This window comes from Pseudomonas sp. LRP2-20 (assembly GCF_024349685.1).
In the GTDB taxonomy this organism is placed as follows: Bacteria; Pseudomonadota; Gammaproteobacteria; order Pseudomonadales; family Pseudomonadaceae; genus Aquipseudomonas.
Genome location: NZ_AP025944.1, coordinates 5,340,343 through 5,450,711, shown reverse-complemented (window position 1 = coordinate 5,450,711; position 110,369 = coordinate 5,340,343). Strand labels below are relative to the sequence as shown.

Genomic DNA, 110,369 nt, shown 5'->3' with positions numbered 1-110,369 from the left:
TGGAAAAAGCCCTGACCCCGACTACCCGCCTGGGCGGTCACCTGGTCAGCGGCCACGTCGACGGTGTCGGCGAAATCATCTCGCGCAGCGATAACGCCCGCGCCATCCAGTTCCGCGTGCGTGCGCCCAAGGAGCTGGCCAAGTACATCGCCCACAAGGGTTCGATCACCGTCGACGGCACCAGCCTGACGGTCAATGAGGTCAATGGCGCCGAATTCGAGCTGACCATTGTCCCGCACACCCTGTCCGAAACCATCATGGCCGACTACCGTGCAGGGCGTCGGGTAAACCTTGAGGTCGACTTGCTGGCCCGTTACCTGGAGCGTCTGCTGCTGGGCGACAAGGCTGCCGAACCGAGCAAGGGCAGTGGCATTACCGAAAGCTTCCTGGCCGCCAACGGCTTCTTGAAATCCTGATTGAGAAGGGGGTGCCGAGTGGCGCTCAACAGCATCGAAGAACTGGTCGAAGACATCCGCCAGGGCAAAATGGTCATCCTCATGGATGACGAAGACCGCGAGAACGAAGGCGACATCATCATGGCGGCCGAATGCTGCCTGCCTGAGCACATCAACTTCATGGCCAAGCACGCCCGCGGCCTGATCTGCATGCCGATGACCCGCGAGCGCTGCGAGACCCTGAAGCTGCCGCTGATGGCACCGCGCAACGGCTCGGGCTTCGGCACCAAGTTCACCGTGTCGATCGAAGCCGCCGAAGGCGTTACCACCGGCATTTCCGCCGCTGACCGCGCACGCACCGTGCAGGCTGCCGCTGCCAAGGACGCCAAGGCTGAAGACATCGTCAGCCCAGGCCACATCTTCCCGCTGATGGCCCAGCCCGGCGGCACCCTGGCCCGCGCCGGCCACACCGAAGCGGCCTGCGACCTGGCGCGCATGGCCGGCTTCGAGCCGAGCGGCGTGATCTGCGAAGTGATGAACGACGACGGCACCATGTCGCGCCGCGCCGAGCTGGAAGTGTTCGCCGCCGAACACGGCCTGAAGATCGGCACCATCGCCGACCTGATCCACTACCGCATGATCCACGAGCGCACCGTGCAGCGCGTCTCCGAGCAGCCGGTGGAGAGCGAGCTGGGCGAATTCAACCTGGTCACCTACCGTGACGCGGTGGAAGGCGACGTGCACATGGCCCTGACCCTGGGCAAGATCTGCGCCGAAGAGCCGACCCTGGTGCGCGTGCACAACATGGACCCGCTGCGCGACCTGCTGCTGGTCAAGCAGCCGGGCCGCTGGAGCCTGCGCGCGGCCATGGCCGCCGTGGCCGAGGCTGGCAGTGGCGTGGTGCTGCTGCTGGGCCACCCGCTGGACGGCGACGTGCTGCTGGCGCACATCCGCGAAAGCGCGGGCGATGCACCGACCAAGGCACCGACCACCTACAGCACCGTCGGTGCCGGCTCGCAGATCCTGCGCGACCTCGGTGTGCGCAAGATGCGCCTGATGAGTTCGCCGATGAAGTTCAATGCGATATCCGGATTCGATCTGGAAGTTGTAGAATACGTGCCCTCCGAGTGACTTGAGGCGGCATTGACGCCCTGAGCTCGAGTCCAGACCCCTGTCGAGGCCGCTTGTATGCGGCCTCGCTCTTGAAGATGAGAATATCGGAATGACCCTGAAGACCATCGAAGGTACCTTCATCGCCCCCAAAGGTCGCTATGCTTTGGTGGTTGGCCGCTTCAACAGCTTCGTCGTCGAAAGCCTGGTAAGCGGCGCCGTTGATACCCTGGTACGCCACGGTGTCAGCGAAAGCGACATCACCATCATCCGTGCCCCGGGCGCGTTCGAAATCCCGCTGGTGGCACAGAAAGTCGCCCAGCAAGGCGAATACGACGCGATCATCGCCCTGGGCGCAGTGATCCGTGGCGGTACCCCGCACTTCGAATACGTGGCGGGCGAATGCACCAAGGGCCTGGCCCAGGTGTCCATGGAGTTCGGCGTACCGGTGGCCTTCGGCGTTCTGACCGTCGACTCCATCGAACAAGCCATCGAGCGCTCCGGCACCAAGGCTGGCAACAAAGGCGGTGAAGCTGCCCTGTCCGCTCTGGAAATGGTCAGCCTGCTGGCGCAGTTGGAGGCCAAGTGATTAGCGACGAAAGCGATCGTTTCAACCCGCGCGATCCAAAACCTGCGGATGCCGGCAAGCCATCGAAAAGCGCCAAGCGCCGCGAAGCCCGCAAGCTCGCGACCCAGGCCCTGTATCAGTGGCACATGGCCCAGCATTCGCTGAACGAGATCGAAGCGCAGTTCCGGGTGGATAACGATTTCACCGATGTCGACGGTGCCTATTTCCGCGAGATCCTCCACGGGGTCCCGGCAATCAAGGGCGAAATCGACAAGGCGCTGGTGCCTTGCATGACCATCGCACTGGAAGAGCTCGACCCGGTCGAGCTGGCCGTGCTGCGCCTGTCCACCTGGGAGCTGATCAAGCGCGTCGACGTACCGTACCGCGTGGTGATCAACGAAGGCGTGGAACTGGCCAAGGTCTTCGGTGCCACCGACGGCCACAAGTTCGTCAACGGCGTGCTGGACAAGCTTGCCCCGGCGCTGCGTGAAGCAGAAGTCAAGGCGAACAAGCGCTGATTCTGGCGCTGTCGGCCCATGGGTGAGTTCGAGCTGATCAACCATTACTTCGCCGCCGCGCCTTGTGCGCAGGGCGGCGAGGGCGTGGCGCTTGGCATCGGCGACGATTGCGCCCTGCTGGACCTTCCCCCCGGTGAGCAACTGGCGGTGTCGACCGACACCCTGGTCGCCGGGGGGCATTTCCCCACCGTCTGCGATCCGTTGCTGCTTGGCCAGCGCTCGTTGGCCGTGGCGGCCAGTGACCTGGCGGCCATGGGCGCAACGGCGATCGGCTTCACCCTTGCCCTGACCTTGCCGGATGTCGGCCCAGACTGGCTGGCAGCCTATGCCGACGGTCTCAGCCGCATGGCCCACCGTTGCCGCATGAGCCTGATCGGTGGCGACACCACCCGCGGCCCGCTGAGCATCACCGTCACCGTGTTCGGCCGCGTGCCGGTCGGCCAGGCGTTGCGCCGCAGCGGCGCGCGGCCGGGCGACCTGCTGTGCGTCGGCGGTTCGCTGGGCAAGGCGGCCGGGGCGTTGCCGCTGGTACTGGGTGAGCGCGAGGCGCCGGCCGAACTGGCCAAGCCGCTGCTTGATCACTACTGGTCGCCGATGCCTCAGCTGCACCTTGGCCAGCTGTTGCGCGGCCGGGCCACGGCGGCGTTGGACATTTCCGATGGCCTGCTCGCCGACTGTGGGCATATCGCCAAGGCATCCGGGGTCGCGCTCGAGGTGAACCTGGCGCGGGTGCCAGTGTCTCCTGCTCTGGAGGCCTTCCTTGGCCACGATGCAGCCCGGCTGGCAGCACTGACCGGCGGCGACGACTACGTACTGGCCTTTACCCTGCCGCCAGCGGCGCTCACCCCGCTGACCGACCTCGGTTTCGTCGAGGTGCACGTCATCGGCCGCGTGCTCGAAGGCCAAGGCGTGACCCTGCGCGACTCGCAGGGCCAGGACATCACCCCGGTTCAACGGGGCTATCAACACTTTAGGGAGACACCGTGACCGACCACCCCAACCAGGTGCCAGCGGAGTTCGTTCCGCCATCGGTCTGGCGCAACCCGTGGCACTTCATCGCCTTCGGCTTCGGTTCGGGCACCCTGCCCAAGGCCCCCGGTACCTGGGGCTCAATGGTAGCGATCCCGTTCATCCCGCTGTGGCAGATGCTGCCCGACTGGGGCTACTGGCTGCTGCTGGGCGTGACGATGCTGTTCGGCTTCTGGCTGTGCGGCAAGGTCGCCAACGACTTGCGCGTGCACGACCATGAAGGCATTGTCTGGGACGAGATGGTCGGCATGTGGATCACCCTCTGGCTGGTGCCTGAAGGGTGGCAGTGGATCCTCGCCGGGTTCCTGATGTTCCGCTTCTTCGACATCCTCAAGCCATGGCCGATCCGCTGGATCGACCGCCATGTGCACGGCGGTGTCGGGATCATGCTCGACGATATCCTGGCCGGTGTGTTCGCCTGGCTGGGCATGCAGATTCTGGTATGGGCGGTAGGCTGAAGCAGGGAGCGTTTCGATGGCCATGAGGACTGTGCTGCTGGCAATGATGCTGAGCCTTGCCCCTTGGGTGATGGCAGCTGATGCGTTACCCAAGCAGATTCACCTGGTCAGCGAAGAGTGGAGCGACTACACCAATGCCGATGGCAGTGGGGTGGCCTGGGATGTGCTGCGCAAGGTGTTCGAACCTGCCGGCGTGAAGGTGGTGACCCAGAGTGCGCCGTACAGCCGCGCGGTTGGCCTGGTCAAGCGGGGCGAGGCCGATGCCTGGGTCGGGTCGTACAAGGAGGAAAACGACGACAACCTGTATCCGCGCTGGCACTTCGATATGGACCATATCTATGCCCTGGGCCTGGCCAGCACGCCGGTGCCGACCTTGGCTACCGTCGGCCAGTACCGCCTGGCCTGGGTGCGCGGCTATGACTACAGCAGTTACCTGCCCAACGTGCACAACTTCCGCGAAATCCAGCGCCGTGAAGGCATCCTGCCGATGCTCGAACATGAGCGCGTGGATTTCTACATCGATGCGCAGACCGAAGTCGACTATGTGCTCGGGCAGACCTCGCAGCCGGAGCGTTTTCGCAGTACCCATGTGGCCGAACTGCCGTTGTACCTGGCGTTCTCCAAGAGCGAACAGGCCAAGGTCCTGCGAGACCTGTTCGACAAACGCATGGCCGAGTTGGTACGCAGCGGCGAGCTGAAGCCGATCTTCGAGCATTGGAAGCAGCCCTATCCCTTCACCCCGGACAGCAAGCCGCAATAAAGCTGGCGCGATCCCTGTAGGAGCCGCGCTTGCCGGCGATGGGCCGCGAAGCGGCCCCGGCAGTTTATGCAACAACCTTGAAATCGTGGGGCCGCTTCGCGGCCCATCGCCGGCAAGCGCGGCTCCCACAAGGCCCAATATAGAATGCCAGTCCCTGCTAAGCATCGAACTTTTCGATCTTAAGCCACGGTATTCAACGAGCGCACACGCGGCGACCTGCTGATACAATCGGCTCACGAGAAATTTCCTACTTATCCAGGAGCACAACGTGCCCGTCGTCTTTGTTGCCGCCTCGAAACTCCCGACTCCCTTTGCGATCTTCACCATGCATGGCTTCCTCGACGAAGCCACTGGCCGTGAGCACGTGGTGCTCAGCCTGGGTGATATCGCCGACGGTGAGCCGGTGCTGGGGCGCCTGCATTCCGAGTGCCTGACCGGCGATGCCCTGTTCAGCCAGCGCTGCGACTGCGGTTCGCAGCTGGAAGCCGCGCTGCAGGCGATCGCCCGCGAAGGCCGTGGCGTGCTGCTGTACCTGCGTCAGGAAGGCCGTGGCATCGGCCTGTTGAACAAGATCCGCGCCTATGAGCTGCAGGATGGTGGTGCCGATACTGTCGAGGCCAACGAGCGCCTGGGCTTTGCCGCCGACCAGCGCGACTACGCCATGTGCCTGCCGATGCTGGAGCACCTGGGCGTGAAATCGCTGCGCCTGATGACCAATAACCCGCGCAAGGTCAAGGCGCTGACCGACATGAACATCAAGGTCGCCGAGCGCGTGCCGCTGCACACCGGCCACAACCCGCACAACCGTTACTACCTGGCGACGAAGGCCGGCAAGCTCGGCCACATGCTGGGTAACGAGCACCAGGGCGAGGTGCCCCAGGCGTGACCCGCGGCGAGGTCAAGCGGCGCCTGGCGCTGGCCTGGTGGCAGTACCTGGCGGTCGGCCTGGTACCGCTACCGATCATGGCCTGGGCCTTTGGCGGCGGCGATGCGCTGATCCCGGTGCTGGCCATGCCGCTGTTCATCGCCGGTGCCGCGACCATGTTCCTCAGCCTGCCGCGTTTCGGCGCCTACAAGCGGGCGCTGATCGCCACCTCGAAGGTGTTGGGCACGGCCGAGGAACCCGCCGCCTGGATCAACCTGGCGCGGGTGCGGCGCATGGCCATGCTGTTTGCCTGCTTCCCGGCCTGGGTCGCCGCGCTGTCGGTGCTGGTCGGGCTGGAGGCGGTACCGCAGATTCTCCTGGCGCTGTCCACCGTGGTGCTGCTTTACCTCTACCGTATTCCGCGTCAGCTGGGCTGATGCGCGTTCTGCTCTGCCTGCTGGCGCTGCTGGCCGTTACTGCAAAGGCCGGCGAGCCTTTGCGCGTGGTCAGCCTGGCGCCGTCGATGAGCGAAATCATGCTCGAACTGCACGCCGATGACCTGCTGGTGGGTGTGCTCGATGGCGGCGAGCGACCGCAAGCGCTGCAAAGGCTGCCCTCGGTCGGGCGCCAGGGCCAGCTGGACATGGAAACCCTGCTCAGCCTCAAGCCCGACCTGCTGCTGCTCTGGCCCGGCAGCGTGGCACCGGCACAGCGCGACCAGCTCAGGCGCCTGGGCATTGCCACTTACAGCGCCGAGCCCCACGACCTGAAGCAATTGCTCGACCAGATCGAGGCCATCGCCGTGCGTGTCGGCCGGGGCGAGCAAGGCCGGCCCTATGTGCAGGCCCTGCGCGAGCGGCTGCAGCAGCTGCGCCAGCAATACAGGCGCGAGCATCCGGTGCGGGTGTTCTATCAGGTGTGGGACCGGCCGCTGTACACCTTGGGCGGGCAGCAGGTGGTCAGCGATGCCCTGGCAGTGTGCGGGGCGCGCAATGTCTTTGCCGATCTGAGTCAGCCAGCGCCGCAGGTGAATGTCGAGTCGGTGCTGATGCGCGACCCGCAGGTGATCCTGGCGGCCGATGAGGCGCAGCTGACGAGCTGGAAGGCCTGGCCACGGCTGAGCGCGGTGGCCGGGGACGGCTTGCTGGTGGTGCCGGACAAGGGGCTGGAGCGGCCCAGCGGGCAGATGATCGAAGCCACCGCCCGCCTGTGCGTGCTGCTGGCGGCTAGAGTGCCGGCGTCCAGGTGATGCTGAACAGCGCGGTGCGGCCTTCTTCGCGGTAGCCGTAGCTGGCCCCGTCGAAGCTGTAAAGTGCCCGGTTGTAGTCCTTGTCCAGCAGATTATCCAACTTCATTTCAAGCTTCACCTCGTCAGTGGCCGCCCAGCCCGCACGCAGGCCAAACAGGCCGTAACCGCCCAGGCGATTTTGGTTGGCTTCATCGTCGTAGCTGGCGCTGACGGCTTGCCAGCTGGCGCCTGCATTGAACTGTCCGAACTGGCGGTCCAGGTCCAGGCTCAGGGTGCGCCGAGCGCGGCGGGCGAGGGTGTGGCCACTGTCGCGGTCGCGTGGGTCGATCAGGGCCAGGCCAAGTTGGCTGCGCCATTCGCCCCATTGCTGGTCGAGTGCCATTTCCAGGCCGTTTATGCGCGCCGAAGCCACGTTCTGCGGGATCGAGTCCTGGCCGAAGATGATCGCATCGCGCAGGTCGGTGCGGTACAGCGAGGTTTCCAGGCGGCTGTCGTGGGTCAGCTGGCTACGCCACTGCACTTCATAGCTCTTCGAGCGCTCGGGCTTGAGGCCCGGGTTGCTGAACTGCGGGTAGTACAGGTCATTGAACGTTGGGGCGCGGAAGCCTTCGCTGTAGGACAGCAGTACATCGTTCTGGGCATTCAACGGCACGGTGAGGCTACCGCTCCAGGTAGTCTGGCCGCCGAATTGCTGGTTCTGGTCGCGCCGTGCGCCAAACTCGGTGGAAAAGGCTTCGCCGCTGTAGCGGTGCTGGATGAAGGCCGCACGGTTCCAGCGGCTGTCCTCGGTGAAGTCGGTGCTGCCGTGCACGCGATCTTGGTACCAGTCACCACCCAGCAGCAGGTTGTGCCGCTCGGCCAGGGCCAGGTCGTTCTGCCAGGTGACCTGGTCGCGGTAGGTGTTGAACACGAAACGCTCGTCGCTGAGCTTGTCGCGTTTGTCGTCGCGGTTTTCGCTGTGGCCAAGCTCCAGGCGCGAATGCCAGAGGTCGTTGAGCTGAGCATCGAAATAGCTGCCCAGGCTGCTGACGTTGAAGTCGGTGTAGGGCTTTTGCCCAAAGCTCTGGAAGGTGACCGGGTCGAAGCGACCGAATGGGTTGTCGTATTCGCTGCGGCCGCGGCTGTCGAGCAGGTTCAGGCCGGCTTCGAAGCGCTCGCCGAAGGTGTGGCTCAGGCTCAGGTTGAGCGATTTGTTGCGGTAGGCGTCATGGTCGCCATCGCTGGCAAACGACGGCCCGGTCGAGTCGATGCCAGCGGTTTCATCGAGGCTGGCGCCGAGGTTGAAACGGGTGGCGTCGTCACCGCCAGACAGCCCCAGGCTGCGCTGGAACGTCTGGTTGCTGCCCGCCGCCAGGCGCAGGCGCGGTTGCAGGCCGGGGCCGCTGCTGCGGCGGGTGAAGATCTGGATCACCCCGCCGATGGCATCACTGCCATACAGCGCCGAGCGCGAGCCGCGCAGCACTTCGACCCGCTCGATCTGGTCGACATCGAGAAACTGCAGGCCACTGTCGCCGGAGGTGGCGTTGGCGATGCGTACGCCATCGACCAGCACCAGGCTCTGGGCGGCCTTGGTGCCACGGATGAAGATGCCTGGCAGGCTGCCACGGCCACCGGTGGGGGCAACTTGCACGCCGGGCACCCGGCTGAGCAGATCGGTGACGCTACCGGGTTGCAGGCGGTCGATGTCGGCGCGGGTGAAGACGGTGTTGGCGGCACTGGTGGCGGTGCGCGACTCGACCTGGCGGTTGGCGCTGATCAGGGTGTCGGGGAGCTTGAGGGCATCGTCGCGCTCAGCGGCCAGCAACGGCAAGGGGAGGCAGAGCAGCGGGGCAAAGCTCAGGATTTTCATGGTCATTACCAAAGCATTCGCGGGCAAACCCGCTCCCACAGGGTATCTCAGCACCTGTGGGAGTGGGCTTGCCCGCGAAAGGGCCCTAGAGCCCGAGCTTGGCCATGCGAGCTTTGACAGAGGCCTCGATGCCAGCAGCATCCAGCCCGCACTCGGCCAGCATCTGCGCAGGCTTGGCGTGCTCGACGTAGATATCCGGCAGCCCCAGGTGCAGCAGCGGCTTGACCACAGCTTCGTTGGCCAGGAACTCGCCCACGGCAGCCCCGGCGCCACCCATGATGCTGTTCTCTTCGATGGTCACCAGCAGCTCGTGGCTGGCAGCCAGTTCCAGCACCAGGGCCTCATCCAGCGGTTTGACGAAGCGCATGTCAACCACGGTGGCGTTGATCTGCTCGGCAACCTGCAGGGCCTCGGCCAACTGCACGCCGAACACCAGCAGGGCAACTTTCTCGCCCTGGCGGCGAACCACGCCCTTGCCGATTTCCAGCGGCTCGAGGTCGCCGCTGATCGGCGCGTTCGGGCCGGTGCCGCGCGGGTAGCGCACCGCAGCCGGGCCGTCGAACAGGTGGCCGGTGCTGAGCATCTTGCGCAGCTCGTTCTCGTCGCTTGGGGTCATCACCAGCATGCCCGGGATGCAGCGCAGGTAAGACAGGTCGTAGCTGCCGGCGTGCGTCGGGCCGTCTTCGCCCACCAGGCCGGCGCGGTCGATGGCAAACAACACGTCGAGGTTCTGCACCGCCACGTCGTGGATCAGCTGGTCGTAGGCACGCTGCAGGAAGGTGGAGTAGATCGCCACCACCGGCTTGCTGCCTTCGCAGGCCATGCCGGCGGCGAGGGTGACCGCGTGCTGCTCGGCGATCGCCACGTCGAAATAACGCTGTGGGTAGCGTTCGCTGAAGGCGACCAGGTCCGAGCCTTCCTTCATCGCCGGGGTGATGCCCACCAGGCGGTTGTCGGCGGCGGCCATGTCGCACAGCCACTGGCCGAACACGGCGGAATACTTCGGCCCGCTGACTTTCTTCGGCGCAGCCGGCTTGTCGGCAGGCTCGAGCTTGGTGATGGCGTGGTAGCCGATCGGGTCGATCTCGGCCGGGGCGAAGCCCTTGCCCTTCTTGGTTACCACGTGCAGGAACTGCGGGCCCTTGAGGTCACGCATGTTGCGCAGGGTGGCGATCATGGTCGGCAGGTCATGGCCGTCGATCGGGCCGATGTAGTTCCAGCCCAGCTCCTCGAACAGCGTGCCCGGCACCAGCATGCCCTTGGCATATTCCTCGGTGCGACGGGCGATTTCCCAGGCACCGGGCAGGCGCGACAGCACTTTCTTGCTGCCCTCGCGCATGCTCGCGTAGGTGCGGCTGGAGAGGATCTTGGCCAGGTAGTTGGACAAGCCGCCGACGTTGCGCGAAATCGACATGTCGTTGTCGTTGAGGATCACCAGCATGTCGGCGTTGACTTCCTGGGCGTGGTTCAACGCTTCGAAGGCCATGCCGGCAGTGAGGGCACCGTCGCCGATCACGGCGATCGACTTGCGCGCGCTGTTCTGCAGGCGGGCGGCAATGGCCATGCCCAGGGCAGCGCTGATCGAGGTGCTGGAGTGGCCGACGCCGAAGGTGTCGTACTCGCTCTCGCTGCGGCGCGGGAAGGCGGCGATGCCGTCCTTCTGGCGCAGGCTGAGCATGCGCTTGCGGCGCCCGGTGAGGATCTTGTGCGGGTAGGCCTGGTGGCCGACGTCCCACACCAACCGGTCATCCGGGGTGTCGAAGACGTAGTGCAGGGCGATCGTCAGCTCGATGACGCCCAGGCCGGCGCCGAAATGCCCACCGGTCTGACCAACGGTGTAGAGCAACTCCTGGCGCAATTCGTCGGCCAGGGTCTCCAGGTCGGCTTCGGCCAACCGGCGCAGGCCGGCAGGCGTGTCAGCGCGGTCGAGCAACGGCGTGACCGGGCGTTCGCGGGGGATCTCTTGAAACGTCGTGGGCATCAGGCGAGTCGTTATAGGTGTGAAGACGCGGCAGTTTACCCCATTGTGGGAAAAGTGCCCATTCGACCACGGGTTACGCGGACCCTGTGGCAGCGGGTAAACCCGCATCCACAAGGGATTGCAGTCAAGCCTTAATGACGGCGCTCGACGATGTAGCGCGCCAACGCCCGCAGTGGCTCGGCAGTTTCACCAAACCCTTGCAATGCGACCAGCGCCTGGTCGCGCAGTTCGATCGCGTAGGCCTTGGCGGCTTCCAGCCCCAGCAGCGCCGGGTAGGTCGGTTTGTCACGGGCGATGTCGGCACCCTGGCGCTTGCCCAGGGTGGCCGTGTCGCTTTCCACGTCGAGGATATCGTCCTGCACCTGGAATGCCAGGCCGATGGCCTGTGCATAAGTCTGCAGGGCATCCAGCTGCGCCTGTTCGGCGCGGGCACTGGCCAGGGCGCCCAGGCGCACGCTGGCTTCGATCAGCGCACCGGTCTTGTGCCGGTGCATGAATTCCAGGGCTTGCTGGTTCAGCTTCAGGCCGACCGAGCCAAGGTCGATGGCCTGGCCGCCGACCATGCCCGCGGGGCCAGCAGCCTTGGCCAGGGCCTGGACCATGGCCAGGCGGATGCTGTCGGCCTGCGGGCTCAGGCGTGGGTCGAGCAGGGCGCTGAAGGCCAGGCTCTGCAGGCCGTCACCGGCGAGAATCGCGCAGGCTTCGTCGAAGGCTTTGTGGGTGGTTGGCTGACCACGGCGCAAGTCGTCGTCGTCCATGGCCGGCAGGTCGTCATGGACCAGCGAATAGGCATGGATCAGCTCCACAGCACAGGCTGCACCGTTGGCTTGCTCGGCTGGCGCGCCCAGGGCTTCGCAGGCGGCATAGGCAAGTAGCGGACGCACGCGTTTGCCGCCGTTCATCACGCTGTAGCGCATGGCCGCATAAAGGCGCTCCAGTTCTTTGGTCGGAGCGATGAACAGCGGTTCGAGGGCGGCGTCGACACGGGCCTGGCAACTGGCCTGGTAAGCGCTGATCATGCTTCTGGCTCCGCATCGAACGGCTGTGCGGCGAGTTCGCCATCACGTTCCAGCAGGATCTGCACTTTCTGTTCGGCCTGGGCCAGGGCCCCCTGGCAATCGCGCGTCAGGGCGATGCCTTGCTCGAACGCGGCCAGCGAGTCCTCCAGCGACAGTTCGCCGTTCTCCAGGCGCTCGACCAGGGCTTGCAGGTCGGCGAGGGATTGTTCGAAATCAATGGAGGCTTTTTTGCGGGCCATGGCGACAGTCTCGGTGGCGGGTCAGAACCGCGCGACGTTAGCAGAGCGGGGCGGGGGGAGCAAACTTCAGGCTACCTGAGGCTGGATTTGCCGGCCTCTTCGCGGGCAAGCCCGCTCCCACAGTCATCTCACCGCCCTCAAGCTGTGTGAGATCCCTGTGGGAGCGGGCTTGCCCGCGAATGGGCCGCAAAGCGGCCCCGTGCGACAGATCAGGCAGGCTCGGCTTCCAGCTCGACCATGGCCTCACGGCACCGCGCCAGCTCTTCGATGGTCAGCACCGGCAGGTTGTATTGCCGTGCATACACCGACACCTGCTCACCCCGCGCCATGCTGCCATCGGGGTTCATCAACTCGCACAGCACTGCCGCCGGCCGTAGTCCGGCCAGGCGTGCCAGGTCCACCGAGCCTTCGGTATGCCCACGACGGGTCAGCACGCCACCATCCCGCGCGCGCAGCGGGAACACATGGCCAGGGCTGACGATATGGCGTTGCTCGGCGGTCGAGCGCAGCGCCGCTTCGATGGTGGTGATGCGGTCTTGCGCGGAGACGCCAGTGCTCACGCCTTCGGCTGCCTCGATGGTGACGGTGAAGCCCGTGCCATGCCGGGCCTGGTTGTTTTGCACCATCGGCGCCAGCTGCAGGGCATCGACAGTGGCTTCGTCCAGGCACAGGCAGACGATGCCGCTGCAGTCGCGGATCATCATGGCCATGGTCTGCAGCGACAGGTTCTCGGCGGCGGCAACGATATCGGCTTCGTCCTCGCGGTCGTCATCGTCGAGCAGCAATACAGGGCGCCCGGCCTGGAAGGCGGCGATGGCGGCGGACACATTGGGGAATTGTTTTTGCAGCAAAGGGGACATGAAACGCTCCTCGTGATTGATCGATGAACGTCTCGGGGCGAACAAAATGCGCGCGCAGGGGCGCCCGAATGGCCCCTGCCTGACGCCTTCTTTCATCCGGACTATGACCGTCGGCTCTGGAGTTGCACCAGATCTGCTGACCCCCGGCATGGCCGGGGCGCTCGCGGGCTCATCTTTCGATTTACCGCCGGTGGGGACTTTCACCCCGCCCTGAAGACCGGCCAAGCATACAGCACTGTGCAACCGTTCTGGCAACCCGCAGTTCTACGACCTTCGGCGGTATCATGCAGGCATGGCTCAACAGGAACAGCTCCATGGACATTCTCCAGGTCGCCGGCGGCAAGCCGGTCAAACTGTGGACCGACGGCGTGCCGGTCGAAGACGACGCTCGCCGGCAACTGCTCAATACGGCGAAGATGCCGTTCATCTTCAAGCACCTGGCGGTGATGCCGGATGTGCACCTGGGCAAGGGCTCGACCATTGGCAGCGTGATTCCCACGCTCGGTGCGATCATCCCCGCCGCGGTGGGGGTGGACATTGGCTGCGGCATGATCGCCGCGCGTACCTCGCTGCAGGCGCGCGACCTGCCAGACAACCTGCATGGGCTGCGTAGCGCCATCGAACAGGCGGTGCCCCATGGCAAGACCTTTGGCAAACGCGACCAGGGTGCCTGGGACAAGGTGCCGGGTTCGGCGGACAAGGCCTGGGGCCAGCTCGCCGGGCGCTTCAAGGCCATTACCGACAAGTACCCGCGCCTGGAAAAGACCAACAACCGGCACCACCTTGGCACCCTGGGCGGTGGCAACCATTTCATCGAGGTGTGCCTGGACGAGGCTGACCGGGTCTGGTTCATGCTGCACAGCGGCTCGCGCGGCGTGGGCAATGCCATTGGCAACCTGTTCATCGAACTGGCCCAGGCCGACATGCGCCAGCACCTGGCCAACCTGCCGGACAAGGACCTGGCCTACTTCGAGGAGGGCAGCCGCCATTTTGCCGACTATGTCGAGGCGGTGGAGTGGGCGCAGGAATTTGCCCGGCGCAACCGCGAGCTGATGATGCAGGCGGTGGTCGCAGCCACCCGCAAGGCACTGGGCAAACCCTTCGAGGCAAGCCTGGAGGCGGTCAACTGTCACCACAACTATGTGCAGCGCGAGCAGCATTTCGGGCGCGAGGTACTGGTGACGCGCAAGGGCGCGGTGTCGGCGCAGAAAGGGCAACTGGGGATTATCCCCGGCTCCATGGGCGCCCGGAGCTTCATCGTGCGGGGGTTGGGTAACGAGGAGTCATTCTGCTCCTGCAGCCATGGTGCGGGCAGGGTGATGAGCCGGACCAAGGCCAAGAGCCGCTTCACCGTGGACGACCAGCGGCGGGCCACGGCGCATGTCGAGTGCCGCAAGGACAAGGACGTGATCGACGAGATTCCGATGGCGTACAAGGACATCGATGCGGTGATGCGGGCGCAGAGCGAGTTGGTGGAGGTGGTGCACACCCTGCGGCAGGTGGTTTGCGTAAAAGGGTGACTTGTACTGGCCTCTTCGCTGGCCCGCTCCCACAGGGATCGCATCTGTTTGGAAGTGGCTGCAGGACCCGTGGGAGCAGACTTGCCCGCGAAAGGGCCCGACGTTTCGCATCGAATCCCGCATCCCCTCACACCCAGCGTGCAGCAAAAAAGTGAGCTAACCGGAAGCTGACGCAAATGTAATGTTGGTATCAGCCAGCTGTCAGGGCCTGCCATCTACGGTCATTGAAGACGGGTATTGCTGTCACGCCTGCCGTTATCGGTAGCAATGGTTTCAAATCCCCTGATGGGTTCGTGAACACAAGTCGATGATGGCGGACAAGGCGTGTCATCCGTAGCCCAGGCCACTACGGCCTGCGTTTTCTAGCAAAGACTTGTGGGATCCCGAAGAAAGCCGGGGCTGTGATCGAGCGGCCCGGATATCAGCGAATTATCTGACTGACTGGACACTACGGCATGCAAAGCAAAACCACGAGACGATCTTTCGTCAAAGGCCTGGCCGCTACTGGATTACTGGGTGGACTGGGCATGTGGCGCGCGCCGGTCTGGGCTGTTACCAGTCCGGGCCAGCCGAATGTTCTGACAGGCACCGATTTTGATCTCTACATCGGTGAGTTGCCGGTCAACATCACCGGAGCAACTCGCACAGCCATGGCAATCAATGGTTCGCTTCCGGGGCCGATCCTTCGTTGGCGGGAGGGAGACACTGTCACGCTGCGGGTACGTAACCGCTTGAAACAGGACACTTCTATCCATTGGCACGGCATCATCCTACCGGCGAACATGGACGGTGTGCCTGGTCTGAGCTTTCATGGCATCGCACCCGATGGCATGTATGAGTACAAGTTCAAGGTCCATCAAAATGGGACCTACTGGTACCACAGCCACTCTGGGTTCCAGGAGCAGGTCGGGGTCTACGGCGCCCTGGTCATTGATGCCAAGGAGCCAGAGCCATTCACCTATGATCGCGATTATGTGGTCATGCTTAGCGATTGGACTGACGAGGATCCTGCCAGGGTCCTGTCCAAGCTCAAGAAGCAGTCGGACTATTACAACTACCACAAACGCACCGTGGGCGACTTCGTCAACGACGTAGGCGAGATGGGATGGTCGGCTGCGGTGGCGGATCGAAAAATGTGGGCTGAAATGAAAATGAGCCCTACCGACCTCGCTGACGTAAGTGGCTACACCTACACCTACCTCATGAACGGGCAGGCCCCCGATACGAACTGGACGGGCCTCTTCAAGCCTGGTGAGAGAATCCGGCTGCGTTTCATCAACGCTTCGGCCATGACGTACTTTGATTTGCGTATCCCTGGCTTGAAAATGACGGTCGTGGCTGCTGATGGGCAGCACGTCAAACCGGTCACGGTTGATGAATTCCGTATCGCAGTGGCTGAAACGTTCGATGTCATTGTTGAACCGGAGGACGAGCAGGCTTACACCATTTTTGCTCAATCCATGGATCGCACAGGCTACTCCAGAGGCACCTTAGCCGTTCGCGAAGGTATGCAAGCTGCAGTTCCGGCAGTTGATCCTCGCCCTCTCATTTCAATGAGCGATATGGGTATGGATCACGGCAGCATGGCTGGCATGGACCACGGCAAGATGGCGGGGATGGACCATGGCAGCATGGCCGGCATGGACCACAGCAAGATGGCTGGGATGGACCATGGCAGCATGGGAGGCATGGGCGGCGCCATGCAGTCTCACCCAGCCTCAGAAACAAACAACCCCTTGGTCGACATGCAGACTATGAGTCCAACGCCTAAGTTGGACGATCCAGGAATTGGCCTGCGCAACAATGGAAGGCATGTCCTGACCTATGCGGATCTGCGAAGCACGTTCATTGATCCGGATGGACGTGAACCAGGGCGCACCATCGAGCTGCATCTCACAGGCCATATGGAAAAGTTCGCCTGGTCCTTCGACGGCGTGAAATTCTCCGATGCTGAACCCCTACGCCTCAAATATGGCGAGCGTCTGCGTATCACTTTGGTCAACGACACCATGATGACTCACCCCATCCACCTCCACGGAATGTGGAGCGATCTGGAAGATGAGGACGGTAACTTCATGGTTCGAAAACACACCATCGATATGCCACCAGGCTCAAAACGAAGCTACCGAGTAACTGCGGATGCTTTGGGCCGATGGGCCTACCACTGCCACCTACTGTTCCATATGGAAATGGGCATGTTCCGAGAAGTTCGCGTGGACGAATGAACTGGAGATCCAAAATGAACAAACCAATGAAGCGAAACGCCTTTTTCCTCTCTGCCGCGATGGCTGGTCTGTTTGCTGTTTACGCTCCTTCGTCGTGGTCCGGCGACAACCATGAACAGCACAGTCAGCAGTCTGCCGATGCCGCGAAATCGAAGGGTTCTCAGGGCATGGATCATGGCTCCATGAAGGGTATGGGCCACGACACCATGAAAGGTATGGACCATGGCTCGATGGAAGGTATGGATCACAGCAAAATGATGGAATCGCATGGCAGCGATAAAGCTAAGGCAGGGAAAGATGACCAATAGCCTGGCACGACCATCGCTGTTGGCATTGACCGTTTCATTCAGCATGCTGGGTGCTGCGCCCAGCTTTGCTGCTGAGGAGATGGACCATTCGGCAATGGGGCATGGGTCCATGGAAATGGATTCCGCTCCGTCGGCGGACCCGATGCCAGGTATGGACCACGCGCACATGGACCACAGCAAGATGGACCATGGCAGCATGCAGGGGATGGACCATGGTGCCATGGATCACTCGATGATGAACCATGGCTCTGATGCCCCAACGACGACTAGCCGTACTCCGATACCTGTGCTGACGGATGCTGATCGCCAAGCTGCCTTTCCTCCGTTGGGCGGGCATCAGATGCATGACAGCGCGATCAACAGCTTCTTCTTGCTAGACAAGCTTGAGTACCAGGATGCAGACGAAGGCAGCGCGCTGGCTTGGGAAGCCTCTGGATGGGTTGGCGGCGATATCAACCGGCTGTGGATCCGCTCCGAAGGTGAGCGGACCAATGGCGTCACCGAGGACGCTGAGTTGCAGCTTCTGTATGGGCGCTCCGTTAGCCCATGGTGGGATGTGGTCGCTGGGGTGCGCCAGGATTTCCAACCAGGATCACCACAGACATGGGGCGCTTTTGGTATCCAGGGCATGGCGCTCTATGACTTCGAAGCCGAAGCCACAGCGTTCATCGGTGAGAATGGCCAGGCAGCTGCTCGGCTGGAGGGCGAATACGACATTCTTCTAACCAATCGCCTGATCTTGCAGCCAACCGCTGAAGCTAATTTCTATGGCAAGAACGATCCCGAGCGCGGAGTGGGTTCTGGCCTGGCAAACACCGAAGTCGGTCTGCGCTTACGGTATGAGATCGTGCGCCAGTTCGCGCCCTACATCGGCGTAACCTGGAACCGCTCCTACGGCAAAACGGCAGACCTGATTCGTGATGAGGGCGGGGATGTCGATGAGGCGCGTTTCGTAGCCGGCATTCGGCTGTGGTTTTGAGAGCTCGACATGAAGAGAACAATTACAACGCTGTTAGCAGCGATCCCTCGCCATGGCGAGGAAAGCATGCACGGCCGGGAAGTGAGGATCATCAGCACCGGGGAAAGGTACACACCCATGAAGGCTAGCAGCCGCTTTCTCAGGTCGGCCGCCTTCGCGGCGGTTCGAGGCTGATATGGCAAAGCTTCAGGTGGCTTCAAGAGATGAGGATTATTTTCAGTGGGGCATTAAAAAGCCGGCTTGTGGCCGGCTTCTCGGGGACGGTTCCGACTAATTTATGGTAAGTCGCAGCCGCCTTAACTGTGTGGCCATCAAGGGCCTGAAAGAGATGGCAGACGGTCGTGTGGAGCGTCGCCGAGCCCTCTGGAACGCGGCTTGCGCCGGCCGGGGCTGAATGTGCAGCGTAGCATACAAGGGCTGGCGCGGTATGCCCAGCAAAAAATGGCACAGAGTGTGTCAGTCGGGGCGTCTCTGGCGGTAATGCGACCAATGGAACACCCAGCCGAGTATCTCCAGCTTCTGCGCATCGCACTGTAAGGGTGTGTAGCGCTCCACGATCTCGCGCAGGTTATGGCTGTGCAGGCACAGGGTGCCCCGGTGACCGAGGCTCAGGCTGTTCACCCTGAGCCTGCCGTTGTGCAGCAGGGCATAGATCTCGCCATCAACCACGCGGGTGAAGCTGAGGTCGATCGCCAAGATGGCATCGCGCGGGATCCACGGCGCCATGTTGGCGGCAGGCATGGTCATGCAGATGGCTTTGTCCTCAGGCACGGCCAATGCCTCCAGCGCAGATGCCGGCATTGCCAGGCAGTGATGGTCGATCGCCACGAGTTGGCCATTGCGCAGTTCGTTGAAGGGCACTTGCACCAGGGGAGGATGCGATATCGAAGGTAAACCGGGTGTTTCTACAGGCGTTGACTGGGGCGCGTACATGCGTAGAAACGAATGCGGGTGTTTGGGGCCTTCGCCAGTTTGCAGCCAGCGGCGCTGCACACAGAACAACTCGGCCATTTCGTCGAGGCGGGCAATGGGGATGCCGCGAGTGAACCAGTTGTTGATGTGCTGCGACGTAACGCGGCGCTGGGCAGCGAAGTCTGAGGGAGTCAGGCCACATTCCCGAAGGAGTGCCTTGAGGCGTTCACCGGATCTGTTCATGAGACCGAGTGTAGCGGCCGGTTGCCAGTAACGAAATGAACGGGATGTTGACATGAACGGCGTGAAAAATGCCTTCATGTAGGGCGAAGGTGTAGGACTACGTAGGACTTTTTACCTGTCTTAAGTATGACCCATAAAAAAGCCCCGCCGAGGCGGGGCTTTTTCTGCAAAGCGGTATCAGCCCTTGTAGGCAGCAACCGATTTGGTGATCGCAGCGCGGGCGGCGTCGGCGCCTTCCCAGCCTTCGATCTTGACCCACTTGCCCTTCTCGAGATCCTTGTAGTTCGCGAAGAAGTGCTCGATCTGCTGGATCAGCAGGGCTGGCAGGTCGGTGTATTCCTTCACGTCGACATACAGCTGGCTCAGCTTGTCGTGAGGAACGGCGATGACCTTGGCGTCGCCGCCGCCGTCGTCGGTCATGTTCAGCACGCCGACCGGACGGGCACGGATGACCGAGCCTGGGGCTACCGGGTACGGGGTCACGACCAGCACGTCCAGGGGATCACCGTCGTCCGCCAGGGTGTTCGGGATGAAACCGTAGTTGGCCGGGTAGAACATCGGGGTGGCCATGAAACGGTCAACGAACAGGGTGTCGCTGTCCTTGTCGATTTCGTATTTGATCGGCGCGTGGTTGGCCGGGATCTCGATAGCGACGTAGATGTCGTTCGGCAGGTCTTTGCCAGCCGGGATCTTGCTGTAGCTCATTGGGCAGTGCCCCCGTGTTTGATCAAAAAAGTGGCGGCGATTATAGGCACATTCCGCCAGGCCATGCCACGCCTGGCCTGATGTGCGGGCAGATGTGCGGCCGCATCAGGCGTGGCTTTGCCGGTACTCCGGGTGCTCGGCTTGCAGCCGCATGAGGCGCGCCAGCGGATCCTGGCGGTAGAACAGCGACAGCTGCTGGTACACCTGTGGATAAGCCTGCTGTAGCAGGTCGGGTGCGCTGAAGAAGTATTCGCTGGTGACGGCGAAGAATTCCGCCGGGTTTTCCGCAGCGTAGGGGTCGATGGCGGTTTCTGCGTCGGGGTCAGCGTCGAGCTGGTGATTGAGGTCGTCATAGGCCTGCTGCATGGCGGCGGCCCAGTCTTCCACGCGCATGCCCGGGTGCAGCGGCGGCAGGCCGTTGGCATCGCCATTGAGCATGTCGAGCTTGTGCGCCAGTTCGTGGATCACCAGGTTGTAGGCTTCCCAGCCGCCACTGGCCAGCACGCCGGCCCAGGCCAGGATGATCGGCCCCTGCTGCCAGGCTTCGCCGCTGTGCTCGGCATCCCACACGTGCTCAACCCCGCTGGCATCGCGGTGGCGCTGCGGGCTCTTGAAGTCGTCGGGGTAGAGGATGATCTCGTGGAAGCCCTGGTACCAGTTCAACTCGCCCAGGTGCAGCAGCGGCAGCTGCGCCTGGGCGGCGAGAAACAGGCGCTGCTCGTCGTCCAGTTCGACCCCGGGGAGGGTGGTCAGGTGCTTGTCGAGCAGGAACAGGATGCACGCTTCGCGCAGCCATCGGTCTTCATCGGCGCTGATGCCGTCGAGCATCGGCAGGCGATCGCGGATCACCTGCCATTGCCGTGCATCGATCGGGTAGCGCGCGAGGGTGCGCTTGCGCCGCCAGGCGCTGTAGGACCACATGTCTGCTGTCAGTGGGCCTTGGCGGTGCGACCCAGGCGGCTACGCAGCAGGCCGAGGATCATCGGAACCAGCGAGAGCACGATGATGCCGACCACCATCAACGACAGGTGCTGCTTGATGAACGGCACGTTGCCGAAGAAGTAGCCCAGGGTCACCAGGCCGCCGACCCACAGCAACGAACCGGCCACGCTGAAGCCAAGGAAGCGCGGGTAGTGCATGTGCGCGATACCGGCCACGAACGGCGCGAAGGTGCGCAGGATCGGCAGGAAGCGCGCCATGGTCACGGTCTTGCCACCATGGCGTTCATAGAATTCGTGGGTGCGTTGCAGGTAGTCGCGGCGGAAAATTTTCGAGTTGGGGTTGCTGAACAGTTTTTCGCCGGTGGTGCGGCCGATGATGTAGTTGGTACTGTCGCCCAGGATGGCCGCCGCCATCAGCAGGCCCGCCAGCAGGACCGGGTCCATGCCGCCACCGGCGGCCACGGCGCCGGCGATGAACAGCAGCGAATCGCCCGGCAGGAACGGCATCACCACCAGGCCGGTTTCGCAGAAGATGACAGCGAACAGGATCGCGTAGATCCAGGGACCGTAGTTGGTAACCAGCAGATCGAGGTAGGTGTCGAGATGCAGGATTAAGTCCAGCGGGTTGAATTCCATGTACAGCACCTGTGTTCTAGACCCGTTTTACGGGCACGCGATGACGGACAATGCCCTGGGTGTCGGCATGATGACCTGTGGATGGGTAAAATTTCACACATGGCAGGTCGATGCATTATACGGCGAAGTAGGAAACCTGCCCGGCGAGTTTGTAGCGGGGGGTTACGACTTGAACATGTACTGGCCTTTTCGCGGGTAAACCCGCTCCCACAGGTATTGCACCGCTTTTGAGCTTTGCGTAGTGCCTGTGGGAGCGGGTTTACCCGCGAAAGGGCCGGAGCGGTCAGTCCTGATGGATCGGTAATATGTAGCTCTCGAACTCGGTGTCCTTGCGAAAGCCGATCGATTCATAGGTCTTGCGCGCCACCTCGTTGTTGGCGCTGGTCGATACCCGCATGCGCACTGCCTGGCTTTCCTTGGCCATTTTCTTGGCCTCGCGCATCAGGTGGTCGGCCACCAGCATGCGCCGCGAGTCTTCGGCGACGAAGATATCGTTGAGGATCCACACGCGTTTCAGCGATAGCGACGAAAAGCTCGGATACAGCTGGCAGAACCCCAGGAGCTTGTCTTCATCCTCATCCGGCAGGGCCAGGTAGATCACCGACTCCTTGTACTTCAGGCGTTTCTCCAGAAAGGCACGAGAGCTGTCCGGATAAGGGAGCTGCCCATAGAACTCGCGGTATCTGACGAACATTGGAGTGAGCAGGTCGAGGTGTTCCAGGGTTGCCTTGATGATGCGCATGTGCGGCCCTCAGAGTCCATTAGGGGAAACAGCGGAATGCCTGCGGCTTTCCTGGGCATGCTGCCCCAATGCTGGCCATCAGCGCAATCCGCCTTCCGTTACATGTTTTTTAACGTTCGCCGAGCAGGAAGTTGCCTCGCTGGGTGGGGGCATTTTCGCTGTCGATACCAGGGACCTCGGCTTCATCCTTCAGGTTCACACCGGAAAGCTGCCGCCGGCAGGCTTCGCGCATCAGGTATAGCAGGCGATGGGCCGCCATGCCGTAGCTCAGGCCTTCCAGGCGGATGTTGGAGATGCAGTTGCGATAGGCATCGGTCAGGCCGACCTTGGGCGCGTAGGTGAAATACAGGCCGAGGCTGTCCGGCGAGCTCAGCCCCGGACGTTCACCGATCAGCATCACGGTCATGCGTGCACCGAGCAACTGGCCGACTTCGTCCGCCACTGCCACCCGGCCTTGTTCCACCAGCACCACCGGGGCGCTGGTCCAGCCATCGGCGGCGGCCTGCTCCTCGAAGCGGGCCAGGAACGGCAAGGTATGGCGGTGCACGGCCAGGGCCGAGAGGCCGTCGGCGACCACGATGGCCAGGTCGACGCCGTCGGGGTTGGCCTGGGCATGCTGGCGCAAGCGTTCGGCCGAGTCCTCGTTCAGCCGCCGGCCGAGATCCGGGCGTTGCAGGTATTGGTGGCGGTCGCTGGCAGCGCTGTGCAGCACCAGGCTGTCGCGGCCTCTGTCCTTGAGCTGTTCGCTAAGGGCCGCGTGGTCGAAGGCCAAATGCACGGCGTCGCGGGCCTGGGCGTGGGCGAACTGGAAGTCCAGTTGTGCGCTGGTAGGCAGGCTGGTGCCGCAACGGCCCAGGGCGATACGCGCCGGGGTGAGGTTGCGCAGGGCCAGCCAGGGGCTTTCCTGGCTAGAGAGCGGGGTAGAAGGCTGGGGTGGGGTACGGTCTGCCATGGTCACCTCTTATGCCAGCTGCGCCAAGGCCTGGCGGAATGCCGGCGGCAGGTTGTCGCCGAAGCGTACGCGGCCATCGGCCTGGGTGAAGATGCCGGTGCGTTGCAGCCAGGCTTCGAATTCCGGCCCGGGCTTCAAGCCGAGGGTCTGGCGCGCATACAGCGCGTCGTGGAACGACGTGGTCTGGTAGTTGAGCATGATGTCGTCGGAGCCGGGGATGCCCATGATGAAGTTGATCCCGGCCACGCCCAGCAGGGTCAGCAGGGTGTCCATGTCGTCCTGGTCGGCTTCGGCGTGGTTGGTGTAGCAGATGTCGCAACCCATCGGCACGCCGAGCAGCTTGCCGCAGAAGTGGTCTTCGAGGCCGGCGCGGATGATCTGCTTGCCGTTGTACAGGTACTCGGGGCCGATGAAACCGACCACGGTGTTGACCAGGAACGGCTTGAAGTGGCGGGCCACGGCGTAGGCGCGGGTCTCGCAGGTCTGCTGGTCGACACCGTGGTGGGCGTTGGCCGACAGCGCGCTGCCCTGGCCGGTTTCGAAGTACATCAGGTTCTGCCCGAGAGTGCCGCGCTTGAGCGACAGGCCGGCCTCGTAACCTTCCTGCAGCACGTTGAGGTTGATGCCGAAGCCGGCGTTGGCCGCCTCGGTGCCGGCAATCGACTGGAACACCAGGTCCAGCGGCACGCCGCGGTTGATCGCTTCGATCGAGGTGGTGACGTGGGTCAGCACGCAGGCCTGGGTGGGGATGTCGTAGCGCTGGATGATGGCGTCGAGCATTTCCAGCAGGGTGCAGATCGAGGCGATGCTGTCGGTGGCCGGGTTGATGCCGATCATGGCGTCACCGTTGCCGTAGAGCAGGCCGTCGAGGATGCTGGCGGCGATGCCGGCCGGTTCGTCGGTCGGGTGGTTGGGCTGCAGGCGGGTCGACAGGCGCCCGCGCAGGCCCATGGTGCCACGGAACTGGGTGACCACGCGGATCTTCTGCGCCACCAGCACCAGGTCTTGCACGCGCATGATCTTCGACACTGCTGCCGCCATTTCCGGGGTCAGCCCCGGGGCGAGCGCGCGCAGGCTGTGTTCGTTGGCCTCTTCGCTGAGCAGCCAGTCGCGCAGGCCGCCAACGGTCAGGTGGCTGACCGGGGCAAAGGCCTGGGCGTCGTGGCTGTCGACGATCAGCCGGGTGATTTCATCCTGTTCGTAGGGGATCAGGGCTTCATTCAGAAAATGCGTCAGCGGGATGTTGGCCAGGGCCATCTGCGCGGCCACCCGCTCGCCGTCGTTGGCGGCGGCGACGCCGGCCAGAAAGTCCCCGGAACGGGCCGGGCTGGCCTTGGCCATCACGTCCTTGAGGCTGTCGAAGCGGTAGACCAGGTGGCCTACCGTGTGTACGAAACTTGCCATACAGAATCTCCAGGGCCGCGGGCTGGCCCGCGGCAGGTGGCGGCGATCAGTGCAGGGCCTCTTCGGCCTTCTGGATCGCGGCGAATTCCTCTTCCGGTGTGCCCGCGACCAGGTGGTGGCGGCTGTAGAACGCAAAGTAGGCGATCAATACCGCATAGATCACCGCAGCGCCAATCACCACCCGTGGGTCGACCAGGAAGCCCGCGACCACGGCGATACAGGCCAGCACCAGAGCCAGGCCCGAAGTGAAGATGCCGCCCGGGGTGCGGTAAGGGCGTTCCATTTTCGGCCGGCGGATGCGCAGGGTGATGTGCGCGGCCATCATCAGCACATACGACAGTGTGGCACCGAATACCGCCACCAGGATCAGCAGGTCGCCCTGGCCGGTCAGCGACAGGGCGAAACCGATGATCCCGGGGATCACCAGCGCCATCACCGGGGCCTTGCTCTTGTTGGTTTCCGACAATTTGCGCGGCAGGTAGCCGGCGCGGGAAAGGGCAAAAATCTGCCGCGAATAGGCGTAGATGATCGAGAAAAAGCTGGCGATCAGGCCGGCCAGGCCCACCAGGTTGACGAAGCTGCCCATCCAGGTGGCGCCGCCGTAGGCCTTGGCCAGCGCTTCGACCAGCGGGTTGCCGGAGGCCTTCAGCGCTTCGGAGCCTGCACCGCCAGGGCCGACCACCAGGATCAGCAGGGCGAAGGCCAGCAACACCAGCATTGCGCCGATCAGGCCGCGTGGCAGGTCACGCTTGGGGTTCTTGGTTTCTTCGGCGGCCAGTGGCACGCCTTCCACGGCGAGGAAGAACCAGATGGCATAGGGGATCGCCGCCCACACACCGACATAGCCGAACGGCAGGAAGCTGCTGGCCCCCACGGCGTCCGTTTTGGCGATGTCGAACAGGTTGGCTGCATCAAAATGGGGCACCATGGCCACCAGGAACACCGCCAGGGCGATGGCGGCGATGGCGGTGATGATGAACATCAGCTTCAGCGCTTCACCCACGCCGAAGATGTGAATGCCGATGAAGACCACATAGAACGCCAGGTAGATCATCCAGCCGCCGATGCCGAACAGTGACTGGCAGTAGGCGCCGATGAACGTGGCGATGGCGGCGGGGGCGATGGCGTATTCGATGAGGATCGCCGTGCCGGTGAGGAAGCCGCCCCACGGGCCGAAGGCGCTGCGGGCAAAGCCGTAGCCGCCGCCAGCGGTAGGGATCATCGAGGAAAGTTCGGCCAGCGAGAAGCACATGCACAGGTACATGGTGGCCATCAGCAGGGTGGCGAGGAACATGCCGCCCCAGCCACCCTGGGCCAGGCCGAAGTTCCAGCCGGCATAGTCGCCGGAAATCACATAGGCAACACCCAGGCCGACCAGCAGTACCCAGCCGGCGGCGCCTTTTTTCAGTTCACGTTGCTGGAAATAGTCCGATCCGACTTTTTCGAAGTCGACGGAAGACCCTGCCGGCACACCGGCGGAATGATCGCTTGGCATAGTTTCACCTGTTTTTTTTCTTGGTGGCCGGAAGGCGTCCGGGCCGATGGTGATGGGTACTGCAGGAAGCGAGCCAGAGCGGTTGGTACACGGTTGCCGCTCTGGATTTTGTGTTTGCAGGCCAGGCCTCTTCGCGGGTGAACCCGCTCCCACAGGAGTGTTGCGATTCCCTGTGGGAGCGGGTTCACCCGCGAAGCAGGCGACGCGGTTTAGAAGAAGCCCAGCGGGTTGATGTCGTAGCTCACCAGCAGGTTCTTGGTCTGCTGGTAGTGGTCGAGCATCATCTTGTGGGTTTCACGACCCACGCCAGACTTCTTGTAGCCACCGAACGCGGCATGTGCCGGGTACAGGTGATAGCAGTTGGTCCACACGCGGCCAGCTTTGATGCCGCGGCCCATGCGGTAGGCGCGGTTGATGTCGCGGGTCCACACGCCGGCACCGAGGCCGAACTCGGTGTCGTTGGCAATCGCCAGGGCTTCGGCTTCGTCCTTGAAGGTGGTGACGCTGACCACCGGGCCGAAGATTTCTTCCTGGAACACGCGCATGCGGTTGTTGCCCTTGAGCAGGGTCGGCTGGATGTAGTAACCGGTGGCCAGCGCGCCTTCGAGTTTTTCCACCTTGCCGCCGGTCAGCAACTCGGCGCCTTCTTCCTGGGCAATCTGCAGGTACGAGAGGATCTTCTCGAACTGCTGCTGCGAGGCCTGGGCGCCGACCATGGTGTCGGTGTCGAGTGGGTCGCCGCGCTTGATCTGCAGGACCTTCTTCATCACCACTTCCATGAACTGCGGGTAGATCGACTCCTGCACCAGGGCACGCGATGGGCAGGTGCACACCTCGCCCTGGTTGAAGAACGCCAGCACCATGCCTTCGGCGGCCTTGTCGATGAAGCTTGGCTCGGCCTCCATGATGTCTTCGAAGTACACGTTCGGCGACTTGCCACCCAGCTCGACGGTGGACGGAATGATGTTCTCGGCAGCGCATTTCATGATGTGCGAGCCAACCGGGGTAGAGCCGGTGAAGGCGATCTTGGCGATGCGCTTGCTGGTGGCCAGGGCTTCACCGGCCTCGCGGCCATAACCCTGGACGACGTTGAGCACGCCTTTGGGCAGCAGGTCGCCAATCAGCTCGACCAGCACGGTGATGCCCAGCGGGGTCTGCTCGGCCGGCTTGAGCACCACGCAGTTGCCGGCGGCCAGGGCTGGCGCGAGCTTCCAGGCGGCCATCAGGATCGGGAAGTTCCACGGGATGATCTGCCCGACCACGCCCAGCGGTTCGTGGATGTGGTAGGCCACGGTGTTTTCGTTGATTTCGGCGGCGCCGCCTTCCTGGGCGCGGATGCAGCCGGCGAAGTAGCGGAAGTGGTCGACGGCCAGCGGGATGTCGGCGTTGAGGGTTTCGCGGACCGGCTTGCCGTTGTCCCAGGTTTCGGTGATGGCCAGGATTTCCAGGTTCTGTTCGATACGGTCGGCGATCTTCAGCAGGACGTTGGAGCGGTCCTGTACCGAGGTGCGGCCCCAGGCGTCAGCGGCGGCATGGGCGGCATCCAGGGCTTTATCGATGTCTTCGGCAGTGGAACGGGGGAATTCGGCAATCAGCTTGCCGTTCACCGGGGAGGTGTTTTCGAAATATTGCCCTTTGACCGGAGCTACGAACTCACCACCGATGTAGTTGCCGTAGCGGCTCTTGAAGGAAACCTTGGAGCCCTCGGTACCGGGATGTGCGTAACGCATGGTGTGTCTCCTGGCTATTGTGTTTGTTAGGGAGTTGAAAAGCGTAGAGCAAAGGTTGGGCCAGCGTGGCGGGCCCTAGCCAAATCAATGACTTGGGTCACGCGGATGGCCCTTTCGCTGCGTTTGTGTGCCAGTGCTGGCACGGCCTGGGTGACACTTTGTGCCGTTTGCGGTACGTGCTTGACCGGGCGGTCGCCGCAGAGGATGCTGGCTGAAATCTCTATCTGCGGAGAACAACAACAAATGCAGAGCAACGCATTCAGCCGCCATGCCCAGCAAGTGCATACCGTTGCCCGTGGCGAAGCTGGCAGCGACCTTTCCATTGCCCGTTCCTGGCTGCGCTGCCTGGACGACTACCACCTCGACCCGTCAGTGATCGAGGCACCGGTGGTGCTCGAGCACGGGCGCCTGCTGGAGAGCCGCGAGCGCCTGCGCCAGGTGCTGAAGATCGCCGACCACGAGATGAACAGCCTGCACCAGCAGCTGTCCGGCGCTGGCCATGCGGTGCTGCTCACCGACGCCCGCGGCGTGATCCTCAACTGTGTCACCGCGCCCAGCGAGCGGCGTAGTTTTGAGCGTGCCGGGCTATGGTTGGGGGCGGACTGGAGCGAAGCCCGCGAAGGCACCAATGGCATCGGTACCTGCCTGGTCGAGCGCCAGGCCCTGACCATTCACCAGGATGAGCATTTTCGTGGCCGCCATACCGGGCTGACCTGCTCGGCGAGCCCGGTGTTCGACCCGCACGGCGAGCTGCTGGCGGTGCTCGATGTGTCCTCGGCGCGGCCGGACGTGTCGCGCCAGAGCCAGTTCCACACCATGGCCTTGGTCAACCTCTCGGCAAAGATGATCGAGAGCTGTTATTTCCTGCGTCATTTCGAGCAGCAATGGTTGCTGCGCTTCCATGTGCAAGCCGAGTCGGTCGGCCAGTTCAGCGAAGGGTTGCTGGCGTTCGATGGCGATGGCCGCATCTGCGCTGCCAACCAGAGTGCCCTGAACCTGTTGAGCACCATTCGCGGCGGTGTACTGGGCAAGCCGCTGGAGATGTTCTTCGCCTGCAGCCATGACGAACTGTTCAGCCGTGCCACGCCAAGCGGCAGTACGGTCTGGCCGTTGCACACCCGCGATGGTCGCCAGGTATTTGCCAGCCTGCGCGGGCAGGCGAGGGCGCCGCAATGGACGGTGCCGGCCAGCCTGCCCCAGGGCACCCCCGTAGCGCAGCCGGGCATCTGCTTGCTGGACCCGGCCTTGCAGCAGGATTTCCAGCGTGCCGTGCGCGTGTTCGAACGCGATGTGCCGCTGCTGCTGCGCGGCGAGACCGGTTGCGGTAAAGAGGCCTTCGCCCTGGCCGTGCACCAGGCCAGTCAGCGCCGTGGCAAGCCATTCGTGGCGGTGAACTGTGCGTCGATCCCCGAGAGCCTGATCGAGAGCGAGCTGTTCGGCTATCGCGGTGGCAGCTTCACCGGGGCGCGCAAGGAAGGCATGCGCGGCAAGCTGCTGCAGGCCGATGGCGGTACCTTGCTGCTGGACGAAATCGGTGACATGCCGCTGGCTTTGCAGACCCGCCTTCTGAGGGTGCTGGAAGAGCGCCAGGTGGTGCCGATTGGCGGTGAGCCGCAGGCGGTGGATGTGCGTATTGTCAGTGCCACCCACCGGGATTTGCTGGAACGGGTCGAGCAGGGCAGTTTCCGCGAAGACTTGTACTATCGGCTCAATGGCCTGGAGGTGGCGCTGCCGGCCGTGCGTGAGCGCACGGACAAGGACGCCTTGCTGGAATTTCTGTTGCGTCAGGAGGCGCAGGGGCAGCATGTGCAATTGGCACCCGAGGCGCGCCAGGCGCTGCTGGACTTTGCCTGGCCGGGGAACGTGCGGCAGATGCGCAATGTGCTGCGAACGCTGGTCGCCTTGTGCGAGGGCTCCCTTGTCCGGTTCCCGGACCTTCCCACCATTGTCAGGACTCACGCGACCTCTGTGGGGGCGGGCTTGCCCGCCAATGAGGGCAACGCCCGTGCCTTGCATTGCCAGGTCGGGCCTATTCGCGGGCAAGCCCGCTCCCACAGGCCCAGTGCTGGGCCTGAAGCCTTGGTGGGAGTCGATGTATTGCCGGGCGCAGAGCGCCAGGCGCTGATGGACGTTCTGGAGGCAAAACACTGGCACTTGACCCGGGTCGCCGAGCACCTGGGCATAAGCCGCAATACCTTGTATCGAAAACTGCGCAAACACGGCATCGCCAGGGGCGTCTGAGCAAAACACCGGGTGCGATTTCCTGCGCCCTGGGCTACCCTGCCTCGAAGTTTTGCGAGGTCGACCATGCATATTCATATTCTCGGTATTTGCGGCACTTTCATGGGTTCTCTGGCCGTGCTGGCCAAAGAGCTCGGCCACCGCGTCACCGGTTCCGACGCCAACGTCTATCCGCCCATGAGCACCCAGCTCGAAGCCCAGGGCATCGAGCTGACCCAAGGCTACGACCCGGCTCAGCTGGACCCAGCGCCGGATCTGGTGGTCATCGGCAACGCCATGTCGCGGGGCAACCCGGCGGTGGAGTATGTGCTGAACAAGGGCCTGCCTTATGTGTCGGGCCCGCAGTGGCTTGCCGACCATGTGCTGCAGGGTCGTTGGGTGCTGGCAGTCGCGGGTACCCACGGCAAGACCACCACCAGCAGCATGCTCGCCTGGGTGCTTGAGCACGCCGGCATGAGCCCCGGTTTCCTGATCGGCGGCGTGCCGCAGAATTTCTCGGTATCGGCGCGCCTGGGCGGCACGCCGTTCTTCGTGGTCGAAGCCGACGAATACGACAGCGCCTTCTTCGACAAGCGTTCGAAATTCGTCCATTACCACCCACGCACGGCGATCCTCAACAACCTCGAGTTCGATCACGCGGATATCTTCCCTGATCTGGCATCCATCGAGCGGCAGTTCCACCATCTGGTTCGGACCATTCCGAGCGAAGGCCTGGTCATTCACCCGACCACCGAGCAGGCGCTGGAACGCGTGATCGGCATGGGCTGCTGGACCCCGGTGCAGACCACTGGCGAAGGTGGCCAGTGGCAGGCGCGCCTGCTAAGCGCCGACGGCTCGCGTTTCGAAGTGCTGTTCGAGGGTGAAGCGCAGGGTGTGGTGGACTGGGCCCTGACCGGCCAGCACAACGTCGCCAACGCCCTCGCCACACTGGCCGCTGCCCGCCATGTGGGCGTGGTGCCGGCCATGGGCATCGAAGGCCTGAGCGCGTTCAAGAGCGTCAAGCGGCGCATGGAGAAGGTCGCTGAGGTTCAGGGCGTGACCATCTACGACGATTTCGCCCACCACCCGACCGCCATCGCCACCACCCTCGACGGCCTGCGCAAGCGTGTTGGCGAAGCACCGGTCATCGCCATCATCGAGCCACGCTCCAACTCCATGAAGCTCGGCGCCCACCGTGACGGCTTGCCGGAAAGCGTCAACGACGCCGATCAGGTGATCTGGTACGCGCCCGCCAACCTGGGTTGGGACCTGGCTGCCACGGCGGCGCAGTGCAAGGTGGCCAGCGTGGTCGCTGACAGCCTCGACGCAATCATCGAGCGGGTCAAAGGCCAGGCGCGCCCAGGTACCCATGTGGTGATCATGAGCAACGGCGGCTTCGGCGGCCTCCACGGCAAGCTGGCCGAGGCCTTGAAGTGAGCGGGCCGGAGCGTATCACCCTGGCCATGACCGGCGCCTCCGGGGCGCAGTATGGCTTGCGCCTGCTCGATTGCCTGGTGCGCGAAGACCGTGAGGTGCATTTCCTTATCTCCAAGGCTGCGCAACTGGTGATGGCTACCGAAACCGATGTGCTCCTGCCGGCCAAGCCGCAGGCCATGCAGGCGTTTCTCACCGAATATACCGGTGCTGCCGATGGGCAGATCCGCGTATACGGCAAGGAAGACTGGATGTCGCCGGTGGCTTCGGGTTCCGGTGCGCCAGCGGCGATGGTGGTGGTGCCGTGTTCTACCGGTACCTTGTCGGCGATCGCCACCGGTGCCTGCAACAACCTGATCGAGCGTGCCGCCGACGTCACCCTCAAGGAGCGTCGGCAGCTGATCCTGGTGCCGCGCGAGGCGCCATTCTCGACCATCCACCTGGAGAACATGCTCAAGTTGTCGCAGATGGGCGCGGTGATCCTGCCAGCGGCGCCGGGGTTCTATCACCAGCCGCAGACTATCGATGACCTGATCGACTTCGTCGTCGCGCGCATACTCAACCTGCTGAACATTCCGCAGGACATGCTGCCGCGCTGGGGCGAACACCATTTCGGGGCTGATGATTGAAGCGGTTCCTGGCTGGGTTGCTGGCTGCAAGCCTGCTCGGCGGCTGCGCCACGGTGCGCACGCTGGATGCCAACAAGCCAGGGGCGCCGGTGGTGTATGCCGGGACCCGGCTGGACATGTATGTGATCAATGGCGGGTGCTGCCCCAAGGATCGCTTCGGGGCTGAGGCGCCGGCGTACCCACACCTGGACCTGCCGGGCAGCATGCTGCTGGATACGTTGTTCCTGCCGCTGTCATTGCTGACGGCGGCAGGCATAGGTTTTCAGGCTACGGGCGGCCTGTAGGGGTTAATTCTTGCCCAGTTTGCGTAACTCGTCGGACTCGACAATCCGGATTCCGTCCTGTTCTTCCAGTGCCAGGCGCCACAGCGCCCGCGCCAGGGTGCAGACCTCGATCGCCCGGTATTTACCGGGCATCAACTTCGCAAATGGCGATGCCAGCTTCTCACCCAGCCGTGGTTGGACCCGTTCACCGAGCAGCAGCGACGGCCGCGCGATGGTCAGTTGTGGCCAGTCCTGAGCCTTCAGCGCTTGTTCCATCTCGCCCTTGACCCGGTTGTACAGAATCGCTGACTTGGGATCGGCACCCATGGCGCTGACCACCAGCAGATGCCGCGCCCCCATTTCCCGTGCGCGCTTGCTGAAGGCTACGACCATGTCCAGGTCGACGGCACGAAACGCTTGCTCCGAGCCCGCCTGCTTGAGGGTGGTGCCCAGGCAGCAATAGGCGATATCGACGCGACCCGCGAGTTGCGGGAGAAACACCGCCGGGTCGCCCACCGGGTTTTCCAGATGAGGGTGCCCGGCCAGCGGCCGGCGAGTCGGTGCCAGCACACGACTGATGGTGGGTTCGTTGAGCAGGCGGTCGAGCAGATGCTCACCGGTCAGTCCGGTGGCTCCGGCAAGCAGGACATGCTGAGGCGTCAAATACATGATGTCTCTCCCTTGTTACACACAAGCTTAGCGGCTGGCAGGCGTTTTTGCCTGTTCCTCCGCCTTGGCCTCTGCGGCATTACGCAAGGCTTCTTCGGCCTGGTGCTTACGCAGTTGCTGCCAGTGTGCCAGTACTGCGGGCGGCGCCCAGATTTGTGGTTCGGAGGCCTCGAAACCTTCCCTTCGTTCTCTTTCGGCAACACTGCTACGTGCCAGTTCAAACGCTTGTTTCAGGTCGTCCGTCTGGTTCAGGGCTTCAGCGAACAAGGCATCGCCGAAATAGGTGAAGTCGGCTTCTTCCGAGCAACCGAACGATACCCGGTCGGCACGTGCTGCGGTCATGATCACCGTGCGATCGTCCTTGAGCGGGGCGATGTAGCCACCTGAATAGCAGGCGGAGATGACAATGATCTTGTCGCGGTCCTTGAGTGGGGCCAGGGCGCTGGCCAGTTCGTCGGCGGACAGGTCGGCCAGTTGCAGGCGGGGCTGGTCGAGCACCAATTGGTGGTCCTGGCTGCCGTGGCTGGTCAGGTAGATGAAGATCAGGTCCTCCGGGCCGCTGCGTTCGGCCAGGGTGCGAGCGGCGCGGGTGAGGTTCTCGCGGGTGGCCATGGGGCGGGTGGTCATCTGGTCACGGTGGTTGACCAGGGTGACTTGCCCGCGGGCGCCGAAGCGCACCTTGAGCATGTTGCTGACATAGTCGGCTTCGCGCAGGAACACGCTTTGCTGGCCATCGCCGGCCAGGACCAGGCTGTACAGCTGGATAGGTGGCGCCGAGCGCGGTACTCGGGCCAGGGCTTCGTCGAGCAGGCGGCCCTGGTTGAGCAGGGCCAGGTCCAGCGGGTCGGGCAGCAGCTTGCCTTTCTGGTCACGTACGCGTACGCCGTTGACCCAGAAGCCGCTCTCGACCTGGCCGCTGGCCAGGGTCAGCTTGCCGTGGCCCTGGTAGGCATCGTTGTCGAAGCCCCCTACGTATTGGCTGCCATCGGGCAGTTGCAGGCTGCCCTGGCCAGACAGGCGCCAGTCCAGGAAGGTGCCTTTGTAGTGGCTGCCGTCGCTGCCGAGCAGTTCGCCTTCGCCGATCAGCGAGCCGTCCTTGAAGTCGCCGATCCAGACGTCGCCGTCGGCGTTTTCGTAGCGGCCGCGGCCCTCCAGGCGGTTGTCCTTGAATTCACCGATGTATTGCTCGCCATCGACGCTGTCGTAGGTGCCGCTGCCTTGCAGCTGGCCATCGACGAAGCGGCCGCTGAACTGGTTGCCGCTGGCATCGCTGCGCACGCCAGCACCATTGGGCTTGCCCTTGGCGAACAAGCCTTGGTAGCGGCTGCCATCGGCCAGTTCGAGTTCGCCCGCGCCTTCGTACTGGTCGTCCTTGAACTGGCCGCGGTAGGTCTGGTCGGCCTGTTTGAGGCTGCCTTCGCCGTCACGCCGGCCGTGGCTGAATGTGCCGGCATAGTGGCTGCCTGGGGTGGTCAGGTCGCCCAGGCCGTGGAACAGCCCCTTGTCGAACTGGCCGCGGTAGACCTCGCCATTGCTGCCGTGCCACTCACCCAGGCCATGCCACTGGCCGTCCTTGAAGTTGCCGGCGTACCAGCTGCCGTTGGGGTAATCGATACGTCCCTCGCCCTGCAGCAGGCCATCGACTACCTGGCCCCGGTAGCGACCACCATCGGGCAGGCGTGCATCGGGTGGTGACAACGACTCACCATCGCCACAGGCAGCGAGCATCAGGATCAGTGCGAGGGGGAACAGTGGACGCATGGCGGAATCCGGGCAAAAGGTCTGCCGAGTATGCCGCAGAATGGGGGGCGCAGGTATCTGTGATCCAATCGAAATCGGTGTTGGATTCTTCGCGGGCAAGCCCGCTCCCACAGGTACTGTAAAAGGCTCGAGCCTTGTAGTGACTGTGGGAGCGGGCTTGCCCGCGAAGAGGCCAGGTCAGACGAAGCAGAGCGAAAGCGGTTCGGCGATATAGGCTGGCTTCTCTTCTCCTTCGATCTCCAGGGTAACGGTGGCTTTGAGCAGCCACTGACCTGGCTTCTTCTCGATCACTTCGCCCAGGTCCACCTTCAAGCGCACCTTGCTGTCGACCTTCACCGGCTGAATGAATCGCACGCTGTCGAGCCCGTAGTTGACCACCATCTTCAGCCCTTCGGGCATTACCAGTATGTCTTCCATCAGCTTGGGAATCAGCGACAAGGTCAGGAAACCGTGGGCGATGGTGGTGCCGAACGGGGTTTTCGCCGCCTTTTCCGGGTCGACATGGATGAACTGGAAATCGCCGGTGGCTTCGGCGAACAGGTTGATGCGCTGCTGGTCGATCTTCAGCCAGTCGGAACGTCCCAGCTCCTTTCCAACGTACTGCGTAAGCTCGTTTACCGGTACATAGGGCATCGCGACTCTCCAGGTTGTCATTTGGTACGAGAGTGCAAGATCAGCACGGCGAACCGTTTCAGTCAAGATGCCCGCTTTTCGGCGAATATCGGCTTATACGCAGCGCGTGCTTATAATGGCCGGCATGCCTGAAGGAGATCCTTATGCTGTTGCGTGGTTTGACCTGGCTGGTGCTGTTTCAACTGCTGGGTACGGCGCTCAATCACCTGTGCGTGCCGATTCTGCCGGGGCCGATCATCGGCCTGTTGCTGCTGCTGTGCTTCCTGATGGCCCGTGGCGAGGTCGGCAAGCCGCTGAGCGAAGCCGCCGGTAGCCTGCTGCGTTACCTGCCACTGCTGCTGGTGCCGCCGGCGGTGGGGGTGATGGTCTACGCCAAGGACATTGCCGCGGACTTCTGGGCGATTGCCGGTGCCTTGCTGATTTCCTGCCTGGTGACCCTGGTGTTCGTCGGTTTGCTGATGCAGAAACTGATCAACCGCCAGCACGGCAAGCGTGAGGAGCAGCCATGATCCTCGACTGGCAAGGCGCGCTCGAGGCCGTCATCCATCATCCCTTGTTCGGCATCGGCATCACCTTGGGCGCATACCAGATCGTGCTGGCCGCCTATGAAAAGACTCGCTGGATCTTCCTGCAACCGGTACTGGTGTCGATGCTGCTGGTGATCGGTGTGCTGCTGACCTGCGGCATCAGCTACACCGAATACCGCAAGAGCACCGAGATCATGAACATCCTTCTCGGCCCCGCTACCGTAGCCCTGGCGGTACCGCTATACCTCAACCTGCGGCGCATCCGGCAGCTGTTCTGGCCGACATTTACTACGCTGGTAGTCGGAGGCCTGTTCGCCACGGTCTGCTGCCTGCTGCTGGGCTGGTGGTTCGGTGCCGAGCACATGATCCTGATGACCATGGCGCCGAAGTCGGTTACCTCGCCGATCGCCATGCTGGTGGCCGAGCAGATTGGTGGTGTGGCGGCGTTGGCGGCCGTGTTCGTATTGATTACCGGTGTGATCGGGGCAATCTTCGGCCCGGCACTGCTGACCCGGTTGGGTGTGCACAGCCCGGAGGCGCGTGGGATGTCGCTGGGGGTCACGGCACACGCCGTGGGCACTTCGGTGGCCTTGCAGGAAAGTGACGAGTGCGGTGCCTTTGCCGCACTGGCAATGAGCCTGATGGGGGTGGCCACGGCGGTGTTCCTGCCGTTGGCGGTCAGCCTGGTGGCTTGAGGAGTTCTGATGACGCTACCGCTGTTTCCCCTCAATACCGTGTTGTTTCCCGGTTGCCTGCTGGATCTGCAGATCTTCGAGGCACGCTACCTGGACATGATTGGCCGCTGCATGAAGCAAGGTACCGGCTTTGGCGTGGTGTGCATCGTCGAAGGCGAGCAGGTCGGCAAGGCGCCACCGGTGGTGGCTTCGATCGGCTGCGAGGCGGTGATCCGTGACTTCGTCCAGCAGGACAACGGCTTGCTGGGCATTCGTGTGGAGGGTGTGCGTCGCTTCGAGCTGAGCCAGACCGACGTGCAGAAAGACCAGTTGCTGGTGGGCGAGGTGCATTGGCTGGCGGAACAGCCGGACAGCCCATTGACCGAACAGGATGATGATTTGCTGGCGCTGTTGGTTGCTCTGGGCGAGCACCCGATGGTCGAAGCGCTGGGCATGCCGCGCAGTGTCGACGGGCGCCAGGCGTTGGCCAACCAGCTGGCGTATCTGTTGCCGTTCATGGAAGAGGACAAGCTGGACCTGCTGGCGCTCGACTCACCGGCGCAGCGGCTGGAAGAGATCCAGAAGCTGCTGGAGCGGATTCAGGGTGAGCTGTTTGCCTGATTGAACTCAATGGCCTGAGCCGGCCTCTTCGCGGCTAAAGCCGCTCCTACAGGTCTGTGCCATTCCTGTGGGGGCAACTGTCTTGCTCAATTTCTAGAATCTGGCGCGATCCCTGTGGGAGCGGCTTTAGCCGCGAAGAGGCCAGTACAGGCAACCTCAATACTGGTAACGAAGCAGGGCGTGAGGCAGCGCATGCAGGGCAAAGAACGCCAGCAGCGCGGTGCACGCCGGCAGCACCAGCCACCACACCCGCTGCGGCATGGCAGTCAGGGGCTGTCGATGCTGCACCAGCGTCAGGCTAAGTGCACACACGCAACAGGCCAGCAAGGCCCCGGCCATGATGTCGGTCGGCCAATGCGCCCCCAGATACACCCGCGACAAGGCGATCGCCAGCGCCGGAATGCAGCCCAGCATCACCCAGGTCAGGCGCATGCGCGGCGGCATTCCGCGCCCCGCCAGTACCGCCAGGGTCAGGAAGAACGCAAAAGATGCCGAACTGTGCCCGCTGGGCATGCTGTAGCTGGTTAGCGGATCGACCAATACCTCTGGGCGGGCACGGGCGAAGAGCCATTTCAGCGTGCCATTGGCCAATGCCGTGCCGATCAGCGTGCCGCCCGCGAACACGGCATGCCGCCACTGTCGCGCCAGGAGCAGCAAGCCGGTCAGCAGGCCGCCCAGGAAAAACTGGGTCTTGAAGTCGCCCAGCCGGGTCACCAGGACCACGCTGCCGTCGATCGCCTTGCTGCGATGCTCCTGCACCAGCGTCATCACGCCCTGGTCGAATGCCTGCAGGTAAGGCCAGCCCAGAAACACCGCCGACAAGGCGATGAAACTGAGGCCTGCGATCAGGCGGGTACCATGACGCTGATCGCGCAGGCTGCTGTTCAGGCTCAGGCCGATCAGCACCGCCAGGGTGCCGGCGATGATACCGGCATCCAGCCAGAAGCCCTCCGGCAGCGGCAGGCGCATCGCCGCTCCGGTGGCCCAGCCTGGCAGCAGGTAGGCGACCGACCACCCCGCGCCCGCCACCAGGCTGACCGCGACAAAACGCGGCAGTGGCATGTCGAACATACCGGCGACCATCGGCAGCATCGGCCGTAGCGGGCCGATGAAACGGCCGACCAGCAGGCTGGCAATGCCATAGCGCTGGAAGTAGGCCTCGGCGCTGCCAATCCATTCCGGGTGGTGGCGCAGCAGCGGCAGGCGGCGGATGTTCTGGTGGAAGTACTTGCCGATGGTGTACGACAGCGCGTCACCGAGCAGGCCGCCGAGGAACCCCAGCAGCAGGGTTTCCCCCAGGCTGAACGCACCACTGCCTGCCAGGACGGCAACGGCGAACAGCAGCACAGTGCCCGGTACGATGATGCCGGCGATGGCCAGGCATTCCACGCAAGCCACCAGGAAAATCGCCACGCCAAGCCACTGGGGGTTGGCGCTGAGCCAGCCGGTCAGGCTGTCGAGCCATTGGCCCATGTTTCAGCTTCCTTGTTCGAGGATGAAAAAGTCTTGCCCTTCGACTTGGCCCCGGCGCAGCGGGTTCCGGGTGCAGAAGCGGGCGAATTCGGCATCGACGAAGCGGTACGGCAGGTGCTCGTCGCGCCCATGGGGTATGCCCAGGCGTGCGGCCTGGATCACCCGGGGCACGGCAATGCCGCAGTCTTCGACGTAGAGGCGCTCGGGGTCGAAGCGTTGCGCATCCCAGTGCGGCACTTTCAGGCCCATGGCCTTGCACAGCAGGGTCTGCCCGGCGCACAGGCGTTCTGCTGGGCGCAGGTTGCCGCTGGCATCGGGGTTGTTCAGTTGCATCTGCGCCAGGCTGTTGGCGTCGGAGATGGCATCGACCCAGGGGTAGGCGGACTTGATCAGTACCGCGTTACCTGGGCCCTGTGCGCTGAAGTTGAGCGAATCGCCACCGCGTGCGTAATACATGTAGATATGCCCGCCGCCCAGGAACAGCGCCTTGCGCTTCTCGGTATAGCCAAGCGACGCGTGGCTGCCCTTGTCAGTGAGGTAGTACGCCTCGGTCTCGATGATCCGTGCCGCCAGCCACAGGTTGCCGTGGCGATGGCGGATGACCTTGCCGAGCAACGCCTTGGCCAAAGTCTGGGCGTCGCGGTCGAAGAAGCTGTCGGGGAGGGCGCGTGCAGGGCAGGGGGCTGATTCTGGCATGCTGGCGGTACGTGGCAATAAAGGCGGGGATGATAGCAATGAATGGCTTAATCGAGGCTGAACCGGGGCAGTTCGATAAGCGCGGTTACATCTTTCCCATGGAATCTCGTGAGCCATTTTCTACCATCCGCCACCCGCCGCTGGGCGTATACCTGCGCGACAGTTATAATCAGCCGATTTCCCCTTCGCCAAGACACCGAACCCATGACTGAGTCCGTTCTTGACTATATGACCCGCCTGGGTCGCGCCGCGCGCCAGGCTTCACGCGTCATCGCGCGTGCCAGCACCGCGCAGAAGAACCGCGCCCTGCAGGCCGCCGCCGATGCGCTGGATGCTGCGCGCGCCGAGCTTGCCGCAGCCAACGAACTGGACCTGGCCGCCGGCCGTGCCAATGGCCTGGAGCCGGCGCTGCTTGACCGCCTGGCGCTGACCCCGGCGCGCATCGACGGCATGATCACCGGCCTGCGTCAGGTGGCTGGCCTGCCAGACCCGGTCGGCGCCGTCCGCGACATGAGCTACCGCCCGTCGGGCATTCAGGTGGGCAAGATGCGCGTGCCACTGGGGGTGATCGGGATCATCTACGAGTCGCGCCCGAACGTGACCATCGATGCCGCCAGCCTGTGCCTGAAGTCGGGCAACGCCACCATCCTGCGCGGCGGCTCCGAGGCCATCCACTCCAACCGCGCCATCGCCATCTGCATCCAGCGTGGCCTGGCGGCAGCGGGCCTGCCGGCTGCCGTGGTGCAAGTGGTCGAGACCACCGACCGCGAAGCCGTCGGCGCGCTGATCAGCATGCCCGAGTTCGTCGACGTCATCGTGCCGCGCGGCGGCCGTGGCCTGATCGAGCGCATCAGCCGCGATGCCCGCGTGCCGGTCATCAAGCACCTGGACGGCATCTGCCACGTCTATGTGGCCGAGCACGCCGACCTGGACAAGGCCTGGCGCGTGGCGTTCAACGCCAAGACCTATCGCTACGGCATCTGCGGCGCGATGGAAACCCTGCTGGTCGACCAGCGCGTGGCGGAAGGCTTCCTGCCGGAAATGGCCCGCCGCTTCCAGGAAAAGGGCGTCGAGCTGCGTGGCTGCGAACGTACCCGCGCGCTGATCGAGGCCAAGCCGGCCACTGAGGCCGACTGGCACACCGAGTACCTCGACGCGATCCTGTCGATCCGCGTCGTCGACGGCCTGGACCAGGCCATCGAGCACATCAACCAGTACGGTTCGCACCACACCGATTCGATCATCACCGAACACCAGGGCCAGGCCCGTCAGTTCATGGCCGAGGTCGATTCGGCATCGGTGATGCTGAATACCCCAACCTGCTTCGCTGATGGCTTTGAATATGGCCTGGGCGCGGAAATCGGCATTTCCACCGACAAGCTGCACGCCCGCGGCCCGGTCGGCCTGGAAGGCCTGACCTGCGAGAAGTACGTGGTGATCGGTGACGGTCAGCTGCGCGGCCAGGAGTCCTGCTGAGTTGAGCAAGGCCCAGGCAGTCCGGCGCATCGGCGTTCTTGGCGGCACCTTCGACCCCGTGCACATCGGCCACCTGCGCAGCGCGCTGGAAGTGGCCGAGTTCATGGCGCTCGATGAGCTGCGCCTGTTGCCCAATGCCCGCCCGCCACACCGCGATACCCCGCAGGTGGCGGCGCAGGACCGGCTGGCCATGGTTCGCGAAGCGGTACAGGGCGTCGCCTGCCTGAGCGTCGATGCCCGCGAGCTCGAACGCGACAAACCGTCGTACACCATCGACACGCTTGAGTCGATCCGCGCCGAACTGGGCGCCGCCGACCAGCTGTTCCTGGTGCTGGGCTGGGACGCCTTTTGCGGCCTGCCAAGCTGGCACCGCTGGGAAGAACTGCTGCAACACTGTCACATTCTGGTGCTGCAACGCCCGGATGCCGACGTTGAACCCCCTGACGAGTTGCGCAACCTGCTGGCTGCGCGCTCGGAGAGCGATCCCACCGCCATGTCCGGCCCGGCGGGGAATATTTCGTTCGTCTGGCAGACGCCGCTCGCGGTGTCGGCTACACAGATCCGACAGCTGCTGGCCAGCGGCAAATCGGTGAGGTTCCTGGTGCCGGACGCCGTACTGGCCTACATCGAGGCGCACGAACTGTATCGTGCCCCTAACTGACGGTGCCCCAGGGCGCCTCATCCAAACGAGTTGAAGAGTTTTTTATGAGCAAGCAGAAAATCAATGGCGAAGAACTGGTCAAACTGACCATCAGCGCCCTGGAAGACGTCAAGGCCCAGGACATCCAGGTCATCGACGTACGCGAAAAGCACAGCCTGACCGACTACATGATCATTGCCACCGGTACCTCCAACCGCCAGATCAACGCGATGCTGGAAAAGGTCCGTGAAGCGGTCAAGGCCAAGGGCGCGCAGCCACTGGGTGAAGAAGGCAAGGGCGACAGCGATTGGGTACTGCTGGACCTGAACGATGTCATCGTCCACATGATGACCGCCGCTGCCCGCCAGTTCTACGACCTGGAGCGCCTGTGGATGGGTGCTGAGCAGAGCCGTGCCGCCGATGCCAAGCACCACAGCCCGGAAAACGCCAGCGACTACTTCACCGACAAGCTGAAAGACCGGGAATAAGGAAGCGTCGTGCGTCTTCGCCTGATCGCGGTCGGCTCGCGCATGCCCAAGTGGGTCGAGGAAGGCTGGCATGAATATGCCAAGCGCCTGCCCCAGGAGCTGTCGCTCGAGCTGGTGGAAATCCCGCTGAACACCCGTGGCAAGAATGCCGACGTCGCCCGCCTGATCCGTCAGGAGGGCGAAGCCATGCTGAGCAAGGTTCAGCCTGGGGAACGCATCGTCACCCTCGAGGTCCATGGCAAGCCCTGGAGTACCGAGCAGCTGGCGACCGAGCTGGACCGCTGGCGCCTGGACTCGCGCACGGTGAATTTGATGGTGGGCGGCCCGGAAGGGCTGGCGCCTGAGGTCTGTGCGCGCGCCGAGCAACGCTGGTCGCTGTCGCCGCTGACCTTGCCGCACCCGTTGGTAAGGATACTCATCGGCGAGCAGATCTACCGCGCCTGGACGGTATTGTCCGGGCACCCTTACCACAAATGAGCCTGTAAGCAGTCCGATGTCGCAGCCGATCCGTCTCAAGGACCACGAGAAAGACGCCCGCCTGGTGCGTAACCGCGTCGTTGTCGGCGCGGTGGCGGTCATGCTGCTCATCTGCGTGCTGGTCGCGCGGCTGTACTACCTGCAGATCATCCAGTACGACTACCACTCGACGCTGTCGGAGAACAACCGGGTGCATGTGCAGCCGATTCCTCCGACCCGCGGGCTGATCTTCGACCGCAACGGTGTGATCATCGCCGATAATCGGCCCAGTTTCAGCCTGTCGATGACCCGCGAACGTGCGGGTAACTGGCAGGAAGTGCTGGATACTATCGTCGAAGTACTGGAGCTGACGCCCGATGACCGAGCGCTGTTCGAGAAACGCATGAAGCAGGGGCGCCGGCCGTTCGAGCCGGTGCCGATCCTGTTCGAGCTGAACGAAGAACAGATCGCCCGCGTGGCGGTAAACCAGTTCCGCCTGCCCGGTGTGGAAGTCGTCGCCCAGCTGGTGCGCCATTACCCGCAGGGCCCGCATTTCGCCCATTCGGTCGGTTATGTCGGGCGAATCAACGAGAAAGAACTGAAGACCCTCGACCCGGTCAACTACAGCGGCACCCACCATATCGGCAAGACCGGCATCGAGCGCTTTTACGAGCCCGAGCTGCACGGCCAGGTCGGTTACGAGGAAGTCGAGACCAATGCCCGAGGCCGCGTGCTGCGGGTGCTCAAGCGCACCGACCCGAAGCCGGGCAAGGACATCGTCCTGAGCCTCGACATCAAGCTGCAGGAAGCCGCCGAGGCCGCCCTGGGTGGCCGGCGTGGTGCGGTGGTGGCGCTCGACCCGCGTACCGGAGAGGTGCTGGCGATGGTCAGCCAGCCCAGCTTCGACCCCAACCTGTTCGTCACCGGTATCAGCTTCAAGGCCTATGCCGAGCTGCGCGACTCGATCGACCGGCCGCTGTTCAACCGCGTACTGCGCGGCCTGTATCCGCCGGGCTCGACCATCAAGCCGGCGGTAGCCATTGCCGGCCTCGACAGCGGGGTGGTCAACGCCAGTACCCGGGTATTCGACCCGGGCTACTACCAGTTGCCCAACTACGATCACAAATACCGTAACTGGAACCGCACCGGTGACGGCTGGGTCGACCTGGACACCGCGATCATGCGCTCCAATGACACCTACTTCTACGACCTTGCCCACAAGATGGGTATCGATCGGCTGTCCAGCTACATGAACAAGTTCGGCATTGGCCAGAAGGTTGCCCTCGACATGTTCGAGGAGTCGCCCGGGCTGATGCCGTCGCGCGAGTGGAAGCGCGCTACCCGCCGGCAAGCCTGGTTCCCGGGTGAAACGCTGATCCTCGGTATCGGCCAGGGTTACATGCAGGCCACGCCGCTGCAGCTGGCCCAGGCTACCGCGCTGATCGCCAACAAGGGGGTGTGGAACCGCCCGCACCTGGCCAAGACCATCGAAGGCCAGCCGCCGGTGGACCCCAACCCGATGGAAGACATCGTCCTGCGCGACAAGTCCGACTGGGCCAAGGTCACCCACGGCATGGAACAGGTGATGCACAACGCCCGCGGTACTGCGCGCAAGGCTGCGACAGGTGCCCAGTATCGCATCGCCGGCAAGAGCGGTACTGCCCAGGTGGTGGCGATCAAGCAGGGCGAGAAGTACGACCGCAACAAACTTCAGGAGCGCCACCGCGACCACGCGCTGTTCGTCGCCTTCGCCCCGGCTGACGATCCGAAGATCGTGGTCTCGGTGATGGTCGAGAACGGTGAGTCCGGCTCCGGCGTTGCTGCGCCCGTGGTGCGGCAGATCATGGACGCCTGGCTGCTCGACGAGAACGGCCGGCTCAAGACTGAATTCGCGCCTACCACCGTCGCCCAGGAAACGGCCCCGTGAAGAACAATTTCGATCGCATGCTCTCCAGCGAGGACGTGATGCGTCGACGCGCAAGCTTCCTGCAGCGCATCCACATCGACGGCCCCTTGCTGATCATCCTGCTGACCCTCGCGGCCGGTAGCCTGTTCGTCCTCTATTCGGCCAGTGGCAAGAACTGGGACCTGCTGCTCAAGCAGGCCACCTCGTTCGGCATCGGCCTGGTCTCGATGTTCGTCATCGCCCAGCTGGAGCCGCGCTTCATGGCGCGCTGGGTGCCGCTGGCCTACCTGGTGGGGGTGTTCCTGCTGGTGGTGGTGGACGTCATGGGGCACAACGCCATGGGCGCCACGCGCTGGATCAACATCCCCGGAGTGATCCGCTTCCAGCCCTCGGAATTCCTCAAGATCATCATGCCGGCTACCATCGCCTGGTACCTCTCCAAGCGCACCTTGCCGCCGCATTTGAAACACGTGGCAATAAGCCTGGTGTTGATCGGCGTGCCGTTCATTCTTATCGTCCGCCAACCCGACCTGGGCACGGCGCTGCTGATTCTCGCCTCCGGCGCCTTCGTGCTGTTCATGGGGGGGCTGCGCTGGCGCTGGATTCTCAGCGTACTGGCCGCGACGGTGCCGGTAGCGGTGGCGATGTGGTTCTTCGTGATGCACGACTACCAGAAGCAGCGTGTTCTGACCTTCCTCGACCCGGAAAGCGACCCGCTGGGTACTGGCTGGAACATCATCCAGTCGAAGGCGGCGATCGGTTCCGGTGGCGTGTTCGGCAAGGGCTGGCTGCTGGGTACCCAGTCGCACCTGGACTTTCTGCCGGAGAGCCACACCGACTTCATCATCGCGGTGCTTGGCGAGGAGTTCGGCCTGGTCGGCATCTGTCTGCTGCTGATCGTCTACCTGCTGCTGATCGGCCGCGGGCTGATGATTACCGCGCAGGCGCAGACCCTGTTCGGCAAGCTGCTGGCGGGCAGCCTGACCATGACCTTCTTTGTTTATGTGTTCGTCAATATCGGTATGGTCAGCGGCTTGTTGCCCGTGGTGGGCGTGCCGCTGCCCTTCATTAGCTATGGCGGAACTTCGTTGGTGACGCTGCTGTCAGCGTTTGGCGTTCTGATGTCGATCCACACGCACCGCAAATGGATCGCGCAGGTTTGAATAAGGTGAAGAATTTCATGCAAGCAGTGCGTAACTGGGCTGCCCGTTGTGCGCCGTGGATCGGCGCGGTGGGCCTGTTCGGCGCTGTACAGCTGGCCCATGCCGGTGATTACGATGGTTCGCCGCAAGTGACCGAGTTCGTTCTCCAGATGAGCCGCGACTATGGGTTTGCCCCCGAACAATTGAACGGTGTGTTCCGCGAGGTGCAGCGCAAGCAGTCGATCCTCGATGCCATCTCGCGCCCGGCTGAACGGGTCAAGCCGTGGAAGGAATACCGGCCGATGTTCATCACCGACGCGCGCATCGCCCGTGGCGTGGACTTCTGGCGCCAGCACGAGGCGGTGCTGGCCCGTGCCGAGCAGGAATATGGCGTGCCGGCGCAGTACATCGTCGCGATCATCGGCGTGGAAACCTTCTTTGGCCGCAACACCGGCAATTACCGGGTGATCGATGCCTTGTCGACCCTGGCCTTCGACTACCCGCCGCGCGCGGAATTCTTCCGCAAGGAGCTGCGAGAGTTCCTGCTGCTGGCCCGCGACGAGCAGGTCGATCCGCTCACCCTCAAGGGTTCTTATGCCGGTGCCATGGGCCTGCCGCAGTTCATGCCGAGCAGCTTTCGCAACTATGCGGTGGACTTCGACGGCGACGGCCACATCAACATCTGGAACAACCCCGACGATGCCATCGGCAGCGTGGCCAGCTACTTCAAGCGCCATGGCTGGGTGGCCGGCGAGGGTGTGGTCAGCCGTGCCCAGGTCAGTGGCGCGCAGGCAGACCTTGGCCTGACCACGGGTATCGAGCCTGCGAAAACCTTCGGGGAGTTGCGGGCGCTGGGCTGGTCGAGCCATGATGCGTTGCGCGATGATCTGCCGGTCACCGCCTTCCGCCTGGAGGGCGACAACGGCCCCGAGTACTGGATGGGCCTGAAGAACTTCTATGCGATCACTCGCTACAACCGCAGCGTGATGTATGCCATGGCGGTGCATCAGCTTGCGCAACAGCTGGTCCAAGTACGGGGCGTCAAGTAATGCGCGCGATCTTCTCTGCCAACACCTTCAAGCTGCTGACCTGCATGACCGTCGGCATGCTGCTGGTCAGCTGTTCCTCCAGCCGCCCGGCCTCCCAGGGCAGTGGCAATGTCGTCCGTTCGCAGCCTGGCCTGGACATCAACCGTGCCCACAAGGACGGAGCGCCGTGGTGGGATGTGGATGTCAACAAGATCCCCGATGCCACGCCGACCGTGCACACCGGAGCCTACAAGGCCAACCCGTACACCGTGCTGGGCAAGACCTACTACCCGATGCAGGACGCGCGCAACTACCGCGCCGAGGGCACTGCGTCGTGGTACGGCACCAAGTTTCACGGCCAGAACACCGCCAACGGCGAGCTCTATGACCTGTACGGCATGAGCGCGGCGCACAAGACCCTGCCGCTGCCGGCCTACGTGCGGGTGACCAACCTGGCCAACGGCCGCAGCGTCATTCTGCGGGTCAATGACCGGGGGCCGTTCTATTCCGACCGCATCATCGACCTGTCCTATGCCGCGGCGAAGAAGCTCGGCTACGCCGAGATCGGTACTGCGCACGTGCGCGTCGAAGGCATCGACCCGCAACAATGGTGGGCGCAGAAGGGCCAGCAGCCGCCGCTGATGCTCAAGGAGCCGCAAGTTGCCCAGACCCAGGCGATCCCGGCCAGTACCGGGCGTGTCGAGCAGTGGACTCCACCGCCGCAGCAGCATGCGGCGCCCGTGGTGCCGGTGCAGGTGGGCGGCAACAACGTACCTGCTGGCAGTGCCGGCAACGTCCTCCAGGTAGGCGCCTTCGCCAACCCGGATGCTGCCGAACTGCTGCGCTCCAAGCTGAGCACCATGGTCAGCGCGCCGGTATTCATCAGCTCCATCGTGCGTAACCAGCAGACCCTGCACCGTGTGCGTCTGGGGCCGTTCAACAGCCAGGGCGAGATCCAGCAGGCGCAGAACAGCATTCGCCTGGCGAACCTTGGGCAGGCCAAGCTGGTCACAGACTGACTTGTCTGAGCAGCAAGCTTCTAGCTGCAAGTTGCAAGAAGGGGCGGCGCAATCCTGGGCTGGCTTTTTCTTGTGGCTTGAAGCTTGAAACTTGCCGCTCAAGCTGTCGGTTTTGTCATGAATTGCCGGCCGCGGCCATGTACAATGCCGGTTTTGCCCGCAGCGACGTAAAGCCGCACCCTGATTCGCACGTTCAGGTGTGGGCCGGCCATGGCCATCAAAACTAGACTGACTGGCGCTGGGCACACGATGTGGCCCAGGGAACATCAGACCATTAGCGATTTTCGAGAGACGGATGAACATCACCAACCTTGCCAAACGACTTTGCCTGCCCGTACTGCTGATGCTCACGCCTGCTGCCTTCGCAGCAGAGCAGATGATGCCTGCGCCACCGCAGCTGGCCGCCAAGTCCTACGTACTCATGGACGCGTCCAGCGGCAACGTGCTGGTCGAGAACAACGGTGACGAGCGCCTGCCGCCAGCCAGCCTGACCAAGCTGATGACCGCCTACATCGCCACCGTCGACATCCGTCGTGGCCAGATCGGCGAGAACGACCCGGTCACTGTCAGCGAAAACGCCTGGCGTACCGGCGGTTCGCGCATGTTCATCAAGGTCGGCAGCCAGGTCACCGTCAGCGACCTGCTGCACGGCATCATCATCCAGTCGGGCAACGATGCCTCGGTCGCCTTGTCCGAGCACATCGCCGGCAGCGAAGACGCCTTCGCCGACATGATGAACAAGACGGCTGCTGAACTGGGCATGTCCAACAGCCACTTCATGAACCCGACCGGCCTGCCGAACCCGGAGCACTATTCCTCCGCTCACGACATGGCCTTGCTGGCCCGTGCGATCATCAACATCGACCCGGCCCACTACGCCATCTACTCGCAGAAAGAGTTCTTCTGGAACAACATCAAGCAGCCGAACCGCAACCTGCTGCTGTGGCGCGACAAGACCGTCGACGGTCTGAAAACCGGCCACACCGAAGAAGCCGGCTACTGCATGGTGGCTTCGGCCGTACGTGACGGTCAGCGTTTGATCGCCGTGGTGTTCGGCACCAACAGCGAGCAAGCCCGTGCCGCCGAGACCCAGAAGCTGCTGACCTATGGTTTCCGCTTCTTCGAAACCCAGACCTTCTACCAGAAGGGCACCGAGCTGACCCAGGCGCCGGTCTGGAAGGGCGCTACCAGCCAAGTCAAGGCTGGCCTGGCCGACGACCTGACCATGACTATGCCTAAAGGCCAATTGAAGCGCCTCCAGGCTTCGATGACCATGAACCCGCAGCTCACCGCACCGATCGCCAAAGGTGACGTGATCGGCAAAGTGGAAGTCAAACTGGACGAAAACGTGGTTCACAGCGCCGACCTGATCGCCCTCGATGGCGTCGAGGAAGGTGGTTTCTTCCGCCGTATGTGGGATAGCATCCGTCTATTCTTCTACGGGTTGTTCAACTGATACGTGACCTGCAAGCCCCCGCGCATCCTGCGGGGGCGTTGTTGTTGCCACGGCTTACGAGGCCGTTTCCGCCATGAGCGAACCTGACGTCAAGTCGCACAAAATCGAATTTCCCTGCGACGATTACCCGATCAAGGTAATCGGCGACACCGTTGTCGGCTTCAAGGACACGGTGATCGAGATCCTCAGCAAGCATGCCAAGGTCGACCTTGCCACGCTGGCCGAGCGCCAGAGCAAGGAAGGCAAGTACACCACCGTGCAGCTGCATATCGTCGCTGAAAGCGAAAACCAGCTGCATGACATCAACAGTGCCCTGCGTGCCACCGGCATCGTGAAAATGGTGCTCTGATGTCGCTCAGCCTCGGTATTCGCGAGCTTGGCCTGCAGCCCTATGAACCGGTGCTGGAGGCCATGCGTCGCTTCACCGAGCAGCGTAGCCCGGACAGCCAGGACGAAATCTGGCTGGTCGAGCATCCCGCGGTCTTCACCCAGGGCCAGGCCGGCAAGGCCGAGCACCTGCTGGTGCCGGGCGACATCCCGGTGGTGCAGACCGATCGCGGCGGCCAGGTGACCTACCATGGCCCTGGGCAGCTGGTGGCCTACCTGCTGCTGGACGTGCGTCGCCTGGGCTTTGGCGTGCGCGAGCTGGTCAGCCGCATCGAGCAGACCCTGATCGACCTGCTCGCCAGCTATGGCGTCAGCGCCGTGGCCAAGCCCGATGCGCCGGGTGTCTATGTCGACGGAGCGAAAATCGCCTCCCTCGGCCTGCGAATCCGCAACGGCCGTTCATTCCACGGCCTTGCTCTGAACGTGGACATGGACCTCGCGCCATTCCGCCGAATCAACCCCTGTGGGTATGCGGGGCTGGCCATGACCCAGCTGCGTGACCTGGCAGGCCCGATCGAACTCGACGAGGTCAGGACAAGGCTGCGCGGACAGCTGGTCAAGCACCTCGACTATGCTGAGCAGACGACCCTCACGGGCGGAATCGACTGAATATGACAACTGTGCAAGAAGCCGTGCCGAACCTGACACCTACCCAGGATGCCACCGCGCGCCCAGCGCCGAAGAAAGTGGAAGCTGGGGTAAAACTGCGTGGCGCCGAAAAGGTCGCGCGTATCCCGGTGAAGATCATCCCCACCGACGAACTGCCGAAAAAGCCTGACTGGATTCGCGTGCGCATCCCGGTTTCGCCGGAAGTCGACCGCATCAAGCAGCTGCTGCGCAAGCACAAGCTGCACAGCGTGTGCGAAGAGGCATCCTGCCCGAACCTGGGCGAGTGCTTCTCCGGTGGCACCGCGACCTTCATGATCATGGGCGACATCTGCACCCGTCGTTGCCCGTTCTGCGACGTCGGCCACGGTCGGCCGAAGCCGCTGGACCTGGACGAGCCGAAGAACCTGGCCGTGGCCATCGCCGACCTGCGCCTGAAGTACGTGGTGATCACCTCGGTGGACCGCGATGACCTGCGCGACGGTGGCGCCCAGCACTTCGCCGACTGCATTCGCGAAATCCGTGCATTGTCGCCTGGCGTGCAGCTGGAAACCCTGGTGCCGGACTACCGTGGCCGCATGGATGTTGCCCTGGAAATCACCGCGCAAACGCCGCCGGACGTGTTCAACCACAACCTGGAAACCGTACCGCGCCTGTACAAGGCCGCACGTCCAGGCTCAGACTACGACTGGTCGCTGGACCTGCTACAGAAGTTCAAGCAGATGGTCCCGCACGTGCCGACCAAGTCGGGCCTGATGCTCGGCCTGGGTGAAACCGATGAGGAAGTGATCGAGGTGATGCACCGCATGCGCGAGCACGACATCGACATGCTGACCCTCGGCCAGTACCTGCAGCCGTCGCGCAGCCACCTGCCGGTGCAGCGTTTCGTCCACCCGGACACCTTCGCCTGGTTCGCCGAGGAAGGCTACAAGATGGGCTTCAAGAACGTCGCTTCCGGCCCGTTGGTACGCTCTTCGTACCACGCCGACCAGCAAGCTCACGAAGCCAAGATCAAACTCTGATCCGGGTTTGAGCTGAACATGCCGATGCGCGCTGAGAGGCGGCATCGGCATTTTTGTTTTTGCGTTCTAGTAAGGAGCTGCGATGAATTGCGCTGAAACCATGGAATCCCGTTTGCCCAAAGCGCTGGCGGCCAATGCCTGCTTCGCCATCGTCGCCCCGGCCGGGCCAGCTCGACTGGATGCGCAGAAAGCTGCCCAATGGTTCGCCGAGCGTGGCTACCGCTGCCGAATCTACCCGGGTGTTCACCAGGCCGAGGGTTACCTGGCCGGGAGCGATGAGCAGCGCCTGCAGGACTTGCATGCTGCCTTTGCCGACCCGGAGATCGACGCGATCCTGTGCATGCGCGGAGGGTATGGCAGCATGCGCCTGCTCGATCAGCTGGATTTCCAACTGATCCGCCGCAACCCCAAGCCGCTGGTTGGCTACAGCGATATCACCGCACTGCATACGGCCATCTACCAGCGTACCGGGCTGATTACCTTCCACGGCGCGATGCTCAATGCCGACCTGCTCGGCGCCAAGCGGCAACCGACCGAGTCGTCGCTGCTGGCGCAGTTATCCGGGTTGTTGGGGGAGGGTGACCAGATCGTCCACCCGGCGGACTTCGCCTTGACCTGCGTGGTGCCCGGTGTTGCCAGCGGCCGCTTGCTGGGAGGCAATCTGTCGATGTTGGGGGCGACCCTGGGGACGGTGGCAGAAATCGATACCCGGGGCTGCATTCTGTTTATCGAGGACGTCAACGAGCCGTTGTATCGGGTGGATAGATTACTGACCCAGTTGCGTCTGGCAGGCAAGCTGGAAGGCATCAAAGGCGTGCTGGTAGGGGATTTTGCCGGGATTACCGTCGCGGCGCTGGCGCCGCTGCTGGAGGAAACGTTCGGACCGCTGGGTGTGCCGGTGCTGGCCGGGTGGCGCAGTGGGCATTGTGACCCGAATGTGTGCTTGCCGCTGGGGGCCTGGGTGAGGCTGGACGGCGAGCAGCAGACATTGGTGCTGGGCCAGGACCTGTTCAAGGCTTGAGATCGCCGGGGCTGCTTTGCAGCCCATCGCCGGCAAGCGCGGCTCCCACAGGTATGGTGCAAGATTCAAGGGCGGCGCTGGATTTGTGGGAGCCGCGCTTGCCGGCGATGGGCCGCAAAGCGGCCCCAAAGGCATCAGCGCTGACGCAGGCTGTCGAGCAGTTTGTGGGTCGGGTAGCCATCTGCCGGCCACCCCAGCCCCTGCTGGGCATTGCGAATCGCCTTGCGGGTATTGGCCCCGATGATGCCATCCGGGTTGCCCGCCTCATGCCCCTTGGCATTCAGCAGGTTCTGCAGCTCCATCCGCTCGCTGCGGCTCAGCGGCAGGTCTTCCTTCGGCCAGCTGCCGCTGATGAAGCCCCAGCCCGAGAAGCGATCACCCAGCAGGCTCACCGCCAGTGCATAGGACGACGAGTTGTTGTACTTGAGGATCGCGCGGAAGTTGTCCAGCACCAGGAATGCCGGCCCACGGGCACCGGCCGGCAATAGCAGGGCAGCCGACAACTGGTTGCTGCCGGCTGGCAGCTGGGTACCCGCCGGTAGCTTCACGCCCATCTGCAGCCATTCGTAAACCGGTTTGCGCAGCGACCCGTCGGCTTGCCAATAGTCGAAGCCTGCAGGCACTTGCACCTCGAAGCCCCACGGCTGGCCATGCTTCCAGCCGGAGCTCTGCAGGTAATGTGCAGTCGATGCCAAGGCGTCGGGCGTACTGTTCCAGATATCCCGGCGGCCATCACCGTCGAAATCCACCGCATGGGTGTTGTAGGTGGTCGGGATGAATTGGGTCTGGCCCATGGCGCCTGCCCAGGAACCACGCATGGCTTCGGGCTGGATATCGCCGTGCTGGATGATCTGCAGGGCTGCGATCAGCTGGTCCTGGGCGAACTGCGGGCGACGCCCTTCATAGGCCAGGGTGGCCAGCGAACGGATCACCGACTTGTTGCCCTGGAACTGGCCGAAGTTGCTCTCCATGCCCCACACCGCGACCAGCGCCTGGCGGTCGACGCCATAACGTTGCTCGATGCGGCTCAGCAGCTCGGCGTTCTGCTCCAGCAGTTTCTTGCCGTTGCGCACGCGCAGGGGCGACAGTGCGCCATCAAGGTATTCCCACACCGGGCGGGTGAATTCGGGCTGGCTGCGGTCGGCCTTGATCACGTCCATATCGGGCGTGACGCCGAGGAACGCGCGGTCGAAGGTGCTCGGCGCGATGCCGGCCTGGAGTGCCTGCTGGCGGAAGTTCGCCTGCCATTCTGCAAAGGTCTGCAGAGGCTGGATTTCGGTGCTGACGTCAGGCGTGGCGCTGGGCAGGGTCACTACCGGCGCAGGCTGGGCGGGTGCCAGCGGCAGGGCGTCGGCGGCGGTGGGTTTTTCCGCGCAGGCGACGAGCAGGATGAAGCTGGAGGCCGCAAGCAGCTGGCGGGAATTCCAACGAGGGAGAAGACTCAAGAGCATGCACAGATCCAGAATTGCAGGTCAGGTGCCGACCATACCATGCCTGCGCTTGCGATGCTTTCATGCAGCCAAAAAGTAAGAAGCCTCCCAATCTCTCGATTGGAAGGCTTCGCGGCGGTAGCTGCCTTTGCCCTTGTCTGGTCGCTCCTGGCGGCAACGGAAGAGGGGCTGGGCGATGATCGACTTGGCCTTGTTCGGGCCGTGCTTTTTCGGCTTTTTGCTCATGGCGGGGTTCCCGGGTTGGATGAACTCGGGGCGGACTTTATGGCTTGGGGCGAGTTGCGGCCAATTGATTGTGTTTATGACTGAAACCTTGGACTCATCGAGATTCCTGTGGGAGCGGGTTTACCCGCGAAGCAGGCATCACGGTGGATGGCACGGGCTTCGCCCGTGTTCGCGGGTAAACCCGCTCCCACAGGGATCGCGCCAAATTCTAGAAATTGAGCAAGACAGTTGCTCCCACAACGGCCTTGGTTACTCTGGAGGGAGAGCCAGTCTTTGGCCGGCCATCAACAGCGACAGGCGCGATAAACCTGTCCAGGGTGAGCCCTCGGCCTGCCCCTTGATCTGCGCATCGATACGCTGGGCATCTTGCAGCAACTGCGCCCAGCGCTGCGCCGAGAGGCGCTGCAATGCCTTGCTGACCAGTGGTCGGCGCTTGTCCCACACCGGTGGCCGGGCTTGGCTGAACGCCTTGTCCAGCGGCACACCCTGGGAAAACTGCTGGGCAAGGCCGGCCAGCAGGCGCAGCTCGCGGGCCAGCGCCCAAAGAATCACTGGCGGTTCCACTCCCTCGCCGCGCAAGCCTTCGAGCATGCGCAGGGCATGCGCGGCTTCACCATTGAGGATGGCGTCAACCAGCCCGAAGACATCGAAGCGTGCACTGTCGGCAACTGCAGCCTGCACGGTTTCGACGGTGATCTGGTTGCCGTCAGCCAGCAGCTTGAGCTTTTCGATCTCCTGGGCGGCGGCCAGCAAGTTGCCCTCGACCCGCGCAGCGATCAGGTCAACGGCATCGCGTTGGGCCGACAGCCCGGCCTGGGACAGGCGCTGGTTGATCCACTGGGGTAATTGCTGGGCATCCACCGGCCAGATCTGGATGAACTGGCAATGGGCACCTTCGATCAGGGCCTTGCCCCACTTGGTCTTCTGCGCACTGCCATCGAGCTTGGGCAGGCTGATCAGCAGTAGAGTGTCTTCGGCGGGCCTGGCGCAGTACTCCATGAGCGCCGCAGCACCCTTGTCACCGGGCTTGCCCGACGGCAGGCGCAGCTCCAGCAGGCGCCGCTGGGCGAACAGCGACAGGCTGGCACCCGCTTGCAGCAGGGTGCCCCAGTCGAAGTTGGCGTCGGCGCTGAACACCTGGCGTTCGTCGAAACCTTGCTGGCGCGCCGCATTGCGGATGGCGTCGGCGGCTTCCTGGCACAGCAGCGGATCGTCGCCGCTGACCACGTAGACCGGGGCCAGGCTGCCTTGCAGGTGCTTGTTGAGTTGGGCGGGGGCGAGCTTCATGGGAGCAGGCGGGGCACCGGGGTGCCCCGCTCGGGCTTAGTTGCCCGGGACTTCCAGAGGTGACTGCTGCGGCGTTTCCGCCTGCTGGCGGCGCGCAGCTTCCAGTGCGTCAGCTTCGGCCTTGGCGCGTGCATCGGCTTTGACTTGCAGCTCGTCGAGCTGTGCAGGGCTCAGCAGTTGCAGGCGCGAGACCATCGACTGCACCAGCTCACGGCGCATTTCTTCGCGCGCCCGCTGGGCTTCCTGATCGGAGCCGGTGATGTTGCTGCCGTCACGCACATACGTCTTGCGCACTTCTACCTTGTCACTCAGCAGCTCGAGGTTGTTCAGGCCCAGGATGCTGTAATTGAGCGTGGTGCTGAGCTCGTACTCGGCCGTGCTGTTGCCGCCGGCGTAGCTTGCCGAGCGCGAGTTTTCCTGCTCGTTGGTCAGCACCAGGCGATAAGGCGCGCCGGCGTGCACGTTGACGCCACTGTGCTCAAGTACCTGGCGCAGTTGTACCAGGGTCGGGCCGTAGGCGTTGCGTGCGCTGACGTCCATTTCCTTGACGCGCAGATCGTTGGTGCCGGTGCCGCGCAGCTGGAAACCGCAGGCGCTGAGCAGCACAGCCAGGCCCATTACCAGCAGATTGCGTTTGATCATGTTGTTGCTCCCTTGTGGGCCGATACCGCCCAACCGCACGGGGTGCGGTTGGGCGTTGCCATCAGTTGGCGACGATGTTGACCAGTTTGCCCGGTACCACGATGACCTTGCGGATGGTCAGGCCATCGATGAAGCGCAGGACGTTCTCGTTGCTGCGGGCAGCGGCTTCGACTTCCTCACGGCTGGCGGCGGCAGGCATTTCCACCTGGCCACGCAGCTTGCCGTTGACCTGCACCACCAGGGTGATGCTGTCCTGCACCAGGGCGCTCTCGTCGACCGCCGGCCAGCCAGCGTCGATGACAGCCTGGTCGTTGCCCAGCTGTTTCCACAGCTCGTGGGAGATGTGCGGCGTGATCGGTGCCAGCAGCAGGGTCACGGCTTCCAGGCCTTCCTGCAGCAAGGCACGGTCCTGTTCGGTAGCCTGCGGGGCCTTTTCCAGCACGTTCATCACGGTCATCACCTGGGCGATGGCAGTGTTGAACTTGTGGAACTGGCCCACGTCGGTGCTGGCCTGCTTGATCGCAGCGTGGATGGCGCGGCGGATGACCTTCTGCGCGTCGTCCAGGGCGGCGACATCCAGCTTGCCTGGCAGGCCCTGGGCGACATGGGCCTGGGCCAGGCGCCAGACGCGGCGCAGGAAGCGGCTGGCGCCCTCGACGCCAGAGTCGGACCACTCCAGGCTCGCGTCAGGCGGCGAGGCGAACATCATGAACAGGCGGCAGGTGTCGGCGCCATACTGGTCGATCATCGACTGCGGATCGACGCCGTTGTTCTTCGACTTCGACATCTTCTCGGTGCCGCCGATTTCCACCGGCAGGCCGTCGGTCTTCAGGCGTGCGCCGATGATCTTGGCCTTGGCATCGCGCTCGATTTCGACGTCGGCCGGGTTGAACCAGTCCTTGCCGCCGTTGCTGGCTACGCGGTAGTAGGTTTCGGCAACGACCATACCCTGGGTCAGCAGGTTCTTGAACGGCTCGTTGGAAGTGACCAGGCCCTCGTCACGCATCAGCTTGTGGAAGAAGCGCGCGTACAGCAGGTGCAGGATCGCGTGCTCGATACCGCCGATGTACTGGTCGACCGGCAGCCAGTGGTTGGCCGCTTTCGGGTCGACCATGCCACCTTCGTAGTTCGGCGAAGCGTAGCGGGCGAAGTACCAGGACGACTCGACGAAGGTGTCCATGGTGTCGGTTTCGCGTTTGGCCGCAGTGCCGCATTTCGGGCAGGTGCATTCATAGAACTCGGGCATGCGCGCCAGCGGCGAACCGGCGCCGTCCGGCACCACGTTCTCCGGCAGGGTGACTGGCAGCTGGTCTTCCGGCACTGGCACGTCGCCGCACGACGGGCAGTGAATGATCGGGATCGGGCAGCCCCAGTAACGCTGGCGGCTGATGCCCCAGTCGCGCAGGCGGAACTGGGTGCGCGATTTGCCCAGCTCCTTGCGGATCAGGGCCGCTTCGATGGCGTCGAAGGCGCCGGCGAAGTCCAGGCCGTCGAACTCGGCGGAGTTGATCAGCTGGCCATGCTCGCCATAGGCGGCCAGCCACTCGCTGCCGACGTCATCGCCCGCGCTGGTGCGCACCACGGGCTTGACCGGCAGGTTGTACTTGTGGGCGAACTCGAAGTCGCGCTCGTCGTGGGCCGGCACGGCCATCACGGCGCCATCGCCGTAGTGCATCAGCACGTAGTTGGCGACCCACACTGGCAGCTTCTCGCCGGTCAGTGGGTGCTCGACGAACAGGGAAGTAGGCATGCCCTTCTTCTCCTGGGTGGCCATGTCGGCCTCGGCGACGCTGCCGCTCTTGCACTCGTCGATGAACGCCTGCAGTGCCGGGTTGCCCTGGGCAGCCTGGGTGGCCAGCGGGTGCTCGGCAGCGACGGCGACATAGGTCGCGCCCATCAGGGTGTCCGGACGGGTGGTGAAGACCTTCAAGGTCCCTTCGTGGCCGATGCTGGCCTGGTCGAACGGGAACTGCACTTCCATGCCGCGCGACTTGCCGATCCAGTTGCGCTGCATGGTCTTGACCTGTTCAGGCCAGCCCGGCAGCTCGTCGAGGCTTTCCAGCAGCTCGTCGGCGTAGTCGGTGATGCGGAAGTAGTACATCGGGATTTCGCGCTTCTCGATCAGCGCGCCCGAACGCCAGCCGCGGCCGTCGATGACCTGCTCGTTGGCCAGTACGGTCTGGTCGGCCGGGTCCCAGTTCACGGTCCCGTTCTTGCGATAGATGATGCCTTTCTCGAACAGGCGGGTGAACAGCCACTGTTCCCAGCGGTAGTAGTCCGGTTTGCAGGTGGTGACTTCACGTGCCCAGTCGATGGCCAGGCCCAGGCTCTTGAGCTGGGTCTTCATGTAGTCGATGTTTTCGTACGTCCACTTGGCCGGGGCGACGTTGTTCTTCATCGCCGCGTTTTCCGCGGGCATGCCGAAAGCGTCCCAGCCCATCGGCTGCAGGACATTCTTGCCCAGCATGCGCTGGTAGCGGGCAATCACGTCACCGATGGTGTAGTTGCGCACGTGGCCCATGTGTAGCTTGCCGCTCGGGTACGGGAACATCGATAGGCAATAGTAGGTGTCTTTGCCTGGCTGTTCGGTAACAGCGAACGATTGTTGCTCGTCCCAGAACTTCTGGGCGGCGGCTTCGATATCACGGGGCGTGTATTGTTCGTGCATGGCTACTTTTGGCTGAGAGAGAAGAGACCTTGTTCCAGGCAGCGGAACCTCGCTGCGTCCGGCACTCCGGTGTCGTTTTAGAGTGAACGCCGTAGCATACAGCAGCGCCGCGCATCGTGGGAAACCTTGATTGCGAATGCCCGCTGGTCGCGGCATCCGGCTGCTTTTTGCAGCGACGCTAAGCTCAGGTGTGGGGGGAGATAATCTTTATCTTCAATGAGGTGAACGGATGGGAGAGACGCAGCTACCCGCAAGCAAACCGGAGCTTTATGAGCGCCTGATCGACCGTCTTGGGCTGGCACTGGAAGTCGCCAGAACCTCGGTCAGATTGCGCGACGAGATGCCAGCCGAGCTGGAGTTGCGTGGCTTGAGCCATGCAGAGTTCGAAGTGATCAAGGCTTACCTGGAGTCCCTCCCGGAACGCCGCAATGCCTGTGCCGGTACTATCCCGCAAGCGGAACCGGCAACGGCCAAGATTATCTGGCTCAAGGACAAGAAACGCCCCGCCAACTCGGCGAGATCCAGGACGCTGCCGCATCGCTAGCCGTTCAGGACGCCAGGCGCAGGCAATCGCGCGCCGGTTCTACAACACACTTCTCACGATTGGCGCCGGTTCAGACTTGTTGACCGGCGTCGATCCTTTATAGGCTGCACGCCTTCCATGGAGGTGTGTCGATGCCGATCCGGTTTTTCATCAAGCAATGGCTGATGCCGCCTGGCGTCCTGTTTCTGCTGCTGCTCGCGGCTTGGTGGTTGCGCAGGCGGCGGCCACGGCTGGCGGCGCTGTGTTTTGCCGTGGGGCTGGGAGGCCTGTGGCTGATGAGCTTGCCGCTGGTGGTGCAGCAGTCAGCCCGCCTGCTGGAAACCGAGCTGCCGTTGCCTCCAGGCGACTGGGCTGGGCTGGCGGGCAGGGCAGATGCCATCGTCGTGCTCGGCGCAGGGCGCGAGCGCGGCGACCCGGCCTGGGGTGGTGATGACCAGCCTGCGGCAACGGCCCTTGAGCGCATGCGTTTTGCTGCTCGGCTGGCGAAAGCCTCGGGGTTGCCGGTGCTGACCAGTGGTGGTTTGCATTACGGCACGCCACCGAGCGAAGCGCAGTTGATGGCGGACCGCCTGCGTGAGGATTTCGCCGTCGAAGTGAAATGGAAGGAAGAGGCCAGTCGTACCACCTGGGAAAACGCCCAGCTGAGCGCCAAGGTGTTGCAGCCGCTGGGGATATACCGGGTGGTGGTGGTGACCCAGGCGTGGCACATGCAGCGCTCACGCTGGAGTTTCGAGCGGGCCGGGTTCGAGGTGGTGCCAGCGCCGGTAGGGTTCCTTGGGCGCGATCATGCACGACCGTTCGGTGGGTTGCTGCCGGAGAGCCGCGCCATGTGGCAGAGCGGGCAGTTGCTCAATGAAGCGGCGGGGTTGGTGGGGTATCGGTTGTTCTACTGAGCCCGGTGTCGCCTGTACCGGCCTCTTCGCGGGTAAACCCGCTCCCACAGGTGCTGCACAAACCCTAAAGGCAGTGGAGGTTCCGTGGGAGCGGGTTTACCCGCGAAGAGGCCAGTGCAGGAAACCTCAAACTGTCTTGGCGATTCGCCCTGCCAGCAGCGCCCAGCCCAGCAATAGCACACACAGAATCGCCAGCGGCCACGACCGCCACTGCAGGTAAGGTGTCAGCTGCTGCATCGGCACCACTTCGCCATACAGCACCGCCCGTTGGAACTGCGGCACTTCGGCGGTGATCCGGCCAAACGGGTCGATCAGCGCGGTCACGCCGTTGTTGGTGGCGCGGATCATCCAGCGGCCAGCCTCCAATGCACGCATCTGCGCCATCTGCAGGTGTTGCAGCGGGCCGATCGAGGTGCCGAACCAGGTGTCATTGCTGATGGTCAGCAGCAGGTCACTGCGTGCCGCCAGGCTCGCCGCGAACTCGGGGTAGACCACTTCGTAGCAGATGAATGGCGCAATCTGGTAGCCCTTGGCCTGCAGCAGTGGCTGGTCGGCGGGACCGCGGGCAAAGTCCGACATCGGCAGGTTGAAGAACTCGATGGCACCGCGAAGCATGTCCTGCAAGGGCACATACTCGCCGAAGGGCACCAGTTTCTGCTTGAGGTAGGTGCCGTCGCCTTCGCCGGTCACGGTGACGCCGTTGTAGTAGCGGCGCTGGTGATGCACCACTTCGCGCACCGGTACACCGGTGATCAGCGCCGAATGCCGGTCGGCGGCAAAGCGCCCCATCACGTCGATATAGCCCTGGGCCTGGTCCTTGAGCACCGGTACTGCGGTTTCCGGCCACACCAGCAGGTCAACGGGCTTGGAGCTGAAGCTCATGTCACGGTAGAGCGCCAGTTGCGCATCGATGTGTGCCGGGTCCCATTTCAATTCCTGTTCGACGTTGCCCTGCAAGGCCGCAACCTTGAGCGGGTCGCCGGCAGGCTTGGTCCAGGCGTGGCCCTTGAGGGCCATGCCGATCACCCACGGCGCCAGCAGCAGTACCGCACCTGCGGCGAGGAACGACGGGCGTGCGCGTAGACGGTGCAAGTTGCACAGCAATGCGGCGCTCAGCGCCAAGGTGAAGGAAATCAGCCACACACCGCCCAGTGGTGCCAGGCCGGCGAGCGGGCCATCCAGCTGGCTGTAACCGGCATACAGCCAGGGGAAGCCGGTGAGGAACCAGCCACGGAAGGCCTCTTGCAGCAGCCACAGGGCGGCGAAGCACAGGGCGTCGGCGAGGGGCGCCTCATTGCGCCTGAACCAGCGCGCCCACAGCCAGGTGGGCAGGGCGAAGAACCAGGCGAGGGCGGCGAAGAACGCCAGCAGCAGAAGGATCGCCAGCAGCGGCGAGGCGCCGCCATAGGTGTTCATGCTGACGTAGATCCACCAGGTGCCAGCACCGTAGAGGCCGAAGCCGAACCACCAGCCACGCCACATGGCCTGGCGCGGGCTGAGCTCGCGCAGGCCAAGGTAGAGCAGGGCGATGGACAACAGGGCCAACGGCCAGATGTCGAACGGGGCCAGGGCCAGGAGGGTAGAGGCGCCGGCCGCCAGGGCCAGCAGGTTACCGGGCCAGCCGGGGCGGGTGATCCAACGCATGTTTGTCCTTAACGGCTGATCGGGGTCAGGCGCAGCAAGTGTATCCGCCGGCTGTCGGCGTTGAGAATACGGAACTTGTAGGCGCCGATCTCGGTGGTCTCGTTGCGCTTGGGCAGGTGGCCGAAGGCGCTCATCACCAGGCCGCCGACGGTGTCGAACTCGTCATCCGAGAACTCGCTGTCGAAGAACTCGTTGAAGTTGTCGATCGGGGTCAGCGCCTTGACCAGGAAGTCGCCACTGGGCAGTGGCTTGATGTAGCTGTCTTCCTCGACGTCATGCTCGTCCTCGATGTCACCGACGATCTGTTCCAGCACGTCTTCGATGGTCACCAGGCCCGCCACGCCGCCGTATTCGTCAATGACGATGGCCATGTGGTTGTGGTTGGCGCGGAACTCGCGCAGCAACACATTCAGGCGCTTGGACTCCGGCACGAAGGTGGCCGGGCGCAGCAGGTCCTTGATGTTGAAGCTGTCGCCGTTTTCCTTGAGGATCAGCGGCAGCAGGTCCTTGGCCAGCAGGATCCCGAGCACATCGTCATGGCTTTCGCCGATCACCGGGTAGCGCGAGTGGGCGGCGTCGATGACCGCCGGAAGGAACTCGCGCGGCGATTGGGTCGCCTTGATGCTGATCATCTGCGAACGCGGGACCATGATGTCGCGTACCTGCAGGTCAGCAACCTGGATGGCACCTTCGACGATGGTCAGCGCTTCGCTGTCGAGCAGCTTGTTCTGATGGGCTTCGCGCAGCAGCTCGAGGAGCTCCTGGCGGTTTTTCGGCTCATGGGCAAAAGCCTGGGTCAGTTTACCCAGCCAGGACTTCTGCCCGTTGCTCGATCGATCTTCGCTCATGGCGGTTCTCGTGATCCTTCGTGTATCAGTGTGTGAGAGGTTCGTTTTCATCGTCGGCATACGGGTCGGGGTGACCCAGTTCTGCCAGCAATTCCCGTTCCAGTGCTTCCATCTCCTCGGCCTCATCGTCTTCGATGTGGTCGTAGCCGAGCAGGTGCAGGCAGCCGTGGATGACCAGGTGTGCCCAGTGCGCTTCCAGCGATTTGCCCTGTTCGGCCGCCTCGCGCTCGACCACCGGCACACAGATCACCAGGTCGCCCAGCAGCGGGATATCGAGCAGGTCATCGGGCACGTCGGCAGGGAACGACAGCACATTGGTCGCGTAGTCCTTGTGCCGGTAGGTGTGGTTGAGTTCGCGGCCTTCGGCTTCGTCGACCAGACGGATGGTCATTTCCGAGTCGGCCGTACGCTGGCGCAAGGCCAGTTCGCACCAGCGGCGGAAAGCGGCGTCATCCGGGGCGGCAGCATCCGTGGCCCGTTGCAGGTCAAGTTCAAGCATCTTTGCCGGGCGCCTCGGGCTTGGCCTGGCGGGCATCGAAGCGGTCATAGGCCTCGACGATACGCTGCACCAGTGGGTGACGAACCACATCTTTGGGTTGGAAATGGGTGAAACTGATCCCCGGTACGTCCCTGAGCACCTCGATCACATGGGCCAGGCCCGACTTGGTGCCACGTGGCAGGTCGACCTGGGTGATGTCGCCGGTGATCACCGCAGTCGAGCCAAAGCCGATGCGGGTGAGGAACATCTTCATCTGCTCGAGCGTGGTGTTCTGGCTCTCGTCGAGGATGATGAAGCTGTTGTTCAGGGTGCGGCCGCGCATGTAGGCCAGCGGAGCGATCTCGATCACCTGGCGCTCGATCAGCTTGGCCACGTGTTCGAAGCCGAGCATTTCGTAGAGCGCGTCGTACAGCGGGCGCAGGTAAGGGTCGATCTTCTGGGCCAGGTCGCCAGGCAGGAAACCGAGCTTTTCGCCCGCCTCGACTGCCGGGCGTACCAGCAGGATGCGGCGCACCTGCTCGCGCTCCAGGGCGTCGACGGCGCAGGCCACGGCCAGGTAGGTCTTGCCGGTGCCGGCTGGACCGATGCCGAAGTTGATGTCGTTGGCCAGGATTTCCTTGACGTAGCGCTGCTGGTTGACGCCGCGCGGGCGGATATTGCCCTTGCGTGTGCGCAGCGAGACGCTGACCTCATTGACCGCCGGGTTATCGATGTTTTCCACCGTCGACTCCTGCAGGTACAGGTGCACGGTTTCCGGCGACAGGTCTGTGGCCTTGGCCTCGCGGTAGAGGCGGCGCAGCAGTTGCTCGGCAGCGGAAGTGGTCTTGGGTTCGCCGATCAGCTCGAATTGATTGCCGCGGTTGCGGATTTCAATGGCCAGGCGTTGTTCGATCAGGCGCAGGTGCTCGTCGAACTGGCCGCACAAGTTGGCGAAACGGTGGGCCTCGAAAGGTTCGAGGATGAAACGATGAGGTTGTATGGGTGCGTTCAAGGTCGTTTTTTAGCCGCTCGACGGCGATGGATGTGAACTCAAGAATAACCCTTGAAGAGCAGTGGCGAAAGCACTGAAACGTTCAACGGTATGTACTGCCTGTTCCGGCCCCTTCGCGGGCAAGCCCGCTGCCACAGGTTATCCGCAGCCCTCAGGGTGGCGCAGTACCTGTGGGAGCGGGCTTGCCCGCGAAGGGGCCGGTACAGGTATCATGCGCGCCATTTCTTACGCATGTGTTAACCCGCCGATCATGAGCAAACGCGAACCCGCCATTTATAAAGTGATCTTCCTCAACCAGGGGCAGGTCTTCGAGATGTATGCCAAGCAGATCTACCAGAGCGACCTGTGGGGCTTTCTGGAAATCGAGGAGTTCGTTTTCGGCGAGCGTACCCAGGTGGTGGTCGACCCGAGCGAAGAGAAGCTCAAGAATCAGTTCGAAGGGGTGATCCGCAGCTTCGTGCCGATGCATTCGATCGTGCGTATCGACGAGGTGGAGCGCCTGGGCACGGCCAAGATCAGCGAAGCCAAGGGCGGCGGCAACGTGATGCCGTTCCCCATGCCGATGCCGGAGAAGTAAGGATCAGGGGAGTGGCGAGAACGGCGTACGCCCTTCGGCGTTCTGCAGCTCCAGCAGGTACTTGCGGAAGATCTGGCCGAGCACCTGGGTGGCATGCTCCAGCTCGTCGCGGGGCATCTGCTCGGTTACTTCGTCGGCCATGTCCAGCGCATCTTCGGCGCCGTTGACCGCGGCCATTTTCAGCAGGATATAGGCCTGCACGTTGTTGGCCTTGACCCCTTCGCCATGGAAGAACATGGCGCCAAGGCGGTACTGGGCTTCGGCGTGGCCTTGCAACGAGGCCTTTTCGAACCAGTCCAGGGCCTTTTTCAGGTTTTTCGGCGTCAGCGTGTAGAAGTACTCGCCCAGCTCGAACTGTGCCTGGGCGTCCCCGGTCGCCGCCGTTTCCTCGCAGGCTTTCAGCGCGTTCTGCAGGTCTTCTGGCTGAACATTGAGCGTGCAGCGCCCCGTTGCCGGAATCAGCAACGAGTTACCGCCCTCCGCCAGGGCCAGCAGGGGCTGAAGAAGCAACAGGCAGCCCAAGGTCAGGGCGCGGCCGGTGCGGTTCATGGGGATCGACTTACCTCTGCAAAGCTGCGGCCAATGTCTCTGGTGGCACATTATGGGATAAGCAGCGCCAACCTTACAAAGTTTTACGCGAAATTCTGTATCGAAGAAGGGTCTGCTGGTTGCATTGGCATTTATTGCCTGCGCCGGCCTCTTCGCGGGTAAACCCGCCCCCACAGGTTACACGCATAACTTGTGGGAGCGGGTTTACCCGCGAAGAGGCCGGTGCAGGCGGCCAATCACTTCAGTGCGGCGAAGGCCTTTTCAGCCGCATCCAGGGTGATTTGCAGTTCTTTTTCACCATGGGCGATCGAAGTGAAGCCTGCCTCGAACGCACTCGGTGCCAGGTACACGCCACCGTCGAGCATCAGGTGGAAGAAGCGCTTGAAGCGCTCGGCGTCGCTGGCCATCACGTCATCGAAGGTGACGATGTCGTCGGCGCCACTGAAGTACAGGCCGAACATGGCGCCCGCCTGGGTGGTGACGAACGGTACGCCAGCGGCATCGGCGCGCTGCTGCAGACCGTCGAGCATACGGCTGGTGAAGGTGGTCAGCTCGTCATGGAAGCCAGGGCGGCTGATCAGCTTCAGGGTGGTCAGGCCAGCGGCCATGGCCAGCGGGTTGCCCGACAGCGTGCCGGCCTGGTAGACCGGGCCCAGCGGGGCGATGCAGCCCATGATTTCGCGCTTGCCACCGAAGCAGCCCACCGGCATGCCACCGCCGACGATCTTGCCGAAGGTCGACAGGTCCGGCTTGATCCCGTAGTAACCCTGGGCGCCGCCCAGCGAGACGCGGAAACCGGTCATCACTTCGTCGAAGATCAGCACCACGCCGTGCTTGTCGCACTGCTCGCGCAGGCCTTCGAGGAAGCCAGGCGCCGGCGGCACGCAGTTCATGTTGCCGGCTACCGGTTCGACGATGATGCAGGCCACGGTCTGGCCGACCTCGGCCAGGGTCTTCTCGACTGCGGCGATGTCGTTGAACGGCAGGGTCAGGGTGTGCTTGGCGAAGTCCGCCGGTACGCCTGCCGAGCTCGGCACGCCTTGGGTCAGCAGGCCGGAACCGGCCTTGACCAGCAGGCTGTCGGAGTGGCCGTGGTAGCAGCCTTCGAACTTGATGATGGCGTCACGGCCGGTATAGCCACGGGCCAGGCGGATGGCACTCATGGTTGCTTCGGTGCCGGAGCTGACCATGCGTACCATTTCCATCGACGGCACCAGCGAGCAGACCAGGTCGGCCATCTCGGTTTCCATCGCGGTCGGCGCGCCGTAGGACAGGCCGTGCTCCAGCTGGCGGCGTACCGCATCGAGCACGTCCGGGTGGCCGTGGCCGAGGATCATCGGGCCCCACGAGCCGACATAGTCGACGTAGCGCTTGTCGTCTTCGTCGACGACGTAGGCGCCTTCGGCATGCTTGAAGAACAGAGGGGTGCCGCCGACGCTCTTGAAGGCGCGGACCGGCGAGTTGACGCCGCCAGGAATGTGCTTCTGGGCTTGGGCGAACAGGGCTTCGGAACGGGACATGGGATCTTCTCTCGAAATCAGGAAGCGAACAGGGCGTTGAAGGCGCGGGCGCGGCGGGTGACTTCCTGCGCGCTGTCGGCACCGAACAGGCCGTGGATCACCGCCAGCAGGTCGGCACCATGGGCGATCAGCGGGGCGGCGTTGTCGAGGGTGATGCCACCGATCACGGCGATCGGCAGTTTTACCTGGGCACGGGCCTGCGCCAGCAGATCGACATTGGCAGCCGGCGCACCGGGCTTGGTGACAGAATTGAAGAAGCGGCCGAAGGCCACGTAGCTGGCGCCTTCGCTGGCCGCCTGGGTGGCCAGCTCAAGGCTGGCGTGGCAGGTGGAACCAATGATTGCCTGGCGGCCGAGCAGGGCGCGCGCCGGCGTCAGCGGGCCGTCGGTCTGGCCCAGGTGCACGCCGACGCCCAGGCGTGCGGCCAGTTCGGCGTCGTCGTTGATGATCAGCTGGGTGCCGTAGCGCTCGCACAGTTTCATCAGTGCTTCGGCTTCGCGCAGGCGGCGGGCGGCGTCGTCGCTCTTGTCGCGGTACTGCAGCAGGCACACACCGCCTTCCAGCGCGGCTTCGACGTGGGACAGGAAACGGCCGGCGAGCAGCTGGCTGTCGGTGATTGCGTACAGACCGCGTAGCTTCATTGAAAGCCTCGTATCAGGAGCAGAAATCCAGGGGCAGGCGGCGCGGGACGAACTGGCCCTTGCCCAGCTGTTCGGCATCACGCAGGGTGCGCCAGGTGTAATCCAGGGCGCTTTTCACCGCGCTTTGCAGTTGCTCGCCAAGGGCCAGGCGACCGGCCAGGGCGCTGGCCAGGGTGCAGCCCGAGCCGTGGTAGCTGCCCGGCAGGCGCTGGCAGGTCCAGGTGTGGCTCTGGCCGTCGCGGCTGTACAGGCGGTTATGGATTTCGTCTTCGTCGCCGTGACCACCGGTAATCAGCAGGTGTCTACAGAACGGCAACAGTTTTTCGGCACATTCGTCGGCGGTGCCTTCAGGCAGCTCGGCCAGGATGCGTGCTTCCGGCAGGTTCGGCGTGGCGATGGTCGCCAGCGGCAGCAGGCGTTCGCGCAGGGCATAGCCGACTTCGTCCTTGCCCAGGCGGCCACCGCCACCGGCACGCAGCACCGGGTCGCAGACCAGCGGTAGGTGCGGGTGGGCACTGAGCAGTTCGGCGACGGTGTCGACCATGTCGATCGAGCCGAGCATGCCCAGCTTGACCGCGGCGACCGTGGAGTCGGCCAGCACGGCGTTGGCCTGGGCCAGTACCCACTCACGGTCGAGCACGCGGAAGTCGGAAACGTTGACGGTATCCTGCACGGTCAGGGCGGTCACGGTAGGTGCGGCGTGACAGCCTTGGGCGATCAGGGCTTCGATATCTGCCTGCAAGCCGGCGCCGCCACTTGGGTCGTGGCCGGAGAGACAGAGGACAACGGGGCGGGAGCTGTAGGTATTCATGGTCGGCGAGCTTACCACCAAACCCATTTGTGCGGATCGTCCTACAAACGAGATTTGTTGATCGAGCGGTCAGTTTTTTTCTTTTATGTGCTCTGAAAGCATTGATATAGAGCCTTTTCTTTGAAAAATGGAGTGGCCCATCGCCTGCGTTGAAAGCTATGCTAGAGTGCTCGGATAACTCGACAAACGGGCTCTGCCGGATTTCGTCGTCTCAAAAGGATTGGAGGCCATCGCGACGCGACCGGACAGGCCATGCTGGGGCTGTATGCGCTATTTGCTGATTGTGCTTCTGGGCTTGCTGCCCGTGCTGGCCGGAGCCGTCGAATTCGACGAGGCGACCCGGCATCTTCCATTGGGCAAAGTCATGCAGGTCTACGAGGACCGCGATGGCAGCGCCAGCATTGCCCAGGTCAGCGCGCCTATCTTCGCCAGCCGTTTCCGCACGCACCACCAGGACGTGCTGAACGCCGGTTATTCGACTTCGGTGTTCTGGCTCAAGGTCGACCTGCACTATCTGGCCTCTGCCAATGCGCAGCCGCGGCAGTGGTTGCTGGAGCTGGCATACCCGCCCATGGATCATATCGAGCTGTACCTGCCGGGCAGCGATGGCGAGTTCCGCCTGGCCCAGCGTACCGGCGACGCCTTACCGTACGACAGCCGCCAGATACGCCAGAACAACTACCTGTTCGAACTACCCCTGCAACCCGGGCAATCGACCACCGCCTACCTGCGCCTGCACAGCCAGGGTTCGGTACAGGCACCGCTGGCGTTGTGGTCCGCCGAAGCCTACATGGAAGACCAGCCGACCCGCCTCTATGTGCTGGGCATGATCTACGGTGTGTTGCTGGTGATGGCGGTGTACAACCTGTTCATCTACCTCAGTGTGCGGGACGTCAGTTACCTCTACTACATTCTCTACATTGCCTCGTTCGGCTTGTATCAGGTGTCGGTGAACGGGGCAGGGGTCGCCTACTTCTGGCCGGACAGCCCGTGGTGGGCCAATGCTGCGACGCCTCTGTTCATCGGCGCTGCGGGCCTGTTCGGTTGCCAGTTCGCGCGTCACTTCCTGCAGTTGGGCAAGATCAGCAGCGGCTTCGACCGGTTGCTGCAGCTGCTGATGCTCGGTGGCGTGCTGGTAATGGTGTTGTCGGTGAGCATGCGCTACGGCATCGCCTTGCGCATGGCCACGGTGCTGGCCCTGCTGTTCACGGTGAGCATCTTTGCCGCCGGGTTGTATGCCTGGATGCGTGGCCTGCGCGTGGCGCGCTGGTTCATCATTGCCTGGACGGCGTTTCTGCTCGGTGGGCTGGTCAATACCCTGATGGTGCTGGGTTACCTGCCCAACCTGTTCATCACCATGTACTCCAGCCAGCTGGGGTCGGCGCTGGAAGTGGCGTTGCTGTCGCTGGCCCTGGCCGACCGCATCAACGGCATGCGCGAACAGCAGGCGCAGACCTTGCGTGATACCGGCCAGGCGCTGGAGCAGATGAACCAGCAACTGGCCCGGAGCAATCACCTGAAGGACGAGTTCCTTGCCACCGTCACCCACGAACTGCGCACGCCGATGAATGGAGTGATCGGCTCGCTCGAACTGATGCACACGCTGCCCATGAGTGCCGAGATGGCCCAGTACCACCGTACGGCGGTCGGTTCGGCCCAGGACATGATGGACATGGTTGACGACATCCTCACCTTGACCGAACTGCAGGCCGGCCGCATGCGGCCACAGGCGCTGCCGTTCAGCCTGCGGCGCATGCTGCAGGACCTGCGTGCCGGCTATGCCGGAACGGCCCTGGGCAAGGGGTTGTACCTGAGCCTGGACATCCCCGCCGAGCTGCCGGACGAGTTGCTGGGCGATGCGCACAAAGTGGCCCGCTGCCTGGGTTGCCTGGTAGACAACGGCCTGAAGTTCACCCATCAGGGCGGAGTGATGGTGCAGGTCCGCGGCCGCCGCCTTGGCCCTGACAGCCTGGCGTTGAGTTTCACCATCAGCGACAGCGGCATCGGTTTCGATGATCTGGACCAGGCGATTCTCTACCAGCGGTTCTTCCAGGTCGACGGCTCGATGACCCGGCGCTATGGCGGGTTGGGTATTGGTTTGTCGATCTGCCGGCAACTGGCCGAGTTGCTGGGCGGCAAGCTGTCCCATGAGTCGACGCGGGGACTGGGGAGCCGGTTTGAGCTGACGTTGAATGTGGCCATTGCCCAGGTGCAGATGCCGCCGGGGCGGGCGGTTTCGGGGGGGACGCAGTTCTAGGTGCATGCCTTGAGAGGTTTGCCGCCTGTGAGATCGAGCGCCGCCCGCGCGGCGCATCGCGAGCTGCGCTCGCTCCTACGTTTGTTTCTGGCCAGTAACGCCTGTGACAGGCGCGCGCGACCGCCCTGTTGGTACGACGCGATATCGCGCCATGCGCCAGAGCGTTCGCGCGCAAATCCCGCAGGATTGATTGGCCCGAAACAAACGTAGGAGCGAGCGCAGCTCGCGATGCGCCGCGCGGGCGGCGCTCGATCTCACAGGCGCTGAGGCTGTTGCGGCGAACCCTTGTCAGTCCTGACGCGATTCCCCCAACCACATGTTTAGTCATTATTGTCACTTTGACTGACCCGCAGGGAGTGCTTCACTGGGCCTTTCAGGCATGCCCGGATCCAGGAGCTACCGATGAACCTGCACCAGTACGCTGAAACCCACGAAGTCACCAACCAGCCGCCGTCACTCGACGGTGCCAACCTGTACCGCCTCGACCTGCCGCTACAGGAATGGTCGCGGCGTTTCGGGGCCGGTTGGGCCGAATCGCGGATCGACGCCTATGGTGCCCTGGCGGGTGGGCCGCTGATGGCCGCGGGCTTCCTGGCCAATGCGCACAAGCCGGAATTCAGCAGCCATGACCGCTATGGCCATCGCATCGACCTGGTCGAGTTCCACCCTGCCTATCATGAGCTCATGCGCACTGCCGTCGAACACGGCCTGCCTTCGTTGCCCTGGGCCGAACCTCGCCCCGGAGCCCATGTGGCGCGGGCGTCGATGACCTATTTGCACAGCCAGGCCGAGGCCGGTACCGGTTGCCCGCTGACCATGACCTTTGCTGCCGTACCCGCACTCAGGCTGCAGCCCGAGCTGGCCGAATACTGGCTGCCGAAGATCCTTGCCTGCGAGTACGACCCGCGCAATGTCGGAGACCGGCACAAGGCCGGGGTGACCCTTGGCATGGCCATGACCGAGAAACAGGGCGGCACCGACGTGCGCGCCAATACCACCCGTGCTTACCCGGTCGGCAGCCCTGGCCCGGGGCAGGCCTACGAGCTGGTCGGGCACAAGTGGTTCTGCTCGGCGCCTATGTGCGATGCTTTTCTTACCCTGGCCCAGACCGACAAAGGTCTGAGCTGCTTCCTGTTGCCGCGCCACCGGCCCGACGACAACCGCAACCAGTTCTATATCCAGCGTCTGAAGAACAAGCTGGGCAACAGCTCCAATGCCTCCAGCGAAGTCGAGTTCCGCGGTGCCTTGGCGTGGATGGTGGGCGAGGAGGGGCGTGGCGTGCCGACCATCATCGAAATGGTCGCCATGACCCGCTTCGACTGCATGGTCGGCTCCAGTGCGCTGATGCGCCAGGCGCTGACCCAGGCGGCACACCACTGCGCCCATCGCAAGGTCGGTGGCCGGGTGCTGAACGAGCAACCGCTGATGCAGAACGTGCTGGCCGACCTGGCCCTGGAAAGCGAGGCCGCGCTGGCCCTCAGCTTGCGCATGGGGCAAGCCCTGGAGCAGCTTGACGATCCGCAGCAGGCGCATTTCGCACGGCTGGTCACGGCGGTGGGCAAGTACTGGATCTGCAAGCGGGCGCCGGCCATGATCAACGAGGCCGCCGAGTGCCTGGGCGGCGCCGGTTACGTCGAAGACAGCATCCTGCCGCGGCTGTACCGCGAAGCGCCGGTCAATTCGACCTGGGAAGGTTCTGGCAACGTGCAATGCCTGGACGTGTTACGCGCGTTGTCCAAGGAACCTGGCGTGCTCGATGCACTGTTCGCCGAGCTGGGCGATGGGCATGGCGACCCGCGCCTGGCCGCGCATATTGGCAACCTCAAGGGGGCGTTTGCTGATACCAGCGATATCCAGTACCGGGCACGGCAGTTGACCGAGGACATTGCCCTGGCACTGCAGGCCAAGCTGCTGCTGGAGGCGGGGAATGCCGTGGTCAGCGATGCGTTCATCGGTAGCCGGCTGGCCGCTGGTGGGCGGGTGTATGGCGCATTGCCGCGCGGCGTTGATGTCGAGGCACTGGTGGCGCGGGCGACACCGGCCTGGCCGAGTTGAATGCTACGGCTGACTATCGGGGGTGTATTTAGCAACAAAGGCAGGCAAGATGGCTGACATGCATGTCCAGACAGGAAGCCCAGTGTGAGCCAAGCTTTTGTAGTCGTTGATACCCCCGAACAGGCCGTCGACCGTCTGGCGGCCCTGCATGAACAGGCCACCGGGGCCCTGAGCCAGGCCCTCAAGCGTTATCTCAAAGACCGAACCGAGCCCGGTGCCGATGAGCGCGCCCTGTACCGCTACCCGGCTCTGCGCCTGACCTACTATAGCCACGGCGAAGTGGCCGCCACCACCCGCGCCTATGCCAAGGTCCAGGTGGCGGGCACCTACAGCGTCACCGTCACCCAGCCCGCGGCATTCCGCGGTTACCTGCTGGAGCAGCTGCGCCCGTTGATGCATGACTACACGGTGACCGTGGAAGTCGGCGTCAGCGAACAGAACATCCCGTACCCCTATGTGGTCGACCAGGGCGATGAGCTGGCCGGCAGCGGCATCACCGCCGCCGAGCTGGCGCGGGTGTTCCCCAGCACCGACCTGTCGGCGGCCACTGACAACATCGCCGATGGCCTGTACGACTGGGGCAACGCCGAAACCCTGCCGCTGGCGCTGTTCGATGCCGCCCGCGTGGATTTCTCCCTGCGTCGCCTGGTGCACTACACCGGCAGCGACTGGCGCCACGTGCAGCCGTGGATCCTGCTGACCAACTACCACCGTTATGTCGACCAGTTCATCAGCCACGGCCTCGAGCAGCTGCGTGAAGACCCGCGCTTCGTGCGCATGGTGCTGCCGGGCAACGTGGTGATCGAGAAGGGCATGGACCACGGCGAAGCCCAGGCCCTGGTGGCCAGTGTGGTCTGGCACCGCTACCAGATGCCGGCCTACCACCTGATCGCGGGTGACGGTGATGGCGTGACCCTGGTCAACATCGGCGTTGGCCCGTCCAACGCCAAGAACATCACCGACCACCTGGCGGTGCTGCGCCCGCACTGCTGGCTGATGATCGGCCACTGCGGCGGGCTGCGCCAGTCGCAGACCATCGGCGATTACGTGCTGGCCCACGCCTACATGCGCCGCGACGGCATTCTCGACCGCGTGGTGCCGCCTAACATTCCGATCCCGGCACTGGCCGAAGTGCAGCTGGCGCTGCAGGAAGCCGCAGCACAGGTAACCGGCGAGCGTGGTGAAGAACTGAAGAAGCGCCTGCGTACCGGCACCGTGCTGACCTACGACGACCGCAACTGGGAGCTGCGCTGGGCCCAGGAGCGCCCCTTGATCAACCTGTCGCGTGCCGTGGCGGTGGACATGGAAAGCGGCACCATCGCTGCCCAGGGCTATCGCCTGCGGGTGCCGTACGGCACCTTGCTGTGCGTGTCCGACAAACCGTTGCACAGCGAAATCAAGCTGCCGGGTTCGGCCAACGCCTTCTACAACCGTGCGGTCAGCCAGCACCTGAAGATCGGCATTGCCGCCCTCGACCTGCTGCGCACCGAGCTCAATTCGTTGCACTCGCGTAAACTGCGCAGCTTCGATGAGCCGCCGTTCCGCTGAGGATCCATGCCACTGCCACCCCGTTCCAAGCCGCGCCGCCCCCAGGCGCGGCCTGCCGGCCCCCGTCGCCAGGCCAAGGCGCCGCCGGCCGAGCCACGCCTGATCCTGTTCAACAAGCCGTTCGATGTACTGACCCAGTTCAGCGACGGTGAGGGGCGCGCGACCCTCAAGGATTTCATCGACATCCCAGGCGTGTACCCGGCCGGGCGGCTCGACCGTGACAGCGAAGGCTTGTTGCTGCTGACCAACGATGGCGGGCTGCAGGCGCGCATCGCCGACCCGAAGCACAAGTTGCCCAAGACTTACTGGGTTCAGGTGGAAGGCGAGGCGAGCGACGAACAGATCCAGCGACTGCGCGATGGCGTGGAACTGAATGACGGGCCGACCTTGCCCGCCGAAGCGCGGCGCCTCGACGAGCCGGCCCTATGGCCACGCAATCCGCCGGTACGTTTTCGCAAGAGCGTGCCGACCTGCTGGCTGGAGCTGGTGATTCGCGAGGGGCGTAATCGCCAGGTACGGCGGATGACTGCAGCAGTGGGCTTGCCGACCTTGCGCCTGGTGCGGGTGCGGATCGGCGACTGGGCGCTGGATGGGCTGGAGCAGGGTTGCTGGCGTGAAGTCGCGCCAAAAATTTAGGACCATTCGCGGGTACTGCACTGCCTTGAAGGCTGCACTTTACCTGTGGGAGCGGGTTCACCCGCGAAGAGGCCCCGGAATTTTCAAACGCCTTCGAGAAACGCCACCACCACGCTCTTGATGATGAAGGCCAGCACGCCCAGCCCGAGCACAAAGAACAGGATCATCGTGCCAAAGCGCCCTGCCTTGGATTTTTTCGCCAGGTCCCAGACGATGAAGCCCATGAAACCGATCAGTACGGTGACGAGGACGATCATCATCCATTCTTCGAATACGGCGGGATCCATCTGTGTTCTCCAGGCAGGTTGAGCTTCCGATTATACGCGGGCGAGCGGGCGTTTAGCGCAGGTGGGTCAATGGCAGCTCGGTGCTCGCCAGCACCTGGTTGAGCACGAAGCTCGAACGCACGCTGGTCACGCCTTCGATACGGGTCAGGCTGCCTAGCAGCAGTTTCTGGTAGTGGTCCATGTCCGGCACCACCACCTTGAGCTGGTAGTCGGCATCCATACCGGTGACCAGGCTGCATTCGAGCACCTGCGGCAGGTTGCGGATAGCGGCTTCGAACGTCTCGAAGCGTTCCGGGGTGTGCCGGTCCATGCCGATCAGCACGTAGGCGGTCAGGCTCAGGCCGAGCTTCTTGCGGTCGAGCAGGGCGACCTGGCGCGAGATATAGCCGTCGTCTTCCAGTTGCTTGACCCGACGCGAGCATGGCGATGGCGACAGGCCGATGCGTTCGGCCAGCTCCTGGTTGGAGATGCGCGCGTCGCGCTGCAATTCGGCGAGGATGCTCAGGTCGTAGCGGTCAAGTTTGCTCATGGAAAAGGCCTTTTCTGTTCGGATTGCGGTGAATTATCGATCCAGGGTTAAAAATTGCGCAAGTGCTATTTATCTGAGCAATCTTCGCAATCCTCTGCCGCAGCCACTCCCGTATCGTTAACTCCAGAATCACTGCCCGGACATCAGTCCACGGCGACGCGCCCTAGGCGGGCGGTCGCGGCCAGCCATCCAACAGGATCTGCAGGCCCCCGGGCTACACAGCTTCCAGAAGACGCTGTGAGGTGAGCCGGCGCCACAAGTGCCGAGCACGGACGACAATTCTCAAAGGGAGGCCAATGGCCTCCCTTTTTTCATGGCCGCGATTTCATCTGCCCGTGGCGCCAGCGCGGTAGACTGGCGGCATGCCGTATTCTTTACCGTGAGGAACAACATGAAGTCGCGCATCTGGCAGTTGGCAGGTGTTGGTTTGCTGGGTTTGAGCATCAGTCTCGGGGCCATGGCCGAAGGCCCGGGCGAGGGGCATGGCGAGGGGCGTGGCAACGAAGGTGGCCCCGGCCGCTCGCTCAACTCGCGTGACGAAGTGCAGCAGACCCAGCCCGCGCGGCAGGGCTATTACCAGGATATCCCCCGGCATAACGGTGACAACCGGCACTGGCAAGCCGGCGGCCCAGGGCAACGGCCCGGCGGCGACTGGCAGGGGCGCCCGGATGGCCACGGCAATGGCTGGGGCCCCGGACCGCAGTATCGCCCAGGGCACACGGTCGATCACTTCCCGGACCGCTACTGGAAGGTGCCGTACCGCGGCAACGACTACTTCTATTCCGGGGGCTACTGGTATCGCCCGCACGGTGGCAGCTACGTGGTGGTGACACCGCCCTACGGCGTGCGGGTCAACTACCTGCCGTCCTATGCGCGGGAAGTCTGGCTGGGCGGCGCACTGTTCTTCCTGGTGGCCGACACCTACTACCAGTACCTGGCCGACAGCCAGGAGTATGTCGTGGTCAACCCGCCCGCCATGGCCCCGGCACCATTGCCAGCGGCAGCCCCGGCCAGCAACGGCTACGACGTGATTGCCTACCCGATGTATGGCCAAGGGCAGGAGCAGCAGGACCAGGACCGCTACCAGTGCCACCGTTGGGCGGTGAGCCAGTCAGGCTTTGACCCGGCAACGGCGCCTTATGCGCCACCCGTGGAAGTGGCGAGCAACTACCGACGGGCACTGAGTGCCTGCTTCAGTGGCCGAGGCTATAGCGTCAACTGAATCAGCAAGGCATGCACTGTACTTGTGGGAGCCGCGCTTGCCGGCGATGGGCCGCGGAGCGGCCCCAGGATTTCAAGGTTGTTGCATAAATGGCTGGGGCTGCTTCGCAGCCCATCGCCGGCAAGCGCGGCTCCCACAGGGATCGCGCCAGCTAAGAAACTGAGTAGAGATCACACCGGATCGGCATGCACCATCACGTCCGCCTGTGGATAACGCTGGCGGATGACCGCCGAGGCCCGCACGCACAAGTCGTGGGCCTCATGCAGCGGCAGCTGCCCCGGCAGCTCAAGGTGCAGTTGCACGAACCACTGGTTGCCCGACACGCGCGTGCGCAGGTCGTGCACGCCTTTCACACCGGGAATGCCCAGGACCAGTTCGGCCATCCCTTCGCCGATGTCGCCGGGCAATTCCTTGTCCATGAGAATCGCCGTGCTTTCGCGGGCAATTTGCAGCGCACTCCAGAGGATGTAGAACGCGATGCCGAGGCCGAACAGCGCATCCAGCTGCGGCCAGCCAACGCGCGCCAGCAGCAGGGCGAGCAGGATGCTGCCGTTGAGCAACAGGTCGGAGCGGTAATGCAGTGAATCGGCGCGCACGGCCGTGGAACCGGTCAGGCGAATGACCTTGCGCTGCAATGCCAGCAAGGCGACGGTCAGCGCCAGCGACAGCAGCATCACGGCGATGCCGATGGCCGTGTCGCCCAGCGGCTCTGGTGCTCGCAGGCGTTCGACAGCCTGTACCCCGATCAACACAGCGCTCACCCCGATAAACAGTGCCTGGGCCATGCCGGCCAGAGCCTCGGCCTTGCCGTGGCCGAAACGATGATCGTCATCGGCCGGGCGCAGGGCGTAGTGCACGGCAAGCAAGTTGAGAAACGAGGCGACGGCATCCAGTGCCGAGTCGGTCAGCCCGGCCAGCAGGCTGACCGAGCCGCTGAGCCACCAGGCCACGGCCTTGCTCAGGACCAGAATGCTGGCCACCGCCAGTGATGCGCGGGTGGCCAGGCGAAGTAAGCGCTGGTGTTCGGCCGGGGTAATCATGCCCAGGGTGATGTCCTTGTGAAGATCAGGCCGCAGGTACCAGGCCCAAGGCCGCCAACTGCTCGACGCTGCCGCGGTGCTGGATCAGCCGTGGATCATCCAGCGGCAGGCGCTGGCCCAGTTCGCTTTCGAGAATGGCCTGCAGCTTGAGGTTGTCGACCTTGCCGTCCGGGCTGACGGCGTCACGCAGTTTTACCGGGTCGATTTGGGCAGTGTGCCCGCCTTTGTAATAGATGGCGCCCGTGGCGAAGTCGATGCCGAAGGCGATCAGGCCCGGGATCACGTAGAACAGGATGCCGATGGCGTCCATCGCGGCAACCACGGGGTCGATCTTGCCGCCGATCTGGCCACGGCGCTCTGGATAGAAAATGGTACCGCAGGCCGTCAACTGGGTCAGCAGGGTGACGATCAGGGCGCCACCAATGACGCGGGATGGGATGCGCATGTAAATCTCCGAAAAGTTTTCAGCAGGGCAAGCGAAGCGCCAGCACCTGAAGCTAAGACCATGATAGAGCAGGCTGGGTTCGCCGTTATACTCGCGAGACTGTTCGAGGACCACCATGAATTCTTTACCGATCGATGCTGTCTTGCCCGCCTTGCGTCAAGCCCTGGAAAACCGTGACGAAGCCGTGCTCGAAGCACCTCCCGGTGCGGGCAAGACCACCCGCGTGCCGCTGGCGCTGCTCAACGAGCCGTGGCTGGCCGGGCAGACCATCCTCATGCTTGAGCCGCGCCGCCTGGCTGCGCGCGCGGCGGCCGAGCGCCTGGCCAGTGAACTGGGCGAAAAGGTCGGTGAAACCGTGGGCTACCGCATCCGCCTGGACAGCAAGGTCGGGCCCAACACCCGCATCGAAGTGGTCACCGAAGGCATTCTCACCCGCCGGTTGCAGGCCGATCCGGCACTCGACGGCGTGGGGCTGCTGATCTTCGATGAATTTCATGAGCGCAGCCTGGATGCCGACCTGGCCCTGGCGCTGAGCCTCAATGGCCGCGAACTGCTGCGTGACGACCCTGCGCTGAAGATACTGCTGATGTCGGCGACCCTGGAAGGCGAGCGCCTGTCGCGGCTGCTCGACGACGCGCCGGTGGTCAGCAGCGAGGGGCGCATGCACCCGGTGGATATCCGCTGGGGCCGGCCGTTCCAGCCGGGCGAGTTCATTGAACCTCGGGTTGTGGATAACGTGCTGCTGGCGTTGGCCGAACAACCCGGCAGCGTGCTGGTGTTCTTGCCTGGGCAGGCCGAGATCCGTCGTGTGCACCAAAGCCTGCAGGACGCCTTGGGCGAGCGCCCCGATGTGCTGCTCTGCCCGCTGCACGGTGAGCTGGACCTCAATGCCCAGCGTGCGGCCATCGACCCGCCGCCCAAGGGCCTGCGCAAGGTGGTGCTGGCCACCAACATTGCTGAAACCAGCCTGACCATCGACGGCGTGCGCGTTGTCATCGATGCCGGCCTGGCGCGCGTGCCGCGCTTCGACCCCGGCAGCGGCATGACCCGCCTCGACACCCAGCGGATTTCCCGCGCCAGTGCCACCCAGCGCGCGGGCCGTGCCGGGCGTCTGGAACCGGGGGTGTGCTACCGCCTGTGGTCCGAGGCTCAGCATGAACAACTGGCCGCACACGGCAGCGCTGAGATCCTCCAGGCTGACCTCGCTGGCCTGGCCCTGCAGTTGGCGCGCTGGGGTGTCACCCCAGGGCAGTTGCGCTGGCTCGACCAGCCACCTGCCGCGGCGTTTTCCCAGGCCCGGGACCTGCTGGGGCGGCTAGGCGCGTTCAAGCCAGGCAGCCACGACCATCTCAGCGAACACGGCCAGATGATGGCTGAATTGCCGGCTCATCCGCGCATTGCCCATCTGTTGCTGCGGGGTCAGCAACTTGGCCTGGCCAGCATGGCTTGCGATGTCGCGGCGCTGCTCGGCGAGCGTGATATCCAGCGCGGTGGTGGGGCCGACCTGCACAGCCGGTTGGCGCTGGTCAGCGGCGAGAGCAAGGCCGGCCGGGGCGGCCAGGGTGGCGTGCAGCGGGCCCGGCAACTCGCTCGCCAATACCGTGGCCTGTTGCGCGGCAAGGTCGGCGCAGCAGTGGCCGACCCTGATCATCCTCGCTGGCTCGGCGCCTTGCTGGCGCTGGCCTATCCCGACCGGGTCGCCCAGCAGCGGCGTGAGGGCGGTGCCGAGTATCGCCTGGCCAACGGCCGTGCTGCCTTGTTCGCCGAGGTCGATGCATTGATGAAATGCCCGTGGCTGGTGATCGCCGACCTGGGCAGCCGGCAAGGGCAACGGGAAGAGCGCATCTACCTGGCAGCCGAGTTCGACCCGGCGCTGCTCGATGACGTGCTGGCTGAGCAGGTCGAGCACGTCGATATCCTCGACTGGGACGAGCGTGAGCAGGTGTTGCGCGCCGAACGCCAGACCAAGGTTGGCGAACTGGTGCTGAGCCGCGAACCATTGCCCGGCCTGAATGATGAAGCCCGCGCCCAGGCACTGGTTGGCCTGGTGCGGCGCAAAGGCTTGCATCTGCTGAGCTGGACCCCGGAGCTGCGCCAGTGGCAGGCGCGGGTGGCTCTGTTGCGTCAGCTGGATCTGCTCAAGGATGGGCAAAGCGAATGGCCCGACCTGGGTGATGAGGCCCTGTTGGCCAGCCTGGAAGACTGGCTGCAACCCTATCTGGGCAAAGTCTCGCGGCTGAGCCATTTGGCTGCCCTGGACCTTTCATCGATCTTGCGCAATCTGCTGCCCTGGCCATTGCCACAGCGCCTGGATGAATGGGCACCGGCGCATCTGGCGGTGCCGTCCGGCTCGAGCATTCGCCTGGACTACAGCGAGACCCCGCCAATCCTTGCCGTACGCTTGCAAGAGCTGTTCGGCCTGGCCGACACCCCGCGCATCGCCAATGGTCGTCAGCAGGTGAAGTTGCACCTGTTGTCACCCGCTCGGCGGCCGGTGCAGGTGACCCAGGATCTTGCCAACTTCTGGCGTACGACTTATGCCGAGGTGAAGAAGGATCTGAAGGGCAGGTACCCCAAGCACTATTGGCCGGATGATCCATTGGTGGCTGAGGCTACCGCACGGGCCAAGCCGCGCGGCACCTGAGGGACAGTGTTCAGCTATCCTGCTTGAGCAGGAAGGTGATTGTTTCGCCTTCTCTTGTGTTCAGCAGGTACTGGGTCTGGCGGTTGTAATGCGGGGTGTCCCGGATGGCTCCCGCCCGGTAGCCCTGGTGATCACGCAGGTAACAGACCAGGCCGTATTCCGACAGCTCCAGCGGTTCGATCTTCCAGTAATCGGTCACTTCCGAGCGCTGGTAGAAGCCCAGGTAACCGTTCAGGCTCAAGCCCAGCTTCTTGGGGGGATTCGCATTGCCAGCGAGGCTGATGTGGTAGTGCAGTCGGTCTTCTGTCTGGGAGTCGAAAGCAAAATCCAGGCGTATGGAGCTCTGCTCACCGCCTGCCATGAGCCAGTCGTCCTGAGGCGTGATACCCCAACTCCATTTATCGCGGCTGCTGCTTAGCCGCAGGGGCACCTCTTCGAGGCAGGCCATTGCATACAGTTGGCCGCTGAACGACCTGGCATAAGTGTCTTGAATTAGCGAGTCCATGTGGAGTCTCCGATTGATTGAAACTCCACCGTATGGATCGGCTGTGCCAGATGGGAGGCTGAATGGCTTCCTATAAAGCCGTCAGGCGGGCTGTAAATGAGCATTCCGAGGCGAACTTCAACGCTGCATCACCGAGTATCAAGGCTAATCGTACAGCGCTTCGTGCCTTCCACTTTTGCATCAGCAACTCAGCTCAAGCGCGAAGGTAGCGACTTCACCTTCCTTGACGTTCAGCGGGGCCGGCGGGTGTTCGTAACCCCAGTAGCTGGGCGCATAGTTCATGACCTTTACCTTGTTTCCACTCTGGTCGCGCAGGTGGCAAAACAGTCTGTCACGGTCCAGGTACAAGGGTTCGATCTTCCAGTAATCGGTGACTTCGGCTATCTGGTAAAAGCCCAGGTAGCCATTGCGGCTGACGCCCAACTTCTTGTCTGGTTGTCCCGAAAGGTGGATGTGATAGTGCAGGCGATCTTCGGTGTGTGAGATGTATCTGAACTCCATCCCGGTCGGTATGGTACCTGCCTTCACCACTAACCAGTCATCTCCGGGGGTGAAATCCCAAGTGGATTTTTCTTTACTCTCGCTGAGGCGCACCGTGATTAAGTTATTGTTGAATTGCATCATGAGCGAAGCATGAAACGTCTTGGCATACTTATCTTGAATCACCTTGTCCATGACGCTTTCCTCGAATGGCATTGAAGGTTTGTTTACCCTAATGCCACCCTCGGGCGTGCGAGCAGAACGAAGATTTTCCCAGATGCGTCAGGCCCCGGCTTCACCTTCCAGCAGCATGAACAGGCGATACAGCACCACGGTGCTGAACAGTTGCAGGAAGCCGCTCAGGCTGTCCATGGCCAGTTCGACCCCCGGTGCGGGTTCGGGGAAAGCCATCAGCAACAGCCCGTCGATCAGCCAGATCGGTGCCAGTACTCCCAGCACGCAGATCATGATGCGCAGGAAGTGCCCGGTGGTCATGCGTGCGCTTTCGCGCATCGACTGCACCACCGGCAGGCCGCGCAACACCAGCAAGTACTCGGCGAACACCAGGTTGATCATGATCCACACGCCAGGGAAGACCAACAGGGCAAGGCCGGCCATGATCAGCAGCGAGCTGATCATGATCAGCAGGGCCAGTTGCGGCCATAGCTGCACGGCGCGAGCGAACAGGTCGCGCTTGGGGATCTCCTGGCCGTTGCTGCGGGTATCCAGGTAGAGGATCAGCGCCGCGCTGTACAGCGGGTAGAACAACAGGCTGATCAGCATTCCGTAAGCGGGAGAGGCCTCGTCGCCCAGTTGCCGGTACAGCAGCTGGGTCGTGAGGGCTTCGAGCACCACCAGTGGCAGGCACAGCGGGATGATGCTGGCCAGGTGGCGGCGGAAGAAGTACAGGGAGTCGCGCAGAACGCTCAGCGGATTCATCAGTCAACATCGCATGGCAGTAAAAACAGGGGCCTAACTTTAGCCCAGAGCAGTTACTTGCTGAAAAAAGTTTCACCTGCGCAGTGATTGAATCCGCAGCCCGTGCGCCCCATCTTTGCCGTGTCCGATGTCCTGCTAGCCCATGAGGTAGCCCAATGAACACTGATGAACAAAACCTGATCGACGGCCTGTTCGGCCGCATCAAGCAAGCCGAAGACCCGAGCCAGCCGCGTGATGTGCAGGCGCAGGCACGGATCGAGGAGCATGTCCGCCAGCAGCCGGCGGCGCCTTACTACATGGCCCAGGCGATCCTGGTTCAGGAAGCTGCGATCAAGCGCCTGGACGAACAGAACAAGCAGCTGGAGGCGGAGTTGAAGCAAGCCCGGGCCCAGCTTGAGGCAACCCGTGCCAGCAGCGGTAACGGCGGGGGTGGGTTCCTCTCCAGCATCTTTGGTGCTGGCGCACGCAACCCAGAGCCGGTTCAGCCGCAGCGCGCCAGCACGCCGGTAGCGTCGGGCGGTGGCTGGCGCGAGCCGAGTGCACCGGGCTTTTCCCAGCCGCAGCCGCAGCCGCAAATGCAAGCACAACCGCAAGCCGGTTTTGGCGCCGCGCCGGCGCGCAGTGGTGCCAGCAGCTTCCTCGGTGGTGCGATGCAGACCGCTGCGGGGGTTGCCGGTGGCGTGTTGCTGGCGCAAGGCATCAGCAGCCTGTTCAACCACCACTCGCAACCTGAGGAAGTGGTCGAGGTAATCAAGGAAGAGCCGGCACCGGCCAGTGACAGCGGCGGCTGGAATGACCAGGGCGGGCAGCAGCAGGTAGCCGACAACGGCGGCTGGGGCAACGACCAGGGCGGCTGGGCCGATACCGACTACGGTAGCGATGACGGTGGCTTCTTCTCGGATGACGATACGTTCGTCTGACCGGTCTGGCATACTGCTGGCATTTCCGGGGGGCGCCTTGCGCCCCTTTCGCGGGCAAGCCCGCTCCCACAGTGCAAACCTGAAGGTTGCACGTACCCTGTGGGAGCGGGCTTGCCCGCGAATTCTTCCAGACCATGGGGTTCCCAGGTGAAAAAGATCGCGCTGTTCGCCGATGTGCAGAACCTCTACTACACGGTGCGCCAGGCCTACGGTTGCCACTTCAACTACACCGCACTGTGGAAGGACGTCAGCCGCGAAGGCGAGATCGTCGAGGCCGTTGCCTATGCCATCGACCGTGGTGACAGCAAGCAGCAGCAGTTTCAGCAGATCCTGCGCAACCTGGGTTTTGACGTGCGCCTCAAACCGTTCATCCAGCGCAGCGACGGTTCGGCCAAGGGCGACTGGGACGTGGGCATCACCCTTGATGTGATCGATGCCGCCAGCCGGGTCGACCAGGTGGTGCTGGCCTCCGGTGACGGTGACTTCGACCTGCTGCTGGAGCGGGTGATCCAGCGCCACGGCACCGAGGCGGTGGTCTATGGCGTCCCTGGGCTGACCGCGTTGTCGCTGATTCGTGCCGCCACCCGTTATGTGCCCATCGAGGGCGCGCTGTTGCTCAAGCACTAAGGTTTTTCATGGAACGTATTGCTGTCATCGACTTTGAAACCACCGGCATCTCGCCTGGTGCCGGCTGCCGTGCCACCGAGGTGGCGGTAGTGATGCTCGAACGCGGGCGCATTGTCGAGCGCTACCAGAGCCTGATGAATGCCGGTGTGCCGGTGCCTGCCTTCGTCGCCGGGCTGACCGGTATCACCACGGCGATGCTGCGCACGGCACCGCCGGTGGACAAGGTGATGAACGAGGTGGCCGAGTTCGTCGGTGACACCCCACTGCTGGCCCACAACGCCGCCTTCGACCAGAAGTTCTGGGATTACGAACTGGGCCGCATCGGCCGCATCCGTCGGCAGTCCTTCGCCTGTTCCCTGCTGTTGTCACGGCGCCTGTTGCCAGCGGCACCGAACCACAAGCTGGGTACCCTGACCCGTTGGGCCGGGCTGCCGGACACCGGTACTGCGCACCGGGCCATGGCCGATGCCGAAATGGCCGCGAACCTGCTGCAACACCTGGCTGGTGTGCTGCGTCAGACCCACGGCGTGCAGCAGCTTTCCCACGAACTCCTGTGCCGCCTGCAGAAAACGCCTGCGGCGAAAGTCCGCGAAACCTTGGCCAGGTTCGCCTGATGCATGCAGCAAAAGTGTGCCGCTCATTTCGAGCTGTTTTGTAACTTATGTTTACGTGAGCACAGTCCTAAACTCGGTCACCCGAAAACGGATTTCTGAGTTGCCTGCCATGCCTGCCTCCCGTTGTTTCCCGTTGCTGCTGATTGGCGCCTTCCTGGCCTTGTACCTGGTCTGGGGTTCCACCTACCTGTTCATCCGCATTGGCGTCGAGTCATGGCCGCCGATGCTGATGGCGGGGGTGCGCTTCCTGATTGCGGGCGGCCTGCTTTACGGCTTCCTGCGCTGGCGCGGGGTGCCGGCACCGACCTGGCCGCAATGGCGTGCGGCAGGTGCCATCGGCTTTCTGCTGCTCAGCTGCGGCAATGGCGGTGTGACCGTCGCCGAGCATGCTGGCGTGGCATCGGGTGTGGCGGCGTTGGCGGTGGCCACGGTGCCGCTGTTCACCCTGCTATTCGGTTTGCTGTTCGGCCACCGCAACTCGCGCCTGGAATGGGCCGGGATCTTCCTTGGCCTGCTCGGTATCGCTTTGCTCAACCTGGGCTCGAACCTGCAGGCCAGCCCCATTGGCGCGGCGCTGATCCTGTTCGCGGCGGCGTCGTGGGCGTTCGGTTCGGTGTGGAGCAAAAGCCTGCCGCTGCCCCAGGGGCCGATGGCCAGTGCCGCCGAGATGCTGGTCGGCGGCGCGGTATTGCTGCTGGGCAGCGTGCTGTCGGGTGAGCGCATGACGCAGATGCCGACCGCCGCTGGCTGGGGCGCGCTGGCTTACCTGGTGTTGTTCGGTTCGATCCTCGCCTTCAGTGCCTACATGTACCTGCTCAAGAACGTGCGCCCGGCAGCCGCTACCAGCTACGCCTACGTCAACCCGGCGGTGGCGGTGCTGCTGGGCATCGTGTTCGCCGGCGAAGAAATCGGCGCGGAAGAATGCCTGGCCATGGCGGTGATCATCGGCGCGGTGGTGCTGATTGGCCTGCCGCAGTGGCGCAAGGCGCCCGAGCAGCCGTTGAAGGGCGAAATCTGCAAGTAGCCAGGGGCGATGCGGTAAACTTGCCGCCTTCGCTGAACCCCCTGACGGTATTGCCATGAATTTCGCCCAACTCGGCCTGATCGAACCGCTGCTGCGCACCTTGCAGCAGCTGGACTACACCACCCCGACCCCGGTCCAGGCCAAGGCCATCCCCGCCGTGCTGGCTGGCCGCGACCTGATGGCTGCGGCCCAGACTGGCACCGGCAAGACTGCCGGTTTCGCCCTGCCAGTGCTGCAGCGCCTGGCCCTGGAAGGGGAGAAGGTCGCCAGCAATTCGATCCGCGCGCTGGTACTGGTGCCAACCCGCGAACTGGCCGAACAGGTGCATAACAACGTGCGCGAGTATGCCGAAAACCTGCCGCTGAGCACCTACGCGGTGTACGGCGGGGTCAGCATCAACCCGCAGATGATGCGCCTGCGCCGTGGCGTCGACCTGCTGGTTGCCACGCCTGGTCGTTTGCTCGACTTGTTCCGTCAGAACGCGGTGAAGTTCAACCAGGTGCAGACCTTGGTGCTCGACGAAGCCGACCGCATGCTCGACCTGGGCTTTGCCGAGGAGCTGCAGTCGGTGTACGCCGCCTTGCCGCGCAAGCGCCAGACGCTGCTGTTCTCTGCCACTTTCTCCGAGCAGATCCGCATGCTCGCGGGCCTGGCCCTGAACGACCCGCTGAGCATCGAGGTCAGCCCGCGCAACGCGGCCGCCACCACGGTCAAGCAGTGGCTGGTGCCTGTGGACAAGAAGCGCAAGACAGACTTGTTCATGCACCTGCTGCGTAAGCAGCGCTGGAAGCAGGTGCTGGTGTTCGCCAAGACCCGCAATGGCGTCGATCAGCTGGTCGAGCGCTTGCTGGCCGATGGTGTAAATGCCGATGGCATCCACGGCGACCGCCCGCAGGCCACCCGCCAGCGCGCGCTGGACAGCTTCAAGGCGCGGGAGATCCAGGTGCTGGTGGCGACCGATGTCGCGGCCCGTGGCCTGGATATCGACGACTTGCCGCTGGTGGTCAACCTCGACCTGCCGATCGTGGCAGAGGATTATGTGCACCGCATCGGCCGTACCGGCCGGGCTGGCAACAAGGGGGAGGCGATTTCGCTGGTGTGTGCCGATGAAGTGCAGATGCTGTCGGCGATTGAAGTGCTGACCCGGCAGACCTTGCCGCGTCATGAGGAACCCGACTTCATCCCCGAGCACCGGGTACCGATGACCGATGCCAGTGGCCAGGTGATCAAGAAGCCGAAGAAGCCCAAGAAGCCGAAAGAGAACAGCGCCAAGCGTGGCCTGGGGCGGTGGATGGACAGCGCCGAGGCGGGAGCGGGTGAGCCGGCAGTGAAGGCCGTGCGCAAGGTGCCGAGCTTCAACAGCGGGCCGCGCAAGCGCAAACCGTAAGCAGGCCCTGTGGGAGCGGGTTTACCCGCGAACACGCGCGCAGCCCGTGCCATGCAGGGCGTCGAATTCTTCGCGGGTAAACCCGCTCCCACAGGTACAGCGCCAGGTTCAATGTTTGCGCTGTACCTGTGGGAGCAGGCTTGCCTGCGATGGGCTGCAAAGCAGCCCCGGCAATCGGTCAGGCAGACCGCACCAACCAATCCACCGCCGCACGCCCCGCACGCAGCCCGCTGGCAAAGCAGGCCGTCAGCAGATACCCCCCGGTCGGCGCCTCCCAGTCCAGCATCTCGCCAGCACAGAACACCCCCGGCATCTGGCGAACCATCAAGCCTTCATCCAACCCTTCGAAACGCACGCCACCGGCACTGCTGATCGCCTCATCCAGCGGTCGAGTCCGCACCAGCGTGATCGGCAAGGCCTTGATCGCCTGTGCCAGTGCCAGGGGATCTGCAAACGTCGCTTGATCCGTCAGCTCCCGCAGCAGGCCCGCCTTGACCCCATCGATCCCCAGCTGGCTGTGCAGATGCTTGGCCATCGACCGCGACCCGCGCGGCTTGGCCAGCGCCTGGGCAATCTTGTCCACAGGCTTGTCCGGCAGCAGATCGAGCAACAGCCTGGCTTGCCCCTCATGCTCGATGGCCTGGCGCAGCTGAGCCGACCACGCATACACCAGGCTGCCTTCGACACCCTGTGCGGTGAGGATGAACTCGCCCTTGCGCGGCGCCATGCCCGGCACACTCAGGGCAATATTCTTCAGCGGAGCCCCCGCAAACTTGTCCACAAGCAGTGGACTCCAACCTTCGACCTCGAAGCCGCAGTTGCTCGGCCGCAGCGGGGAGATATCCACAGTGCGTTCCGCCAGCAAGGGCTGCCAGGCCCCATCGGAGCCCAGCCTCGCCCAGCTGGCGCCACCAAGGGCCAGCACCACGGCGTCGGCCTTGACCTGCAATTCACCCTGTGGATAAGCAATTCGCAAGCTCCCGTCGGCATTCCAGCCCAGCCAGCGATGGCGGGTGTGGATAACTACACCATTGTCACGCAGGCGCTTGAGCCAGGCGCGCAGCAGCGGGGCCGCTTTCATGTCGGTCGGGAAAACCCGGCCTGAGGTACCGACAAAGGTTTCGATACCCAGCCCGTGAATCCACTGGCGCAGCGCATCGGCATCGAAGTCGCGCAGCAGCCCGTCGATCTCGGCCTGCCGTTCGGCGTAACGCGAAACGAACTGTGGATAAGCTTCCGAATGGGTGATGTTCATGCCGCCGACACCGGCCAGCAGGAACTTGCGGCCCACCGATGGCATGGCGTCGAACACTTCCACCGTCAGGCCCGCCTGGGCCATGGCTTCTGCGGCCATCAGCCCGGCAGGGCCGCCGCCGATAACGACGGCCAGGGGAGGGGAAGCGGGGGATTTTTCTGACATGGTAGGCAGCAGGGTGTGGAAAAGATCGCACATTCTAACGCAGCCGAGCCCATGGGAGCACTGAACAAAAAATGATCAGTGTTCTGCAGCCCAGGTGGGTAAAGGGCTGCAGCGCCTTTCCCGCAGGTTATCCACAAGCGGTTCCACAGTCATTGTGAACAACCGATGACCCGCGCCGCACTGTGGTGAAGAATACCGTGGCGCTTGGCCAAGGCTTCACGGTCCTTGCTGTAGCCCCCGCCGATCACCCCGACCACCGGGATATCGCGGCCCAGGCAGTGGCGCATCACCAGCTCGTCACGCGCCGCCAGGCCTTGGTCGGTGAGCTGCAGGTAGCCCAGGGCATCGTCCTTGTGCACATCGACGCCGGCGTCGTACAGCACCAGGTCGGGTTGATACAGCGGCAGCAGGTAGTTCAGCGCATCCTCCACCACCTTGAGGTACGCCGTGTCGCCCATGCCGCGTGGCAGCGGAATGTCCCAGTCGCTGTGGGCCTTGCGCGCCGGGAAGTTCTGCTCGCAGTGCAGGGACACGGTGATGGCATCCGGGGTGTCGTGGAGGATGCGCGCCGTGCCGTCGCCCTGATGCACGTCGCAGTCGAAGATCAGCACCCGGTGTACGCGGCCGGCTGCGAGCAGGTAGTGGCTGATCACTGCCAGGTCATTGAAGATGCAGAAGCCGGCCGGGTGGTCGTAGTGAGCGTGGTGGGTGCCGCCGGCCAGGTGGCAGGCGATGCCGTGCTGCAGCGCCATCTCGGCGGTCAGCAGCGAACCGCCCACCGCGCGCACGGTACGCCGGGCCAGGGCTTCGCTCCAGGGCAGGCCGAGGCGACGCTGGTCCTCGCGGGACAGCTCGCCGTTCATGTAGCGCTCGATGTAGCTGCGGTCATGGGCCAGGGCGAGGATATCGTTGGGGCAGATGTCCGGGCGCAGCAGGGCTTGGTCAGTGGTCAGCCCGCTGTCCACCAGGTGGTCGCGCAGCAGGCGGAACTTGTCCATGGGGAAGCGGTGCTCGGCAGGGAATTCCGGGCTGTAGTCTTCGTGGTAGATCAGCGGCAACGGCATGGGGAGTTCGCAATCGGGGCCAGCGCTGATCTTGCCATGGCCGGGGCTGCTGCGCAGCCCAATCGCCGGCAAGCCGGCTGCCACACTTACAGCGCCGCCCTCGATTTCGGCGCTGTGCCTGTGGCAGCCGGATTGCCGGCGAAAGGGTTGAAGCTATTTTCCGACGCTGGCCAATACGCGTTGCCAATCCGGCTCGTTCAAGCGTCCGAGGATCCGCGCCTTGCCATTGGCGTCCACCGAGACGAACAACGCACTGGCATAGTCGCTTTCCCGCTCACCGCCAGCCACGCGATGCTGCCGGGCGAAATGGTCGATGCAGCCATTGTGGGTCACCAGCACCAGGTTGTGCCCGGCACGCTTGCGCGCCAGTGCTTCGCGGGCGAACTGGTTGTCGCAGCTTTCCAGCCAGGCTTCGCTTGCCACGGCCTGGCCAAGGATGAAGTGCGCCGTCTGCTGGGTGCGCACCTTAGGGCTGGCAACCACATCGGCATTGCTCAGGCCCAGTTGCTTCAGGCCTTGGCCTACTCGCGTGGCGGCCTCACTGCCGGCCACAGTGATGCCGGTGGGGTCGTTCAGGCACGGGCCGGGAGCACTGTCGCAACGTTCGGCATGGCGGATCATCACGATCACCGCACCGTCGGCCCAGTCCTGCAGCAAGCCGCTTTCACTCAACTGCTGCGGGTTGCCAAGGTCGACGATATGGGACCTTGTCGCCAGCCAGGTGGTCACTGCCGCGATGACCATGCACAGGCCGAGCGCGGCACCGAGGGCTTTGCGTGACATGCGGCGCTTGCGACGGGCGTGGATGGCGGGGTGGCCCAGGGTGTTGCTCGGTTGCATGCGTCACTCCAATGGCGCGGTGTTGGTTTGCCGGCATTGTGCGCAGCCGTCTGTCGGGGGCCGGTGAAGGGGTTGTGAAAATTGCATTCCGGGCGCCGCCGGTTGCGTGAAAAACCCGGCCACGCCTACGCTGTAAAATGCCCCACCGCAAAACCGGAGTTCGCCCCATGACCCCCATCCTCCACCTGGAAAGTGCACGCCTGGTGCTACGCCAATGGCACGATGACGACCTGCGAGAGTTCGCCGCGATGTGTGCCGACCCGCAGGTGATGCGTTATTTCCCGGCACCGATGACGCGGCTGGAAGCGGCGGCGCTGATCGGCAGGATTCGTGGGCACTTCAACGAATACGGTTTTGGTCTGTGGGCCCTGGAGCGAAAGGACAGCGGGGCTTTCATCGGCATGACGGGGTTGCTCAATGTCAATTTCGACGCGCCGTTCGCTCCGGCGGTGGAGATTGGCTGGCGCCTGGCGCGGCGCCACTGGGGCCTGGGTTTTGCCAGCGAGGCGGCATGGACCTGCCTGCGTTGTGCTTTCGCCCAATTGCGCGTGGAGGAGGTGGTGTCGTTCACTAGCGAGAGCAACTTGCCGTCGCAGAAAGTCATGCAGGCCATTGGCATGGTCCAGGACGCCAATGGCAGCTTCGACCACCCCCGCCTGCCCATCGGGCACCCGCTGCGCCCCCATGTGCTGTACCGCATTGACCGCGCACGCTGGGAGCAGACCTTGCGTACTGAATGAGCCGCCATGCACGGCGTCGATGACAAACCCTGTATCATTTCCCACCTGAGAGCGCCGTAGAGCTGTGATGCCTTGCTAGGAGAACCCCCGATGAGTCATGTGTTGGACGACCTGGTCGACCTGTTGAGCCTCGAATCGATCGAGGAGAACCTGTTCCGTGGCCGCAGCCAGGACCTGGGCTTCCGCCAGCTGTACGGTGGCCAGGTACTGGGCCAGTCGCTGTCGGCCGCCAGCCAGACGGTAGAAGATGCGCGCCATGTGCATTCGCTGCACGGTTACTTCCTGCGCCCGGGCGATGCCAGCCTGCCGGTTGTGTACTCGGTCGACCGCGTGCGCGATGGCGGCAGCTTCAGCACCCGGCGGGTGACGGCGATCCAGAAGGGCCAGCCGATCTTTACCTGCAGCGCGTCGTTCCAGTACGACGAGGAAGGCTTCGAGCACCAGGCGCAGATGCCCGATGTGGTCGGCCCGGAAAACCTGCCGACCGAAGTCGAGCTGGCCAGCGCCCATGCCGACAAGCTGCCCGAGCGCATCCGCGACAAGGTGCTGTGCGCCAAGCCGATCGAGATCCGCCCGGTCACCGAGCGCGACCCGTTCAACCCCCAGCCCGGCGACCCGGTGAAGTACGCCTGGTTCCGCGCCGACGGCACACTCCCAGACGTCCCGGCGCTGCACAAGTACCTGCTGGCCTACGCCTCCGATTTCGGCCTTTTGACCACCTCGCTGCTGCCCCATGGCAAGTCGGTGTGGCAGCGCGACATGCAGATCGCCAGCCTCGACCATTCGCTGTGGTTCCACCGCAACCTGCGCGCCGATGAGTGGCTGCTGTACGCCACCGACAGCCCCTGGGCCGGCAATGCCCGTGGCTTCTGCCGCGGCAGCATCTTCAACCGCGCTGGCCAGCTGGTGGCCTCGTCGACCCAGGAAGGCCTGATCCGCCACCGCAAGGACTGGGCATGAGCCTGGGCGATATCCGCAACTGGGTGTTCGACATGGACGGCACCCTGACCGTGGCGGTGCACGATTTTGCCGCCATCCGCGTCGCCCTGGATATCCCGGCCGAGCACGACATTCTCACCCACCTGGCGGCGCTGCCAGCGGCGGAGGCGGCAGCCAAGCACGCCTGGCTGCTGGAGCATGAACGCGACCTGGCGATTGCCTCGACCGCGGCCACCGGGGCGGTGGAGCTGGTGCGTGAGTTGGCCGGGCGCGGTTGCCGCCTGGGCATCCTGACCCGCAATGCGCGGGAGCTGGCGCATGTGACGCTGGAAGCGATCGGCCTGGCCGACTGCTTCCAGGTCGAGCACATTCTCGGGCGCGATGAGGCCGAGCCCAAGCCGAGCCCGGATGGGCTGTTGAAGATCGCCGGTGCCTGGGGCGTGGCGCCAAGCGAGCTGGTGATGGTCGGGGACTACCGCTTTGACCTGGACTGTGGGCGGGCCGCTGGCGCGCGCACGGTGCTGGTGAACCTGCCGGATAACCCGTGGCCTGAGCTGGTGGATTGGCATGCCGCCGATTGCCTGGCATTGCGGGGGCTTTTGGGCTGAAGCTTCTGCAGTCTGTGAAGGCCTATTCGCGGGGCAAGCCCGCTCCCACAGGTACACCACAGGGCTCAGGTCTGTAGAGATCCTGTGGGAGCTTCTGCAGTCTGTGAAGGCCTATTCGCGGGGCAAGCCCGCTCCCACAGGTACACCGCAGTGCTTAGGTCTGTAGAGATCCTGTGGGAGCTTCTGCAGTCTGTGAAGGCCTATTCGCGGGGCAAGCCCGCTCCTACAGGTACACCGCAGTGCTCAGGTCTGTAGAGATCCTGTGGGAGCGGGCTTGCCCCGCGAAAGGGCCGGTAATGACTATGCTGAACCCCAGTCTTTCTCTAAATGGAGCTTCCAGTCATGACCAGCAAGGCCATCTATGTGCAACCCGGCGGCGGCTACGACAAGGTCGAGGTCGGCACTTGTGAGGCCCCTGCGCCCAAGGCCGGCGAGATCACCGTACAGCTGCACGCCAGCTCCCTCAACTATCACGACTTCGCCGTAGTCAGTGGCATGTGGGGCCCGAGCGAGCGGCGTATTCCGATGGCCGACGGTGCCGGCGAAGTGGTTGCGGTCGGTGCGGGCGTGAGTGAATTCAAGGTGGGCGACAACGTCGTCAGCACGTTCTTCCCTGACTGGCTCGATGGCCAGGCCAATGTCGAAGGCTTTGGCCGGGTACCCGGTGATGGCCTGGACGGCTACGCGCGCGAACAGGTGACCGCTGCGGCGACAGCCTTCACCCTGGCGCCTCAAGGTTTCAGCCACGCCGAGGCCGCGACCCTGACCACGGCAGGCCTCACCGCCTGGCGCGCGTTGATGAGCGATGACCACCTCAAGCCCGGCGACACCGTGCTGGTGCAGGGCACCGGCGGTGTGTCGATCTTCGCCCTGCAGTTCGCCAAGCTGGCGGGTGCCACGGTGATCGCCACGTCGTCCAGCGACGCCAAGCTCGAACGACTCAAGGCCCTCGGCGCCGACCACCTGATCAACTACAAGAGCACCCCGGCCTGGGGCGAGAAGGTGCGTGAGCTCACCGGCAATCGCGGCGTCGATCACGTGATCGAAGTGGGTGGGCCGGCGACCCTGGAGCAGTCGATGATCGCTGCGCGCATCGGCGGGCATGTGTCACTGATCGGCATTCTCACCGGCGTGGCCGGGCAGTTGCCGCTGGTGCAGGCACTGGTGCGGCAGATCCGCCTGCAAGGGGTGCTGGTTGGCAGCCGTGCGCAGCAGCAGGCGATGGTGCGGGCAATCGATGCCAATGGCTTGCGGCCGGTGGTGGACAAGCATTTCGAGCTGGAGCAGATCGTCGAGGCGTTCCGCTATCAGGAAAGCAACCGGCATTTCGGCAAGATCTGCCTGACCTGGTGAAACGGTAACGACGGTTCGACAAGCCCGATGCATTGCGCACATCGGCAAGGCAGTGCTGTTCGCAAGGGCGCCTGCAGGTGCTGGTGGATAGGGCATTGGCCTGAGCTTTTCCAGGGGCCTGCGCTGGCCTCTTCGCGGGCAAGCCCGCTCCCACAGGTTCCCCACAAGATTCGGGCCTTTGGGCGATCCTGTGGGAGCGGGTTTACCCGCGAACACGGGCGAAGCCCGTGCCATGCACCGCCGTCCCTAGTCCGGCAGCAACCGGTCCCGGCTGTTGGACAGGTGCAGGCAGATCGCTGCCCGCGCCGCGTCCGGGTCCTGCCGGCGGATGGCATTGAGGATCGCCTCATGCTCAAGGTTGGCCAGGTACGCATGCCGCGCCAGCTTGGCCCCGGCGCGTTCAGCCAAGGCCATGCGGTTACGCGGGATCAGACCATTGCCCAGCTGCGCCATCATCTCGCTGAAATACAGGTTGCCGGTGGCCTCGGCGATCAGCAGGTGAAAGCGCCGGTCCGCCTCGATGCAGCTGTCCCCGGCAGCCGCCAGGTCCTGATAGTCATCCAGCGCCTTGCGCATGCGCGCCAGCTGCTCGTCACTGCGGCGCACGGCGGCGAGGGCCGCCGCCTGGCCCTCCAGGCCGATGCGCAGCTCCAGCAGGTCACGCACGCTCGCGGCATTCTCCGCTCCCACCCGCAAACCCGCCTGGCCCTGGCGCGCCATCACGAACGTGCCGATGCCGTGGCGCGGCTCCACCAGGCCTGAGGCCTGCAACTTCGACAGCGCTTCGCGGACCACGGTGCGACTGACGCCATGCTCGCGTACCAGGGTGTTCTCCGAAGGCAGCTTGTCCCCCGGTTTGAAGGTGCCCAGCAGAATCTGCTGGGTCAGGCTCGACACCAGGTCATGGGCGCGGCTGTGGCTGCGTTTGGCGTGGGGAGTATCCATGGCGATTTCCGGGTCTGGGTTGCTTGTACGACAAGTTAACCAATAAAAATAATTTTTGCCTGGTTTTTCTCTGCAGGGTGCACGCCGGTTTCAAGCGATAGCGTCATATTCGATGCAGTACTGCTATTTATCTGCTTGTATTTTGCCATTTCAGCGACATTTGACATCTTGTCGTACAACCTCGCTGCGCATATGCTCCGTCCCACTGTCATGTCAGACAACTTCGACCCGCACAAAAACAATTAGTGGGAGATCTACCTGTGAACGACACCCTCGCTCCGTCTGCCCGGAATGAAGGCGACGCTTTGGCCAGTGCCGTGGCCAAGGTCAAGCGCCACGTCCTGCCGCTGTTCGTCATCATGTTCATCGTCAACTACCTCGACCGCGTCAACATCGGCTTCGTCCGGCCGCACCTGGAAAGCGACCTGGGCATCAGCGCCGCCGCCTTTGGCTTCGGCGCCGGGCTGTTCTTCATCGGCTACGCGCTGTTCGAGGTGCCCTCGAACATGTTGCTGCAAAAGGTCGGTGCGCGGCTGTGGCTGACCCGCATCATGTTCACCTGGGGCCTGGTGGCCACCGCCATGGCCTTCGTCCAGAACGAAACCCAGTTCTACGTGCTGCGTTTCTTGTTGGGGGTGGCCGAGGCGGGCTTCTTCCCGGGTGTGATCTATTACTTCACCCGCTGGCTGCCGGCCGCCGAGCGCGGCAAGGCGATTGCCATCTTCCTCAGCGGTTCGGCCTTGGCTTCGCTGATTTCCGGGCCGCTGGCCGGCGCGTTGATGCAGATCCAGGGCCTGGGCCTGCATGGCTGGCAGTGGATGCTGTTCATCGAAGGCATGGCCTCGGTGACCCTGTGCTTCTTCGTGTTCTTCTGGCTCGACTCCAAGCCGCAGGATGCCAAGTGGCTGAGCCAGGCCGAGCAGGACGCACTGGTCGCGACCATCGACCGCGAGCAGCGTGAGCGCGAGGCCGTCGGCGCGGTGAAACCTTCGGCCTGGAGCCTGCTCAAGGACCGCCAGATCGTGCTGTTCTGCCTGATCTACTTCTGCATCCAGCTGACTATCTACGCCGCCACCTTCTGGCTGCCGAGCATCATCAAGCGCATGGGCGACCTCAGCGACTTGCAGGTCGGCTTCTTCAACTCGATCCCGTGGCTGATCTCGATCATTGCCATGTATGCCTTCGCCGCCGGCTCGACGCGCTGGAAGTTCCAGCAGGCCTGGGTTGCCGGCGCCCTGGTGGTCGCTGCCATCGGCATGTTCATGTCCACCACCGGTGGCCCGGTGTTCGCCTTCGTCGCCGTTTGCTTCGCCGCCATCGGCTTCAAGTCGGCCTCGTCGCTGTTCTGGCCGATTCCGCAAGGCTACCTGGATGCCCGCATCGCCGCGGCCGTGATTGCCTTGATCAACTCGGTCGGCAACCTCGGCGGCTTCGTCGCCCCCACCACCTTCGGCCTGCTCGAGCAGCAGACCGGGTCGATCCAGGGTGGGCTGTATGGCCTGGCCGTGACTTCGGTGCTGGCGGCCATTGCCGTCTTCTTCGTACGCATTCGCCCAAAGGGCGCTCCTTCTGACGAGCTCAAGGCGCCTTCGGCCTTGGGCCAGACCCACTGATGATTGCGAGACAACAACCATGAACATGCAGACCAACCCCGCCGTTCACACCAGCACCCCGGTCGTCACCGAGCTGCGGGTGATCCCCGTCGCCGGCCACGACAGCATGCTGCTCAACCTCAGTGGCGCCCATGGCCCGTACTTCACCCGCAACGTCGTGGTGCTGCGCGACAGCGCTGGCAACACCGGCCTGGGCGAAGTGCCCGGTGGCGAGAAGATCCGCCAGACCCTGGAGGACGCCCGCAGCCTGGTGGTCGGCCAGCCGATCGGCCATTACCAGCGCGTGCTCAATGCCATGCGCCAGACCTTCGCCAACCGCGATTCTGCTGGCCGTGGCCTGCAGACCTTCGACCTGCGCATCACCGTGCACGCAGTGACTGCCATCGAGTCGGCGCTGCTCGACCTGCTCGGTCAGCACCTCAACGTGCCGATGGCGGCCCTGCTGGGTGAGGGCCAACAGCGCGAGGCAGTGAAGATGCTCGGCTACCTGTTCTACATCGGTGACCGCCAGCAGACCGACCTGGCCTACCGCAACGAAGCCGATGCCGATGATGACTGGTTCCGCCTGCGCCACGAGAAGGCCCTGACCCCGGAAGCTGTCGTGCGCCTGGCCGAAGCGGCCAAGCAGCGTTATGGCTTCAGCGACTTCAAGCTCAAGGGCGGCGTGCTGCGTGGCGAGGAGGAAATGGAAGCAGTGACGGCCTTGGCCGAACGCTTCCCCGAAGCGCGCATCACCCTCGACCCGAACGGCGCCTGGTCGCTGAAGGAAGCCATCGCCCTGTGCCGCGACAAGCACGCTGTGCTGGCCTACGCCGAAGACCCGTGCGGTGCCGAGAACGGCTATTCGGGCCGTGAAGTGATGGCCGAGTTCCGCCGTGCCACCGGCCTGCCGACGGCCACCAACATGATCGCCACCGACTGGCGGCAGATGGGCCATGCGATCCAGCTGCAGTCGGTGGACATCCCCCTGGCCGACCCGCACTTCTGGACCTTGCAGGGCTCGGTGCGGGTGGCGCAGATGTGCAACGACTGGGGCCTGACATGGGGCTCGCACTCGAACAACCACTTCGACATTTCGCTGGCGATGTTCACCCAGGTGGCGGCTGCTGCACCGGGTGAAATCACGGCCATCGACACCCACTGGATCTGGCAGGACGGCCAGCGCCTGACCCGTGACCCGCTGCGCATCGTCGATGGCCATGTGCGGGTGCCGGCGCGGCCGGGGCTGGGCGTGGAGCTGGATGAAGACCAGCTGGCCAAGGCCCATGAGTGCTACCGCAACATGGGGCTGGGCGCGCGGGATGACAGTGTGGCGATGCAGTTCCTGATCCCGGGTTGGAGCTTCGACAACAAGCGGCCTTGCCTGGTGCGTTAAGGCTGCCGGCCTCTTCGCGGGCACGCCCGCTCCCACAGGGTCTTGTGCAGTACCTGTGGGAGCGGGCGTGTCGGGGCGCCGAACCGCCGCGAAGAAGCCAACACCATTTACCCTGCTTCAAAGAATGCCCGCGCCATCGCCACAAAGGCCCCCAGCACCGGGTTCGGGTTATCCCGGCAAAACGCTAGAAAGATCTCCGCCTGCTGCTCCATTCCCACCAACGGCTTGAACAACACTTGCTCCAGGCGCAACGCCTGCGCCGAAGCCGGCACCACTGCACAGCCCAACCCGACATTGACCAGGCCCAGAATCGAATGCGTCTGCCCCAGCTGATGCAGATACCGCGGCTGCACTTCATGCCGGGCAAACAGGTTGGCGATGCGGTCATGGAAATAGCGCCCTTCGTTGGCGCTGTACATCACGAACGGCTGCTCATGGAAATCGCTCGGCCTGAGCCGCTCGCGGGCTGCCAGCGGATGCCCGGCGGGCAGGGCGGCGACGAAGGGTTCGCGGTGGATCGGCAGGTACTCCACGCGCGCGCTGGGCAGCACCTGGCGCACCAGGCCGACATCGATCAGACCGGCCTCCAGGTCGTGTACCTGGGTGGACGAGACGCGCTCGCTGAGCACCAGCTCGATGTCTGGCAAGGTTTGCCCGGCGTGCACCAGCAAGCGTGGGATCATGCTGTAGGCGCCGACGGCGGTGAAGCCCAGGGTCAGGCGGCCGGCTTCGCCATGGGCGATGCGCCGCGCCGACTGGCTGGCCGATTCGGCGACTTGCAGGATACGCCGGGCGTCGTCGAGAAAGCTTTGCCCGGCCAGGGTCAGGCGTGCCTGGCGGTTGTTGCGCTCCAGCAACAGCACCCCGAGAGAATGTTCCAGCAGCTGGATCTGCCGGCTCAGCGGCGGCTGGGTCATGTGCAGGCGGGTGGCGGCGCGGCCGAAATGCAGCTCTTCGGCCACGGCGACGAAGCAGCGCAGCTGGTGCAGCTCCATGATTCAATTCCTGAATTATTCAATCCAGTATCTATATTAGACCTGTATCAAATGCGGGCCTAGCATCGAGTCATGTCTTCGAACTGCCGGATGCCCAGGATGAACAACCTTTCCATCGACGTGCTGCTGACCCAGCCTGTGCCAGAGGCCATCGACGCCCAGTTGGTCAGCGCTTATCAGGTACATCGCCTTTATCAGCATGACCACCCGCAACAACTGCTCGCCGAGGTTGGCCCGCGCATTCGCGGCGTGGTCACCGGCGGCGCCAAGGGCCTGTCGAACGCGCTGATGGACCAGTTGCCTGCCCTTGAGATCATCGCCATCAGCGGTATTGGCACCGACGCCGTGGACCTGCGCCACGCGGCCAGCCGCGGCATCCACGTGACCACCACGCCGGGCGTGCTTACCGCCGATGTGGCCGACTTGGCCATGGGCCTGATCATCAGTACCCTGCGCCGCCTGGGCGAGGGGGAGCGGCTGGTGCGCGACGGTTTGTGGGGCACGGTCAACCTGCCCTTGGCGCGCAAGGTCAGCGGCATTGAACTGGGCATCGTCGGGCTTGGCCAGGTGGGCAAGGCTATCGCGCGGCGCGCCGCTGCATTCGACATGCGCATTGCCTACAACGGGCGGCGCGAGCAGGCAGAAACCGGTTACCGCTTTGAGGCCGATCTGGTCGCGTTGGCGCGCTCGGTGGATGTGCTGGTGGTTGCAGCGTCCGCCGATGGCGGCCAGGTGCTGGTGACGGCCGAGGTGCTCGATGCACTGGGGCCGCAGGGGTACCTGGTCAATGTGGCGCGCGGCAAGTTGGTCGATGAGGACGCGCTGGTCGAGGCGTTGCGTGAACGGCGAATCGCCGGGGCCGGGCTGGATGTGTTCGTCGATGAGCCCTACGTGCCGCCGGCGCTACGTGATCTGAACCAGGTCAGCCTGCAGCCGCATCGCGGCAGCGCCACGCTGCAGACCCGGCTGGAGATGGGGCGCATGGTGCTGAACAACCTTGAAGCCTGTTTTCGCGGTGAGCTGCCGCCGAATCGGGTGATCGACCTTTAGGGCCTCTTCGCGGGCAAGCCCGCGAAGAGGCCGGTACAGGCAACACAAGGCCCAAGAGCCACACCTTCTCCGCACAAGAACAATCGCTTCCACCGAGAAGCAAGAGGGTCCAAATGAACAGCAAATCCGCCGTCGCCGCATCGCAGGCCGTGGCCGGGATCGGTCGCCATCGCTTCCTGGTCCTGGCGCTGATCTTCGTCATCACCGTCATCAACTACGCCGACCGCGCCACCCTGTCGATCACCGGCACCGAAGTACTGAAAGACCTGGGCCTGGACCCTGTGATGCTGGGCATGATCTTCTCGGCCTTCGCCTGGGCCTACGCCCTGGGCCAGGTCCCTGGCGGCTGGCTGCTCGACCGTTTCGGCGCGCGCCGGGTCTATGGCGTCAGCCTGATCCTCTGGTCACTGTTCACCTTGCTGCAGGGCACAGTCGGCTGGCTGGGGCTGGCCGGTGCTTCGGCGGCAGTGGCGCTGTTTTCCATGCGCTTCATGCTCGGCCTGGTGGAGTCACCGGCGTTCCCGGCCAACTCGCGCATCGTCAGCTGCTGGTTCCCCACCCGTGAACGCGGTACGGCCTCGGCCCTGTTCAACTCGGCGCAGTACATGGCCGTGGTGCTGTTCACCCCGCTGATGGCATGGATGACCCACACCCTGAGCTGGGAGCAGGTGTTCATCTGGATGGGCGTGCTGGGGTTGGTGCTGAGCGTGGTGTGGTTCCGGCTTTATCACGAGCCGCACAGCGCGCCGGGGTTGAGCCGCGAAGAGCTGGACTACATGCGCGAAGGCGGTGCGCTGGTCGACCTGGAAAAGGAACGCAAGACGGCCAGGAGCAAACCGACCCGCACCGAGATCGCACAGCTGTTCACCAGCCGCAACCTGTGGGCGGTGTACCTGGGCCAGTACTGCATCACCGCGCTCACCTACTTCTTCATCACCTGGTTCCCGATCTACCTGATCAAAGGCCGTGGCATGACCATCATGGAGGCCGGCTGGGTCGCCGCGCTGCCGGCCATCTGCGGCTTCACCGGCGGCATCCTCGGCGGCTTCGTCTCGGACTGCCTGATCCGCCGCGGCGTGCACCCATCCAAGGCGCGCAAGACCCCGTTCGTGATCGGCATGGCGCTGTCTACCAGCCTGGTGCTGGCCAACTATGTGGAGGGCAACGCGGCGGTGATCGCGCTGATGACCCTGGCCTTCTTCGGCAAGGGCCTGGCGGCGGTGGGCTGGGCCGTGTTGTCGGATGTGGCGCCGAAGAAGATGGTCGGGCTGTGTGGCGGCGTGTTCAACGGCATCGGCAACATCGCCGGCATCGTCACCCCACTGGTGATCGGCTACGTAGTCGCCAGCACGGGCTCGTTCCACAACGCACTCTGGTTCGTGGCCGCCCATGGCGTGCTGGGAATCTTCGCTTACCTGTTGCTGGCCAGGCGCTTCGAGCGTACCGGGCAGGCGTAGGCAGACGCCTGAGCAACAGAGGCCCTGGGTGACCGGGGCTTTTTTGTGCGCGCGACAAACCCACCCAATTGAATTGCGAAAGCTTCAGACGGCCTGCTGGCGTGATTGGACAAGCCGTTCGCGAGATCTGGCGTTTATGGAAATGCGCTGTCGTGATCGAACAGTTCCGAGGCGTTCTCGTGTAATTTCCCACAGCCTCGCGGGGCTTAAATGAAGCCCGAACCGCACCGGCATCTTGCTCTGTGACGCGTGCCAAAGATCAACAACAGAGCACCAGCAACGTGTCGACTTATTGATTTGAAAGGAGATATTTTCGCCTACGCCTGCCCGTCCTTCCTTGTGTCAGCAAAAAGAGAACAACATCAATGAACACCGTGGGATCTGATGGCAACCTTGCACAAGGTTTCAAGCCACGTCATGTAACGATGCTGTCCATCGCCGGCATCATCGGCGCAGGACTTTTCGTCGGCTCCGGGCACGCCATTGCGGCGGCCGGGCCAGCCACCATTCTTTCGTATTTCGTGGCCGGCACCCTGGTGGTACTGGTCATGCGCATGCTCGGCGAAATGGCCGTTGCACACCCGGACACTGGATCGTTCTCCACCTACGCGGACCAGGCCATCGGCCGCTGGGCCGGCTATACCATCGGCTGGTTGTACTGGTGGTTCTGGGTGTTGGTGATCCCGATCGAAGCGCTGGCGGCGGGGCATGTGCTCAACGCCTGGTTCCCCGATATCCCCAGCTGGATCTTCGCCCTTGCCTCGGTGCTGTTGCTGGCAGGCACCAACCTGTTCAGCGTGGCCAAGTACGGCGAGTTCGAGTTCTGGTTCGCCATCCTCAAGGTCACGGCAATTCTCGGTTTCATCGGCCTGGGCTTCGCCGCGCTGATGGGCTGGCTGCCCAACCGCGAAGTCAGCGGCTTGAGCGGGCTGATGGCCGAGCATGGCGGCTTTGTGCCGAAAGGCTGGTCGGCGGTGATCGGTGCGTTCATCACCGTGATGTTCAGCTTCATCGGTACCGAGGCCGTGACCATCGCCGCCTCCGAATCCAGCGACCCGTCGCGCAACATTGCCAAGGCCACCCGTTCGGTGATCTGGCGGATCAGCACCTTCTATATCCTGTCGATCTTCGTGATCATCTCGGTGGTGCCGTGGAACGACCCGCAGCTGGCGGTGGTGGGTTCGTACCAGCGCGCGCTGGAAATCATGAACATCCCCAACGCGGCCTTCATGGTCGACCTGGTGGTGCTGGTGGCGGTGACCAGCTGCATGAACTCGTCGATCTACATCGCCTCGCGGATGATGTACTCGCTGGCCAAGCGCGGCGACGCCCCGGCGTTTCTCAACAAGACCTCCAAGGTCGGTGTGCCACGCGCCGCGGTGTTCGGCAGCACCCTGATCGGCGCCGCCATCGCCATCCTCAACTACTTCGCACCCAAGGGCGTGTTCGAGTTCCTGCTGGCCAGCTCCGGCGCCATCGCGCTGCTGGTGTACATGGTCATCGCCATCTCCCAGCTGCGCATGCGCCGCCGCCTGGAGCGCGAGAATACCGAGTTGAAGTTCCGCATGTGGCTGTTCCCGTACCTGACCTGGGCAGTGATCGTCTTCATCGCCGGTGCGCTGGCGGTGATGATGTACACGCCTGAGCACCGGGCGGAAGTGAGTTCGACCTTGGGCCTGGCGATCGTGATTTCCTTCCTGGGGATCGTCACCTCGCGGGGCCATGCGCAAATGGTGGGGGCGCGGTCGATGGGGTGATTGAGTTCACCTTGCAACAAGGGCGAGGGCACCAGTGGATGGGTGCCCTTCGTTTTTTGTGCCATGTCTGGAAATGTGAAGGGGCGGGAATGTGTTCGCCATGAACCCTTCAGCGCCTATGAGATCGAGCGCCGCCCGCGCGGCGCATCGCGAGCTGCGCTCGCTCCTACGTTTGTTTCGGGCCAGTAACGCCTGTGGCAGGCGTGCGCGACCGCCTTGTTGGTACGACACGGTATCGAGTCATGCGCCAAGGCGTTCGCGCGTAAATTCCGCAGGAAAAATTGGCCCGAAACAAACGTAGGAGCGAGCGCAGCTCGCGATGCGCCGCGTGGGCGGCGCTCGATCTCATAGGCGCTGAAAATATTGCGGTGAGCACCAGGCAGCAATAAAAGTCTCACCAGCGATGAGACAAATTGTTCGAGGTCTAGTCGCTTACCATCTCGATGTACCTGTTCACAGCCGGCGCTTTCTCGAAGCGCCGATAGACCAGGCTCAACCACGAACTGGCCTGGCAATCGGCAATCCGCCGGTAGTTCACCTGCGGCAGGCTGATGCGCTGCACCACCGACTCCGGCACCACTGCGATCCCTTGCCCCAGCGACACCAAGGTAATCACCGCCACCAGGCTACCCGGTTGTGGTCCGAGCCGAGGAACGAACCCACCCTGCGCCGCCGCCTCCAGCGTGCCGGAAATCTGCTCTGGCAGGATGAAGGTCTCGTTGGCCAGTCGCGCTGCCGGAATCTGCTGCAGTTCGTTGATCCGCGAACTGGCGGGCAGGGCGAGTACGAAACCCTCCTGGTGCAAGGCGATGGCTTCCAGTTCTTCCGGCAGCTCCATCGGCGATCGCACATAGGCCAGGTCGAGCAGGCCATCGCGAACCATGCCCGGCAGCTCGGCCATAGGCAGTTCACGGATGTTCAGGCGCACACCGGGGTGAGCATCACTGAAGCTGACCACCTGCCGCTGCAACATGCCCGAGTACGCCGCCGACGCCACGTAGCCCAGTTCGATACGCCCGCTTTCACCACGCCCGGCACGCTGCGCGCCCAGCTGCGCGGCATCGAACTGACGCACCGCCTGCTCAGCTTCAACCAGCAGCGCCTGCCCGGCGGCGGTGAGGTTCACTTCGCGCTGATTGCGCTCGAACAGCCGCACGCCCAGCTCGCGCTCCATGTCCTGGATCTGCCGGCTGAGGGTGGGCGGGGCGATGCCCAGCTGCTCGGCGGCACGGGTGAAGTGACCGTGGCGGGCGACACAGAGGAAGTAACGGAAATGACGAATTTCCATGCGGTGTTACCTGCAAGCTAATGAAGCGGTCCTTTGAGGCTAACAAGCTTCGGGGCCGAAGGCATTAAGGTGAGTCCAACATGCAGGGGACCGCTGCGCGGTCCATCGCCGGCAAGCGCGGCTCCCACAGGTACAGCGCCGCCCTTGGAGCCTGCACTGTACCTGTGGGAGCTGGCTTGCCTGCGATGGGCTGCAAAGCAGCCCCGGCGATCTCACAGGCCAACCAACCCGCTCGCCCCCGGAGCCTATCCATGCCTTCTGCACGCTTCACCCTGCTCACCGCCTCCCTGGTCTGTGCCCTGATCATCCTCGACACCAACATCGTCGCCGTCAGCCTGCCCAGCATCGCCCGCGACCTCTCCGGCTCGTTTGCCGATATCGAATGGGTGGTCAGCGCCTACCTGCTGGCCTTCGCCGCCTGCCTGCTGCCCGCCGGCAGCCTGGCCGACCGCTTCGGCCGCCAGCGCATGCTGCTGATCGGCCTGGCCGTGTTCGGCGTTGCTTCGCTCGCCTGCGGTGCCGCCCCCAGCCTGCTATTCCTCGACCTGGCCCGGGCAGCCAAAGGCGTGGGCGCGGCAATGCTGCTGACCTCAGCCCTGGCCGCCATCGGCCACCGCTTCCACGAACCGCAGGAGCGCCTGCGTGCCTGGGCGTTCTGGGGCGCCTGCATGGGCGCGACCATCACCTTCGCGCCATTGCTCGGCGGCGTGATCGCCAGCACCCTCGGCTGGCGCTGGATCTTTTACATCAACCTGCCGCTGGTGGCGGTGCTGGCGCTGATGGTGCTGCGCAGTATCGAAGAGTCTCGCGACAGCGCTGCCGCAAGGCTCGACCCGATGGGCAGCCTGACCTTCGCCGGCAGCCTGGGCTGCCTGATCTGGGCGATGATCGAGGCCAATCAGGTGGGCTGGACCAGCGTCGATACGCTCGGGCGCCTGCTGATCAGCGCGTTCCTGATGGGGCTGTTCATCATGGTCGAACGCAGCCAGGAACGGCCGATGATCGACCTGCAACTGATGCGCAGCGGGCGCTTCATCGGGGCCTTGCTGGGGATGTTCGCGTATGCCGCCTGTGCGCAAGTGATGATGACGTTGTTGCCGTTGTATCTGCAGAACGGGCTGCAGCTGTCGGCGCTGGCGGCAGGGGCGGGGATGCTGCCGTTTGCCGTGGCGATGTTGCTGGCGCCGCGCTGGGGGATGCGCTTGGCTGTGTGGTTGAGCCCGGCTCAGGTGTTTGCCCTGGGGCTGGTGTTGGTGGGGGTGGGGAATCTGCTGTGTGCCTGGGCTGTGGGTGTCGGGGGGTATGTGGCGTTTGCCTTGGCCAGCCTGGTGTTGGGGGCGGGGGCCGGGCTGCTGAATGGGGATACGCAGAAGAACATCATGGCTTGTGTGCCGCGGGAGCGTACGGGGATGGCTTCCGGGCTGAGCACCACCACCCGGTTTGGCGCCATTGTGCTCGCCATCGGCATTTTCGGTGGTGTACTGGCCACCCGTGGCGAGCAATTGTTGCGACAAGCGCTGCAGCAGGTGGCGCCCGAGCAGCTGGGCAATGTCGCCGCCATGGCCACACGCGTCGCCGCAGGTGATATGCCAGCAGCACTGGCAGGGGTCGAACCGGGCCTTCGCCAAGTTATCGCACCACTCGTCCTGCAGGCCTTCATGGGCGGGTTCCAGGCGATGCTGCTGTGTGCTGGCTGCGCAGCACTGCTATTCGCCGTGGTGGTCGGCGCGCTATTGAGCCGCCCGTTGCCCCGCCCCGCGCTGCAAACCGCGCGCTAAGGTGGCTTATTGGAACTATCTTTCCTGTGCCCCACAACTATTTGAAAGCGCGGATGTCACTTTCTGCAGGCCGGCGATGACATGGGGATACCGGCCTTAACGCACAGGAGCGAAAGGCACATGGCAGCACTGCACGGCAGCACGTTGGAAGCGATCAAGACCAATCAGGCACAATTGCTCAATGAATGGATTTCAAGCCTGGAAACCAGCGGCGCCACGCGCAACATCAAGGAACAGACGCTCAGCCAGGAAACCCGCGAGTTCCTCCAGCTGTTGACCGACGGCCTGCAAACAGACAGTGGCAACAACGTTGGCGCAGCAGGGTGGGACGAAATCCGCCGGTTCCTGGAAAAACTCTCTGCCAGCCGGGCCCAGCTGGGGCATGACTCGCACCAGACGGTGTATTTCATCTTCGCCCTCAAGGGCCCGCTGTTCGGCTTGCTGCAGGCCCATTACAGCAACGAACCCGCACGCCTGTCCGAGCAGCTATGGGTCATCTCCGAACTGCTCGACAACCTGGGCATGCACACCATCCGCACCTACCAAAAGACGCGCGAAGCGGTGATCAAGCGCCAGCAGGAAGAGCTGCTGGAGCTGTCCACGCCGGTGGTGAAGCTGTGGGACGGGGTGCTGGCATTGCCGTTGATCGGTACCTTGGACTCGCAACGCAGCCAGACCGTGATGGAATCGCTGCTGCAACGCATCGTCGACACGGGCTCGGAAATCGCCATCATCGACATCACCGGTGTGCCGACCGTCGACACCCTGGTGGCCCAGCACCTGCTCAAGACGGTCACCGCGATCCGCCTGATGGGCGCCGATTGCATCATCAGTGGCGTGCGCCCACAGATCGCCCAGACCATTGTGCATCTGGGGCTCGACCTGGGCACGCTGACCACCAAGGCCAACCTTGCCGACGCCTTGAAGCTGGCCCTGTCGCGCCTGGGTGTGAGCCTGGCCGAGCGGGTATAGGCCATGGACCGCATACCAATCCTGCAAATGGGTGAATTCCTGCTGGTGACCATCCAGGTCGACATGCATGACGAGCTGGCCATGCGCCTGCAGGACGACCTTACCGACCGCATCAGCAGCACCTCGGCCCGTGGCCTGTTGCTGGATATTTCTGCACTCGACATGGTCGACTCGTTCATCGGTCGGATGATCGCCGACATCGCCAGCCTGTCGCGGCTGATGGATGCCCAAGTGATGTTGGTGGGCATGCAGCCGGCCGTGGCCATCACCCTGGTCGAGCTGGGCCTCACCTTGCCGGGCGTGAGTACTGCGCTGAACGTCGAGCGTGGCATGCAACGGCTTCGCCAGACAGTGAGGCGCGCATGAGTGCCCAAGACAGTGGCAGCCTGCCGGTGCGTATCGAGCAGGATGTGGTGCTGGCCCGCCAGCTGGCCCGCAAGCTGGCCGGTGAGTGCGGTATGCGCCTGGTCGACCTGACCAAGCTGGTCACCGCCGTGAGCGAACTGGCCCGCAACACCGTGGTGTACGGCGGTGGTGGTGATATGGACTGGCAGGTTCTGGAAGAGGGAGGGCGCACCGGTTTGCGCCTGGTGTTCCGCGATGAAGGCCCCGGCATCCCCGATATCAACCTGGCGCTGACCGACGGCTGGACCTCCGGCAACGGTCTCGGCCTCGGATTGACCGGTGCCCGGCGCCTGGTCGATGAGTTCGAACTGGATACCGCTCCCGGCGAGGGCACACGGGTGACGATTACACGATGGGCATGAACATCCACGCCAGCCGTACGCTGGTGCTGCCACTCGAAGACAGCAGTCAGGTCGGTCACGCCCGACGCGTGGCGCAGAAACTGGCCGAGCAGCAAGGTTTCGATAGCGAGGACGCCGGCCGCGTGGCGCTGCTCGCCACCGAGCTCAGCAGCAACGTGCTCAAGCATGCGCAGCGCGGCGAACTGCACTTGCGCGCGGTGCCCGGCGCCCACGACTGCGGTATCGAACTGCTGGCGGTTGACCGCGCGCAGGGCTTTGATACCGCGCTCTGCCTGGCCGACGGTTATTCCACCGGCGGCACCCAAGGCATCGGCCTTGGTGCCATAGCACGCCTGGCCCAGGTGTTCGACGTGCACACCGATGCGCGTGGTTCGGTGATCATGGCGCGCTTGTACCGGCGCCAGGCCGCAGCCCTCGACGTGCGAATCGGCGTGAGCCATCACGCCTTGCATGACGACCCGGCCTGTGGCGACACCTGGCACGTAGCGATCGACGGCAACCGCCTCAGCGCGTTGCTGGTCGATGGCCTGGGCCACGGGCCAGACGCCGAAACAGCCGCGCAGGCAGGCGCTGCGGCCTTTGCCGCCGATGTATTCATCGACCCGCTGCTGCTGGTCGGTCGCCTGCATCAGGCGATGGTCGGCACCCGCGGTGGCGCCGTGGCGATCGCCCAGCATGATGCCAGCAAGAACCGCCTGACTTTCAGCGGCATCGGCAATATCGGCGCCAGCCTGATCCAAGGCACCCAGATGCGTGGCCTGGCCTCGCTGCCGGGCATCGTCGGCGGCCAGTACCGCAAGGCGCAAGCCTTCGACTACGCTCAGGTGAATGGCAACCTGCTCATTCTGTACAGCGACGGCCTGCAATCGCGCTGGAACCTTCAAGACTACCCTGGCCTGGTGCATCGCCACCCGGCCGTGATCGCGACCGTGCTGCACCGTGATTTCTGCCGTGGGCGGGATGATGTGACGGTGCTGGTCGTCGACCTGGAGCCCACCCATGGCTGAACCCCTGACCGAGCAGGCGGCACTGGTCGCCCGCCTGCTCGCCGAAAACCAAGCGCTGCGCGCTGAACTCGACGAAACCAACCAGGGCGTGCTGGCGTTGTATGCCGAGCTGGATATCCAGGCCGAACAACTGCGCCAGGCATCGGACCTGAAAAGCCGCTTCCTGTCCTACATGAGCCACGAGTTCCGCACACCGCTGGGCTCGATCCTGAGCATCACCAGCCTGCTGGCCGACGAACTGGATGGCCCCTTGTCGGAAGAGCAGCACCGTCAGGTCGCGTTCGTCAGCACCGCTACCCGCGAGCTGTCGGACATGGTCGACGACCTGCTCGACCTGGCCAAGATCGAGGCCGGGCGCATCACCATCTCGCCGGCCTGGTTCGACATGCTCGACCTGTTCGCGGCCCTGCGTGGCATGTTCCGGCCGATTGTCGACGCCAGCGCGGTAGACCTTATCTTCGAAGAACCGGTCGGCTTGCCAAGGCTGTACACCGATGACAAGAAGCTCGCGCAAATCCTGCGCAACTTCATCTCCAACGCCGTGAAGTTCACCTCTCGCGGGGAGGTGCGGGTATCTGCCCGACTACAGGGCGAAGACAAGATCTGCTTCGCCGTCAGCGACACCGGCATCGGCATCCCGTCCGGGCTGTTGAACACCTTGTTCGAGGATTTCGCCCAGGTCGACTCGCCGCTGCAGAAGCGCCTGCGCGGCACCGGCCTGGGCCTTTCGCTGTGCAAGCGCTTTGCCACGCTGCTGGGCGGTGAAGTGGGCGTGACCAGCGAACCAGGAATTGGCTCCTGCTTCTTCGTGATCATCCCGCTGGCCCTGGCCCAGGAGAACCCCGATGAAACCTGATGTGCGCCTGCTGATCGTCGACGACAACGCGGCCACCCGCTACGCCTTGCGTCGGCGCCTGGGTGTACATGGCTATGAGGTGCTCGAGGCCGGTACCGGCGGTGAAGGGCTGGCGCTGATCCGAGAGCAGCGGGTGGATGCGCTCATCCTCGACGTCAACCTGCCCGACATGAGCGGTTTCGACATTGTCCGCCAGCTGCGCGAGGATGCCCGCACCGCCTTGCTGCCGGTGATCCACGTGTCGGCGGCGTCGATCCAGAGCGGCGACATCATCACCGGCCTGAACGCCGGCGCCGATGCTTACCTGATTCACCCGGTGGACCCGGATGTCTTGCTGGCCACCCTGCGCACCCTGCTGCGCGTGCGCGACAGCGAACGGGCGCTGCGCGAGAGCGAGGCGCGCTTTCAGGAGATTTTCCGCAGCGTGTCGGCGCCTATCGCGGTGCTCGATGCCGAGCTCAAGGTGCATGAGTGCAACAATGCTTTTGTCCAGCTGGTGCAGGACAATCGCCACCCCGAATACCTGCGCGAATGCTTTGCCAGCCAGCAGGACGCCGCGCTGTGCGCGCTGCGCCAGCACATCGACTCGGGCGAGCGCTGGAAGGGCCAGTTGGGCATGCTGGTGCACGGCCAGCCCCGCGACACCGAGTGGCAGCT

Annotated in this window: 109 protein-coding genes and 1 riboswitch (2 of these 110 only partly in view); of the genes, 64 read left to right on the top strand and 45 right to left on the bottom strand. The window is 63.8% G+C overall.

What is annotated here, in order from left to right; translation table 11 throughout:
- The 10 genes from OCX61_RS24485 to OCX61_RS24440 all read left to right on the top strand — a co-directional run.
- Positions 1 to 416 carry the 3' portion of a riboflavin synthase gene (locus OCX61_RS24485; protein ID WP_016497780.1) on the top strand. 250 nt of this gene lie to the left of the window's left edge, so 416 of the gene's 666 nt are visible here — the last part of the coding sequence; the start codon falls outside the window, past its left edge; it ends in the stop codon at positions 414 to 416.
- Positions 417 to 434: 18 nt separating this feature from the next.
- The gene (gene ribBA / locus OCX61_RS24480; RefSeq protein ID WP_012270288.1) at positions 435 to 1,526 is read left to right on the top strand and encodes a bifunctional 3,4-dihydroxy-2-butanone-4-phosphate synthase/GTP cyclohydrolase II; all 1,092 of its coding nucleotides are present in this window, start codon (positions 435 to 437) and stop codon (positions 1,524 to 1,526) included.
- A 91-nt stretch (positions 1,527 to 1,617) separates the two neighbouring features.
- On the top strand, positions 1,618 to 2,094 hold the full coding sequence (ribH, locus tag OCX61_RS24475; protein WP_027917814.1) for a 6,7-dimethyl-8-ribityllumazine synthase: 477 nt from the start codon (positions 1,618 to 1,620) through the stop codon (positions 2,092 to 2,094).
- The gene (gene nusB, locus OCX61_RS24470; protein ID WP_003255393.1) at positions 2,091 to 2,591 is read left to right on the top strand and encodes a transcription antitermination factor NusB; all 501 of its coding nucleotides are present in this window, start codon (positions 2,091 to 2,093) and stop codon (positions 2,589 to 2,591) included. The genes ribH and nusB overlap by 4 nt, the downstream gene beginning before the upstream one ends.
- Positions 2,592 to 2,609: 18 nt before the next feature.
- Positions 2,610 to 3,578, top strand: coding sequence for a thiamine-phosphate kinase (thiL, locus tag OCX61_RS24465; RefSeq protein ID WP_261941743.1), 969 nt, complete (start codon positions 2,610 to 2,612; stop codon positions 3,576 to 3,578).
- Positions 3,575 to 4,078, top strand: a complete 504-nt coding sequence (locus tag OCX61_RS24460) for a phosphatidylglycerophosphatase A family protein (RefSeq protein ID WP_085677096.1) — start codon at positions 3,575 to 3,577, stop codon at positions 4,076 to 4,078. The genes thiL and OCX61_RS24460 overlap by 4 nt, the downstream gene beginning before the upstream one ends.
- Positions 4,079 to 4,094: 16 nt before the next feature.
- The gene (locus tag OCX61_RS24455; RefSeq protein WP_261941742.1) at positions 4,095 to 4,838 is read left to right on the top strand and encodes a substrate-binding periplasmic protein; all 744 of its coding nucleotides are present in this window, start codon (positions 4,095 to 4,097) and stop codon (positions 4,836 to 4,838) included.
- Between the two features lie 268 nt (positions 4,839 to 5,106).
- Positions 5,107 to 5,724 (top strand): GTP cyclohydrolase II, encoded by a 618-nt coding sequence (gene ribA / locus OCX61_RS24450; RefSeq protein WP_085677098.1) that lies wholly within the window; start codon positions 5,107 to 5,109, stop codon positions 5,722 to 5,724.
- The gene (locus OCX61_RS24445) at positions 5,721 to 6,140 is read left to right on the top strand and encodes an MFS transporter (protein ID WP_261941741.1); all 420 of its coding nucleotides are present in this window, start codon (positions 5,721 to 5,723) and stop codon (positions 6,138 to 6,140) included. The genes ribA and OCX61_RS24445 overlap by 4 nt, the downstream gene beginning before the upstream one ends.
- A complete protein-coding gene (locus OCX61_RS24440) occupies positions 6,140 to 6,952 on the top strand; it encodes a cobalamin-binding protein (protein ID WP_261941740.1) in 813 nt (270 codons plus the stop codon). The genes OCX61_RS24445 and OCX61_RS24440 overlap by 1 nt, the downstream gene beginning before the upstream one ends.
- Here the strand turns inward: OCX61_RS24440 and OCX61_RS24435 are convergent.
- The 5 genes from OCX61_RS24435 to ribB form a co-directional block, all read right to left on the bottom strand.
- Positions 6,930 to 8,801 (bottom strand): TonB-dependent receptor domain-containing protein, encoded by a 1,872-nt coding sequence (locus OCX61_RS24435; protein ID WP_261941739.1) that lies wholly within the window; start codon positions 8,799 to 8,801, stop codon positions 6,930 to 6,932. The two genes, OCX61_RS24440 and OCX61_RS24435, sit on opposite strands and share 23 nt — an antisense overlap.
- A gap of 85 nt (positions 8,802 to 8,886) precedes the next feature.
- Positions 8,887 to 10,782: a 1-deoxy-D-xylulose-5-phosphate synthase gene (gene dxs, locus OCX61_RS24430; protein ID WP_261941738.1), complete on the bottom strand. Its 1,896-nt coding sequence runs from the start codon at positions 10,780 to 10,782 to the stop codon at positions 8,887 to 8,889.
- A gap of 131 nt (positions 10,783 to 10,913) precedes the next feature.
- On the bottom strand, positions 10,914 to 11,801 hold the full coding sequence (gene ispA, locus OCX61_RS24425; RefSeq protein WP_261941737.1) for a (2E,6E)-farnesyl diphosphate synthase: 888 nt from the start codon (positions 11,799 to 11,801) through the stop codon (positions 10,914 to 10,916).
- Positions 11,798 to 12,040, bottom strand: coding sequence for an exodeoxyribonuclease VII small subunit (locus tag OCX61_RS24420; RefSeq protein WP_008092375.1), 243 nt, complete (start codon positions 12,038 to 12,040; stop codon positions 11,798 to 11,800). The genes ispA and OCX61_RS24420 overlap by 4 nt, the downstream gene beginning before the upstream one ends.
- Positions 12,041 to 12,249: 209 nt before the next feature.
- The gene (gene ribB, locus OCX61_RS24415) at positions 12,250 to 12,900 is read right to left on the bottom strand and encodes a 3,4-dihydroxy-2-butanone-4-phosphate synthase (RefSeq protein ID WP_261941736.1); all 651 of its coding nucleotides are present in this window, start codon (positions 12,898 to 12,900) and stop codon (positions 12,250 to 12,252) included.
- Between the two features lie 80 nt (positions 12,901 to 12,980).
- A riboswitch (FMN riboswitch) is annotated at positions 12,981 to 13,122 on the bottom strand.
- Positions 13,123 to 13,214: 92 nt separating this feature from the next.
- Here ribB and OCX61_RS24410 point away from each other — a divergent pair.
- The 4 genes from OCX61_RS24410 to OCX61_RS24395 all read left to right on the top strand — a co-directional run bounded on the left by OCX61_RS24410 (position 13,215) and on the right by OCX61_RS24395 (position 17,932).
- Positions 13,215 to 14,420, top strand: coding sequence for an RtcB family protein (locus OCX61_RS24410; protein ID WP_261941735.1), 1,206 nt, complete (start codon positions 13,215 to 13,217; stop codon positions 14,418 to 14,420).
- Positions 14,421 to 14,875: 455 nt separating this feature from the next.
- Entirely contained in the window at positions 14,876 to 16,645 is a 1,770-nt protein-coding gene (locus tag OCX61_RS24405; protein WP_261941734.1) for a copper resistance system multicopper oxidase, read from the top strand.
- Positions 16,646 to 16,659: 14 nt separating this feature from the next.
- A complete protein-coding gene (locus OCX61_RS24400; protein ID WP_261941733.1) occupies positions 16,660 to 16,953 on the top strand; it encodes a hypothetical protein in 294 nt (97 codons plus the stop codon).
- The gene (locus OCX61_RS24395) at positions 16,943 to 17,932 is read left to right on the top strand and encodes a copper resistance protein B (RefSeq protein WP_261941732.1); all 990 of its coding nucleotides are present in this window, start codon (positions 16,943 to 16,945) and stop codon (positions 17,930 to 17,932) included. Before OCX61_RS24400 ends, OCX61_RS24395 begins: the two co-directional genes overlap by 11 nt.
- Positions 17,933 to 18,388: 456 nt before the next feature.
- On the opposite strand, the gene OCX61_RS24390 is transcribed toward OCX61_RS24395, so the two are convergent.
- From OCX61_RS24390 to exaC, 9 genes are all read right to left on the bottom strand, one after another.
- Positions 18,389 to 19,087, bottom strand: coding sequence for a LexA family transcriptional regulator (locus OCX61_RS24390; protein WP_261944361.1), 699 nt, complete (start codon positions 19,085 to 19,087; stop codon positions 18,389 to 18,391).
- A gap of 177 nt (positions 19,088 to 19,264) precedes the next feature.
- Entirely contained in the window at positions 19,265 to 19,792 is a 528-nt protein-coding gene (gene ppa, locus OCX61_RS24385) for an inorganic diphosphatase (RefSeq protein WP_003255365.1), read from the bottom strand.
- Between the two features lie 105 nt (positions 19,793 to 19,897).
- The gene (locus OCX61_RS24380; protein WP_261941731.1) at positions 19,898 to 20,713 is read right to left on the bottom strand and encodes a M90 family metallopeptidase; all 816 of its coding nucleotides are present in this window, start codon (positions 20,711 to 20,713) and stop codon (positions 19,898 to 19,900) included.
- An 8-nt stretch (positions 20,714 to 20,721) separates the two neighbouring features.
- On the bottom strand, positions 20,722 to 21,369 hold the full coding sequence (locus tag OCX61_RS24375; RefSeq protein ID WP_152956248.1) for a DedA family protein: 648 nt from the start codon (positions 21,367 to 21,369) through the stop codon (positions 20,722 to 20,724).
- A 283-nt stretch (positions 21,370 to 21,652) separates the two neighbouring features.
- Entirely contained in the window at positions 21,653 to 22,111 is a 459-nt protein-coding gene (locus tag OCX61_RS24370; protein ID WP_261941730.1) for a GNAT family N-acetyltransferase, read from the bottom strand.
- A gap of 109 nt (positions 22,112 to 22,220) precedes the next feature.
- The gene (eutC, locus tag OCX61_RS24365; protein WP_261941729.1) at positions 22,221 to 23,063 is read right to left on the bottom strand and encodes an ethanolamine ammonia-lyase subunit EutC; all 843 of its coding nucleotides are present in this window, start codon (positions 23,061 to 23,063) and stop codon (positions 22,221 to 22,223) included.
- A 9-nt stretch (positions 23,064 to 23,072) separates the two neighbouring features.
- Positions 23,073 to 24,467, bottom strand: a complete 1,395-nt coding sequence (locus OCX61_RS24360; protein ID WP_261941728.1) for an ethanolamine ammonia-lyase subunit EutB — start codon at positions 24,465 to 24,467, stop codon at positions 23,073 to 23,075.
- Positions 24,468 to 24,513: 46 nt separating this feature from the next.
- Positions 24,514 to 25,962, bottom strand: coding sequence for an ethanolamine permease (eat, locus tag OCX61_RS24355; protein ID WP_261941727.1), 1,449 nt, complete (start codon positions 25,960 to 25,962; stop codon positions 24,514 to 24,516).
- Positions 25,963 to 26,171: 209 nt separating this feature from the next.
- Positions 26,172 to 27,692 carry an acetaldehyde dehydrogenase ExaC gene (exaC, locus tag OCX61_RS24350; RefSeq protein ID WP_261941726.1) on the bottom strand — a complete coding sequence of 507 codons (1,521 nt, stop codon included), beginning with the start codon at positions 27,690 to 27,692 and terminating at the stop codon, positions 26,172 to 26,174.
- 243 nt (positions 27,693 to 27,935) lie between these two features.
- Here exaC and OCX61_RS24345 point away from each other — a divergent pair, with 243 nt between their 5' ends.
- The 4 genes from OCX61_RS24345 to OCX61_RS24330 all read left to right on the top strand — a co-directional run bounded on the left by OCX61_RS24345 (position 27,936) and on the right by OCX61_RS24330 (position 32,259).
- Positions 27,936 to 29,933, top strand: coding sequence for a sigma-54-dependent Fis family transcriptional regulator (locus OCX61_RS24345; protein WP_261941725.1), 1,998 nt, complete (start codon positions 27,936 to 27,938; stop codon positions 29,931 to 29,933).
- 66 nt (positions 29,934 to 29,999) lie between these two features.
- Positions 30,000 to 31,349: a UDP-N-acetylmuramate:L-alanyl-gamma-D-glutamyl-meso-diaminopimelate ligase gene (gene mpl / locus OCX61_RS24340; protein ID WP_261941724.1), complete on the top strand. Its 1,350-nt coding sequence runs from the start codon at positions 30,000 to 30,002 to the stop codon at positions 31,347 to 31,349.
- Positions 31,346 to 31,975: a flavin prenyltransferase UbiX gene (gene ubiX / locus OCX61_RS24335; RefSeq protein ID WP_261941723.1), complete on the top strand. Its 630-nt coding sequence runs from the start codon at positions 31,346 to 31,348 to the stop codon at positions 31,973 to 31,975. The genes mpl and ubiX overlap by 4 nt, the downstream gene beginning before the upstream one ends.
- Complete coding sequence (locus tag OCX61_RS24330; RefSeq protein ID WP_261941722.1) at positions 31,972 to 32,259, top strand: YceK/YidQ family lipoprotein; 288 nt, start codon at positions 31,972 to 31,974, stop codon at positions 32,257 to 32,259. Before ubiX ends, OCX61_RS24330 begins: the two co-directional genes overlap by 4 nt.
- A 3-nt stretch (positions 32,260 to 32,262) precedes the next feature.
- On the opposite strand, the gene OCX61_RS24325 is transcribed toward OCX61_RS24330, so the two are convergent.
- The 3 genes from OCX61_RS24325 to OCX61_RS24315 form a co-directional block, all read right to left on the bottom strand.
- Entirely contained in the window at positions 32,263 to 32,907 is a 645-nt protein-coding gene (locus OCX61_RS24325) for an oxidoreductase (RefSeq protein ID WP_261941721.1), read from the bottom strand.
- 27 nt (positions 32,908 to 32,934) lie between these two features.
- The gene (locus tag OCX61_RS24320; protein WP_261941720.1) at positions 32,935 to 34,668 is read right to left on the bottom strand and encodes a C13 family peptidase; all 1,734 of its coding nucleotides are present in this window, start codon (positions 34,666 to 34,668) and stop codon (positions 32,935 to 32,937) included.
- A gap of 177 nt (positions 34,669 to 34,845) precedes the next feature.
- Positions 34,846 to 35,301, bottom strand: a complete 456-nt coding sequence (locus OCX61_RS24315; RefSeq protein ID WP_261941719.1) for a MaoC family dehydratase — start codon at positions 35,299 to 35,301, stop codon at positions 34,846 to 34,848.
- 143 nt (positions 35,302 to 35,444) lie between these two features.
- Here OCX61_RS24315 and OCX61_RS24310 point away from each other — a divergent pair, with 143 nt between their 5' ends.
- Genes OCX61_RS24310 through OCX61_RS24300 form a run of 3 tightly spaced genes read left to right on the top strand, consistent with a single transcriptional unit; the run spans position 35,445 to position 37,123 of the window.
- Complete coding sequence (locus tag OCX61_RS24310; protein ID WP_261941718.1) at positions 35,445 to 35,810, top strand: CidA/LrgA family protein; 366 nt, start codon at positions 35,445 to 35,447, stop codon at positions 35,808 to 35,810.
- Entirely contained in the window at positions 35,807 to 36,523 is a 717-nt protein-coding gene (locus OCX61_RS24305; RefSeq protein ID WP_261941717.1) for an LrgB family protein, read from the top strand. The genes OCX61_RS24310 and OCX61_RS24305 overlap by 4 nt, the downstream gene beginning before the upstream one ends.
- Before the next feature lie 9 nt (positions 36,524 to 36,532).
- The gene (locus OCX61_RS24300) at positions 36,533 to 37,123 is read left to right on the top strand and encodes an LON peptidase substrate-binding domain-containing protein (RefSeq protein WP_261941716.1); all 591 of its coding nucleotides are present in this window, start codon (positions 36,533 to 36,535) and stop codon (positions 37,121 to 37,123) included.
- A 156-nt stretch (positions 37,124 to 37,279) separates the two neighbouring features.
- Here OCX61_RS24300 and OCX61_RS24295 read toward each other — a convergent pair whose 3' ends face one another.
- A complete protein-coding gene (locus tag OCX61_RS24295; RefSeq protein WP_261941715.1) occupies positions 37,280 to 38,596 on the bottom strand; it encodes a bifunctional DedA family/phosphatase PAP2 family protein in 1,317 nt (438 codons plus the stop codon).
- A 3-nt stretch (positions 38,597 to 38,599) separates the two neighbouring features.
- A complete protein-coding gene (locus tag OCX61_RS24290; RefSeq protein WP_261941714.1) occupies positions 38,600 to 39,292 on the bottom strand; it encodes a DNA-3-methyladenine glycosylase in 693 nt (230 codons plus the stop codon).
- 204 nt (positions 39,293 to 39,496) lie between these two features.
- Between OCX61_RS24290 and OCX61_RS24285 the strand changes: the two genes are divergently transcribed.
- From OCX61_RS24285 to OCX61_RS24225, 13 genes are all read left to right on the top strand, one after another.
- Positions 39,497 to 40,768: a glutamate-5-semialdehyde dehydrogenase gene (locus tag OCX61_RS24285; protein ID WP_261941713.1), complete on the top strand. Its 1,272-nt coding sequence runs from the start codon at positions 39,497 to 39,499 to the stop codon at positions 40,766 to 40,768.
- 1 nt (position 40,769) lies between these two features.
- Complete coding sequence (nadD, locus tag OCX61_RS24280) at positions 40,770 to 41,429, top strand: nicotinate-nucleotide adenylyltransferase (RefSeq protein WP_261941712.1); 660 nt, start codon at positions 40,770 to 40,772, stop codon at positions 41,427 to 41,429.
- Positions 41,430 to 41,473: 44 nt separating this feature from the next.
- The gene (gene rsfS, locus OCX61_RS24275) at positions 41,474 to 41,896 is read left to right on the top strand and encodes a ribosome silencing factor (protein ID WP_176507069.1); all 423 of its coding nucleotides are present in this window, start codon (positions 41,474 to 41,476) and stop codon (positions 41,894 to 41,896) included.
- 9 nt (positions 41,897 to 41,905) lie between these two features.
- Positions 41,906 to 42,373 (top strand): 23S rRNA (pseudouridine(1915)-N(3))-methyltransferase RlmH, encoded by a 468-nt coding sequence (gene rlmH / locus OCX61_RS24270; RefSeq protein ID WP_008090421.1) that lies wholly within the window; start codon positions 41,906 to 41,908, stop codon positions 42,371 to 42,373.
- A gap of 16 nt (positions 42,374 to 42,389) precedes the next feature.
- Positions 42,390 to 44,279: a penicillin-binding protein 2 gene (gene mrdA / locus OCX61_RS24265; protein ID WP_261941711.1), complete on the top strand. Its 1,890-nt coding sequence runs from the start codon at positions 42,390 to 42,392 to the stop codon at positions 44,277 to 44,279.
- Between the two features lie 38 nt (positions 44,280 to 44,317).
- Positions 44,318 to 45,421: a rod shape-determining protein RodA gene (gene rodA / locus OCX61_RS24260; protein ID WP_050437190.1), complete on the top strand. Its 1,104-nt coding sequence runs from the start codon at positions 44,318 to 44,320 to the stop codon at positions 45,419 to 45,421.
- Positions 45,422 to 45,438: 17 nt separating this feature from the next.
- On the top strand, positions 45,439 to 46,449 hold the full coding sequence (gene mltB / locus OCX61_RS24255; protein WP_261941710.1) for a lytic murein transglycosylase B: 1,011 nt from the start codon (positions 45,439 to 45,441) through the stop codon (positions 46,447 to 46,449).
- The gene (locus OCX61_RS24250; protein ID WP_261941709.1) at positions 46,449 to 47,447 is read left to right on the top strand and encodes a septal ring lytic transglycosylase RlpA family protein; all 999 of its coding nucleotides are present in this window, start codon (positions 46,449 to 46,451) and stop codon (positions 47,445 to 47,447) included. Before mltB ends, OCX61_RS24250 begins: the two co-directional genes overlap by 1 nt.
- Before the next feature lie 295 nt (positions 47,448 to 47,742).
- On the top strand, positions 47,743 to 48,903 hold the full coding sequence (locus OCX61_RS24245; protein ID WP_027917771.1) for a D-alanyl-D-alanine carboxypeptidase family protein: 1,161 nt from the start codon (positions 47,743 to 47,745) through the stop codon (positions 48,901 to 48,903).
- A gap of 73 nt (positions 48,904 to 48,976) precedes the next feature.
- Complete coding sequence (locus tag OCX61_RS24240; RefSeq protein WP_261941708.1) at positions 48,977 to 49,252, top strand: DUF493 domain-containing protein; 276 nt, start codon at positions 48,977 to 48,979, stop codon at positions 49,250 to 49,252.
- Complete coding sequence (gene lipB / locus OCX61_RS24235) at positions 49,252 to 49,899, top strand: lipoyl(octanoyl) transferase LipB (RefSeq protein WP_261941707.1); 648 nt, start codon at positions 49,252 to 49,254, stop codon at positions 49,897 to 49,899. Before OCX61_RS24240 ends, lipB begins: the two co-directional genes overlap by 1 nt.
- Positions 49,900 to 49,901: 2 nt before the next feature.
- Complete coding sequence (lipA, locus tag OCX61_RS24230; protein WP_060479209.1) at positions 49,902 to 50,918, top strand: lipoyl synthase; 1,017 nt, start codon at positions 49,902 to 49,904, stop codon at positions 50,916 to 50,918.
- A gap of 82 nt (positions 50,919 to 51,000) precedes the next feature.
- Positions 51,001 to 51,939, top strand: coding sequence for a S66 peptidase family protein (locus OCX61_RS24225; RefSeq protein WP_261941706.1), 939 nt, complete (start codon positions 51,001 to 51,003; stop codon positions 51,937 to 51,939).
- Positions 51,940 to 52,073: 134 nt separating this feature from the next.
- Here the strand turns inward: OCX61_RS24225 and OCX61_RS24220 are convergent, their stop codons facing one another.
- The 5 genes from OCX61_RS24220 to leuS all read right to left on the bottom strand — a co-directional run bounded on the left by OCX61_RS24220 (position 52,074) and on the right by leuS (position 58,212).
- Positions 52,074 to 53,390: a lytic murein transglycosylase gene (locus tag OCX61_RS24220; protein ID WP_261941705.1), complete on the bottom strand. Its 1,317-nt coding sequence runs from the start codon at positions 53,388 to 53,390 to the stop codon at positions 52,074 to 52,076.
- A gap of 60 nt (positions 53,391 to 53,450) precedes the next feature.
- Positions 53,451 to 53,615, bottom strand: a complete 165-nt coding sequence (gene arfA / locus OCX61_RS24215; RefSeq protein ID WP_027917766.1) for an alternative ribosome rescue factor ArfA — start codon at positions 53,613 to 53,615, stop codon at positions 53,451 to 53,453.
- A gap of 249 nt (positions 53,616 to 53,864) precedes the next feature.
- Complete coding sequence (gene holA / locus OCX61_RS24210) at positions 53,865 to 54,902, bottom strand: DNA polymerase III subunit delta (protein WP_261941704.1); 1,038 nt, start codon at positions 54,900 to 54,902, stop codon at positions 53,865 to 53,867.
- A gap of 36 nt (positions 54,903 to 54,938) precedes the next feature.
- Entirely contained in the window at positions 54,939 to 55,544 is a 606-nt protein-coding gene (locus OCX61_RS24205; protein ID WP_261941703.1) for an LPS-assembly lipoprotein LptE, read from the bottom strand.
- Positions 55,545 to 55,605: 61 nt separating this feature from the next.
- Entirely contained in the window at positions 55,606 to 58,212 is a 2,607-nt protein-coding gene (leuS, locus tag OCX61_RS24200; RefSeq protein ID WP_261941702.1) for a leucine--tRNA ligase, read from the bottom strand.
- 229 nt (positions 58,213 to 58,441) lie between these two features.
- On the opposite strand from leuS, the gene OCX61_RS24195 reads away from it, so the two are divergent.
- On the top strand, positions 58,442 to 58,756 hold the full coding sequence (locus tag OCX61_RS24195; protein WP_261941701.1) for a hypothetical protein: 315 nt from the start codon (positions 58,442 to 58,444) through the stop codon (positions 58,754 to 58,756).
- Between the two features lie 131 nt (positions 58,757 to 58,887).
- On the top strand, positions 58,888 to 59,649 hold the full coding sequence (locus OCX61_RS24190) for a YdcF family protein (RefSeq protein WP_261941700.1): 762 nt from the start codon (positions 58,888 to 58,890) through the stop codon (positions 59,647 to 59,649).
- A 126-nt stretch (positions 59,650 to 59,775) separates the two neighbouring features.
- Here the strand turns inward: OCX61_RS24190 and lnt are convergent, their stop codons facing one another.
- The 4 genes from lnt to OCX61_RS24170 are packed head-to-tail and all read right to left on the bottom strand — an operon-like array spanning position 59,776 to position 63,631.
- On the bottom strand, positions 59,776 to 61,293 hold the full coding sequence (gene lnt, locus OCX61_RS24185; RefSeq protein ID WP_261941699.1) for an apolipoprotein N-acyltransferase: 1,518 nt from the start codon (positions 61,291 to 61,293) through the stop codon (positions 59,776 to 59,778).
- An 8-nt stretch (positions 61,294 to 61,301) separates the two neighbouring features.
- A complete protein-coding gene (locus tag OCX61_RS24180) occupies positions 61,302 to 62,141 on the bottom strand; it encodes a CorC family transporter (protein ID WP_261941698.1) in 840 nt (279 codons plus the stop codon).
- 25 nt (positions 62,142 to 62,166) lie between these two features.
- The gene (gene ybeY, locus OCX61_RS24175) at positions 62,167 to 62,640 is read right to left on the bottom strand and encodes an rRNA maturation RNase YbeY (protein WP_152956215.1); all 474 of its coding nucleotides are present in this window, start codon (positions 62,638 to 62,640) and stop codon (positions 62,167 to 62,169) included.
- Positions 62,633 to 63,631, bottom strand: coding sequence for a PhoH family protein (locus OCX61_RS24170; protein ID WP_085677148.1), 999 nt, complete (start codon positions 63,629 to 63,631; stop codon positions 62,633 to 62,635). Before OCX61_RS24170 ends, ybeY begins: the two co-directional genes overlap by 8 nt.
- 250 nt (positions 63,632 to 63,881) lie before the next feature.
- On the opposite strand from OCX61_RS24170, the gene OCX61_RS24165 reads away from it, so the two are divergent.
- Complete coding sequence (locus tag OCX61_RS24165; RefSeq protein ID WP_016393488.1) at positions 63,882 to 64,208, top strand: DUF1820 family protein; 327 nt, start codon at positions 63,882 to 63,884, stop codon at positions 64,206 to 64,208.
- Between the two features lie 3 nt (positions 64,209 to 64,211).
- Here the strand turns inward: OCX61_RS24165 and OCX61_RS24160 are convergent, their stop codons facing one another.
- The 4 genes from OCX61_RS24160 to OCX61_RS24145 all read right to left on the bottom strand — a co-directional run bounded on the left by OCX61_RS24160 (position 64,212) and on the right by OCX61_RS24145 (position 67,729).
- Positions 64,212 to 64,757, bottom strand: a complete 546-nt coding sequence (locus OCX61_RS24160; protein ID WP_261941697.1) for a tetratricopeptide repeat protein — start codon at positions 64,755 to 64,757, stop codon at positions 64,212 to 64,214.
- A gap of 236 nt (positions 64,758 to 64,993) precedes the next feature.
- Complete coding sequence (hemL, locus tag OCX61_RS24155; RefSeq protein WP_261941696.1) at positions 64,994 to 66,277, bottom strand: glutamate-1-semialdehyde 2,1-aminomutase; 1,284 nt, start codon at positions 66,275 to 66,277, stop codon at positions 64,994 to 64,996.
- 17 nt (positions 66,278 to 66,294) lie between these two features.
- On the bottom strand, positions 66,295 to 66,918 hold the full coding sequence (gene thiE / locus OCX61_RS24150; protein WP_261941695.1) for a thiamine phosphate synthase: 624 nt from the start codon (positions 66,916 to 66,918) through the stop codon (positions 66,295 to 66,297).
- A gap of 13 nt (positions 66,919 to 66,931) precedes the next feature.
- Positions 66,932 to 67,729 carry a hydroxymethylpyrimidine/phosphomethylpyrimidine kinase gene (locus OCX61_RS24145; protein ID WP_261941694.1) on the bottom strand — a complete coding sequence of 266 codons (798 nt, stop codon included), beginning with the start codon at positions 67,727 to 67,729 and terminating at the stop codon, positions 66,932 to 66,934.
- Positions 67,730 to 67,994: 265 nt separating this feature from the next.
- Here OCX61_RS24145 and OCX61_RS24140 point away from each other — a divergent pair, with 265 nt between their 5' ends.
- The 4 genes from OCX61_RS24140 (at position 67,995) to OCX61_RS24125 (ending at position 74,225) form a co-directional block, all read left to right on the top strand.
- On the top strand, positions 67,995 to 69,986 hold the full coding sequence (locus OCX61_RS24140) for a sensor histidine kinase (RefSeq protein WP_261941693.1): 1,992 nt from the start codon (positions 67,995 to 67,997) through the stop codon (positions 69,984 to 69,986).
- A 402-nt stretch (positions 69,987 to 70,388) separates the two neighbouring features.
- Positions 70,389 to 72,041, top strand: a complete 1,653-nt coding sequence (locus tag OCX61_RS24135; protein WP_261941692.1) for an acyl-CoA dehydrogenase family protein — start codon at positions 70,389 to 70,391, stop codon at positions 72,039 to 72,041.
- Positions 72,042 to 72,125: 84 nt separating this feature from the next.
- Positions 72,126 to 73,589 (top strand): AMP nucleosidase, encoded by a 1,464-nt coding sequence (gene amn / locus OCX61_RS24130; protein WP_261941691.1) that lies wholly within the window; start codon positions 72,126 to 72,128, stop codon positions 73,587 to 73,589.
- A 6-nt stretch (positions 73,590 to 73,595) separates the two neighbouring features.
- The gene (locus OCX61_RS24125; protein WP_261941690.1) at positions 73,596 to 74,225 is read left to right on the top strand and encodes a pseudouridine synthase; all 630 of its coding nucleotides are present in this window, start codon (positions 73,596 to 73,598) and stop codon (positions 74,223 to 74,225) included.
- Between the two features lie 83 nt (positions 74,226 to 74,308).
- Here the strand turns inward: OCX61_RS24125 and OCX61_RS24120 are convergent, their stop codons facing one another.
- Positions 74,309 to 74,512: a DUF2788 domain-containing protein gene (locus OCX61_RS24120; protein ID WP_027917747.1), complete on the bottom strand. Its 204-nt coding sequence runs from the start codon at positions 74,510 to 74,512 to the stop codon at positions 74,309 to 74,311.
- A 52-nt stretch (positions 74,513 to 74,564) separates the two neighbouring features.
- Positions 74,565 to 75,041 carry an Lrp/AsnC family transcriptional regulator gene (locus tag OCX61_RS24115; RefSeq protein WP_003249795.1) on the bottom strand — a complete coding sequence of 159 codons (477 nt, stop codon included), beginning with the start codon at positions 75,039 to 75,041 and terminating at the stop codon, positions 74,565 to 74,567.
- 391 nt (positions 75,042 to 75,432) lie between these two features.
- On the opposite strand from OCX61_RS24115, the gene OCX61_RS24110 reads away from it, so the two are divergent.
- The gene (locus OCX61_RS24110; protein ID WP_261941689.1) at positions 75,433 to 76,263 is read left to right on the top strand and encodes a DUF6515 family protein; all 831 of its coding nucleotides are present in this window, start codon (positions 75,433 to 75,435) and stop codon (positions 76,261 to 76,263) included.
- A 170-nt stretch (positions 76,264 to 76,433) separates the two neighbouring features.
- On the opposite strand, the gene OCX61_RS24105 is transcribed toward OCX61_RS24110, so the two are convergent.
- On the bottom strand, positions 76,434 to 77,303 hold the full coding sequence (locus OCX61_RS24105; protein ID WP_085677159.1) for a cation diffusion facilitator family transporter: 870 nt from the start codon (positions 77,301 to 77,303) through the stop codon (positions 76,434 to 76,436).
- 25 nt (positions 77,304 to 77,328) lie between these two features.
- Positions 77,329 to 77,748, bottom strand: a complete 420-nt coding sequence (gene pmcY / locus OCX61_RS24100) for a periplasmic Zn2+ metallochaperone PmcY (RefSeq protein WP_261941688.1) — start codon at positions 77,746 to 77,748, stop codon at positions 77,329 to 77,331.
- A 115-nt stretch (positions 77,749 to 77,863) separates the two neighbouring features.
- Here pmcY and hrpB point away from each other — a divergent pair, with 115 nt between their 5' ends.
- Positions 77,864 to 80,392, top strand: a complete 2,529-nt coding sequence (gene hrpB, locus OCX61_RS24095) for an ATP-dependent helicase HrpB (protein WP_261941687.1) — start codon at positions 77,864 to 77,866, stop codon at positions 80,390 to 80,392.
- A 10-nt stretch (positions 80,393 to 80,402) separates the two neighbouring features.
- On the opposite strand, the gene OCX61_RS24090 is transcribed toward hrpB, so the two are convergent.
- The 3 genes from OCX61_RS24090 to OCX61_RS24080 form a co-directional block, all read right to left on the bottom strand.
- Positions 80,403 to 80,897, bottom strand: a complete 495-nt coding sequence (locus tag OCX61_RS24090) for a hypothetical protein (protein ID WP_261941686.1) — start codon at positions 80,895 to 80,897, stop codon at positions 80,403 to 80,405.
- A gap of 180 nt (positions 80,898 to 81,077) precedes the next feature.
- Complete coding sequence (locus tag OCX61_RS24085) at positions 81,078 to 81,572, bottom strand: hypothetical protein (protein ID WP_261941685.1); 495 nt, start codon at positions 81,570 to 81,572, stop codon at positions 81,078 to 81,080.
- Between the two features lie 87 nt (positions 81,573 to 81,659).
- Positions 81,660 to 82,316, bottom strand: coding sequence for a YciC family protein (locus tag OCX61_RS24080; RefSeq protein WP_261941684.1), 657 nt, complete (start codon positions 82,314 to 82,316; stop codon positions 81,660 to 81,662).
- 155 nt (positions 82,317 to 82,471) lie between these two features.
- Here OCX61_RS24080 and OCX61_RS24075 point away from each other — a divergent pair, with 155 nt between their 5' ends.
- The 5 genes from OCX61_RS24075 to rhlE1 all read left to right on the top strand — a co-directional run bounded on the left by OCX61_RS24075 (position 82,472) and on the right by rhlE1 (position 86,888).
- Complete coding sequence (locus tag OCX61_RS24075; RefSeq protein ID WP_261941683.1) at positions 82,472 to 83,236, top strand: DUF2076 domain-containing protein; 765 nt, start codon at positions 82,472 to 82,474, stop codon at positions 83,234 to 83,236.
- A gap of 147 nt (positions 83,237 to 83,383) precedes the next feature.
- Complete coding sequence (locus tag OCX61_RS24070) at positions 83,384 to 83,863, top strand: LabA-like NYN domain-containing protein (RefSeq protein WP_261941682.1); 480 nt, start codon at positions 83,384 to 83,386, stop codon at positions 83,861 to 83,863.
- A gap of 8 nt (positions 83,864 to 83,871) precedes the next feature.
- Entirely contained in the window at positions 83,872 to 84,477 is a 606-nt protein-coding gene (locus OCX61_RS24065; RefSeq protein ID WP_261941681.1) for a 3'-5' exonuclease, read from the top strand.
- A 109-nt stretch (positions 84,478 to 84,586) separates the two neighbouring features.
- Complete coding sequence (yedA, locus tag OCX61_RS24060; protein ID WP_261941680.1) at positions 84,587 to 85,501, top strand: drug/metabolite exporter YedA; 915 nt, start codon at positions 84,587 to 84,589, stop codon at positions 85,499 to 85,501.
- Positions 85,502 to 85,556: 55 nt separating this feature from the next.
- A complete protein-coding gene (rhlE1, locus tag OCX61_RS24055; RefSeq protein WP_261941679.1) occupies positions 85,557 to 86,888 on the top strand; it encodes an RNA helicase RhlE1 in 1,332 nt (443 codons plus the stop codon).
- A gap of 178 nt (positions 86,889 to 87,066) precedes the next feature.
- Here the strand turns inward: rhlE1 and OCX61_RS24050 are convergent, their stop codons facing one another.
- The 3 genes from OCX61_RS24050 to pmrG all read right to left on the bottom strand — a co-directional run bounded on the left by OCX61_RS24050 (position 87,067) and on the right by pmrG (position 90,212).
- Positions 87,067 to 88,308 carry a TIGR03862 family flavoprotein gene (locus OCX61_RS24050; protein ID WP_261941678.1) on the bottom strand — a complete coding sequence of 414 codons (1,242 nt, stop codon included), beginning with the start codon at positions 88,306 to 88,308 and terminating at the stop codon, positions 87,067 to 87,069.
- 149 nt (positions 88,309 to 88,457) lie between these two features.
- On the bottom strand, positions 88,458 to 89,372 hold the full coding sequence (locus OCX61_RS24045; protein WP_261944360.1) for a histone deacetylase family protein: 915 nt from the start codon (positions 89,370 to 89,372) through the stop codon (positions 88,458 to 88,460).
- Between the two features lie 153 nt (positions 89,373 to 89,525).
- Complete coding sequence (pmrG, locus tag OCX61_RS24040; RefSeq protein WP_261941677.1) at positions 89,526 to 90,212, bottom strand: lipopolysaccharide core heptose(II)-phosphate phosphatase PmrG; 687 nt, start codon at positions 90,210 to 90,212, stop codon at positions 89,526 to 89,528.
- A gap of 167 nt (positions 90,213 to 90,379) precedes the next feature.
- Between pmrG and OCX61_RS24035 the strand changes: the two genes are divergently transcribed.
- The 4 genes from OCX61_RS24035 to OCX61_RS24020 all read left to right on the top strand — a co-directional run bounded on the left by OCX61_RS24035 (position 90,380) and on the right by OCX61_RS24020 (position 93,852).
- Positions 90,380 to 90,952, top strand: coding sequence for a GNAT family N-acetyltransferase (locus OCX61_RS24035; protein WP_261941676.1), 573 nt, complete (start codon positions 90,380 to 90,382; stop codon positions 90,950 to 90,952).
- Positions 90,953 to 91,042: 90 nt separating this feature from the next.
- On the top strand, positions 91,043 to 91,912 hold the full coding sequence (gene tesB, locus OCX61_RS24030; protein ID WP_110637710.1) for an acyl-CoA thioesterase II: 870 nt from the start codon (positions 91,043 to 91,045) through the stop codon (positions 91,910 to 91,912).
- Positions 91,909 to 92,499, top strand: a complete 591-nt coding sequence (locus OCX61_RS24025; RefSeq protein ID WP_261941675.1) for an HAD family hydrolase — start codon at positions 91,909 to 91,911, stop codon at positions 92,497 to 92,499. The genes tesB and OCX61_RS24025 overlap by 4 nt, the downstream gene beginning before the upstream one ends.
- A 342-nt stretch (positions 92,500 to 92,841) precedes the next feature.
- Entirely contained in the window at positions 92,842 to 93,852 is a 1,011-nt protein-coding gene (locus OCX61_RS24020) for a zinc-dependent alcohol dehydrogenase family protein (RefSeq protein WP_261941674.1), read from the top strand.
- 246 nt (positions 93,853 to 94,098) lie between these two features.
- On the opposite strand, the gene OCX61_RS24015 is transcribed toward OCX61_RS24020, so the two are convergent.
- Positions 94,099 to 94,797, bottom strand: a complete 699-nt coding sequence (locus OCX61_RS24015) for a FadR/GntR family transcriptional regulator (RefSeq protein ID WP_261941673.1) — start codon at positions 94,795 to 94,797, stop codon at positions 94,099 to 94,101.
- A 260-nt stretch (positions 94,798 to 95,057) separates the two neighbouring features.
- Here OCX61_RS24015 and OCX61_RS24010 point away from each other — a divergent pair, with 260 nt between their 5' ends.
- Both OCX61_RS24010 and gudD read left to right on the top strand, forming a co-directional pair.
- Complete coding sequence (locus tag OCX61_RS24010) at positions 95,058 to 96,410, top strand: MFS transporter (protein WP_261941672.1); 1,353 nt, start codon at positions 95,058 to 95,060, stop codon at positions 96,408 to 96,410.
- Positions 96,411 to 96,429: 19 nt separating this feature from the next.
- Positions 96,430 to 97,785, top strand: a complete 1,356-nt coding sequence (gene gudD / locus OCX61_RS24005) for a glucarate dehydratase (protein WP_261941671.1) — start codon at positions 96,430 to 96,432, stop codon at positions 97,783 to 97,785.
- A 107-nt stretch (positions 97,786 to 97,892) separates the two neighbouring features.
- Here gudD and OCX61_RS24000 read toward each other — a convergent pair whose 3' ends face one another.
- Entirely contained in the window at positions 97,893 to 98,780 is an 888-nt protein-coding gene (locus OCX61_RS24000) for a LysR family transcriptional regulator (protein WP_261941670.1), read from the bottom strand.
- A 99-nt stretch (positions 98,781 to 98,879) separates the two neighbouring features.
- Here OCX61_RS24000 and OCX61_RS23995 point away from each other — a divergent pair, with 99 nt between their 5' ends.
- From OCX61_RS23995 to gabP, 3 genes are all read left to right on the top strand, one after another.
- The gene (locus OCX61_RS23995; RefSeq protein ID WP_261941669.1) at positions 98,880 to 99,830 is read left to right on the top strand and encodes a 2-hydroxyacid dehydrogenase; all 951 of its coding nucleotides are present in this window, start codon (positions 98,880 to 98,882) and stop codon (positions 99,828 to 99,830) included.
- A 113-nt stretch (positions 99,831 to 99,943) separates the two neighbouring features.
- On the top strand, positions 99,944 to 101,287 hold the full coding sequence (locus tag OCX61_RS23990; protein WP_261941668.1) for an MFS transporter: 1,344 nt from the start codon (positions 99,944 to 99,946) through the stop codon (positions 101,285 to 101,287).
- 365 nt (positions 101,288 to 101,652) lie between these two features.
- The gene (gene gabP, locus OCX61_RS23985; protein ID WP_261941667.1) at positions 101,653 to 103,044 is read left to right on the top strand and encodes a GABA permease; all 1,392 of its coding nucleotides are present in this window, start codon (positions 101,653 to 101,655) and stop codon (positions 103,042 to 103,044) included.
- Between the two features lie 424 nt (positions 103,045 to 103,468).
- Here gabP and OCX61_RS23980 read toward each other — a convergent pair whose 3' ends face one another.
- Positions 103,469 to 104,332: a LysR family transcriptional regulator gene (locus OCX61_RS23980; protein WP_261941666.1), complete on the bottom strand. Its 864-nt coding sequence runs from the start codon at positions 104,330 to 104,332 to the stop codon at positions 103,469 to 103,471.
- A 251-nt stretch (positions 104,333 to 104,583) separates the two neighbouring features.
- On the opposite strand from OCX61_RS23980, the gene OCX61_RS23975 reads away from it, so the two are divergent.
- From OCX61_RS23975 to OCX61_RS23945, 7 genes are all read left to right on the top strand, one after another.
- A complete protein-coding gene (locus OCX61_RS23975) occupies positions 104,584 to 106,110 on the top strand; it encodes an MFS transporter (protein WP_261941665.1) in 1,527 nt (508 codons plus the stop codon).
- 120 nt (positions 106,111 to 106,230) lie between these two features.
- On the top strand, positions 106,231 to 107,082 hold the full coding sequence (locus OCX61_RS23970; protein ID WP_261941664.1) for an STAS domain-containing protein: 852 nt from the start codon (positions 106,231 to 106,233) through the stop codon (positions 107,080 to 107,082).
- Positions 107,083 to 107,085: 3 nt separating this feature from the next.
- Positions 107,086 to 107,448 carry an STAS domain-containing protein gene (locus OCX61_RS23965; protein ID WP_261941663.1) on the top strand — a complete coding sequence of 121 codons (363 nt, stop codon included), beginning with the start codon at positions 107,086 to 107,088 and terminating at the stop codon, positions 107,446 to 107,448.
- On the top strand, positions 107,445 to 107,849 hold the full coding sequence (locus OCX61_RS23960; RefSeq protein ID WP_261941662.1) for an anti-sigma regulatory factor: 405 nt from the start codon (positions 107,445 to 107,447) through the stop codon (positions 107,847 to 107,849). The genes OCX61_RS23965 and OCX61_RS23960 overlap by 4 nt, the downstream gene beginning before the upstream one ends.
- Positions 107,846 to 108,856, top strand: coding sequence for an ATP-binding protein (locus OCX61_RS23955; RefSeq protein WP_261941661.1), 1,011 nt, complete (start codon positions 107,846 to 107,848; stop codon positions 108,854 to 108,856). The genes OCX61_RS23960 and OCX61_RS23955 overlap by 4 nt, the downstream gene beginning before the upstream one ends.
- Positions 108,849 to 109,712 (top strand): sensor histidine kinase, encoded by an 864-nt coding sequence (locus OCX61_RS23950; protein ID WP_261941660.1) that lies wholly within the window; start codon positions 108,849 to 108,851, stop codon positions 109,710 to 109,712. The genes OCX61_RS23955 and OCX61_RS23950 overlap by 8 nt, the downstream gene beginning before the upstream one ends.
- Positions 109,702 to 110,369, top strand: partial view of a PAS domain-containing hybrid sensor histidine kinase/response regulator gene (locus OCX61_RS23945; RefSeq protein WP_261941659.1) — the 5' end (the start) only. 1,282 nt of this gene lie beyond the right edge of the window; the window shows 668 of its 1,950 coding nt (coding positions 1-668); it begins with the start codon at positions 109,702 to 109,704; its stop codon lies off the right edge, out of view. The genes OCX61_RS23950 and OCX61_RS23945 overlap by 11 nt, the downstream gene beginning before the upstream one ends.

What these genes read in the sequence shown, in the direction of transcription:
- OCX61_RS24250 (WP_261941709.1), top strand. Translation starts at nt 46,449, where the DNA reads ATGCGCGCGATCTTCTCTGCCAACACCTTCAAGCTGCTGACCTGCATG.
- ispA (WP_261941737.1), bottom strand. Translation starts at nt 11,801, where the DNA reads ATGATCAGCGCTTACCAGGCCAGTTGCCAGGCCCGTGTCGACGCCGCC.
- OCX61_RS24360 (WP_261941728.1), bottom strand. Translation starts at nt 24,467, where the DNA reads ATGGCAAGTTTCGTACACACGGTAGGCCACCTGGTCTACCGCTTCGAC.
- OCX61_RS23970 (WP_261941664.1), top strand. Translation starts at nt 106,231, where the DNA reads ATGGCAGCACTGCACGGCAGCACGTTGGAAGCGATCAAGACCAATCAG.
- gudD (WP_261941671.1), top strand. Translation starts at nt 96,430, where the DNA reads ATGAACATGCAGACCAACCCCGCCGTTCACACCAGCACCCCGGTCGTC.
- holA (WP_261941704.1), bottom strand. Translation starts at nt 54,902, where the DNA reads ATGAAGCTCGCCCCCGCCCAACTCAACAAGCACCTGCAAGGCAGCCTG.
- OCX61_RS24205 (WP_261941703.1), bottom strand. Translation starts at nt 55,544, where the DNA reads ATGATCAAACGCAATCTGCTGGTAATGGGCCTGGCTGTGCTGCTCAGC.
- OCX61_RS23955 (WP_261941661.1), top strand. Translation starts at nt 107,846, where the DNA reads ATGAACATCCACGCCAGCCGTACGCTGGTGCTGCCACTCGAAGACAGC.
- OCX61_RS24035 (WP_261941676.1), top strand. Translation starts at nt 90,380, where the DNA reads ATGACCCCCATCCTCCACCTGGAAAGTGCACGCCTGGTGCTACGCCAA.
- leuS (WP_261941702.1), bottom strand. Translation starts at nt 58,212, where the DNA reads ATGCACGAACAATACACGCCCCGTGATATCGAAGCCGCCGCCCAGAAG.
- OCX61_RS24065 (WP_261941681.1), top strand. Translation starts at nt 83,872, where the DNA reads ATGGAACGTATTGCTGTCATCGACTTTGAAACCACCGGCATCTCGCCT.
- OCX61_RS24090 (WP_261941686.1), bottom strand. Translation starts at nt 80,897, where the DNA reads ATGGACTCGCTAATTCAAGACACTTATGCCAGGTCGTTCAGCGGCCAA.
- tesB (WP_110637710.1), top strand. Translation starts at nt 91,043, where the DNA reads ATGAGTCATGTGTTGGACGACCTGGTCGACCTGTTGAGCCTCGAATCG.
- thiE (WP_261941695.1), bottom strand. Translation starts at nt 66,918, where the DNA reads ATGAAGCTACGCGGTCTGTACGCAATCACCGACAGCCAGCTGCTCGCC.
- pmrG (WP_261941677.1), bottom strand. Translation starts at nt 90,212, where the DNA reads ATGCAACCGAGCAACACCCTGGGCCACCCCGCCATCCACGCCCGTCGC.
- OCX61_RS24085 (WP_261941685.1), bottom strand. Translation starts at nt 81,572, where the DNA reads ATGGACAAGGTGATTCAAGATAAGTATGCCAAGACGTTTCATGCTTCG.
- OCX61_RS24295 (WP_261941715.1), bottom strand. Translation starts at nt 38,596, where the DNA reads ATGGGCCAATGGCTCGACAGCCTGACCGGCTGGCTCAGCGCCAACCCC.
- OCX61_RS24375 (WP_152956248.1), bottom strand. Translation starts at nt 21,369, where the DNA reads ATGGAATTCAACCCGCTGGACTTAATCCTGCATCTCGACACCTACCTC.
- OCX61_RS23980 (WP_261941666.1), bottom strand. Translation starts at nt 104,332, where the DNA reads ATGGAAATTCGTCATTTCCGTTACTTCCTCTGTGTCGCCCGCCACGGT.
- OCX61_RS24135 (WP_261941692.1), top strand. Translation starts at nt 70,389, where the DNA reads ATGAACCTGCACCAGTACGCTGAAACCCACGAAGTCACCAACCAGCCG.
- OCX61_RS24345 (WP_261941725.1), top strand. Translation starts at nt 27,936, where the DNA reads ATGCAGAGCAACGCATTCAGCCGCCATGCCCAGCAAGTGCATACCGTT.
- OCX61_RS24075 (WP_261941683.1), top strand. Translation starts at nt 82,472, where the DNA reads ATGAACACTGATGAACAAAACCTGATCGACGGCCTGTTCGGCCGCATC.
- OCX61_RS24190 (WP_261941700.1), top strand. Translation starts at nt 58,888, where the DNA reads ATGCCGATCCGGTTTTTCATCAAGCAATGGCTGATGCCGCCTGGCGTC.
- OCX61_RS24440 (WP_261941740.1), top strand. Translation starts at nt 6,140, where the DNA reads ATGCGCGTTCTGCTCTGCCTGCTGGCGCTGCTGGCCGTTACTGCAAAG.
- OCX61_RS24310 (WP_261941718.1), top strand. Translation starts at nt 35,445, where the DNA reads ATGCTGTTGCGTGGTTTGACCTGGCTGGTGCTGTTTCAACTGCTGGGT.
- pmcY (WP_261941688.1), bottom strand. Translation starts at nt 77,748, where the DNA reads ATGCGCATCCCATCCCGCGTCATTGGTGGCGCCCTGATCGTCACCCTG.
- OCX61_RS24145 (WP_261941694.1), bottom strand. Translation starts at nt 67,729, where the DNA reads ATGAATACCTACAGCTCCCGCCCCGTTGTCCTCTGTCTCTCCGGCCAC.
- lipB (WP_261941707.1), top strand. Translation starts at nt 49,252, where the DNA reads ATGTCGCTCAGCCTCGGTATTCGCGAGCTTGGCCTGCAGCCCTATGAA.
- OCX61_RS24290 (WP_261941714.1), bottom strand. Translation starts at nt 39,292, where the DNA reads ATGCCAGAATCAGCCCCCTGCCCTGCACGCGCCCTCCCCGACAGCTTC.
- mltB (WP_261941710.1), top strand. Translation starts at nt 45,439, where the DNA reads ATGCAAGCAGTGCGTAACTGGGCTGCCCGTTGTGCGCCGTGGATCGGC.
- OCX61_RS23995 (WP_261941669.1), top strand. Translation starts at nt 98,880, where the DNA reads ATGAACAACCTTTCCATCGACGTGCTGCTGACCCAGCCTGTGCCAGAG.
- thiL (WP_261941743.1), top strand. Translation starts at nt 2,610, where the DNA reads ATGGGTGAGTTCGAGCTGATCAACCATTACTTCGCCGCCGCGCCTTGT.
- exaC (WP_261941726.1), bottom strand. Translation starts at nt 27,692, where the DNA reads ATGCGTTACGCACATCCCGGTACCGAGGGCTCCAAGGTTTCCTTCAAG.
- OCX61_RS24395 (WP_261941732.1), top strand. Translation starts at nt 16,943, where the DNA reads ATGACCAATAGCCTGGCACGACCATCGCTGTTGGCATTGACCGTTTCA.
- OCX61_RS23975 (WP_261941665.1), top strand. Translation starts at nt 104,584, where the DNA reads ATGCCTTCTGCACGCTTCACCCTGCTCACCGCCTCCCTGGTCTGTGCC.
- OCX61_RS23990 (WP_261941668.1), top strand. Translation starts at nt 99,944, where the DNA reads ATGAACAGCAAATCCGCCGTCGCCGCATCGCAGGCCGTGGCCGGGATC.
- OCX61_RS24300 (WP_261941716.1), top strand. Translation starts at nt 36,533, where the DNA reads ATGACGCTACCGCTGTTTCCCCTCAATACCGTGTTGTTTCCCGGTTGC.
- ribB (WP_261941736.1), bottom strand. Translation starts at nt 12,900, where the DNA reads ATGTCCCCTTTGCTGCAAAAACAATTCCCCAATGTGTCCGCCGCCATC.
- OCX61_RS24015 (WP_261941673.1), bottom strand. Translation starts at nt 94,797, where the DNA reads ATGGATACTCCCCACGCCAAACGCAGCCACAGCCGCGCCCATGACCTG.
- hrpB (WP_261941687.1), top strand. Translation starts at nt 77,864, where the DNA reads ATGAATTCTTTACCGATCGATGCTGTCTTGCCCGCCTTGCGTCAAGCC.
- OCX61_RS24245 (WP_027917771.1), top strand. Translation starts at nt 47,743, where the DNA reads ATGAACATCACCAACCTTGCCAAACGACTTTGCCTGCCCGTACTGCTG.
- arfA (WP_027917766.1), bottom strand. Translation starts at nt 53,615, where the DNA reads ATGAGCAAAAAGCCGAAAAAGCACGGCCCGAACAAGGCCAAGTCGATC.
- OCX61_RS24180 (WP_261941698.1), bottom strand. Translation starts at nt 62,141, where the DNA reads ATGAGCGAAGATCGATCGAGCAACGGGCAGAAGTCCTGGCTGGGTAAA.
- mrdA (WP_261941711.1), top strand. Translation starts at nt 42,390, where the DNA reads ATGTCGCAGCCGATCCGTCTCAAGGACCACGAGAAAGACGCCCGCCTG.
- OCX61_RS24050 (WP_261941678.1), bottom strand. Translation starts at nt 88,308, where the DNA reads ATGTCAGAAAAATCCCCCGCTTCCCCTCCCCTGGCCGTCGTTATCGGC.
- OCX61_RS23960 (WP_261941662.1), top strand. Translation starts at nt 107,445, where the DNA reads ATGAGTGCCCAAGACAGTGGCAGCCTGCCGGTGCGTATCGAGCAGGAT.
- OCX61_RS24160 (WP_261941697.1), bottom strand. Translation starts at nt 64,757, where the DNA reads ATGAACCGCACCGGCCGCGCCCTGACCTTGGGCTGCCTGTTGCTTCTT.
- OCX61_RS24220 (WP_261941705.1), bottom strand. Translation starts at nt 53,390, where the DNA reads ATGCTCTTGAGTCTTCTCCCTCGTTGGAATTCCCGCCAGCTGCTTGCG.
- OCX61_RS24435 (WP_261941739.1), bottom strand. Translation starts at nt 8,801, where the DNA reads ATGAAAATCCTGAGCTTTGCCCCGCTGCTCTGCCTCCCCTTGCCGTTG.
- gabP (WP_261941667.1), top strand. Translation starts at nt 101,653, where the DNA reads ATGAACACCGTGGGATCTGATGGCAACCTTGCACAAGGTTTCAAGCCA.
- lipA (WP_060479209.1), top strand. Translation starts at nt 49,902, where the DNA reads ATGACAACTGTGCAAGAAGCCGTGCCGAACCTGACACCTACCCAGGAT.
- OCX61_RS24410 (WP_261941735.1), top strand. Translation starts at nt 13,215, where the DNA reads ATGGACATTCTCCAGGTCGCCGGCGGCAAGCCGGTCAAACTGTGGACC.
- lnt (WP_261941699.1), bottom strand. Translation starts at nt 61,293, where the DNA reads ATGCGTTGGATCACCCGCCCCGGCTGGCCCGGTAACCTGCTGGCCCTG.
- OCX61_RS24325 (WP_261941721.1), bottom strand. Translation starts at nt 32,907, where the DNA reads ATGTATTTGACGCCTCAGCATGTCCTGCTTGCCGGAGCCACCGGACTG.
- OCX61_RS24405 (WP_261941734.1), top strand. Translation starts at nt 14,876, where the DNA reads ATGCAAAGCAAAACCACGAGACGATCTTTCGTCAAAGGCCTGGCCGCT.
- OCX61_RS24380 (WP_261941731.1), bottom strand. Translation starts at nt 20,713, where the DNA reads ATGTGGTCCTACAGCGCCTGGCGGCGCAAGCGCACCCTCGCGCGCTAC.
- mpl (WP_261941724.1), top strand. Translation starts at nt 30,000, where the DNA reads ATGCATATTCATATTCTCGGTATTTGCGGCACTTTCATGGGTTCTCTG.
- OCX61_RS24165 (WP_016393488.1), top strand. Translation starts at nt 63,882, where the DNA reads ATGAGCAAACGCGAACCCGCCATTTATAAAGTGATCTTCCTCAACCAG.
- OCX61_RS24020 (WP_261941674.1), top strand. Translation starts at nt 92,842, where the DNA reads ATGACCAGCAAGGCCATCTATGTGCAACCCGGCGGCGGCTACGACAAG.
- ribH (WP_027917814.1), top strand. Translation starts at nt 1,618, where the DNA reads ATGACCCTGAAGACCATCGAAGGTACCTTCATCGCCCCCAAAGGTCGC.
- ppa (WP_003255365.1), bottom strand. Translation starts at nt 19,792, where the DNA reads ATGAGCTACAGCAAGATCCCGGCTGGCAAAGACCTGCCGAACGACATC.
- OCX61_RS24315 (WP_261941719.1), bottom strand. Translation starts at nt 35,301, where the DNA reads ATGCCCTATGTACCGGTAAACGAGCTTACGCAGTACGTTGGAAAGGAG.
- OCX61_RS24420 (WP_008092375.1), bottom strand. Translation starts at nt 12,040, where the DNA reads ATGGCCCGCAAAAAAGCCTCCATTGATTTCGAACAATCCCTCGCCGAC.
- OCX61_RS24120 (WP_027917747.1), bottom strand. Translation starts at nt 74,512, where the DNA reads ATGGATCCCGCCGTATTCGAAGAATGGATGATGATCGTCCTCGTCACC.
- OCX61_RS24240 (WP_261941708.1), top strand. Translation starts at nt 48,977, where the DNA reads ATGAGCGAACCTGACGTCAAGTCGCACAAAATCGAATTTCCCTGCGAC.
- dxs (WP_261941738.1), bottom strand. Translation starts at nt 10,782, where the DNA reads ATGCCCACGACGTTTCAAGAGATCCCCCGCGAACGCCCGGTCACGCCG.
- OCX61_RS24115 (WP_003249795.1), bottom strand. Translation starts at nt 75,041, where the DNA reads ATGAGCAAACTTGACCGCTACGACCTGAGCATCCTCGCCGAATTGCAG.
- OCX61_RS23950 (WP_261941660.1), top strand. Translation starts at nt 108,849, where the DNA reads ATGGCTGAACCCCTGACCGAGCAGGCGGCACTGGTCGCCCGCCTGCTC.
- OCX61_RS24140 (WP_261941693.1), top strand. Translation starts at nt 67,995, where the DNA reads ATGCGCTATTTGCTGATTGTGCTTCTGGGCTTGCTGCCCGTGCTGGCC.
- OCX61_RS24125 (WP_261941690.1), top strand. Translation starts at nt 73,596, where the DNA reads ATGCCACTGCCACCCCGTTCCAAGCCGCGCCGCCCCCAGGCGCGGCCT.
- rhlE1 (WP_261941679.1), top strand. Translation starts at nt 85,557, where the DNA reads ATGAATTTCGCCCAACTCGGCCTGATCGAACCGCTGCTGCGCACCTTG.
- OCX61_RS24000 (WP_261941670.1), bottom strand. Translation starts at nt 98,780, where the DNA reads ATGGAGCTGCACCAGCTGCGCTGCTTCGTCGCCGTGGCCGAAGAGCTG.
- OCX61_RS24390 (WP_261944361.1), bottom strand. Translation starts at nt 19,087, where the DNA reads ATGAACAGATCCGGTGAACGCCTCAAGGCACTCCTTCGGGAATGTGGC.
- eutC (WP_261941729.1), bottom strand. Translation starts at nt 23,063, where the DNA reads ATGGCAGACCGTACCCCACCCCAGCCTTCTACCCCGCTCTCTAGCCAG.
- eat (WP_261941727.1), bottom strand. Translation starts at nt 25,962, where the DNA reads ATGCCAAGCGATCATTCCGCCGGTGTGCCGGCAGGGTCTTCCGTCGAC.
- OCX61_RS24025 (WP_261941675.1), top strand. Translation starts at nt 91,909, where the DNA reads ATGAGCCTGGGCGATATCCGCAACTGGGTGTTCGACATGGACGGCACC.
- OCX61_RS24305 (WP_261941717.1), top strand. Translation starts at nt 35,807, where the DNA reads ATGATCCTCGACTGGCAAGGCGCGCTCGAGGCCGTCATCCATCATCCC.
- OCX61_RS24080 (WP_261941684.1), bottom strand. Translation starts at nt 82,316, where the DNA reads ATGAATCCGCTGAGCGTTCTGCGCGACTCCCTGTACTTCTTCCGCCGC.
- OCX61_RS24105 (WP_085677159.1), bottom strand. Translation starts at nt 77,303, where the DNA reads ATGATTACCCCGGCCGAACACCAGCGCTTACTTCGCCTGGCCACCCGC.
- OCX61_RS24110 (WP_261941689.1), top strand. Translation starts at nt 75,433, where the DNA reads ATGAAGTCGCGCATCTGGCAGTTGGCAGGTGTTGGTTTGCTGGGTTTG.
- rodA (WP_050437190.1), top strand. Translation starts at nt 44,318, where the DNA reads ATGCGTCGACGCGCAAGCTTCCTGCAGCGCATCCACATCGACGGCCCC.
- hemL (WP_261941696.1), bottom strand. Translation starts at nt 66,277, where the DNA reads ATGTCCCGTTCCGAAGCCCTGTTCGCCCAAGCCCAGAAGCACATTCCT.
- OCX61_RS24045 (WP_261944360.1), bottom strand. Translation starts at nt 89,372, where the DNA reads ATGCCGTTGCCGCTGATCTACCACGAAGACTACAGCCCGGAATTCCCT.
- yedA (WP_261941680.1), top strand. Translation starts at nt 84,587, where the DNA reads ATGCCTGCCTCCCGTTGTTTCCCGTTGCTGCTGATTGGCGCCTTCCTG.
- ybeY (WP_152956215.1), bottom strand. Translation starts at nt 62,640, where the DNA reads ATGCTTGAACTTGACCTGCAACGGGCCACGGATGCTGCCGCCCCGGAT.
- rsfS (WP_176507069.1), top strand. Translation starts at nt 41,474, where the DNA reads ATGAGCAAGCAGAAAATCAATGGCGAAGAACTGGTCAAACTGACCATC.
- OCX61_RS24195 (WP_261941701.1), top strand. Translation starts at nt 58,442, where the DNA reads ATGGGAGAGACGCAGCTACCCGCAAGCAAACCGGAGCTTTATGAGCGC.
- OCX61_RS23965 (WP_261941663.1), top strand. Translation starts at nt 107,086, where the DNA reads ATGGACCGCATACCAATCCTGCAAATGGGTGAATTCCTGCTGGTGACC.
- OCX61_RS24455 (WP_261941742.1), top strand. Translation starts at nt 4,095, where the DNA reads ATGGCCATGAGGACTGTGCTGCTGGCAATGATGCTGAGCCTTGCCCCT.
- OCX61_RS24285 (WP_261941713.1), top strand. Translation starts at nt 39,497, where the DNA reads ATGACTGAGTCCGTTCTTGACTATATGACCCGCCTGGGTCGCGCCGCG.
- OCX61_RS24320 (WP_261941720.1), bottom strand. Translation starts at nt 34,668, where the DNA reads ATGCGTCCACTGTTCCCCCTCGCACTGATCCTGATGCTCGCTGCCTGT.
- OCX61_RS24370 (WP_261941730.1), bottom strand. Translation starts at nt 22,111, where the DNA reads ATGCGCATCATCAAGGCAACCCTGGAACACCTCGACCTGCTCACTCCA.
- OCX61_RS24225 (WP_261941706.1), top strand. Translation starts at nt 51,001, where the DNA reads ATGAATTGCGCTGAAACCATGGAATCCCGTTTGCCCAAAGCGCTGGCG.
- OCX61_RS24400 (WP_261941733.1), top strand. Translation starts at nt 16,660, where the DNA reads ATGAACAAACCAATGAAGCGAAACGCCTTTTTCCTCTCTGCCGCGATG.